This is a genomic window from Streptomyces rimosus subsp. rimosus, from assembly GCF_000720725.1.
In the GTDB taxonomy this organism is placed as follows: domain Bacteria; phylum Actinomycetota; class Actinomycetes; order Streptomycetales; family Streptomycetaceae; genus Streptomyces; species Streptomyces rimosus_A.
Map to the genome: position 1 here is coordinate 1 of NZ_JOCQ01000007.1, position 114,828 is coordinate 114,828.

Annotated in this window: 102 protein-coding genes and 1 pseudogene (1 of these 103 only partly in view); 67 read left to right on the forward strand and 36 right to left on the reverse strand. The window is 72.1% G+C overall.

Annotation, left to right across the window (positions count from 1 at the left end):
- Positions 1-974 (forward strand): annotated as a pseudogene (locus IH45_RS01000000143185) (AIR synthase related protein); the annotation flags it as partial.
- A gap of 68 nt (positions 975-1,042) precedes the next feature.
- Here IH45_RS01000000143185 and purN read toward each other — a convergent pair.
- From purN to IH45_RS1000000148580, 3 genes are all read right to left on the reverse strand, one after another.
- The gene (gene purN / locus IH45_RS0105200) at positions 1,043-1,672 is read right to left on the reverse strand and encodes a phosphoribosylglycinamide formyltransferase (RefSeq protein ID WP_030662051.1); all 630 of its coding nucleotides are present in this window, start codon (positions 1,670-1,672) and stop codon (positions 1,043-1,045) included.
- On the reverse strand, positions 1,669-2,421 hold the full coding sequence (locus IH45_RS0105205) for a MarR family transcriptional regulator (RefSeq protein ID WP_050514557.1): 753 nt from the start codon (positions 2,419-2,421) through the stop codon (positions 1,669-1,671). Before IH45_RS0105205 ends, purN begins: the two co-directional genes overlap by 4 nt.
- Positions 2,422-2,733: 312 nt before the next feature.
- Positions 2,734-2,883 (reverse strand): hypothetical protein, encoded by a 150-nt coding sequence (locus IH45_RS1000000148580; protein ID WP_158812936.1) that lies wholly within the window; start codon positions 2,881-2,883, stop codon positions 2,734-2,736.
- A 262-nt stretch (positions 2,884-3,145) separates the two neighbouring features.
- Between IH45_RS1000000148580 and IH45_RS0105215 the strand changes: the two genes are divergently transcribed.
- Both IH45_RS0105215 and IH45_RS0105220 read left to right on the forward strand, forming a co-directional pair.
- Positions 3,146-4,099 carry a LuxR C-terminal-related transcriptional regulator gene (locus IH45_RS0105215; protein ID WP_063762945.1) on the forward strand — a complete coding sequence of 318 codons (954 nt, stop codon included), beginning with the start codon at positions 3,146-3,148 and terminating at the stop codon, positions 4,097-4,099.
- Positions 4,100-4,195: 96 nt separating this feature from the next.
- Complete coding sequence (locus IH45_RS0105220) at positions 4,196-5,164, forward strand: alpha/beta fold hydrolase (protein ID WP_030662061.1); 969 nt, start codon at positions 4,196-4,198, stop codon at positions 5,162-5,164.
- Here IH45_RS0105220 and IH45_RS0105225 read toward each other — a convergent pair.
- On the reverse strand, positions 5,152-5,874 hold the full coding sequence (locus tag IH45_RS0105225) for a PIG-L deacetylase family protein (protein WP_030662064.1): 723 nt from the start codon (positions 5,872-5,874) through the stop codon (positions 5,152-5,154). The two genes, IH45_RS0105220 and IH45_RS0105225, sit on opposite strands and share 13 nt — an antisense overlap.
- A 288-nt stretch (positions 5,875-6,162) precedes the next feature.
- Here IH45_RS0105225 and IH45_RS0105230 point away from each other — a divergent pair, with 288 nt between their 5' ends.
- The 6 genes from IH45_RS0105230 (at position 6,163) to IH45_RS0105255 (ending at position 13,786) form a co-directional block, all read left to right on the forward strand.
- Complete coding sequence (locus IH45_RS0105230; protein ID WP_030662068.1) at positions 6,163-6,915, forward strand: GntR family transcriptional regulator; 753 nt, start codon at positions 6,163-6,165, stop codon at positions 6,913-6,915.
- Positions 6,916-7,304: 389 nt separating this feature from the next.
- Complete coding sequence (locus IH45_RS0105235) at positions 7,305-8,999, forward strand: APC family permease (RefSeq protein WP_030662071.1); 1,695 nt, start codon at positions 7,305-7,307, stop codon at positions 8,997-8,999.
- Positions 9,000-9,308: 309 nt separating this feature from the next.
- Complete coding sequence (locus IH45_RS0105240) at positions 9,309-9,488, forward strand: SPOR domain-containing protein (protein ID WP_030662074.1); 180 nt, start codon at positions 9,309-9,311, stop codon at positions 9,486-9,488.
- A gap of 39 nt (positions 9,489-9,527) precedes the next feature.
- A complete protein-coding gene (locus IH45_RS0105245) occupies positions 9,528-9,944 on the forward strand; it encodes a (deoxy)nucleoside triphosphate pyrophosphohydrolase (RefSeq protein ID WP_199810623.1) in 417 nt (138 codons plus the stop codon).
- Positions 9,945-10,349: 405 nt separating this feature from the next.
- A complete protein-coding gene (locus IH45_RS0105250; RefSeq protein WP_030662080.1) occupies positions 10,350-10,808 on the forward strand; it encodes an ATP-binding protein in 459 nt (152 codons plus the stop codon).
- A 269-nt stretch (positions 10,809-11,077) separates the two neighbouring features.
- Complete coding sequence (locus IH45_RS0105255; RefSeq protein WP_050514569.1) at positions 11,078-13,786, forward strand: SpoIIE family protein phosphatase; 2,709 nt, start codon at positions 11,078-11,080, stop codon at positions 13,784-13,786.
- A gap of 24 nt (positions 13,787-13,810) precedes the next feature.
- Here IH45_RS0105255 and IH45_RS0105260 read toward each other — a convergent pair whose 3' ends face one another.
- From IH45_RS0105260 to IH45_RS0105275, 4 genes are all read right to left on the reverse strand, one after another.
- Entirely contained in the window at positions 13,811-14,599 is a 789-nt protein-coding gene (locus IH45_RS0105260; RefSeq protein WP_030662085.1) for a succinate dehydrogenase/fumarate reductase iron-sulfur subunit, read from the reverse strand.
- A complete protein-coding gene (locus tag IH45_RS0105265) occupies positions 14,596-16,599 on the reverse strand; it encodes a fumarate reductase/succinate dehydrogenase flavoprotein subunit (RefSeq protein ID WP_030662088.1) in 2,004 nt (667 codons plus the stop codon). The genes IH45_RS0105260 and IH45_RS0105265 overlap by 4 nt, the downstream gene beginning before the upstream one ends.
- A 15-nt stretch (positions 16,600-16,614) precedes the next feature.
- On the reverse strand, positions 16,615-17,475 hold the full coding sequence (locus IH45_RS0105270) for a hypothetical protein (protein ID WP_030662091.1): 861 nt from the start codon (positions 17,473-17,475) through the stop codon (positions 16,615-16,617).
- Between the two features lie 68 nt (positions 17,476-17,543).
- Positions 17,544-17,861, reverse strand: coding sequence for a hypothetical protein (locus IH45_RS0105275; RefSeq protein WP_030662094.1), 318 nt, complete (start codon positions 17,859-17,861; stop codon positions 17,544-17,546).
- A 504-nt stretch (positions 17,862-18,365) separates the two neighbouring features.
- On the opposite strand from IH45_RS0105275, the gene IH45_RS0105280 reads away from it, so the two are divergent.
- From IH45_RS0105280 to IH45_RS0105310, 7 genes are all read left to right on the forward strand, one after another.
- Positions 18,366-20,753 carry an ABC transporter family substrate-binding protein gene (locus IH45_RS0105280; protein WP_030662097.1) on the forward strand — a complete coding sequence of 796 codons (2,388 nt, stop codon included), beginning with the start codon at positions 18,366-18,368 and terminating at the stop codon, positions 20,751-20,753.
- 383 nt (positions 20,754-21,136) lie between these two features.
- Entirely contained in the window at positions 21,137-23,041 is a 1,905-nt protein-coding gene (typA, locus tag IH45_RS0105285; protein ID WP_030662100.1) for a translational GTPase TypA, read from the forward strand.
- A gap of 474 nt (positions 23,042-23,515) precedes the next feature.
- A complete protein-coding gene (locus IH45_RS0105290; protein ID WP_030662103.1) occupies positions 23,516-25,144 on the forward strand; it encodes a peptide ABC transporter substrate-binding protein in 1,629 nt (542 codons plus the stop codon).
- A 122-nt stretch (positions 25,145-25,266) separates the two neighbouring features.
- A complete protein-coding gene (locus tag IH45_RS0105295; RefSeq protein ID WP_030662106.1) occupies positions 25,267-26,190 on the forward strand; it encodes an ABC transporter permease in 924 nt (307 codons plus the stop codon).
- On the forward strand, positions 26,183-27,109 hold the full coding sequence (locus tag IH45_RS0105300) for an ABC transporter permease (protein WP_030662109.1): 927 nt from the start codon (positions 26,183-26,185) through the stop codon (positions 27,107-27,109). Before IH45_RS0105295 ends, IH45_RS0105300 begins: the two co-directional genes overlap by 8 nt.
- 11 nt (positions 27,110-27,120) lie before the next feature.
- Complete coding sequence (locus IH45_RS0105305) at positions 27,121-28,158, forward strand: ABC transporter ATP-binding protein (protein ID WP_030662112.1); 1,038 nt, start codon at positions 27,121-27,123, stop codon at positions 28,156-28,158.
- A complete protein-coding gene (locus IH45_RS0105310) occupies positions 28,151-29,152 on the forward strand; it encodes an ABC transporter ATP-binding protein (RefSeq protein WP_030662116.1) in 1,002 nt (333 codons plus the stop codon). The genes IH45_RS0105305 and IH45_RS0105310 overlap by 8 nt, the downstream gene beginning before the upstream one ends.
- Before the next feature lie 119 nt (positions 29,153-29,271).
- On the opposite strand, the gene IH45_RS0105315 is transcribed toward IH45_RS0105310, so the two are convergent.
- Complete coding sequence (locus tag IH45_RS0105315; protein ID WP_030662119.1) at positions 29,272-29,691, reverse strand: ATP-binding protein; 420 nt, start codon at positions 29,689-29,691, stop codon at positions 29,272-29,274.
- Positions 29,692-29,825: 134 nt separating this feature from the next.
- On the opposite strand from IH45_RS0105315, the gene IH45_RS0105320 reads away from it, so the two are divergent.
- The 8 genes from IH45_RS0105320 to IH45_RS0105355 all read left to right on the forward strand — a co-directional run bounded on the left by IH45_RS0105320 (position 29,826) and on the right by IH45_RS0105355 (position 37,441).
- Complete coding sequence (locus IH45_RS0105320; protein WP_030662122.1) at positions 29,826-30,689, forward strand: helix-turn-helix domain-containing protein; 864 nt, start codon at positions 29,826-29,828, stop codon at positions 30,687-30,689.
- A 10-nt stretch (positions 30,690-30,699) separates the two neighbouring features.
- The gene (locus IH45_RS0105325; RefSeq protein WP_030662124.1) at positions 30,700-30,900 is read left to right on the forward strand and encodes a DUF397 domain-containing protein; all 201 of its coding nucleotides are present in this window, start codon (positions 30,700-30,702) and stop codon (positions 30,898-30,900) included.
- Positions 30,901-31,017: 117 nt separating this feature from the next.
- Positions 31,018-31,632 carry a hypothetical protein gene (locus tag IH45_RS0105330; protein WP_234440427.1) on the forward strand — a complete coding sequence of 205 codons (615 nt, stop codon included), beginning with the start codon at positions 31,018-31,020 and terminating at the stop codon, positions 31,630-31,632.
- A gap of 220 nt (positions 31,633-31,852) precedes the next feature.
- The gene (locus tag IH45_RS0105335) at positions 31,853-33,475 is read left to right on the forward strand and encodes a peptide ABC transporter substrate-binding protein (protein WP_050514558.1); all 1,623 of its coding nucleotides are present in this window, start codon (positions 31,853-31,855) and stop codon (positions 33,473-33,475) included.
- A gap of 16 nt (positions 33,476-33,491) precedes the next feature.
- Positions 33,492-34,415 (forward strand): ABC transporter permease, encoded by a 924-nt coding sequence (locus IH45_RS0105340; RefSeq protein WP_030662130.1) that lies wholly within the window; start codon positions 33,492-33,494, stop codon positions 34,413-34,415.
- A complete protein-coding gene (locus IH45_RS0105345; protein ID WP_030662132.1) occupies positions 34,408-35,412 on the forward strand; it encodes an ABC transporter permease in 1,005 nt (334 codons plus the stop codon). The genes IH45_RS0105340 and IH45_RS0105345 overlap by 8 nt, the downstream gene beginning before the upstream one ends.
- Positions 35,413-35,423: 11 nt before the next feature.
- Entirely contained in the window at positions 35,424-36,461 is a 1,038-nt protein-coding gene (locus IH45_RS0105350; RefSeq protein WP_050514559.1) for an ABC transporter ATP-binding protein, read from the forward strand.
- Positions 36,458-37,441: an ABC transporter ATP-binding protein gene (locus IH45_RS0105355; RefSeq protein ID WP_030662137.1), complete on the forward strand. Its 984-nt coding sequence runs from the start codon at positions 36,458-36,460 to the stop codon at positions 37,439-37,441. Before IH45_RS0105350 ends, IH45_RS0105355 begins: the two co-directional genes overlap by 4 nt.
- 20 nt (positions 37,442-37,461) lie before the next feature.
- On the opposite strand, the gene IH45_RS0105360 is transcribed toward IH45_RS0105355, so the two are convergent.
- The 6 genes from IH45_RS0105360 to IH45_RS0105385 all read right to left on the reverse strand — a co-directional run bounded on the left by IH45_RS0105360 (position 37,462) and on the right by IH45_RS0105385 (position 46,570).
- Positions 37,462-38,610, reverse strand: coding sequence for an ABC transporter ATP-binding protein (locus IH45_RS0105360; protein WP_030662140.1), 1,149 nt, complete (start codon positions 38,608-38,610; stop codon positions 37,462-37,464).
- 10 nt (positions 38,611-38,620) lie between these two features.
- A complete protein-coding gene (locus IH45_RS0105365) occupies positions 38,621-39,691 on the reverse strand; it encodes an ABC transporter ATP-binding protein (RefSeq protein ID WP_030662143.1) in 1,071 nt (356 codons plus the stop codon).
- A gap of 10 nt (positions 39,692-39,701) precedes the next feature.
- The gene (locus IH45_RS0105370; protein WP_030662146.1) at positions 39,702-40,679 is read right to left on the reverse strand and encodes an ABC transporter permease; all 978 of its coding nucleotides are present in this window, start codon (positions 40,677-40,679) and stop codon (positions 39,702-39,704) included.
- 120 nt (positions 40,680-40,799) lie between these two features.
- Positions 40,800-42,602, reverse strand: a complete 1,803-nt coding sequence (locus tag IH45_RS0105375) for an ABC transporter substrate-binding protein (protein WP_030662149.1) — start codon at positions 42,600-42,602, stop codon at positions 40,800-40,802.
- 89 nt (positions 42,603-42,691) lie between these two features.
- The gene (locus IH45_RS0105380) at positions 42,692-43,723 is read right to left on the reverse strand and encodes an ABC transporter permease (RefSeq protein WP_030662152.1); all 1,032 of its coding nucleotides are present in this window, start codon (positions 43,721-43,723) and stop codon (positions 42,692-42,694) included.
- Positions 43,724-44,407: 684 nt separating this feature from the next.
- On the reverse strand, positions 44,408-46,570 hold the full coding sequence (locus tag IH45_RS0105385) for a S9 family peptidase (protein ID WP_030662155.1): 2,163 nt from the start codon (positions 46,568-46,570) through the stop codon (positions 44,408-44,410).
- Positions 46,571-46,802: 232 nt separating this feature from the next.
- On the opposite strand from IH45_RS0105385, the gene IH45_RS0105390 reads away from it, so the two are divergent.
- The 11 genes from IH45_RS0105390 (at position 46,803) to IH45_RS0105440 (ending at position 58,050) form a co-directional block, all read left to right on the forward strand.
- Positions 46,803-46,997 carry a hypothetical protein gene (locus IH45_RS0105390; RefSeq protein ID WP_003982289.1) on the forward strand — a complete coding sequence of 65 codons (195 nt, stop codon included), beginning with the start codon at positions 46,803-46,805 and terminating at the stop codon, positions 46,995-46,997.
- A gap of 148 nt (positions 46,998-47,145) precedes the next feature.
- Positions 47,146-48,084, forward strand: coding sequence for an N-acetyl-1-D-myo-inositol-2-amino-2-deoxy-alpha-D-glucopyranoside deacetylase (mshB, locus tag IH45_RS0105395; RefSeq protein WP_030662158.1), 939 nt, complete (start codon positions 47,146-47,148; stop codon positions 48,082-48,084).
- Positions 48,081-48,593 (forward strand): DUF6113 family protein, encoded by a 513-nt coding sequence (locus tag IH45_RS0105400; protein WP_032916855.1) that lies wholly within the window; start codon positions 48,081-48,083, stop codon positions 48,591-48,593. Before mshB ends, IH45_RS0105400 begins: the two co-directional genes overlap by 4 nt.
- 164 nt (positions 48,594-48,757) lie before the next feature.
- Complete coding sequence (locus IH45_RS0105405) at positions 48,758-50,917, forward strand: hypothetical protein (protein WP_030662164.1); 2,160 nt, start codon at positions 48,758-48,760, stop codon at positions 50,915-50,917.
- A 208-nt stretch (positions 50,918-51,125) separates the two neighbouring features.
- Positions 51,126-52,340 (forward strand): serine hydrolase domain-containing protein, encoded by a 1,215-nt coding sequence (locus tag IH45_RS0105410; protein WP_030662168.1) that lies wholly within the window; start codon positions 51,126-51,128, stop codon positions 52,338-52,340.
- A 201-nt stretch (positions 52,341-52,541) separates the two neighbouring features.
- Complete coding sequence (locus IH45_RS0105415) at positions 52,542-53,501, forward strand: ABC transporter ATP-binding protein (RefSeq protein ID WP_030662170.1); 960 nt, start codon at positions 52,542-52,544, stop codon at positions 53,499-53,501.
- A complete protein-coding gene (locus IH45_RS0105420) occupies positions 53,498-54,235 on the forward strand; it encodes an ABC transporter permease (protein WP_030662173.1) in 738 nt (245 codons plus the stop codon). The genes IH45_RS0105415 and IH45_RS0105420 overlap by 4 nt, the downstream gene beginning before the upstream one ends.
- Positions 54,232-55,470, forward strand: coding sequence for a sensor histidine kinase (locus IH45_RS0105425; protein ID WP_030662176.1), 1,239 nt, complete (start codon positions 54,232-54,234; stop codon positions 55,468-55,470). The genes IH45_RS0105420 and IH45_RS0105425 overlap by 4 nt, the downstream gene beginning before the upstream one ends.
- 90 nt (positions 55,471-55,560) lie before the next feature.
- Complete coding sequence (locus tag IH45_RS0105430) at positions 55,561-56,064, forward strand: hypothetical protein (RefSeq protein ID WP_030662179.1); 504 nt, start codon at positions 55,561-55,563, stop codon at positions 56,062-56,064.
- A 75-nt stretch (positions 56,065-56,139) separates the two neighbouring features.
- Positions 56,140-56,778, forward strand: coding sequence for a response regulator transcription factor (locus IH45_RS0105435; RefSeq protein ID WP_030662182.1), 639 nt, complete (start codon positions 56,140-56,142; stop codon positions 56,776-56,778).
- A gap of 111 nt (positions 56,779-56,889) precedes the next feature.
- Complete coding sequence (locus IH45_RS0105440) at positions 56,890-58,050, forward strand: PP2C family protein-serine/threonine phosphatase (RefSeq protein ID WP_234440428.1); 1,161 nt, start codon at positions 56,890-56,892, stop codon at positions 58,048-58,050.
- On the opposite strand, the gene IH45_RS0105445 is transcribed toward IH45_RS0105440, so the two are convergent.
- Together IH45_RS0105445 and IH45_RS0105450 are read right to left on the reverse strand one after the other, a co-directional pair.
- Complete coding sequence (locus IH45_RS0105445) at positions 58,017-58,892, reverse strand: transglutaminase-like and tetratricopeptide repeat-containing protein (RefSeq protein ID WP_030662187.1); 876 nt, start codon at positions 58,890-58,892, stop codon at positions 58,017-58,019. The genes IH45_RS0105440 and IH45_RS0105445 overlap by 34 nt on opposite strands.
- Positions 58,889-59,899, reverse strand: a complete 1,011-nt coding sequence (locus tag IH45_RS0105450; RefSeq protein WP_030662191.1) for a GNAT family N-acetyltransferase — start codon at positions 59,897-59,899, stop codon at positions 58,889-58,891. The genes IH45_RS0105445 and IH45_RS0105450 overlap by 4 nt, the downstream gene beginning before the upstream one ends.
- A 139-nt stretch (positions 59,900-60,038) precedes the next feature.
- Here IH45_RS0105450 and fdxA point away from each other — a divergent pair, with 139 nt between their 5' ends.
- A complete protein-coding gene (fdxA, locus tag IH45_RS0105455; RefSeq protein WP_003985062.1) occupies positions 60,039-60,359 on the forward strand; it encodes a ferredoxin in 321 nt (106 codons plus the stop codon).
- Positions 60,360-60,497: 138 nt separating this feature from the next.
- On the forward strand, positions 60,498-61,595 hold the full coding sequence (dapC, locus tag IH45_RS0105460) for a succinyldiaminopimelate transaminase (RefSeq protein WP_030662194.1): 1,098 nt from the start codon (positions 60,498-60,500) through the stop codon (positions 61,593-61,595).
- 146 nt (positions 61,596-61,741) lie between these two features.
- Here the strand turns inward: dapC and IH45_RS0105465 are convergent, their stop codons facing one another.
- Positions 61,742-62,308: a hypothetical protein gene (locus IH45_RS0105465; protein WP_030662196.1), complete on the reverse strand. Its 567-nt coding sequence runs from the start codon at positions 62,306-62,308 to the stop codon at positions 61,742-61,744.
- Positions 62,309-62,792: 484 nt separating this feature from the next.
- The gene (locus IH45_RS0105470) at positions 62,793-63,839 is read right to left on the reverse strand and encodes a hypothetical protein (RefSeq protein WP_030662199.1); all 1,047 of its coding nucleotides are present in this window, start codon (positions 63,837-63,839) and stop codon (positions 62,793-62,795) included.
- A 41-nt stretch (positions 63,840-63,880) separates the two neighbouring features.
- Between IH45_RS0105470 and dapE the strand changes: the two genes are divergently transcribed.
- Together dapE and IH45_RS0105480 are read left to right on the forward strand one after the other, a co-directional pair.
- Positions 63,881-64,972 (forward strand): succinyl-diaminopimelate desuccinylase, encoded by a 1,092-nt coding sequence (dapE, locus tag IH45_RS0105475; RefSeq protein ID WP_030662202.1) that lies wholly within the window; start codon positions 63,881-63,883, stop codon positions 64,970-64,972.
- Between the two features lie 157 nt (positions 64,973-65,129).
- On the forward strand, positions 65,130-65,882 hold the full coding sequence (locus tag IH45_RS0105480) for an LOG family protein (RefSeq protein ID WP_030370672.1): 753 nt from the start codon (positions 65,130-65,132) through the stop codon (positions 65,880-65,882).
- Positions 65,883-65,910: 28 nt separating this feature from the next.
- Here IH45_RS0105480 and folP read toward each other — a convergent pair whose 3' ends face one another.
- Positions 65,911-66,810, reverse strand: coding sequence for a dihydropteroate synthase (gene folP, locus IH45_RS0105485; RefSeq protein ID WP_030662205.1), 900 nt, complete (start codon positions 66,808-66,810; stop codon positions 65,911-65,913).
- Between the two features lie 84 nt (positions 66,811-66,894).
- Here folP and IH45_RS0105490 point away from each other — a divergent pair, with 84 nt between their 5' ends.
- Complete coding sequence (locus tag IH45_RS0105490; RefSeq protein WP_030662208.1) at positions 66,895-67,314, forward strand: hypothetical protein; 420 nt, start codon at positions 66,895-66,897, stop codon at positions 67,312-67,314.
- Positions 67,314-67,922, forward strand: a complete 609-nt coding sequence (locus tag IH45_RS0105495; protein ID WP_030662211.1) for a DNA-3-methyladenine glycosylase I — start codon at positions 67,314-67,316, stop codon at positions 67,920-67,922. Before IH45_RS0105490 ends, IH45_RS0105495 begins: the two co-directional genes overlap by 1 nt.
- Positions 67,923-67,990: 68 nt before the next feature.
- Here the strand turns inward: IH45_RS0105495 and chcB are convergent, their stop codons facing one another.
- Positions 67,991-68,791, reverse strand: coding sequence for a 2-cyclohexenylcarbonyl CoA isomerase (gene chcB / locus IH45_RS0105500; RefSeq protein ID WP_030662214.1), 801 nt, complete (start codon positions 68,789-68,791; stop codon positions 67,991-67,993).
- Between the two features lie 314 nt (positions 68,792-69,105).
- Here chcB and IH45_RS1000000146240 point away from each other — a divergent pair, with 314 nt between their 5' ends.
- Positions 69,106-69,273, forward strand: a complete 168-nt coding sequence (locus tag IH45_RS1000000146240) for a DUF3117 domain-containing protein (RefSeq protein WP_003985072.1) — start codon at positions 69,106-69,108, stop codon at positions 69,271-69,273.
- A 167-nt stretch (positions 69,274-69,440) separates the two neighbouring features.
- Here IH45_RS1000000146240 and IH45_RS0105510 read toward each other — a convergent pair whose 3' ends face one another.
- The gene (locus tag IH45_RS0105510) at positions 69,441-70,124 is read right to left on the reverse strand and encodes an O-methyltransferase (RefSeq protein ID WP_030662218.1); all 684 of its coding nucleotides are present in this window, start codon (positions 70,122-70,124) and stop codon (positions 69,441-69,443) included.
- A 276-nt stretch (positions 70,125-70,400) separates the two neighbouring features.
- On the opposite strand from IH45_RS0105510, the gene sigE reads away from it, so the two are divergent.
- From sigE to IH45_RS0105535, 5 genes are all read left to right on the forward strand, one after another.
- The gene (gene sigE, locus IH45_RS0105515) at positions 70,401-71,090 is read left to right on the forward strand and encodes an RNA polymerase sigma factor SigE (RefSeq protein ID WP_030662221.1); all 690 of its coding nucleotides are present in this window, start codon (positions 70,401-70,403) and stop codon (positions 71,088-71,090) included.
- Positions 71,087-72,082 (forward strand): anti-sigma factor family protein, encoded by a 996-nt coding sequence (locus IH45_RS0105520; RefSeq protein ID WP_030662224.1) that lies wholly within the window; start codon positions 71,087-71,089, stop codon positions 72,080-72,082. The genes sigE and IH45_RS0105520 overlap by 4 nt, the downstream gene beginning before the upstream one ends.
- A gap of 557 nt (positions 72,083-72,639) precedes the next feature.
- Positions 72,640-74,298, forward strand: a complete 1,659-nt coding sequence (locus IH45_RS0105525) for a S1C family serine protease (protein ID WP_463607443.1) — start codon at positions 72,640-72,642, stop codon at positions 74,296-74,298.
- 171 nt (positions 74,299-74,469) lie between these two features.
- Complete coding sequence (locus IH45_RS0105530) at positions 74,470-74,958, forward strand: sec-independent translocase (protein ID WP_030662229.1); 489 nt, start codon at positions 74,470-74,472, stop codon at positions 74,956-74,958.
- 127 nt (positions 74,959-75,085) lie between these two features.
- A complete protein-coding gene (locus IH45_RS0105535; protein ID WP_032916859.1) occupies positions 75,086-75,802 on the forward strand; it encodes a hypothetical protein in 717 nt (238 codons plus the stop codon).
- Between the two features lie 115 nt (positions 75,803-75,917).
- Here the strand turns inward: IH45_RS0105535 and IH45_RS0105540 are convergent, their stop codons facing one another.
- From IH45_RS0105540 to IH45_RS0105550, 3 genes are all read right to left on the reverse strand, one after another.
- On the reverse strand, positions 75,918-77,078 hold the full coding sequence (locus IH45_RS0105540; RefSeq protein ID WP_030662232.1) for an Mrp/NBP35 family ATP-binding protein: 1,161 nt from the start codon (positions 77,076-77,078) through the stop codon (positions 75,918-75,920).
- A 118-nt stretch (positions 77,079-77,196) separates the two neighbouring features.
- Positions 77,197-77,787 (reverse strand): DUF1003 domain-containing protein, encoded by a 591-nt coding sequence (locus tag IH45_RS0105545; protein ID WP_030662234.1) that lies wholly within the window; start codon positions 77,785-77,787, stop codon positions 77,197-77,199.
- Positions 77,777-79,075: a magnesium transporter MgtE N-terminal domain-containing protein gene (locus IH45_RS0105550; protein WP_030662236.1), complete on the reverse strand. Its 1,299-nt coding sequence runs from the start codon at positions 79,073-79,075 to the stop codon at positions 77,777-77,779. Before IH45_RS0105550 ends, IH45_RS0105545 begins: the two co-directional genes overlap by 11 nt.
- 379 nt (positions 79,076-79,454) lie before the next feature.
- On the opposite strand from IH45_RS0105550, the gene IH45_RS0105555 reads away from it, so the two are divergent.
- Entirely contained in the window at positions 79,455-80,147 is a 693-nt protein-coding gene (locus IH45_RS0105555) for a hypothetical protein (RefSeq protein ID WP_032916869.1), read from the forward strand.
- An 88-nt stretch (positions 80,148-80,235) separates the two neighbouring features.
- Here IH45_RS0105555 and IH45_RS0105560 read toward each other — a convergent pair whose 3' ends face one another.
- Both IH45_RS0105560 and IH45_RS0105565 read right to left on the reverse strand, forming a co-directional pair.
- Entirely contained in the window at positions 80,236-80,811 is a 576-nt protein-coding gene (locus tag IH45_RS0105560) for a hypothetical protein (protein ID WP_030662240.1), read from the reverse strand.
- A 47-nt stretch (positions 80,812-80,858) separates the two neighbouring features.
- Positions 80,859-81,995: a magnesium and cobalt transport protein CorA gene (locus IH45_RS0105565; RefSeq protein WP_030662243.1), complete on the reverse strand. Its 1,137-nt coding sequence runs from the start codon at positions 81,993-81,995 to the stop codon at positions 80,859-80,861.
- Between the two features lie 520 nt (positions 81,996-82,515).
- Between IH45_RS0105565 and IH45_RS0105570 the strand changes: the two genes are divergently transcribed.
- Complete coding sequence (locus IH45_RS0105570) at positions 82,516-83,112, forward strand: suppressor of fused domain protein (protein WP_030662246.1); 597 nt, start codon at positions 82,516-82,518, stop codon at positions 83,110-83,112.
- Positions 83,113-83,240: 128 nt separating this feature from the next.
- Here IH45_RS0105570 and IH45_RS0105575 read toward each other — a convergent pair whose 3' ends face one another.
- Positions 83,241-84,503: an MFS transporter gene (locus IH45_RS0105575; protein ID WP_030662249.1), complete on the reverse strand. Its 1,263-nt coding sequence runs from the start codon at positions 84,501-84,503 to the stop codon at positions 83,241-83,243.
- A gap of 178 nt (positions 84,504-84,681) precedes the next feature.
- Between IH45_RS0105575 and IH45_RS0105580 the strand changes: the two genes are divergently transcribed.
- From IH45_RS0105580 to IH45_RS0105590, 3 genes are all read left to right on the forward strand, one after another.
- Positions 84,682-85,320, forward strand: coding sequence for a DUF6758 family protein (locus tag IH45_RS0105580; protein ID WP_030662252.1), 639 nt, complete (start codon positions 84,682-84,684; stop codon positions 85,318-85,320).
- A gap of 154 nt (positions 85,321-85,474) precedes the next feature.
- Positions 85,475-86,329: a PHP domain-containing protein gene (locus tag IH45_RS0105585; RefSeq protein WP_030662255.1), complete on the forward strand. Its 855-nt coding sequence runs from the start codon at positions 85,475-85,477 to the stop codon at positions 86,327-86,329.
- Positions 86,330-86,544: 215 nt separating this feature from the next.
- On the forward strand, positions 86,545-87,150 hold the full coding sequence (locus tag IH45_RS0105590) for a MarC family protein (RefSeq protein WP_030662258.1): 606 nt from the start codon (positions 86,545-86,547) through the stop codon (positions 87,148-87,150).
- Positions 87,151-87,274: 124 nt separating this feature from the next.
- On the opposite strand, the gene IH45_RS1000000149215 is transcribed toward IH45_RS0105590, so the two are convergent.
- Positions 87,275-87,427, reverse strand: a complete 153-nt coding sequence (locus IH45_RS1000000149215; protein WP_003985759.1) for a hypothetical protein — start codon at positions 87,425-87,427, stop codon at positions 87,275-87,277.
- A gap of 212 nt (positions 87,428-87,639) precedes the next feature.
- Between IH45_RS1000000149215 and IH45_RS0105600 the strand changes: the two genes are divergently transcribed.
- Positions 87,640-88,581, forward strand: coding sequence for an NYN domain-containing protein (locus IH45_RS0105600; RefSeq protein ID WP_030662261.1), 942 nt, complete (start codon positions 87,640-87,642; stop codon positions 88,579-88,581).
- Positions 88,582-88,650: 69 nt separating this feature from the next.
- On the opposite strand, the gene IH45_RS0105605 is transcribed toward IH45_RS0105600, so the two are convergent.
- The gene (locus IH45_RS0105605) at positions 88,651-89,529 is read right to left on the reverse strand and encodes an alpha/beta fold hydrolase (protein ID WP_030662264.1); all 879 of its coding nucleotides are present in this window, start codon (positions 89,527-89,529) and stop codon (positions 88,651-88,653) included.
- A gap of 104 nt (positions 89,530-89,633) precedes the next feature.
- Complete coding sequence (locus tag IH45_RS0105610; RefSeq protein ID WP_030662267.1) at positions 89,634-92,276, reverse strand: DEAD/DEAH box helicase; 2,643 nt, start codon at positions 92,274-92,276, stop codon at positions 89,634-89,636.
- A 471-nt stretch (positions 92,277-92,747) separates the two neighbouring features.
- Here IH45_RS0105610 and IH45_RS0105615 point away from each other — a divergent pair, with 471 nt between their 5' ends.
- Entirely contained in the window at positions 92,748-93,494 is a 747-nt protein-coding gene (locus IH45_RS0105615) for a ferritin-like fold-containing protein (protein WP_199810624.1), read from the forward strand.
- Positions 93,495-93,669: 175 nt separating this feature from the next.
- Here IH45_RS0105615 and IH45_RS0105620 read toward each other — a convergent pair whose 3' ends face one another.
- From IH45_RS0105620 to IH45_RS0105635, 4 genes are all read right to left on the reverse strand, one after another.
- Positions 93,670-93,954, reverse strand: a complete 285-nt coding sequence (locus IH45_RS0105620) for a hypothetical protein (protein ID WP_030662273.1) — start codon at positions 93,952-93,954, stop codon at positions 93,670-93,672.
- 202 nt (positions 93,955-94,156) lie between these two features.
- Complete coding sequence (locus IH45_RS0105625; protein WP_030662276.1) at positions 94,157-94,384, reverse strand: DUF3107 domain-containing protein; 228 nt, start codon at positions 94,382-94,384, stop codon at positions 94,157-94,159.
- Between the two features lie 223 nt (positions 94,385-94,607).
- Positions 94,608-95,249, reverse strand: a complete 642-nt coding sequence (locus IH45_RS0105630; protein WP_003987008.1) for a TetR/AcrR family transcriptional regulator — start codon at positions 95,247-95,249, stop codon at positions 94,608-94,610.
- Positions 95,250-95,391: 142 nt separating this feature from the next.
- Positions 95,392-95,610, reverse strand: coding sequence for a hypothetical protein (locus IH45_RS0105635; RefSeq protein WP_030662279.1), 219 nt, complete (start codon positions 95,608-95,610; stop codon positions 95,392-95,394).
- A 174-nt stretch (positions 95,611-95,784) separates the two neighbouring features.
- Between IH45_RS0105635 and IH45_RS0105640 the strand changes: the two genes are divergently transcribed.
- From IH45_RS0105640 to moeZ, 12 genes are all read left to right on the forward strand, one after another.
- Positions 95,785-96,837, forward strand: a complete 1,053-nt coding sequence (locus IH45_RS0105640) for an alpha/beta fold hydrolase (RefSeq protein ID WP_050514561.1) — start codon at positions 95,785-95,787, stop codon at positions 96,835-96,837.
- A 500-nt stretch (positions 96,838-97,337) separates the two neighbouring features.
- Positions 97,338-98,615 (forward strand): DUF3152 domain-containing protein, encoded by a 1,278-nt coding sequence (locus IH45_RS0105645; protein ID WP_050514572.1) that lies wholly within the window; start codon positions 97,338-97,340, stop codon positions 98,613-98,615.
- Positions 98,616-98,693: 78 nt separating this feature from the next.
- Positions 98,694-98,789 (forward strand): Ms4533A family Cys-rich leader peptide, encoded by a 96-nt coding sequence (locus tag IH45_RS1000000150755; RefSeq protein WP_324607921.1) that lies wholly within the window; start codon positions 98,694-98,696, stop codon positions 98,787-98,789.
- 210 nt (positions 98,790-98,999) lie between these two features.
- Positions 99,000-100,757: an ABC transporter substrate-binding protein gene (locus tag IH45_RS0105655; RefSeq protein ID WP_199810625.1), complete on the forward strand. Its 1,758-nt coding sequence runs from the start codon at positions 99,000-99,002 to the stop codon at positions 100,755-100,757.
- 32 nt (positions 100,758-100,789) lie between these two features.
- A complete protein-coding gene (locus IH45_RS0105660) occupies positions 100,790-101,764 on the forward strand; it encodes an ABC transporter permease (RefSeq protein WP_234440429.1) in 975 nt (324 codons plus the stop codon).
- Positions 101,761-102,750, forward strand: a complete 990-nt coding sequence (locus tag IH45_RS0105665) for an ABC transporter permease (RefSeq protein WP_030662291.1) — start codon at positions 101,761-101,763, stop codon at positions 102,748-102,750. Before IH45_RS0105660 ends, IH45_RS0105665 begins: the two co-directional genes overlap by 4 nt.
- Positions 102,747-104,426, forward strand: coding sequence for a dipeptide ABC transporter ATP-binding protein (locus IH45_RS0105670; protein WP_030662294.1), 1,680 nt, complete (start codon positions 102,747-102,749; stop codon positions 104,424-104,426). The genes IH45_RS0105665 and IH45_RS0105670 overlap by 4 nt, the downstream gene beginning before the upstream one ends.
- Positions 104,427-104,617: 191 nt before the next feature.
- On the forward strand, positions 104,618-106,561 hold the full coding sequence (locus tag IH45_RS0105675) for a glycosyltransferase (protein ID WP_063762947.1): 1,944 nt from the start codon (positions 104,618-104,620) through the stop codon (positions 106,559-106,561).
- The gene (locus IH45_RS0105680) at positions 106,558-107,739 is read left to right on the forward strand and encodes a hypothetical protein (protein ID WP_078897274.1); all 1,182 of its coding nucleotides are present in this window, start codon (positions 106,558-106,560) and stop codon (positions 107,737-107,739) included. The genes IH45_RS0105675 and IH45_RS0105680 overlap by 4 nt, the downstream gene beginning before the upstream one ends.
- A 327-nt stretch (positions 107,740-108,066) precedes the next feature.
- A complete protein-coding gene (locus tag IH45_RS0105685; RefSeq protein WP_030662301.1) occupies positions 108,067-109,044 on the forward strand; it encodes an NAD-dependent epimerase/dehydratase family protein in 978 nt (325 codons plus the stop codon).
- Entirely contained in the window at positions 109,032-109,838 is an 807-nt protein-coding gene (locus IH45_RS0105690) for a spherulation-specific family 4 protein (protein ID WP_030662303.1), read from the forward strand. The genes IH45_RS0105685 and IH45_RS0105690 overlap by 13 nt, the downstream gene beginning before the upstream one ends.
- Positions 109,839-109,932: 94 nt before the next feature.
- Entirely contained in the window at positions 109,933-111,111 is a 1,179-nt protein-coding gene (moeZ, locus tag IH45_RS0105695) for an adenylyltransferase/sulfurtransferase MoeZ (RefSeq protein WP_030662305.1), read from the forward strand.
- A gap of 117 nt (positions 111,112-111,228) precedes the next feature.
- Here the strand turns inward: moeZ and IH45_RS0105700 are convergent, their stop codons facing one another.
- The gene (locus IH45_RS0105700) at positions 111,229-114,318 is read right to left on the reverse strand and encodes a flippase-like domain-containing protein (protein ID WP_030662309.1); all 3,090 of its coding nucleotides are present in this window, start codon (positions 114,316-114,318) and stop codon (positions 111,229-111,231) included.
- 173 nt (positions 114,319-114,491) lie between these two features.
- Between IH45_RS0105700 and IH45_RS0105705 the strand changes: the two genes are divergently transcribed.
- Positions 114,492-114,828, forward strand: partial view of an MGMT family protein gene (locus IH45_RS0105705; RefSeq protein ID WP_324607922.1) — the 5' portion only. Its footprint extends 182 nt past the window's final position; the window shows 337 of its 519 coding nt (coding positions 1-337); the start codon lies at positions 114,492-114,494; its stop codon lies off the right edge, out of view.

A 114,828-nucleotide genomic window follows, 5' to 3' on the forward strand; every position in this document is an offset into this window, starting at 1 on the left:
CGTCGATGTGGATCCGAAGACGGTCGCGCACGAGGGCCCGGTCTACGAGCGCCCCTACGCCCGCCCCGCGTGGCAGGACGCGCTGCAGGCCGACGACGCGACCAAGCTGGCGCGCCCGGCGAACGGGGCGGCGCTGCGTGCGCAGGTGCTGGCGCTGGTGGGCTCGCCGAATCAGGCGTCCAAGGCGTGGATCACCAGCCAGTACGACCACTTCGTGCAGGGCAACACGGTGCTGGCGCAGCCGCAGGACGCCGGCATGATCCGCATCGACGCGGACTCCGGCCTGGGGGTGGCCATCGCCACCGACGGCAACGGCCGCTACGCCAAGCTGGACCCGTATGCGGGGGCGCAGCTGGCGCTGGCCGAGGCCTACCGCAACGTCGCGGCCACCGGCGCCCGGCCGCTGGCGGTCTCGGACTGCCTGAACTTCGGCTCGCCGGAGGATCCGGCGGTGATGTGGCAGTTCGCCGAGGCGGTGCGCGGCCTGGCCGACGGATGCCTGGAGCTGGGCACGCCGGTCACCGGCGGCAACGTCTCGCTGTACAACCAGACCGGCGAGGCCGCCATCCACCCCACCGACAGTGGACCTGGCGCGGGAGAAGCTGCTGGCCGAGATCCTGATCTCGGCGTCCCGCGACGGCATGATCGACGCCGCGCACGACCTGTCCGACGGCGGGCTGGTGCAGGCGCTGGTCGAGTCGTGCCTCAAGGGCGGCCGCGGCGCCCGCATCGTCGTCCCGGACGATCTGGACCCCTTCGTCCTGCTCTTCTCCGAGTCCGCGGGCCGCGCCATCGTGGCGGTGCCGCGCAGTGAGGAGCTGCGCTTCACCGACATGTGCGGGGCACGGGGCCTGCCGGCCACCCGCATCGGCGTCATCGACGGCGACACCCTCGACGTCCAAGGCCACTTCACCATCCCACTGGACGAGATCCGTGCCGCCCACGAAGCGACCGTCCCCGGTCTCTTCGCCTGATGCGACGGCGGCCGTGGCCCCTGCCTCCCGGCGGGGGACCACGGCCGGCGCGTGTCCGGACGCCGGGCTCAGCGCAGCAGGACCTTGCGCCCGTCCATGTGATGGCCGTTGCGGGCCAGGCGGCCCACCACGTCGACGAGCAGGGCACGCTCGACTTCCTTGATGCGCTCGTGGAGGGACGCCTCGTCGTCCGTGTCGCGCACCTCCACCGCCTCCTGGGCGATGATGGGCCCGGTGTCCACGCCGTCGTCGACGAAGTGGACCGTACAGCCGGTGACCTTCACGCCGTACGCGAGCGCGTCCGCCACCCCGTGGGCCCCGGGGAAGCTGGGCAGCAGCGCCGGGTGGGTGTTGACGATGCGCCCGCCGAACCTCGCCAGGAACTCCTTGCCCACGACCTTCATGAACCCGGCCGAGACGACCAGGTCCGGCGCGTACGCGCCGGTGGCCTCGGTGAGGGCCGCGTCCCACTCCCGGCGGGTGGCGAAGTCCCTTACCCGGCAGACGAAAGTGGGCAGGCCGGCCCGCTCGGCCCGGTCCAGCCCGGTGATGCCCGTCCGGTCCGCCCCCACCGCCACGACCCGCGCCCCGAACGCGTCCGGTTCACCGGCGATGGCGTCCAGCAGGGCCTGGAGATTCGTGCCCGCCCCGGAGACGAGGACGACCAGACGTTTCGCCGTTGCGCTGTCCCCGGTCATGACAGGGCGTCCACCAGTGCGTCGCCTCTGAGCGTCCGCAGCACCCGGACCTCCCGGCCCTGCCGTTCGCGGTAGAGGAGTCCGGCCTGTTCGAGCTGTCGGCAGTGGTACGTCACCGTGCCGGCGGTGCAGTGCAGCAGGTCGGCCAACTTGCCCATCGATACGGACTGGTTGCCCTTGCGCAGGATGACGGCGCGTAATTCGCCCAGCGTCAGCGCGAGCGCGTCCGCCGATCCCTCCGCCCGGTCCTCGCCGCCGCCCAGGAGCGGTGCGAGCCCGGTCACCGGGTAGCCGATGTACGCGTGTCCGTCGTCGCCGAGGCGGAGAACGCAGGCCCGGGTACCGGAAACCAGCGGCATCAGCGTCAGCTTCCGTACCGCGACGCCATGGGCGAGCGGTGTGTGGTCCGGCAGCCGCAGATGGCCGTCGACGAAGGCGGTCCGTGGGCTGAGACCGGCGAGGAGAGCGCCCATCGTCCCCGTGACCGAGGCCGTGCCCACGCGCTCGATCTCCCGTTCCAGCAGCGGCTTGGCCCGGTGCCATACGGGGGCGACCGCGTCCCAGACCGCACGGACCAGTCCGGAGTACGAGATCAGGAAAGCGGCGGGATGGTCGACGACCTTTCGCCAGGCGGCCGGCGCTTCCCCGCCGAACGTTCGCTCCAGGTCGGCCAGCAGGGAATCCGGCGTGGTGTCGGCGATTCTCTCGATCTCTTCCCGCATGGCGTTCGGACCGGCTTCGCCGCCCATCGAGAGAACGCTTGGAATATGCAGGTAACCTGCGGACGTGATGGGCCCCATCACGTTCCAAAGATGCTCTGGACAGGACTTCCGCAGCATTGTGCGGCGGTTCGCGGGAACTCCCTGCGGGATCCCGAGTGTGTCCCCCATCAATGACAGAACAGAAACTCCGGGAACGAACCGTAGGAGTACTGGAATGTCAACCTTCTCGCCTACCTGAAGCGTGGCGGCATCGCCCACTTCAACCCCCCGTTCACGATCGAATACGAGCCACGGCCTTGCGCGCACTCCGGGGCCCCACCCCAGGAGCGCGCGCCCGCGTCACCCCCAGGCGGGGTCCTCGTCAGTGGGCGCGGGCCCGGCGCAGAGCGTCGCGGGTGTTCCCGCCGACGCCGCCGGTCGCCCGATGCGGGCCACGAACGCGGCGGCGATCTCCGCGACGCCGAACGTGGCCGGCGAAATACTGTGCATCGAATCCCCCTACCGTGCGGATGCTGGAGAGCCCGCACGCGTCAGGCCGAGGGAAAAGACGGGCACGGCCGCTCCCCCCACAGCAGCGATCCTCGTTATTCATCCTGGCCGAAGCAGCCGTGAAACGATGGATTGAGCCAGCTGCGTGATGTTACCTTGCACTTCTGTGAAGCGACACGAGACCTGCTCGACGGCACCCTCATGCAGCGCAGTTGATGTTGCGGAGCCCTGCCTCTCAGCCAAGGATCTCTACCGCCGGGCGGTGATTGAAGGAAACATTCCTCTTGAGTCCGTACCCGAGTGCCTGAAGCGGCTTCAGCTGCTCGTCGAGTCGCAGAGCCCCGACGGCCGGGCCTTTCCGGTACCGCCGGTCATCGCGGCCGAGGCCGCCCTCCGCCCCCTGGAGGAGACGATGGCGCGCCTCAGGAGGGAAGCGGCACAGATCCGGGCCGCCGTGGGCGCCTACGACTCCGTCTACTCCGAGGTACGCAGCAGGGAGGAGCAGCCGCTCACCGTCATTCGGGGCACCCGGGCCATCAGCCACGCGCTGGAAGCCGCCGTCAGCGGCTGCGCCGGGGAACTCATCACCGCCCAGCCCGGCGGCGGCCGGCCCGCCGAGCTGCTGCGCGAGGCCCTGGGGCGCAGCCTGCCCCTGCTGGCCCGCGGGGTGCGGCAGCGGACGCTGTACCAGCACTCGGTGCGCACCCACCGGCCCACCCTCGCCTACATCAGGAGGATCACCGCGGAGGGCGCGGAGGTCCGCACGCTGGCGGAGATGTTCGACCGGCTGATCATCTGCGACCAGGCCGTCGCCTTCATCCCGACCTGCGAGGAGACGGCGGACACCGCGATGGAGATACGCCACCCCGCCCTCATCCGCTACCTGACGGTGATGTTCGAACGCCACTGGGCCCGCGCCGTTCCCGTCGACCCGTCGGCGGGGACGCAGCGCGAGGCCCCCGTGCTGGACGATCTCCAGCGCGTCATCCTCCGGGCCATGGTCGAGGGCGAGACCGACGAACGCATCGCCCGCCGGATCGGCCTGAGCCGCCGCACGGTCGTGGCTCATATCCGCAAGGTTTCCGAGCACTTCAACAGCAGCAGCCGGGCCCAGCTCGGTTTCCTGCTGGCGAGTTCGGGGCTGCTCGACGGTGACGGGGACGATGAGCGGTCCGGGCCCGGAGCGGTTGGCGAGACGGTTTCGGGCGAGGGTTAGCCGTATGCCGTAAGTCCATTATGGGCCGCGCGAAAGCGGGAAATCCACGTCCTGGCGGATGATCTTGCGCGGTTTTCGGCGGCCTAGCGTGAAGGCATGGCTACTGCTCATGAGGTTGAGGACAGATGGGTTGCCGCGTCCGACGGTGTCGAGATCGCTGTCCGGGATCACGGCGGAAACGGACCGGCCCTGTTGCTTCTGCACGGGGCCGGGCGGACGTTGGCGGATTGGGAGCTCGTGGCGCCGGTGCTGGCCGAAAGGCATCGGGTGGTGGCGATGGACCTGCGCGGGCACGGCAAGTCCGGTGGCGGGGACGGGGATTGGACGTTCGCGGGGGCGGTCGCGGATGCGGCGGCCGTGTTGGAGGAGTGCGGGATGCCGGACGCTGTGGTGGCCGGGCATTCGTTGGGTGGGATGGTCGCGACTCGCTGTTCGGAGGAACTGGGCCGTGTGCCGGGCGCGGTGAATCTGGATGGGCACGGGATGGGGCGGCCCGGGCAGTACGTGGGGATGGACCGGGATTACGTGGTGCGACGCCTGGCGGAAGCCCGGGAATTCGCTGACGCGGCGATGGGACGGCCGTTGCCGGAGGGCGGGCTGGAGGGCGTGCTGGCCTACAACGCCGCCATGGCAGAGGAGTTGGGAATTCCCGTCGGGCTGTTGGAGGCGGGGGTGCGGCGGGGAATGGCGGAGAACGCGAACGGGGAGGTGTATCTGCGGCCCGAGCGGGTGGCGGGGCTCGGTATGCAGAAGGCCATGGCGGAGATCGATCTGTTCGAGCTCTACCGGCGGGTGCGGAAGCCGTTGCTGATTACCCGGGCGCTGCGGCCGAATCCCCCGACGCCCGGTATGCCGTGGGTGGATGCATTGATGGCGGCGTATGTGCGGGGGCTGCACGCGGACCTGGACGAGCTGGCGCGTACACAGCCGTGGGTCGAGGTGGCGGGCGTGGACGCGACGCACGCGATGCTGCTGGAGCGGCCGCGGGAGGTCGCTGATCTGGTGGTCGAATTCGTCCGGCGGGTGGAAGCGGGGGAGTGGGGAGCCCGGCCTCAGCGCGGGTAGAGCTGGAAAAGGGTCGCGGGAGCGCCGCGGTACTGCTCGCCCGCCGAGCGCAGCATGGGCTCCAGAAAGCCGCGGGCGTAGGCCTCCGGGTCCTGGCCGGCGCCTTCCAGGCCGGTGATGTACGCGCGGTGCTCGGCCAGGGAGGCTACGGCCCGCTCGATCCCGGGGCCGACCTCCTTCGCGTGCGTGGGGTACGGGGACCCGGCCACCGCCACCCACCGGACGCCGTCCCAGGGGTCGAGCCCCTGCTCGGCGATCAGCTCGGGGAAGATCCAGCGGTTGCCCGCGTCGCCCGCCGCGTCCAGGGCGGCGCGGCCGACCACCCGGTGGTCGGGCGTGTTCCAGGCGACCCCGCCCCAGGTGTCGTGGTGGTTGAGCGTGATCAGCAGCTCCGGGCGGTGCCGGCGGACGGCCGCCGACAGGTCGCGCCGCAGCGGCAGCCCGGCCTCGATGACGCCGTCCTGGTGCTCGTCCAGGAACTCCACCGTCCGTACGCCGACCACCGCGGCGCTCGCCCGCTGCTCCGCCTCGCGGATCGCGGCGCACTCCTGGGGTCCGAGCCCGTCGATCCCCGCCTCACCACGCGTGACCAGGACGTACGTGACCTCGCGGCCGGCCGCTGTCCACTCGGCGACGGCGGCGGCCGCGCCGTATTCGAGGTCGTCGGGGTGGGCGACGACGGCGAGGGCGCGCTGCCAGTCCTCCGGCATGGGGGAGAGGGAAGGGGCGGTGGCTGTCCCGGGCACGGTGGGCTCCTCCCGTATCGGGTCGGGCGCCGGTGGCGTCGGTCGCGTACGGCGTGTCGTACCGACTTTCGCACGAAACGTACGGCCACGCCGTACCGCCGGGAACCCGTGTCTCCAGGCGGCCAACTTCCATGATCGGCACATTGGTTGAGCTGGGCTTCATCACTTCGAGTGAATTACTGGCCCAGGCTTGCGGTCAACAACGCGCGGTTGCCACGCTGTTGCTGACTGTCAAGCTGTTGGGAGGGGCATGTGCCTTTCGGTGAGCAGCCCGCGTACCTCCGCGTCGCCGGCGACCTGCGCCAGAAGATCGTCGAAGGTGTGCTGCCCCCGCACACCCGCCTCCCCTCCCAGGCCCGCATCCGCGAGGAGTACGGCGTCTCCGACACCGTCGCCCTGGAGGCCCGCAAGGTCCTGATGGCCGAGGGCCTGGTCGAAGGCCGCTCCGGCTCCGGGACGTATGTGCGCGAGCAGCCCGTCCCGCGCCGCATCGCCCGCGCCGGCTACCGCACCGGCATCGGCGCCACACCCTTCCGCCAGGAGCAGGCCGACGAGCGGGTGAAAGGCACCTGGGAGTCCAGCAGCGAGCGGGAGGAGGCCGGCCCGGCGGTCGCGTCCCGGCTGCGCATCCAGGTGGGCGACCGGGTGATGCGCACGCGCTATCTCTTCCGCGCGGAGGGCGAGCCGGCCATGCTCTCCACCTCCTGGGAGCCGCTGGACCTGACGGGGCGCACCCCGGTGATGCTGCCCGAGGAGGGGCCGCTGGCCGGGCGCGGCGTGGTCGAGCGGATGGCGGCCATCGACGTGATCGTGGACAACGTCGTCGAGGAGGTCGGCGCGCGTCCCGGCCTGGCGGAGGAGGCCATGGCGCTCGGCGGGGTGCCGGGCCACGCGGTGCTGGTCATCTCGCGTACGTATTTCGCGGGCGGCCGCCCGGTCGAGACCGCCGACGTCGTCACGCTCGCCGACCGCCATCGGGTGGCGTATCACCTGCCGGTGCATTAGGCCGCTCGCCGGCGCATCAGGGGCGGTCGCGACCGTGCAGCACCCACCGGCCCGCCGAGGGGCACCCGGGGGAACGCTGACGGACGCCCCTTCCCCCGCATTCAGCGCCTCTTTCCCACCCCATCAATGGCCGAAACCCATCCCCTCATAGCAATTTCGGCGGCGCGGGGCTCAAGATCGCACGTTGTGTACTGACGCGTAACCCTCGGGTAGTCACCCCCTAAAAACGTGTATGTCCTGATTTGCCCAGCCAATTGTTGTGTTGGAAACCTCACACACCTTCAGCCAGACCCGAGTTTTGACCCCGCTTGGGAATCCGATCTTCCAATTCGCTCTTACGATGGCGAAGTTTGTGCACGGCACGGGGGAAGATCAGGAGACCAAGCACGTTGAGCACGACGCAGACCCAGAGCGCGGAGCAGGGCTCCCACTCGAATTACCGACGGTCCCTCGGGACCATTGCCCTGACCGCCACGGGTCTTGGGTCGATCATCGGTTCCGGCTGGCTCTTCGGGGCCGAGCGGGCCGCTTCCATCGCCGGCCCCGCCGCCATCCTCGCCTGGGTCATCGGCGCGGCCGTCGCGCTCACGATCGCCCTCACCTACACCGAGCTGGGCTCGATGTTCCCGAAGGCGGGCGGCATGGTCCGCTACGGCCAGTACTCGCACGGCTCGCTGGCCGGTTACCTCGCGGCCTGGGCCAACTGGATCGCGATCGTCTCCGTCATACCCGGGGAGGCGACCGCCTCCGTCCAGTACATGAGCTCGTGGGACTTCGGGTGGGCCAAGGCGCTCTACGACGGCAAGGAGCTGACCGGCACCGGTGTCGCCCTGGCCAGCGTCCTGCTGGTCTTCTACTTCTTCCTGAACTGGTTCGCGATCTCCCTCTTCGCGAAGACCAACACCGCGATCACGGTCTTCAAGGTCGTGGTGCCGGTGCTGACCGCCGGCGCGCTGATGCTGGCGCACTTCGACACCTCCAACATCAAGGACCACGGCGGCTTCACGCCCAACGGCTGGAGCGCGGTCTTCTCGGCCGTCGCCCTCTCCGGCATCGTCTGGGCCTACAACGGCTTCCAGTCGCCGCTGAACATGGCCGGCGAGGCGCGTAACCCGGGCAAGTCGCTGCCCAAGGCCGTCATCTACTCGATCCTGATCGCGCTGGTCATCTACGTCGCGCTCCAGGTCGCCTTCCTGATGGCCGTCCCCGGCGGCAAGCTGGAGTCCGCCGGCGGCTGGGCCCACCTCGGCTACAACTCGCCGCTCGCCGACCTCGCCATCGCCTGGGGCCTGAACTGGCTGGCGCTGCTGCTGTACGCGGACGCCTTCGTCTCCCCGTCCGGCACCGGCATGATCTACGCCGCGACCACCTCGCGGATGATCCAGGGCGTGCAGGAGAACGGCCATCTGCCGAAGATCTTCGGCCGGGTCGACAAGAAGACCGGTGTGCCGCGTCCGGCGCTGGTCCTCAACCTGTTCATCGCCTTCCTGTTCCTCGCGGTCTTCCGCGGCTGGGGCTCGCTCGCCGAGATCGTCTCGGTGGCCACCGTCATCTCGTACATCACCGGCCCCGTCGCGGTGATGTCGCTGCGCCGGCTCGCGCCCGACCTCAAGCGCCCGGTGAAGCTGCGGATCATGCCGGTCATCGCGCCCGTCGCGATGGTCTTCGGCTCGCTCGTCCTGTACTGGGGCCGCTGGCCGCTCACCGGCAAGGTCATCCTGATCATGGCGGTCGGACTGCCGGTCTGGGCCTGGTACGAGCTGCGCAAGCCGTGGGCCGAGCTGAAGCCGCACCTGAAGGCGGGCGCCTGGATGGTGGCGTACCTGCTGGTCATGGCGTGCGTCTCGTACATGGGCGGCGAGGAGTTCGGCGGCAAGGGCTACCTGCCGGCGGGCTGGGACATCCTCGTGGTCGCGGTGATCGGCCTTCTCTTCTACGTCTGGGGCGTCCGCAGCTCCTGGCGCAACCCGACGCTGATCCAGGCCGAGGCGGAGTCGCTGGCGGCGGCCGAGGCCGAGGCGGCCGGGGAGCCGGGCGCGGACGGTGCGAAGTCCGGCGCCAAGTGCGAGGCGGGGACCGTCTGACAGGACCGCTCGCAGGGCTGCGCGGCGTGACCGCCGGGCGGCCCCGGTGATCCCGAACTTCGCAGTCGACGGCGTCGTCGGTGGCAGGAGCCGCCGGCGGCGCCCGTTCGCGTACCGGCCCAGGAGTGGCCGGGCGCGTTTCACGCGCCCCTCGTGCACGGTCTGATGGCCGGTTCGGTACCTCTTTGTGCAAAGCCGTATCCGGTGCGTAAAGGTCGGGCGTAGGCTCGGGCATATGCGGTATGCGGTTTCGGCATCAGATCAGGAGGGGCGCGCGACGGCGCGCCGGACGGCGGACGGAGGGGCGCGATGACCGACAGTGGCGCGGTACTGCCCTGGCTCGTCATTCGTCAGGACGAGGGCGGCAACCGCTATCGCGTCGGCCGCTACGCCACCCGGGCGGAAGCGGAGCAGGTGGCCGACCGGCTCGACACCCGCAGCCATGGACGGCTCTACGTCGTGGAGCGGGTGGGCCACGTCGCCACCTGACGTACGGGGACGGCATGGGGGGCACGTAGGCTGCCGCGCATGACGGACGTGCGTGTGGTGGTGGGCGCGGCGGTGCTCGACGGAGGCAGGCTGCTGGCCGCGCGGCGCAGCGCTCCGGCCGCGCTGGCCGGCCGCTGGGAGCTGCCCGGCGGCAAGGTGGAGCCCGGTGAGACGCCCGAGGAGGCGCTGACGCGCGAACTGCGCGAGGAGCTGGGCATCGAGGCGGAGCCGGTGGAGCGGATTCCGGGGGAGTGGGCGCTGCGCCCCGGGCTCGTCCTGTGGGTGTGGACGGTCCGGCTGGTGTCCGGCGAGCCGAAGGCCCTCCAGGACCACGACGCGCTGCGCTGGCTGGCGCCGGAGCAGGAACACGAGGTCGACTGGCTCGACCAGGACCGCCCGGCGGTCGCCGAGGCGATGCGACGCTTGAACGGGAACGCGTACGCGTCAGGCGCCTGAGCGGAAACGTGTACGTGCCTGGGGCCTGAGCGGAAACGTGTACGCGCCCGGGCCTGGGCGGGAACGCGTACGCGCCCGGGGCCTGAGAGCGCGCCGCCCGCGCCCGTACCCCGCCCCGGTCACCCCCTCACCTCCCGCTTCCCCCATACGGGCCGATCATCGGACCGACACGGGTCCCTCGTACGGGGCTGCCGTCCGGAGCGTGGCGCGGCCTGCCGCCCTGGGACAGCCCGCCGGAGGGCTCCCGCGCCGTACGAGGCGTGTGCGGCGAGCCCCCGGCCACCTCAGTACGCCGTTTGTGCCACAGTGCGCCATTGAGGGCGATATTGCGACCCTGATACCGGGTATGTGCTGTTTACCCCCTCACCACGGACAATCCGGAGGGTGTGCGCACCGGGCTGGGAAGTGATCGGCGTGAGCGACAGCGCAGCGGCAGGGGTCCCCGATTCCGCGTCCTGCCCGCCCCGGCGCGGTGTGATCTCCGGATCACCCATCGCCGAATGGAGCTTCCCGGCCGAACCGGGCTCCGTGCGCACCGCCCGTGCCGTGGTCCGCGAGACGCTCCGGGAGTGGGGGCTGGACTCCGCCGCCGACCTGGCCGTTCTGCTCGTCAGCGAGCTGGTGACCAACTCCCTGCGCTACGCCAGCGGGCCCATCGGGGTGCGTATGGTCCTCAAGAGCGGGGGCGAGCTGCTCGTCGAGGTGTCCGATCCGGTGCCCGACCCGCCCCGGGAGCGCGCCGCCGCCCCCGAGGACGAGGGCGGCCGGGGGCTGCAACTGGTGGCGTGCACCTCGCGGCGCTGGGGCACCCGGCACGGCAGGACGGGTAAAACAGTGTGGTTCGAGCTGTCTGTGGCGGGTTAGGAGTCTGGTGGCGGCCTGATCGTTGCCGTTTCATTGACATTCTGTGGACGGCCTGCGATCGAGACTGTGCTGTGATCGTGAAGACCGTGTTCCGGATAGCCGCGGTGCTGGATACTCGGCTCGTCCGGTCCGGGCACGATGAGCTGGAGGGGACGGGGCTCGTGAGCGAGAAGTCATCTGGCGGGGCAGGACCCGCGCAGCCGGCCGGGCCGGGCGGTACGGACGGCCCGGCACGGCCGGCGGGGCCCGAGGGCCCGGAAGGCCCGCCGATATGGCAGAGCAGCCCGCCCGGCTCGATCTACGACTACATCCGTGTCGCGTCCTTCTCGCTCGGCCCCGACGGCCGCATCGACCGGTGGAGCGAGCGCGCCGCCGAAATGCTCGGCATCCCCGCCCGGCACGCCGTCGGCAAGGACCCGGTCTCCGCGTTCGTCCCCCATGAGCTGCACGAACAGGCCCGCCGTACGGTCTCGCAGATCCTCGACGGCCGGGAGTGGACCGGCCTGGTCCCGTACCGCACGCGCGAGACGGACGAGGACACCGGGGAGCGGGGGAGTCAGCGGCTCGCCGAGATCTACGTGATGCCGTCCGAGACCGCGGACGGCGAGCGCGCCGCGGTCTGTCTGGTGGTCGATGTCCGGGCGCTGCGCGGCATCGAGACCGATATAGCCGCCTCTCAGGCCGTTTTCGGCCAATCTCCCATGGGCTTCGTGCTCTTCGACACGGACCTGCGGATCCGGCGCGTCAACGAGCGCTTCGCGACCGTCTTCGGCGGCCCCCCGGCCAAGTACCGCGGCGGCGGACCGCACGACTTCCTGCCGCGTTCCGAGGCGGACCGGCTCCAGGCGGCGCTGCGGCGGGTGCTGGAGACCGGCGAGCCCGTCGCGGAGATGCCGCTGGTCGGTACGGTTCCGCCGCCCGCGCCCGCCCCGTCCGACTCCACCCTTTCCACCCCCTCCATCCCGGCTCCCACCACACCCGAGCCTCCGGCCCCCTCGCCCACGGTCCCGCCCCCCGCCGAGGCCGACCGCCGCCGCTGGTCCGTCTCCCTGTACCGGCTGCACGGCGCCAGCGGCCGCCCCATCGGCGTCGCCGCGCTCGCCGCCGACGTGACCGGCCGGCGGCGGGCCGAGCGGGAGGCCGCCAGCGCCCGCCGCAACCTGGCGCTGCTCAACGAGGCCGGTGCCCGCATCGGCAATTCCCTGGACCTGGAGACCACCGCCCGCACCCTGCTCGACGTGGCCGTGCCGCAGTTCTGCGACCTGGCCTCCGTGGACCTCTACCAAGGTCTGCTGGCCGGTGACGAGGCGCCGCCGGGCATGGCCGACGGCAGCGCCGAACTGCGCCGGGTCGCCTTCGCCAGCGCCGTCTCGGACGCGCCGCTGGCCACCACGCCCTGCTGCGTCCCCGAGGGCGCGGACGGCCCGGTCGAGGTCGGCGCCGTCCACCGCTACCCGTTCAACTCCCCGTGCGCGGGCGCGCTCCGCACCGCCCAGGCGCAGATCATCCCGGGCCGGGAGGGCGAGGAACGGTCCGAGCTGGGCGCGGTGGTGCACTCGACGCTCGCCGTGCCGATGGTCGCCCGGGACACGGTCGTCGGACTGGTGCAGTTCTCCCGTACCAAGGGCAGCGAACCGTTCGGTGAACGGGACACCGCCCTCGCCGTCGAATTGGCCGCGCGCGCAGCGGTCTGCATCGACAACGCCCGGCTGTACCGCCGGGAGCACGAGCGCGCGCTGATCCTCCAGCGCAGCCTGCTTCCCCCGGGCGACCCCGAGGCGGCCGGCCTGGACATCGCCTGCCGCTACCTGCCGGGGACCACCGCCACCGAGGTCGGCGGTGACTGGTTCGACGTCATCGAGCTGCCCGGCCACCGCACCGCGCTCGTCGTCGGCGACGTGATGGGCCGCGGACTGCGGGCCGCCGTCGCGATGGGCGAGCTGCGGACGGCCGTACGCACCCTGGCGCTGCTCGACATGGAACCGGCCGAGGTCCTCTCCGCGCTCGACGAGATCGCGCGCGGGCTCGGGGCCACCGGCGGCGGCGCCCGTACGACCGCGCGCGCCCCCCGCAGCCGTACCGCGGCCTCCACCGGCACGTCCGCGGACTGTTCCGCCGACACGCCCCGGCCGGGCCCCGGCACCGCCGACCTGTCCGAGGTCTACCTCGCCACCTGCGTCTACGCCGTGTACGACCCGGTCACCCGGCGCTGTACGTTCGCCAACGCCGGGCACCTGCCGCCCATCCTGGTCGAGGAGGGCGAGGACGCGCTGCTGCTGGACGTGCCGCCCGGCATGCCGCTCGGCGTCGGCGGCGAGCCGTTCGAGGAGACCGAGGTCGAACTGCCCGACGGCGCGCTGCTCGCCCTGTACACGGACGGCCTGGTCGAATCCCGCGAGCACCCGCTGGACGAGGGCCTGAGCGCCTTCCGTACGGCCCTGTCGGAGACCGGGCGCCCGCTGGAGGACGTCTGCGACCACGTACTGAACGCGCTGGACACCCGGCACGGCGAGGACGACATCGCCCTGCTCATGGCGCGGGTGCACGGCCTGCCCAAGGACTCCGTCGGCGACTGGAACCTCGCCCCCGAGGCCCGCTCGGTGTCCCGCGCCCGTGAGCTGGCCCGTGACCAGCTCACGGACTGGGGCCTGGAAGCCCTGGTGGACACCACGGAACTCCTCGTCAGCGAGCTGGTCACCAACGCCCTGCGGCACGGCCACGGCGAGATCCGGCTGCGCCTGCTGCTGGACCGCACGCTCGTGTGCGAGGTCTGGGACGCGGACCTGGCCCAGCCCCGCCGCCGCCGGGCCCGGGACACCGACGAGGGCGGGCGGGGCCTGCAACTCGTCGGCCTCCTCAGCGCCGGGTGGGGCAGCCGCCGTACGCCCCGAGGCAAGACCGTCTGGTTCGAGCTGGCGCTGCCCGACGGCGAGACCGCGATCCCCGATCCGGCGGACGCCCTGCTGAGCCTGTTCTGAGCCCGGGGACCGGCCCGAAGGGCGTCAGTCCGTACGGTTGCGCCGACGGATCTTGCTGCCCAGCCAGACCAGCGGGTCGTACTTGCGGTCGACCGACCGTTCCTTCAGGGGGATCAGGGCGTTGTCGGTGATCCGGATGTGCTCCGGGCAGACCTCGGTGCAGCACTTGGTGATGTTGCAGTGGCCCAGGCCGTGGTTCTCCTGGGCGGTGCGCTTGCGGTCCAGGCCGGTGTCCGGTGCGGCGTCCAGCGGGTGCATGTCCAGTTCCGCGATACGCATCAGGAAGCGGGGCCCGGCGAAGGCGGTCTTGTTCTCCTCGTGGTCGCGCACGACATGGCAGGTGTCCTGGCACAGGAAGCACTCGATGCACTTGCGGAACTCCTGCGAGCGGCCGACGTCCTCCTGCTGCATGCGGTACTCGCCCGGCGCCAGGCCGGGCGGCGGGACGAAGCTGGGGATCTCGCGGGCCTTGGCGTAGTTGAAGGAAACATCCGTGACCAGGTCGCGGACGACCGGGAAGGTACGCATCGGGGTGACGGTGACCGTCTCGTCGCGCTCGAAGACGGACATCCGGGTCATGCACATCAGCCGCGGCCGCCCGTTGATCTCCGCGCTGCACGAGCCGCACTTGCCCGCCTTGCAGTTCCAGCGCACGGCCAGGTCGGGCACCTGGGTGGCCTGGAGCCGGTGGATGATGTCGAGGACCACCTCGCCGTCGTTGACCTCGACGCGGAAGTCCTCCAGGCCGCCGCCGTCCGCGTCGCCCCGCCAGACCCTGAAGTGCGCCTTGTAGGCGTCGGACTGCGCGCTCACCGGCTCGTCTCCTCGTCGTCCGTCGTTCCGGCGGCCGGCGCTCCCGGCCCGGAAGGCGCGGCCTCCGCCGCCAGTTCCTCTTCCGCCAGGTACTTCGCCAGTTCGTCCCGCTCGAACAGCTCCAGCAGGTCGGGCCGGATCGGCGGGGTCTCGCGGCGGGTGAGGCGGATCTGCCCGGTGGCCGGGTCCTGCGGCGGGGAGTCCGGGCCGCCGTCGGCCAGTTCGCAGACCAGGTTGATCCGGCGCCAGCGCCGGTCCATCTCCGGGTAGTCGTCCCGGGTGTGCCCGCCGCGGGATTCCCTGCGCTCCAGCGCCGCCCGCGCCACGCACTCGCTGACCAGCAGCATGTTGCGCAGATCGATGGCCAGGTGCCAGCCGGGGTTGTACTGCCGGTGGCCCTCGACCCCGGCCCGTCGGGCCCGTACCCGCAGGTCGGCGAGGCGTTCCAGGGCCTCTTCCATCTCGCCCTGCCTGCGGATGATGCCGACCAGGTCGTTCATCGACTGCTGGAGTTCCTGATGGAGGGTGTACGGGTTCTCGGCGGGGCGCCCGGCGTGCTGCGCGTCGGGCCCCTCGGCGCTGAACGGGCGCAGCGCCTCGGCCTCGGCCGCGTCGAGCTGGAGCGGGTCGGCGGTGGGGCGTACGGTGCGGGAGCGGGCGTACTCGGCCGCGTACAGGCCCGCCCGGCGGCCGAAGACCAGCAGGTCGGAGAGGGAGTTGCCGCCGAGCCGGTTGGAGCCGTGCATCCCGCCGGCCACCTCGCCGGCGGCGAACAGGCCCGGCACGCCGGTGGCCGCCGCGGTGTCCGGATCGACCTCCACGCCGCCCATCACGTAGTGGCAGGTCGGCCCGACCTCCATCGCCTCGGCGGTGATGTCCACGTCCGCCAGCTCCTTGAACTGGTGGTGCATGGACGGCAGCCGCCGCCGGATCACCTCGGCCGGCATCCGCGTGGACACATCGAGGAAGACACCGCCGTGCGGGGAGCCGCGGCCCGCCTTGACCTCGGCGTTGATGGCCCGCGCGACCTCGTCGCGGGGGAGCAGCTCGGGCGGACGGCGGTTGTGGTCCGGGTCCTCGTACCAGCGGTCGCCCTCGGCCTCGGACTGCGCGTACTTCTCCTTGAACACGTCCGGGATGTAGTCGAACATGAAGCGCTTGCCGTCGCTGTTGCGCAGCACCCCGCCGTCGCCGCGTACCGACTCGGTGACGAGGATGCCCTTGACGGACGGCGGCCAGACCATGCCCGTCGGGTGGAACTGGACGAACTCCATGTTGATCAGCGGCGCCCCGGCGAGCAGTGCGAGCGCGTGCCCGTCACCGGTGTACTCCCAGGAGTTGGAGGTCACCTTGAAGGACTTGCCGATGCCGCCGGTGGCCAGCACCACCGACGGCGCCTGGAGGACGAAGAAGCGGCCGGACTCACGCTCGTAGCAGAACGCGCCGGCCACCCGGTTCTCGTCCTTGAGGACACGGGTGACGGTGCACTCCTGGAACACCTTCAATCGCGCGTCGTAGGCGCCGAGTTCGCGTTCGTCCTCCTGCTGGAGGGAGACGATCTTCTGCTGGAGGGTACGGATCAGCTCCAGGCCCGTACGGTCGCCGACGTGCGCCAGGCGCGGGTACTCGTGGCCGCCGAAGTTGCGCTGTGAGATCCGCCCGTCCGGGGTGCGGTCGAACAGCGCACCCCAGGTCTCCAGCTCCCACACCCGCTGCGGCGCCTCGCGGGCGTGCAGCTCCGCCATCCGCCAGTGGTTGAGGAACTTGCCGCCGCGCATGGTGTCGCGGAAGTGCACCTGCCAGTTGTCGCCCTCGTTGACGTTGCCCATGCTGGCCGCGATGCCGCCCTCGGCCATCACCGTATGTGCCTTGCCGAACAGCGACTTGCAGATCACGGCCGTCCGCATGCCCTGCTCCCGGGCCTCGATGGCGGCGCGCAGCCCGGCTCCGCCCGCGCCCACCACGACGACGTCCCACTCCTGCCGGTCCAGCTGCGTCATCACCAGGCACCCTTCCTAGAAGAACCGCGGGTCGTCGAAGACCCCGGTGGCGAGCAGGAAGACGTAGAAGTCGGCGGCGGCCACGCTGATCAGCGAGGCCCAGGCGAGCGCCGCGTGCCGTGCGTTGAGCTTGCCGACCCAGCCCCACAGGCGGTAGCGCACCGGGTGTTTGGAGAAGTGCCGCAGCCGGCCGCCGATGATGTGCCGGCAGGAGTGGCAGGAGATCGTGTACGCCCAGATCAGGGCGATGTTGACGACGAAGACCACGGTGCCCAGGCCCATGTGGCCCCACTCGTAGTCGGCGTCGCGGAAGGTGAGCGCCGTGTCGTAGGTGAGGATGCCCGCCACGACCACCGCGAAGTAGAAGAAGTAGCGGTGGATGTTCTGGAGGATCAGGGGGAAGCGGGTCTCGCCGGTGTACTTCTTGTGCGGTTCGGCGACCGCGCAGGCAGGCGGCGAGGACCAGAAGCCGCGGTAGTACGCCTTGCGGTAGTAGTAGCAGGTCAGCCGGAAGCCCAGCGGGAAGATCAGGATGAGCAGCGCGGGGGACAGGCCCCACCAGCCGCCGAAGATCTCCCAGTTGGGGCCGCCGCGCATCGGGTGGCAGTTCTCCGCCAGGCACGGCGAGTAGAACGGCGAGACGTAGGGGGCGGCGTAGTAGTCCGCGTTCGCGAACGCCCGCCACGTCGAGTAGACGACGAAGGCGAACAGGCCCGCCGCGGTCGTGGCGGGGTACAGCCACCAGCGGTCGGTGCGCAGGTGGCGGGCGGGTATCGCGGCGCGCGAAGGGGCGTGCACTCCGGTGCTGTACGGGCCGGACGCGCCGTTCGCGCCGCGTGCGTCGGTATGCGGTTGGGGTTCGGTGCCAGTGGCCAACGTCGGTCTCCGTGGACGGCTGTCTGGGGTGGGACGGGTGGCGCTCAGCGGCGGTACGGGGGCGTGCCCTACGGCGTCCGGCGGCCGAGGGAGCCGAGCCCCTCGTCCTCCGCGCCGGCCCACAGGGCGGTGTCGTACGGTGCGTCCGGGATGGTCACCATCTCGGGGCCCGGTACGGGGACGGGCCCGCCGCACGCGGGCCGCTCGCGGGGCGGTCCGGCGGCGCCCTCCCGCAGCAGTTGCAGGCTTTCGCGCAAATGATCCGTGTCGCTGCGCACCCGGCGTATGTCCAGGCCGCCGCCGACCCGTTGCTCCAGTCGTCCGACCGACCGTTCCAGGTCGTCCAAGTTGCGCTGAACAGCCGTCAGGTCGTCCTGAAGTGACATGACTTGCCTCACCTCCGCGGGTGTGGTCGGCACCGTTCCGCGCGGCCCCGGAGCCCGGTCCGGGTGCAGCGGCGTGCGCCTGCGAGTGTCGCGCGTCACAGTCGCGATTGGGAAGGGATCTGCCGCGATTGCGGAACCGGACCGGCGTGTTTCGGCGGGTGTGCGCCGTCGGTCCGTACGGCGGGACGTGCGTTTGTACGGCGGCGCGTACGCCCGCGGGCGCCGGCCCCTACGCTCTCTCCCCGCGTGGCCCGTCCGGCCGGGGCCGGACGGTCTCGCGCACGAGGTCCCGCGCGCGCCGGGACCGCCGCCGCAGCGGCGGCGGTTGGGCCGGGCGGGTGGCCTTCCCGGCCGTGGCCGACGTGTCGCCCGCACGCACGGGGGCCGGTCGCCTTCAGTGGTGGAGCCATAGATGTGATGAGCCGCAAAGTCGGCCGAACGTGATCCGTGGTCCCGCGGCCCGCCGCGGTGGCCCGGCGCGGGCGAGCCCCGGAGGTATTCGTGATGATCCACCCCGTCAGGCCCGGCGGTGCGGCCTGCCGCAGGCGCCGCTGCGCCGCGCTCCTCGTCGCGGGGGTGCTGCTGCCGCTGCCGGTGCTGACCGGCTGCGGCGGGGGCGACGACGCCGAGGAGGCCGCCCCCGGCGGCCAGGACATCGCGGCCGCCGCCCGCGGCCAGGTGCGCCAGGGCGGCACGCTGCGCTGGGCGGTGGACGCCGTGCCCGGCACCCTGAACGCCTTCCAGGCGCGCGCGGACGCCGCCACGCGGCGCGTCACCGACGCCGTACTGCCCCGGCTGTTCACCCTGGACCAGCGCGGCCGGCCGCAGCGCAACGCGGATTACCTGGCCGCCGCCGACGTCACCGACCGCGAACCCCGCCAGACCGTCGTCTACAAGATCAACCCGAAGGCCCGGTGGAGCGGCGGACGCGCCGTCGGCCCGGAGGACTTCGCCGCCCAGTGGAACGCGCTGCGCGGCAAGGACAACGCGTACTGGAGCGCGCGCAACGCCGGGTACGACCGGATCGAGAAGGTCGAGCAGGGCGGCAGCGCGCGCGAGGTCAAGGTGACCTTCGCCAAGCCGTACGCCGACTGGAAGTCGCTGTTCACGCCGCTGTACCCGAAGAGCGTGATGGGCGACGCGCGTGCCTTCAACGACGGCGCGCGCGAACAGCTGAAGGAGACGGCCGGACCGTTCGCGGTGCGGGAGCGTGACGAACAGGCGGGCACCCTCACCCTCGCCCGCGACCCGAAGTGGTGGGGCGCGCCCGCCAAGCTGGACACGGTGGTGCTGACGGCGGTGCCGCGCGACAAGCGGGCCGCGGCGCTGGCCGCCGGGACGGTCGACCTGGCCGAGGTGGACCCGGACGACGCCCGCAGGATCACCGCGGCGGGCCGGCCCGCGCCGTCCGGTTCGGCGGGCACCGCGTCCCGCAAGGCCGAGTCGCCGGGCGGGGGATCGCCGGGCGCCGGTTCGGCGGGTGCGGGTTCGCCGGGCGCCGGGGCGCCCGACCGGGCCTCGCAAGCCGGGCGCGCCGAGGGCGCGGAGAACGACGCCGAGCGCTCCCCGGCCACGGGCGGCGACGACGTACCACCGCGCCGCGCGGCCACCGCCGAGCAGGAGGCGCTGCGCGCCTACACCGTCCGCAAGGCCCTCGAACCCGCCTACACGCAGCTCGCCCTCAACGGCAGCACCAACCCGCTCAACGACGAGCGGGTGCGCCGCGCGGTGGCCCGTGCCATCGACCGGCAGAAGCTGGCCGACAGCGTGCTCAAGCCGCTCGGCCTGCCGAACCGCCCGCTCGGCAGCCACCTGCTGATGGCGGGCCAGCCCGGCTACGCGGACCACAGCGGCGCCCTCGGCGGACCGGACACCGGCGCCGCGCGGGCGATGCTGGCGGACGCGGGCTGGCGGGCGCCGGGCGGCACGGCCCGGCCGCGGAAGCCGGACGAGAAGGTGGACGCCGGACACGACGACGACAAGGGCGGCGACGTGGTCCGGGCGGGCACCGTACCGACGACGCCGCTGGCCTCGGCCGGGGTGCGGGCCGCCGACCTCCAGCGGTCCACGCTGCTGCGGCAGAGCGCCGTCTTCTACAAGACCGCTGCCGCCGACCGGCGCACCACCGCCGAGGGCGACACGGCCGCCGCCGCGTACGCGGACTACCGGCGCTACGAGATGCTGGCGGCCAACGCGCTGAGCGTCGCCGAGATGATCGAGGTGGCTCCCGCGCCCGGCGGCGTACGGACTCCGTACGGGAACGCCGGAGCGGGCCGGGCGGCCGACGGCAAGCCGGCCGGCGCGGACGCCCTGGCGCTCACCGGCCCGGCCGACCCCGCCGCGGGCGGCCCGGCCGCCGTGAAGAAGGACGGCAAGCCGCTCGCCCTGCGCTTCGTGCTGCCGGACGGGCCCGGCTCCGAGCGGCTGCGCACGGTGGCCGACCGGATCTCCGGGATGCTCGCCCGGATCGGGGTGCAGACCGTCGTCCAGAAGGTGCCGGACAAGAGCTATTTCGAGGACCACATCGCCGCCGGCGACTTCGACCTGGCGCTCTACACCTGGCCCGGCTCCGCCTACCCGGCCACCGACGGCCGCCCGATCTACGCCAAGCCGCAGCCCGCGGCCGACGGCAGCCTGACCGTCGAGCAGAACTACACCCGGGTCGGCACCGACCACATCGACCAGCTCTTCGACCAGGCGGCGGCCGAGCTGGACGAGGACGCCTCCCGCGAGCTGGTCGAACGCGCCGACGCCCGGATCTGGGCGGCGGCCGGCTCGGTACCGCTCTACCAGCGCCCCGAGGTGGTCGCGGCGAAGAAGAACCTGGTCAACGCGGGTGCCTTCGGGTTCTCGACGCCGCGCTACCAGGACATCGGCTACCGGAAGGGCTGACGGCGGACTGCGACTGACACCGCGGGACGGCCGCCCCGGACGATCACCCGGGGTGGCCGTCCCGCAGCCGTACGGTCAGGTCGCGGGCGCCCGTCCCCGCGCCGTGACGGTCGGGTCGCGTGCCCCCGTCCCACCGCCGCGAGGACGGGTGACGTGCACCCGTCACCCGTCCGGCCGGGCGGGGAACGACAGGTGCCCAACCGGTGCACGATTCCCGTTCGGATTAGCATCGCCGCAGGTCAGAGCCGGTCCGCGCAACCTGGGGCGGCCGATGCCGCCCCGGCCACGTACCATGGGGTGAGGCCGTGGCGTCTTCATGCCCGGCAGGCACACGTACCGGACCGTACGTGCAGCCATCCACGATCCGGGAGAAGCGCCGCAGTATGCCCACGCGCCACGACATTCGTAACGTCGCCATCGTCGCCCACGTCGACCACGGCAAGACGACCCTCGTCGACGCCATGCTCAAGCAGGCCGGCTCGTTCGCCGCGCACGCCGCGGAGAACCTCGACGAGCGCATGATGGACTCGAACGACCTGGAGCGTGAGAAAGGCATCACGATCCTCGCCAAGAACACGGCGGTGAAGTATCACCCCAAGGACGGCGGGGACCCGATCACGATCAACATCATCGACACCCCCGGCCACGCCGACTTCGGCGGCGAGGTCGAGCGCGGTCTGTCGATGGTGGACGCGGTCGTGCTGCTCGTGGACGCCTCCGAGGGCCCGCTGCCGCAGACCCGCTTCGTGCTGCGCAAGGCGCTGGCCGCGAAGATGCCGGTCATCCTGTGCATCAACAAGACCGACCGCCCGGACTCCCGGATCGCCGAGGTCGTCGACGAGACCTACGACCTGTTCCTGGACCTGGACGCGGACGAGGACCAGATCGAGTTCCCGATCGTCTACGCCTGCGCCCGCGACGGCGTCGCCTCGCTGACCAAGCCCGAGGACGGCACCGTCCCGCAGGACAGCGACAACCTGGAGCCGTTCTTCTCCACGCTGCTGGAGACCGTCCCGGCCCCCGAGTACGACGAGTCGGCCCCCCTCCAGGCGCACGTCACCAACCTGGACGCGGACAACTTCCTCGGCCGTATCGCGCTGCTCCGCGTCGAGCAGGGCGAGCTGCGCAAGGGCCAGACCGTCGCGTGGATGAAGCGCGACGGCTCCGTCCAGAACGTGCGCATCACCGAGCTGATGATGACCGAGGCGCTGACCCGCAAGCCGGCCGAGGTGGCGGGCCCGGGCGACATCTGCGCCGTCGCCGGTATCCCCGACATCATGATCGGCGAGACGCTGGCCGACCCGGAGAACCCGGTCGCGCTGCCGCTGATCACGGTCGACGAGCCCGCGATCTCGATGACCATCGGCACCAACACCTCCCCGCTGGTCGGCCGCGGCGGCACCGGCAAGGGCGCGGACGCCAAGGCCGCGGTCAAGGACCGCAAGGTCACCGCCCGCCAGGTCAAGGACCGCCTGGAGCGCGAGCTGATCGGCAACGTGTCGCTGCGCGTGCTGGAGACCGAGCGCCCGGACGCCTGGGAGGTGCAGGGCCGCGGTGAGCTGGCGCTGGCCATCCTGGTCGAGCAGATGCGCCGTGAGGGCTTCGAGATGACCATCGGCAAGCCGCAGGTGGTCACCAAGGAGGTCGACGGCAAGACCTACGAGCCGGTCGAGCGCATGACGATCGACGTGCCCGAGGAGCACATGGGCGCGGTCACCCAGCTCATGGGCGTGCGCAAGGGCCGGATGGACAACATGTCCAACCACGGCTCGGGCTGGGTCCGCATGGAGTTCGTCGTGCCCTCCCGCGGTCTGATCGGCTTCCGTACGGAGTTCCTGACCAACACCCGCGGCACCGGCATCGCGCACTCCATCCACGAGGGCCACGAGCCCTGGTTCGGCACCCTGACCACCCGCAACAACGGTTCGCTGGTCGCCGACCGGGCCGGCGCGGTCACCGCCTTCGCGATGACCAACCTCCAGGAGCGCGGCGTGCTGTTCACCGACCCGGGCACCGAGGTGTACGAGGGCATGATCGTTGGTGAGAACTCGCGCTCCGACGACATGGACGTGAACATCACCAAGGAGAAGAAGCTCACGAACATGCGGTCCTCCACGGCCGATGTCACGGAGTCGATCGTGCCGCCGCGCAAGCTCTCCCTGGAGCAGTCGCTGGAGTTCTGCCGCGACGACGAGTGCGTCGAGGTCACCCCGGAGGCGGTCCGCATCCGCAAGGTCGTCCTGGACGCCCGCGAGCGGGCCCGGACGGCGTCGCGCGCCAAGCGCTGATCCGTCACGCCGGGTAACTCCCGGCGTACGACCGGCGATTACGCTCCGAGAGCGCCCCATCGGATTCACCGTCCGATGGGGCGCTTTCCGTTTCCCGTCCTGGTGCAGCTGTTATCGCAATGGAACGCAATGAGTCAACAAGATTTCGGTTGCGATCCGGCCATGGTGAGTCCGAATTGCGGACGAAGATCGTGATGTGGTGCGCCGACAGTCCGTTTCGTTACCGTCTGGATGGTTTGGTTTGTCCGGATTCCGAACTTCCGGAAAACGGATGTGACCAAACCGAGACCCCTTACACGTGGTTTATGGGGCGAAGGTGACTGAGACTGGGGTGCATTGAGCTCGGGTCAATGGGTCACGCGCTGTGGGGAGCGCCGACTCACGAGCAGCAGGGGCTGGTCGCTGGCTGTCAGGGGTGTCAGCTGCGGGCAGCTCCTTTCCATGAAGTGAATGGACTCATGAGGAGGCAGTCCCATGCGCGGTGCCAAGAGCGCCACCTGGATCGCAGGGGCGATAGCCATCGCCCTGTCGGCGACGGCGTGCGGTGGAAGCAGCGGTGGTTCGGGTGCTCAGGCCGGTTTCGTCCGGGCCAACTGGGGTGACCCGCAGAACCCGCTGGAGCCCGCGAACACCAATGAGGTGCTCGGCGGCAAGGTGCTGGACCAGATCTTCATGAATCTGAAGGAGTACGACCCCAAGACCGGCGAGGCGAAGAACGCCGCCGCCGAGTCCATCGAGACCACGGACGCCCAGAACTTCACCATCAAGATCAAGAAGGGTCTGAAGTTCTCCAACGGCGAGGCGCTCACCGCCAAGTCGTTCGTGGACGCCTGGAACTACGCGGCGCTGGCCACCAACAAGCAGAAGAACTCCTACTTCTTCTCCGACATCGAGGGCTACGACAAGACCTCGCCGGAGGACGGCAAGCCGACCGCCCAGACGCTGTCGGGCCTGAAGGTCGTGGACGACACCACCTTCACCGTCAAGCTCAGCAAGAAGTTCGGCACCTGGCCGGTCCGCCTGGGCTACAAGGCGTTCGCGCCGCTGCCCAAGCTGTTCTTCGACAAGCACGAGGAATACCTCAAGAAGCCGGTCGGCAACGGCCCGTACGCCGTCGAGTCGTACGAGCGGGGCAAGCTGATGAAGCTGGTTCCGAACGAGCACTACGCCGGTCAGCACAAGCCGAAGAACAAGGGCGTCCTGCTCCAGGTCTTCACCGACTCCAACGCCGCGTACGCCGCCCTCCAGGCCGGCAACCTCGATGTCGACGATGACATCCCGGCGGAGCAGATCAAGAACGCCAAGAACGACCTCAAGGGCAACTACTTCACCCAGCCCGCGGGTATCTACCAGGCCGTCACCTTCCCGTTCTACAAGCCCGAGTGGAACAAGCCGGGGATGGAGAAGGTCCGCAAGGGCATCTCCATGGCGATCGACCGCAAGAGCATCACGGAGAAGATCTACAACGGCACCCGTACGCCGATGGTCGACCTCACCGCCCCGGTGCTCGGCGAGGCCAACGGCTACGACAAGAACATGTGCGGCGATGTCTGCACCTACAACCCGACCGAGGCCAAGAAGCTCATCCAAGAGGGCGGCGGCATCCCGGGCGGCAAGCTGACCATCAGCTACAACGCCGACAAGGACTCCCACAAGCAGTGGGCGGACGCGGCCTGCAACAGCATCAACCAGGTCCTCGGCGACGACAAGGCGTGCGTGGGCAACCCGGTCGGTACCTTCGGTGACTTCCGCAACCAGATCACCAAGGGCGAGATGAACGGGCCGTTCCGCGCCGGCTGGCAGATGGACTACCCGCACATCGAGAACTTCCTCACCCCGCTGTACGCCACCGGGGCCAGCTCCAACGACGGCAAGTGGAGCAACAAGGAATTCGACAAGCTGATGGACGATGCCGCCGCCGAGACGGACATCAAGAAGGCCACCGAGATCTACAAGCAGGCCGAGAAGCTCGTCATCCAGGACGCGGTGAACATTCCGCTCTTCTACCAGAACGGCACCGTCGGCTGGTCGGAGAAGGTCTCCGACGTCGCGCTCAACCCCTTCAGCGTCCCTGTCTTCAGCGACATTCAGGTCAAGAGCTGATCCGACGCAGCCGCCCCTGAGCGGGGCGCGAAGAACATAACCGCTTACGGCGGCAGGGGGCAGTCGGTATCCGTCCACAACGGGTCCGGCTGCTCCCGCGTCGGCGCTTTCCTGGAGGACACATGGGGCGCTACGTCATACGACGACTGCTCCAGATGGTGCCCGTCTTCATCGGCACCACTTTCCTGATCTTCGTCATGGTCTACGCGATCGGTGACCCCATCGCCGCCATGTTCGGAGACCGGACACCGGACCCGGCCACCGCCGCGGCGATCCGGGAGTCCCTGCACCTCAACGACCCGTTGTGGAGCCAGTACCTGCAATACATGGCCGGCATTTTCCAGGGCGACTTCGGTACGTCCTTCAACGGCACCCCGGTCGTGGAACTGATGGGCAATGCCTTCCCGAACACCATCCAGCTGACGCTGGTGGCATTCGCCATCGAGCTGGTGGTCGGCCTGACGCTCGGCGTCATCGCGGGCCTGCGCCGCGGCCGGCTCGTGGACACCGGCGTGCTGATCTTCACGCTGCTGGTGATCTCGATCCCGACGTTCGTCACCGGCTACGTGCTGCAGTACTTCATCGGCGTGAAGCTCGGCTGGGCCGCCCCGGCGGTCTCCATCGACGTCACCCTCGACCAGCTGCTGCTGCCCGGCATCGTGCTGGCGGGTGTCTCGCTGGCCTATGTCTCCCGGCTCACCCGTACCTCGATCGCGGAGAACCTGCGCTCGGACTACATCCGCACCGCGACGGCCAAGGGCCTGCCGCGCCGCCGGGTGGTCACCGTCCACCTGATGCGCAACTCCCTGATCCCCGTCGTCACCTTCCTCGGCACCGACATCGGCGGCCTGATGGCCGGCGCCGTCGTCACCGAGCGGATCTTCAACATCCAGGGCGTCGGCTACCAGCTCTACCAGGGCATCCTGCGGCAGAACTCGCCGACCGTGGTGGGCTTCGTGACCATCCTCGTGGTCGTCTTCCTCGCCGCCAACCTGCTCGTCGACCTGCTTTACGCGGTCCTGGACCCGAGGATCCGTTATGCCTGACACCGAGACCTCCGTGCACACCCAGGCCCCCGTGGACGCGGCCGACGTCGTCAGCGTGGAGCTGAAGACGGACAAGCCCCGCAGCCTGTGGGGCGACGCCTGGCGCGACCTGCGGCGCAACCCGATCTTCTACATCTCCGCGGTGCTGATCCTCTTCCTGGTCGTCATCTCGCTCTGGCCGAGCCTGCTGACCAGCACCAGCCCGTACGCCTGCGACATCACCAAGTCCAAGCAGGGCCCGGCCGCCGGCCACCCCTTCGGGTTCAACACCCAGGGCTGCGACGTCTACGCCCGCACCGTCTACGGCGCCCGGGCCTCGGTCGTCGTCGGTGTGTGCACCACCCTCCTCGCCGCCGTGTTCGGCTGCCTGATGGGTGGTCTGGCCGGCTTCTTCGGCGGCTGGTGGGACTCGATCCTCTCCCGGGTCGGCGACATCTTCTTCGGCATCCCGATCCTGCTCGGCGGCATCGTCTTCCTGTCCGTCATCAAGGGCGGCTCGATCTTCACCGTCGTGCTGCTGATGGCGATCCTGGGCTGGCCGCAGATCGCCCGTATCGCCCGCGGTTCGGTGATCACCGCCAAGCAGCAGGACTACGTGCAGGCGGCGCGCGCCCTGGGCGCGAGCACCTCGCGGATGCTGCTGCGGCACATCACGCCGAACGCCCTGGCGCCCGTCATCGTCGTGGCGACCATCGCGCTCGGTACGTACGTCTCCCTGGAGGCGACGCTGTCGTTCCTGGGCGTCGGCCTGAAGCCGCCGACGGTCTCCTGGGGCATCGACATCTCCACTGCCGCCACGGACGTGCGCAACGCGCCGCACATGCTGCTCTACCCGGCGGGCGCCCTGAGCATCACCGTTCTGGCGTTCATCATGCTCGGCGACGCGGTGCGCGACGCCCTCGACCCCAAGCTGCGCTGAGGGAGGCGTACGTGACCACCATCTCCAAGCCCGCGGACGTTCCCGCGCAGCGGGACCAGGGCAAAAGCTCGGGCACGCTGCTCGAAGTCCGCGACCTGCACGTGGAATTCCACACCCGGGACGGCGTCGTCAAGGCCGTCAACGGCGTCAACTACAGCGTCAGCGCAGGTGAGACGCTGGCCGTGCTCGGCGAGTCCGGGTCCGGCAAGTCCGTCACCGCGCAGGCCATCATGGGCATCCTCGACATGCCGCCGGCCAAGATCCCGCAGGGGGAGATCCTCTTCCGCGGGCAGGACATGCTGAAGATGTCCGGCGAGCAGCGCCGCAAGATCCGTGGCGCGAAGATCGCCATGATCTTCCAGGACGCGCTGTCCTCCCTGAACCCGGTGCTCAGCGTGGGCTACCAGCTCGGCGAGATGTTCCGGGTCCACCAGGGTTTGAGCAAGAAGGCGGCCAAGGCCAAGTCCGTCGAACTGATGGACCGGGTGAAGATCCCGGCCGCCTCGAAGCGGGTGGACGACTACCCGCACCAGTTCTCCGGCGGGATGCGCCAGCGCATCATGATCGCGATGGCGCTGGCCCTGGAACCGGACCTGATCATCGCGGACGAGCCCACCACGGCCCTCGACGTGACCGTCCAGGCGCAGGTCATGGACCTGCTCGCGGACCTCCAGCGCGAGTTCAACATGGGCCTGATCCTGATCACCCACGACCTGGGCGTGGTCGCGGACGTGGCCGACAAGATCGCGGTGATGTACGCGGGCCGGATCGTCGAGCACGCTCCCGTGCACGAGCTGTACAAGAACCCGGCACACCCGTACACCCGCGGCCTGCTCGACTCCATCCCGCGCCTGGACCAGAAGGGCCAGGAGCTGTACGCGATCAAGGGCCTGCCGCCCAACCTGCTCAACACCCCGCCGGGGTGCGCGTTCAACCCGCGCTGCCCGAAGGCGCAGGACGTCTGCCGTACGGAGGTGCCGCCGCTGCACACCGTCGCCGACGGCCGCGGCAGCGCGTGCCACTTCTGGGAGGAAACGATCAATGGCTGAGCCGAAGAAGGACGCGCGGCGCGAGCCCATCCTCGAAGTCCGCAACCTGGTCAAGCACTTCCCGCTCACCCAGGGCATCCTGTTCAAGAAGCAGGTCGGCGCGGTCAAGGCCGTGGACGGCATCTCCTTCGAGCTGTACCAGGGCGAGACGCTCGGCATCGTCGGCGAGTCCGGCTGTGGCAAGTCCACGGTCGCCAAGCTGCTGATGAATCTGGAGCGGGCGACCTCCGGCGAGGTCTTCTACAAGGGCCAGGACATCACCAAGCTGTCCGGGCGCGCGCTGAAGGCCGTACGGCGCAACATCCAGATGGTGTTCCAGGACCCGTACACCTCGCTCAACCCGCGGATGACGGTCGGCGACATCATCGGCAAGGTGCAGGAGCTGCTGGACGTCGTCGGCCTCAACCCCGAGTACGTCAACCGCTACCCGCACCAGTTCTCCGGCGGCCAGCGCCAGCGCATCGGCATCGCCCGCGGCCTCGCGCTCAACCCGGAGATCATCATCTGCGACGAGCCGGTCTCGGCGCTGGACGTGTCGGTCCAGGCGCAGGTCATCAACCTGATGGAGAAGCTCCAGGACGAGTTCAACCTCTCCTACCTCTTCATCGCGCACGACCTGTCCATCGTCCGGCACATCTCCGACCGGGTCGGGGTCATGTACCTCGGCAAGATGGCGGAGATCGGCACGGACGAGCAGATCTACGACCACCCGACGCACCCCTACACCCAGGCGCTGCTGTCGGCCGTCCCGGTCCCGGACCCCGACGCGCGCGAGGGCCGCGAGCGCATCATCCTGACCGGCGACGTCCCGTCCCCGGCCAACCCGCCGTCCGGCTGCCGCTTCCGCACCCGCTGCTGGAAGGCCCAGGACAAGTGCGCCGAGGAGCTCCCGCTCCTGGCGATTCCGGAACGCTTCGCCGGCTCGGACTCGCTGGCCGCCCACGAGTCCGCCTGCCACTTCGCGGAGGAGAAGGACGTGGTGGGGGCGGCGTAGGGCCGTCTTCCTCCTGCATACACGGGCGCCCGGACCGGATCGGTCCGGGCGCCCGCGTACGTTTTCCCGACTACCGCTCCGGGCCTTGTACCCCGCCCCTCGGGGCACCCCGGCCTACCTCAACCCCATTCCTCGAACGCCGTTCCGGACTTCCGCTGCTCCAGCGTGAACCACACCGCTTTCCCGTTCGGATAGTCCCGGACCCCCCAGCTGTCGGCGCAGGCGTCCACGATCCCCAGCCCCCGCCCGTACTCCGCGTCCACCGCCGCCTTCTGCTGCTCCGGCACGCCCGGGCCGGTGTCCCACACGGCGATCGTCAGATCGAACGGCGAACGGTCCACGCTCACGTACGCGTCGGTCCTGCCGTACTGGTACGAGTTGGTCACCAGCTCCGACACCATCAGCTCCGCCGTCTCGACCAGGCAGTTCAGCCCGGCCCCGGCCAGGATCTGCCGCAGCGCGGCTCTGACGACACCGACCGCCCGGGGGTCGTGCGGAATGAACAAGCCGTAGGACCAGGTCTCGCTGGGCGTGCTCATGAGGCAGCCTCCAGGTGAGTGCAGTCTGTGACTGGCGCCATACGTAAGGTAAGGGCGTGTGGCGTATACGTGCAACCGACTCACAAGAATGCCGAGTTGAGCCATACTGCCGATGGGAGAACTGGGAGGGACGCATGGGCCTGAGGGCGAATCCCACGTACCGGCAACGGCGTTTCGGGGCCGAGGTCCGCAGGCTGCGAGAACGGGCCGGACTGACGGTCAGCGAGGCCGCGGGCGTCATGGGGATGCGGCAATCGCACGTCAGCAACGTCGAAGCCGGGCGTACGTCGTTGGCTCCGGCGAGGCTGCGCGAATTGGCCCAGACCGCGAGTGGTACACGTTCTACCTACCTTGAAGCCTTGATCGACCTCGGACGGCAGTCCGGAAAAGGGTGGTGGAGCCTGTACCGGAACAGCGTCCGGGCACCACTGCTCGACTTCGCCGAGCTGGAGGCGGGGGCCGAGTCCATCACCTGCTACGAGCCGATGTTCGTACCCGGTCTCTTGCAGACGCGGGCATACGCCACGGCTGTACACCGCAGCGGGTACGTGGAAGTGCCGCGCAGTGCGGAGGCATCCGCGGTGGAGTTCCGGGTGGAGAGGCAGCGGGTGCTGTCGGGGGAGGGGGCGCCGGGGCTGCACGCGGTCGTCCACGAGGCCGCGCTGCGTGTCACCTTCGGGGGCCGCGAGCTGATGCGGGACCAGTTGCTTCACTTGCTCGACGTGTGTCACCTGCCGAACGTGACGCTCCAAGTGCTGCCGTTCGACGGCCCGGTGCCTTTCGGGGCACCCTTCACCGTGATGATGCCGCCCGTGCGGGAATTGTCGACGGTGGTCGTCCCACACGTCGAGAACTCCCTGTACCTGGGCGAAGTTGAGGCTGTCCAGCGATATTCGCACACGTTCGCTAAGCTGGCGGAGGCGGCGCTTCCACCTGAGGCGCAGCGTTCGAAGGACACGGTCAGGCTCATCGAGCGACTCTTGTACCCCCTGCTCTAGGAAGGTGTACATGTCCCGGTTCGAGTGGCAGAAATCCAGCTTCAGCGAAGGGCACACCGAGGCGTGTGTCGAGGTCGCGGCGGGGCCCGACGGTGCTCGGCGGCTGCGGGAGAGTGCGGAGCCGTTGGCGGTGATGACGGTGGCTGTTGAGGCGGTGGGCGGGCTCCTGCGGGTGGTGAAGGCGGGGAGGTTCGACCCGGCCTCGGGGTGATCCACGGGCGGAGCCCGGGCGGGTGGCGCAGACTGGGGGCGTAGGGACGATTCGCCTGGTGGGGTGAGGTCAATGCGCCGTCGCTGCGTTGTGCTGAGTGCCGCGTTGGTCGGGGCCGTGCTGGCTGGGTGTGGTTCCTCCGGTGGAGGCGGGGCGGGTGGTTCGGGGACGACGGTCACGAGCACCCGTACGGTCACCGAGGCGCCGACGCCCTCCGGTACGGAAACGGGCGCGGCCGGCACCGCGCCGGATGGGGCGGCCACGGCCCGGGACGCCGCCTCCGTCGTCGCGGATTACTACGCGGCCGTCAATGCCCGCGACTTCCGCCGCGCCTGGGAGCTCGGCGGCAAGCACCTCGGGGGTTCCTACGACGCCTTCGTGGCGGGCTTCGCGGACACCGCGCACGACACGGTCCGCGTCACCGGCGTGCGGGGCGACATCGTCTCGGTCACGCTGGACGCCGAGCAGCGGGACGGGTCCGTGCGGTCCTTCGCCGGTACGTACACCGTCCGGGACGGGGTGATCGTCGGCGCGGACATCCGGGTGGTGGCGGGGCCGACGCCGAGTGGCGGGGGCGGCGGCTCGCCGTCGCCGGGGCCGTCGTCCGGGCCGTCGTCGGGCGGGGACATCGACTGCTCCGATCTCCACGGGCCGACCCTCGTCGGGCCCTCCGACCCGCACCACCTCGACCGCGATGGCGACGGACTCGGCTGCGAGCCCCACGGCGGATGACGCCCGGTGACGCGTGGTGCCCGGCCGCGCGGGGTGGCCGGGCATGAAGCGAGCCCGGTGACGCGTGCCCCCTCCGCGGAGGTACGAAGATCGCTCGTACGGGGGGTTCTCGACCGCGCCGGGCCCGGCTGACGGGGCGTGATGGGTCCGGGATGCCAGGTTGGGGCCGGTAGGCCGGGCGATGCGGGCGTCCGGGCCGCAGCTCTGAGGAGGCAGCTCGTTGCGCGGAGCCTTGCGCGTCGGTTCGGCGTTCTTCGCGGCCACCGCGGTTGCCCTGGCGGCCGCCGGGTGCGGCGGGGGCGGGCAGGACCCCAGCGTCGTACGGGCGTCCTGGGGCGACCCGCAGAATCCGGTGGAGCCGGCCAACACCACCGACGTACAGGGTGGCAAGGTGCTCGACCTGGCCTTCCGGGGGCTGAAGCGGTACAACCCGCGGACCGCTGTCGCCGAGAACATGGTGGCCGAGTCGGTCGAATCGCCGGACGCGCGGAATTTCACGGTGAAGATCAAGCCGGGGTGGTCCTTCAGCAACGGCGAGAAGGTGACGGCCCGGTCTTTCGTCGATGCCTGGAATTACGGTGCGCTGGTCAGTAACCGGCAGCTCGGGGCGCCCTTCTTCAGTTATGTGGAGGGGTATGAGGATGTGCATCCGGAAGGGGCGGGGGCGAAGCCGGCCGCGCGGACGATGCGCGGACTGAAGGTCGAGGACGAGCTGACGTTCACGGTGCGGTTGAACCAGAAATTCGGGCTGTGGCCGGAGATGCTCGGCTACAACGCTTTTCTGCCGCTGCCCCGGCAGTTCTTCACCGATCACGACGCCTGGCTGGCTAAGCCGGTCGGCAACGGGCCGTACGCCGTCCAGTCGTATGCCAAGGGCGGGATCATGCGGTTGCGGAGGTGGAAGGGCTACCCCGGGCCGGACAAGGCGGAGAATGGTGGGGTCGATCTCCAGGTCTACACGGACAACGACACCGCCTATACCGATCTGATGGCGGGGAATCTCGACCTCGTCGACGATGTGCCGGCTTCGCAGCTCAAGCACGTACAAAAAGATTTGCGCGGTCGGTACATCAACCAGCCCGCCGGGATTATTCAGACGCTGTCGTTCCCGATGTATGACAAGGACTGGGCGAAGCCGGGGGTGGAGAAGGTCCGGCGCGGCATCTCCATGGCCATCAACCGGCCGGCGATCACCCGGCAGATCTTCCGGGGCACCCGTACGCCGGCCACCGACTGGACCGCCATGGCCCTCGGCGAGCACGGCGGCTACCAGGCGGGACTGTGCGGTACGGCGTGTACGTACGACCCCGCGGCGGCCCGGAAGCTGGTCGAGGAGGGGGGCGGGATTCCCGGCGGGTCGATGAAGGTGACGTACAACGCGGACACCGGCTCGCACAAACTGTGGGTCGACGCCCTGTGCAACAGCGTCAACAGGGCGCTGGGGCGGCATGTGTGCGACGGGAGCCCGATGGGCACCTTCGCCGATTACCGGTCCAAGGTCAGTGCGAAGAAGATGAGCGGCCCGTTCCGCGCCGGCTGGCAGATGGACTATCCGCTGATCCAGACCTTCCTGCAGAGCCAGTATTTCACCGGCGCCTCGTCCAACGACTCCGGCTGGAGCAACAAGGAATTCGACGGGCTGGTGAGCCGCGCCAACGCGGAGAGCGACGTGCGCCGGGTCAACGACACCTATCACCGGGCCGAGCGGATCCTGGCGCGGGAAATGCCCGCGATTCCGCTGTGGTACCAGAACGGCAGCGGCGGCTACGCGGACCGGGTCGAGCACGTTGCCCTGAACCCCTTCAGCGTTCCGGTGTACGACCAGATCACGATCAAGGACTGAGGGCGGGCGGACGGCCATGGGGCGTTATGTGATCCGGCGGCTGCTGCAGATGGTGCCGGTCTTCATCGGTGCCACCTTCCTGATTTTCGTGATGGTGTACGCGCTCGGCGACCCGGTCGCCGCGCTCTCCGGCGACCGCGCCCCCGACCCCGCGACCGCCGCGCAGATCCGCCGCGAACTCCATTTGGACGAGCCGCTGTGGCAGCAGTACCTGCAATACATGGGACAGATCTTCACCGGCAATTTCGGCACGACGTTCGACGGCTTGCAGGTACTGGACAAGATGGGCACCGCTTTTCCCGTCACCCTGCGGCTGACCGCCGTCGCCATCGTCGCCGAGATCGTCGTCGGGGTGACGCTGGGCGTGCTCAGCGGGCTGCGGCGCGGGCGGCTGCTGGACACCGGGGTGCTGGTGCTCACCCTGGTCGTGGTGTCCGTGCCGACGTTCGTCAGCGGATATGTCCTCCAGTACCTGCTGGGCGTGAAGTGGGGGTGGGTCACCCCGGCCGTCCCGATCGGCGCGCCCCTGGACGCGCTGCTGCTGCCCGGCTGCGTACTCGCGCTGGTGTCGCTGGCGTACGTCACCCGGCTCACCCGTACGTCGATCGCGGAGAACGCCCGCGCCGACTACGTCCGCACGGCCGTCGCCAAGGGCCTGCCCCGGCGGCGGATCGTCGTACGGCACCTGCTGCGCAACTCGCTCATCCCGGTGGTCACCTTCATCGGCGCCGACATCGGCAGCCTGATGGGCGGCGCGGTGGTCACCGAGCGGATCTTCAATGTGCACGGCGTCGGCTACGAGCTGTACCAGGGCATCGTCCGCCAGAACTCCCCGACCGTCGTCGGCTTCGTGACCGTCCTGGTCATCGTCTTCCTGCTGGCGAACCTGATCGTCGACCTCCTGTACGCCGTGCTCGACCCGAGGATCCGCTATGCCTGAACACGAGCGCCCCGAGCCGTTCCGGACGGCGGGCAGCGGGACGCCGCTGCCCGCCGTCGAGGCGGAGACCATGGGCGGGCTCGCCGGACCGCCCGAAGTGCCCGGCGCGCCGGGAGCGCCGCAGGGTAGCGGTGTGCAGCCCGCGGCCGGCCGGGCCCGCAGCCTGTGGTCGGACGCCTGGCACGACCTGCGCCGCAACCCGGTCTTCCTGGTCTCCGGACTGCTGATCGTCTTCTTCGTGCTGATCGCCGTCTGGCCGTCCCTGCTGACCAGCACCGACCCGCTCGACTGCGACATCACCCTGTCCCAGGAGGGCTCGCGCGCCGGGCACCCCTTCGGCTTCGACACCCAGGGCTGCGACGTCTTCGCGCGGACGGTGTACGGGGCCCGCGCCTCGGTGGCGGTCGGCGTCTGCGCGACGGCCGGGGCCGCGCTGCTCGGCGGGGTGCTGGGCGGCCTCGCGGGATTCTTCGGCGGCTGGTGGGACGCGCTGCTCTCCCGGATCGCCGACATGTTCTTCGCCATTCCGATGCTGCTGGGCGGTCTGGTGTTCCTGTCCGTGGTGCCGTCCGGCTCCGTGTGGCCGGTCGTCGGGTTCATCGTGCTGCTGGGCTGGCCGCAGCTCGCGCGGATCGCGCGCGGTTCCGTACTGACCGTCAAACAGGCCGACTTCGTGCAGGCCGCGCGGGCGCTGGGGGCCGGGAACACCCGGCTGCTGCTGCGGCACCTGGCACCCAACGCGGTCGCCCCGGTGATCGTCGTTGCGACCATCGCGCTCGGTACGTACATCGCGCTGGAGGCGACCCTGTCCTACCTGGGCGTCGGCCTGAAGCCGCCGACCGTCTCCTGGGGCATCGACATCTCCGAGGCGTCCAAACAGATCCGCAACGCGCCGCACATGCTGCTGTGGCCCGCGGGCGCGCTCAGCCTGACCGTGCTGGCGTTCATCATGCTCGGCGACGCGGTGCGCGACGCCCTCGACCCCAAGCTGCGCTGAGGAGACGGTGGATGACGGTTGAGGGCACGGCAGAGGCCGCCGCCCCCGCGGGCAGCGGGGACCTGCTGGACGTGCGCGGCTTGCAGGTCGAATTCCGTACGCGGGACGGAATCGCGCACGCGGTCAACGGCGTCAGCTACACGGTCGCCGCGGGCGAGACGTTGGCCGTGCTGGGCGAGTCGGGGTCGGGCAAGTCGGTGACCGCGCAGGCGGTGATGGGCATCCTCGACACCCCGCCCGGCCGCGTCACCGGCGGCGAGATCCTCTTCCACGGCCGGGACCTGCTGCGGACGGGCGCCGAGGAGCGGCGCCGGATCCGCGGCAGCAAGCTGGCGATGATCTTCCAGGACGCGCTGTCGGCGCTCAACCCGGTGCTCAGCGTGGGCGCGCAGCTCGGGGAGATGTTCGAGGTGCACCGCGGCGCCTCGCGCAAGGCGGCCCGCGCCCGGGCCGCCGAGCTGATGGACCGGGTGCGCATCCCGGCCGCCCGCAGCCGGGTGGGCGACTACCCGCACCAGTTCAGCGGCGGGATGCGCCAGCGCATCATGATCGCGATGGCGCTGGCCCTGGAACCGGAGCTGATCATCGCGGACGAGCCCACCACGGCCCTGGACGTGACGGTCCAGGCGCAGGTCATGGATCTGCTGGCGGAACTCCAGCGGGAGTACGCCATGGGTCTCGTGCTGATCACCCACGACCTCGGCGTGGTCGCGGACGTGGCCGCCCGGATCGCCGTCATGTACGCGGGCCGGATCGTGGAGACCGCCCCCGTCCACGACCTCTACCGGGCGCCGGCCCACCCGTACACCCGCGGCCTGCTCGACTCCATCCCGCGCCTGGACCGCAAGGGCCGGGAGCTGTACGCGATCAAGGGCCTGCCGCCCAGCCTGACCGCGATCCCGCCGGGCTGCCCCTTCCACCCGCGCTGCCCCAAGGCGCAGGACATCTGCCGTACGGACCGGCCGCCGCTCTACGACGTGGCCCCGGGCCGGGCCAGCGCGTGCCACTTCTGGGAGGAGACCGTCAGTGAGCAGGGAGAGCGCCCATGAGCGCTGAGGCGGCGGCGGGCGCGGGGGAGCCCGTCCTCGACGTACGGGAGCTGGCCAAGCTCTACCCGCTGACCCGCGGCATCGTGGTCCGCAGGCAGATCGGCTCGGTCAGGGCGGTGGACACCGTCTCCTTCACGCTGCGCAAGGGCGAGACGCTGGGCATCGTCGGCGAATCCGGGTGCGGCAAGTCGACGGTCGCCAAGATGCTGGTCGGGCTGGAGAAGCCGACCGGCGGCCGCATCCTGTATCGAGGGGACGACATCACCAGGCTGTCGGGGCGCGCGCTGAAGGCCGTACGGCGCAACATCCAGATGGTGTTCCAGGACCCGTACACCTCGCTCAACCCGCGGATGACGGTCGGCGACATCATCGGCGACGTGGTCGGGCTCAACCCGGAGTACGTCAACCGCTATCCGCACCAGTTCTCCGGCGGCCAGCGCCAGCGCATCGGCATCGCGCGCGGCCTGGCACTGCGCCCGGAGATCATCGTGGCGGACGAGCCGGTCTCCGCACTGGACGTGTCCGTCCAGGCGCAGGTCGTCAACCTGCTGGAACGGCTCCAGGACGAGTTCGACCTGTCGTACGTCTTCATCGCGCACGACCTGTCCGTCGTGCGGCACATCTCCGACCGGGTCGCCGTGATGTACCTCGGCCGCTTCGCCGAGACCGGTACGGAGGACGAGATCTACGGCCATCCGACGCACCCGTACACCCAGGCCCTGCTGTCCGCCGTACCCGTACCGGACCCCGGGGCACGCACCCGTCGCGAACGCATCCTGCTGACCGGGGACGTGCCCTCACCCGCCGACCCGCCGTCCGGCTGCCGCTTCCGCACCCGCTGCTGGAAGGCGCGGGAGCGCTGCGCGCTGGAAGTGCCGGCGCTGGCCGTACCGGAAGGGTTCGAGCAGGTGACGGGGCCCGCGCGGCACGCCTCGGCGTGCCACTTCGCGGAGGAGCGGCAGGTCGTGCCGGAGGACTGACGGGCGGCCGGTGCCCGCCCTCAGGGCGCCTCCGGCTCCTGCCCCGGCGCCACGTCCTCGATCGCCGCCAGCGCCGGGTCCAGCACGATGTCCTCGTCCCGCGCCGCCGTCGTGGGCTCCTCCGGGAAGTGGCACGCCGTCAGGTGGTCCGCCACATTGCCCGTGATCCGCATCAGCGGCGGTTCCTCGGTGGCGCACTTGTCGCGCGCCTTCCAGCAGCGGGTACGGAACCGGCAGCCGGACGGCGGGTCGATCGGCGACGGCACGTCCCCGGCCAGCCGGATGCGCTCGCGGTCGTCCGGCTCCTCCTGCGCGTCCAGCAGCCGGGCCTCCGGGACGGCGGAGAGCAGCGCGTGGGTGTACGGATGGCGTGGCCGGTGGTAGATCGAGTCCCGGTCGCCGACCTCGACGATCTTGCCCAGGTACATCACCGCGACCCGCTGGCTGAAGTGCCGCACGATCGCCAGGTCGTGCGCGATGAACAGGAACGCGATGTTCAGCTCGCGCTGCAACTCCTGGAGCAGGTTGACCACTTGGGCCTGGATGGAGACGTCCAGCGCGGAGACCGGCTCGTCCGCGACGATCAGCTTCGGCTCCAGCGCGAGCGCGCGGGCCACGCCGATGCGCTGGCGCTGGCCGCCGGAGAACTCGTGCGGGAAGCGGTTGTAGTGCTCCGGATTGAGGCCGACGGTCTCCAGCAGCTCGCGGACCCGCTGCTCCCGGCCGCCCGGCGGATCGATGCCGTTGATCTCCATCGGCCCGCCGATGATGGTGCCGACCGTCTGCCGGGGGTTCAGCGACGAGTACGGGTCCTGGAAGATCATCTGGATCTCGGAGCGGACCGGGGCCAGCTCCTTGCGCCCGGCGTGGGTGATGTCCCGGCCCCGGTACGTGATCGACCCCGCGGTCGGCTCCAGCAGCCGGGTCAGCAGCCGCCCGGTGGTGGACTTCCCGCAGCCCGACTCGCCGACCAGGCCGAACGTCTCGCCGGTGCGCACGGTCAGGTCGATGCCGTCGACCGCCTGCACCGCGCCGATCCGGCGCTTGAACGGGAACCCGGCCATGATCGGGAAGTGTTTGGTCAGGCCCTCGGCGCTCAGCAGCACCTCGCCGGGCTCGGCGGCGGCCGGACGGGGAGCGGGCACGATGACGTCTTCGGGTGCGCTCATGGTCGTCCCCCTAGCCCAGCCTGGGCTTGATCTTCTCGGTGAACAGGGTGTGCTTCTGGTCGGGGCTCAGATGGCAGGCCGCGGCGCGCCCGGGGGCCAGCAGGGGGCGCTCGTCCTGGCAGCGGGAGCCGCCGACCTCGGCCGGGAACGCGCAGCGCGGATGGAAGGGGCAGCCCGAGGGCGGCGCGAGCAGGCTCGGCGGCGTGCCGGGGATCGGGGTCAGCGGCTCCTCGACGCTCGACGACAGCCGCGGCATCGAGCCCAGCAGCCCCCAGGTGTACGGGTGCCGCGGCTCGGTGAGGATCTCCTTGACGGTGCCGCGCTCCACGGCCCGCCCGGCGTACATCACCAGCAGCTCGTCGGCGGTGTTGGCGACCACGCCCAGGTCGTGGGTGATCAGGATGATGGCGGAGCCGAACTCCTGCTGGAGGTCCTTGAGCAGGTCCAGGATCTGCGCCTGTACGGTCACGTCCAGCGCCGTGGTCGGCTCGTCGGCGATCAGGAGGGACGGGTTGCACACCAGCGCCATGGCGATCATGGCGCGCTGCCGCATCCCGCCGGAGAACTGGTGCGGGTAGTCGTCCACCCGCAGCGTCGGCTGCGGGATGCCCACCTTGCCCAGCATCTCGATCGCCCGCTGCCGGCCCTCGCGCTTGCTCGCGCCGGTGTGCTTGACGTACGGCTCGGCGATCTGCCGCCCCACCGTGTAGTACGGCGACAGCGAGGTCAGCGGGTCCTGGAAGATCATCGCCATCTTGTTGCCGCGCAGCTTCTCCAGGTCCTTCTCGCGGGCCCCGGTCAGCTCGTCGCCGTCCAGCAGGATCTCCCCGGCGATCTTCGTGTAGTTGGGGTTGTGCAGGCCCAGGATCGCCAGGTTGGTCACCGACTTGCCGGAGCCGGACTCGCCGACGATGCCGAGGGTGCGGCCGCGCTCCAGGTCGAAGGAGAGGTCGTCGACCGCCTGGACCACGCCGTCCTCGGTGCCGAACCGTACGTACAAATCCCGTACGGACAGGAAGGGCGGGTCGGACGCCGGCGCGGCCGGGCCCGGTGCGGCCGCGGGCTGGGTGGGTGTGGACACGGGGTCTCTCCTAGGACAGCCGCACGCGCGGGTCGATGAACGCGTAGCAGGCGTCCACCACGATGTTGAACAGGATGATGAAGGTCGCGGCGAACAGCATCACGCCCATGGTCATCGGCAGATCGGTGTTCTGCACCGACTTCACGGCGAGGGTGCCCAGGCCCGGCAGCGCGAAGGTGTATTCGGTGATCATCGCGCCGCCGAAAAGGGAGCCCAGGTCGATGCCGAAAATGGTGACGATGGGAATGAGCGAGCCGCGCCAGGCGTAGCGGAAGAAGACCCTGCGGGACGCCATTCCCTTGGCCCGCGCGGTCCGTACATGGTCCTCCTGGAGCTGTTCGATCATCGAGGAGCGCGCCATACGGGTGTACTGCGCGGTGAAGATGATGGACAGCACACACCACGGAATGATCAGCCCCAGGAACCACCCCACGGGGTCGTCGAAGAACGGTACGTATTTCGGCTGTCCGAACCAGCCGAGGTTGTAGACCAGCACGGCCAGCACGATCGGCCCGACGAAATAGATCTGCATCGAGGAGAGCACCAGCGAGGCCGAGCTGAAGATCTTGTCGATCAGCTTGCCCTGTTTCCAGGCCGCGATCATTCCGGTGCCGACGCCCACCGTCAGGAAGACCGCGGCGGCGCCGATGGTCAGCGAGACGGTGGTCGGGAAACGGTCCACGATCGTGTCCCAGACGGGGTCGCCGTTGGCGAAGGAATAGCCGAAGCACGGGGCCGGGCAGGGGCCCTGGGCGAAATCCCGTCCGGTGACGATGCCGGACATGAATTCCCAGTACTGGACCGGTACCGGCTTGTCGAGCCCGAGATTCTTGTGGATCACTGCGATGGCGTCGGGCGTGCAGTTCTTTCCGCAGGCCAGCAGCGCGGGATCCCGGGGGGCGGCGAAGAAGAGGAAGAACGTGAACGCGCTGATGATCAGCAGGATCACGATCGCGCCGAGGGACCGGCGGAAGAGGAAACGCAGCATGGCAGTCGCAGCTCTCGTAAGCGGCCGGAGGGGGCAGGGTGCGCCGGGCCGGTGTGCCCGTCCGGGACGACGGGCACACCGGGCGCGGGCGGCGCGCGGGCGCCTTGGGCGCCGGCTCCGCTACTTCTTCACGTACAGCTTGGTCGGGTCGACGGAGCTGATGATGTCGTTGTTGACGACTCCGCCGACCTTGGAGCCGTGCAGCTGGACCTGCTTGTAGTAGAAGGTCGGCAGCTGCGGCAGGTCCTCCTTGAGGATCTTCTCGCCGAGCGCGAACCAGTCGTGCGCGGCCTTCGTCTGGTCGGTCAGCTGGGAGATCCGGTCGATCTCCTTGTTGACCGCGGGGTTGTTGTAGTGCGAGTAGTTCGGCGCGTTGTCCTGGATCTGCCGGCCGTCGTAGACCGGCGGGATCACGGTCAGCGAGCTGGGCCAGTCGGCGCCCCACGCGGAGGGGTAGATGTCGAACTGGTTGTCGACCTTGCCGATGATGTCGTAGTAGGTGTCCGAGGGCAGGTCCTTGTTCTGCACGTTGAAGCCGGCCTTGCGCAGGTTGTCGGCGACCGCGACCGAATACTTCTGCGGCTCCGGCGCGTTGGTGTACGCGAAGGTCAGCTTCATGCCGACCTTGCCGGCCTCCTTGAGCAGCTGCTTGGCCTTCTCCACGTCGCCCATCGGCTTCTTGAGCTTGCCGTACGGGTCGATGTCCTTGTGACCGGTCAGCGTCGGGCTGATGTAGCTGCCCGCCAGCTCGCCGCCGCCCGGCACGCCGTACGCGTCCAGGACGGCCTGGATGGGCAGCGCGTAGGCGATCGCCTCGCGGACCTTCTTGTCCTTCAGGCGCTTCATGTTGAAGTTCATGACGCCGACGTAGGGCTGGTAGCCGGAGGTGGAGCGCTTCTTGACGTCCGGGTTGTTGGCCACCTGCTGGAGGTTGGCGGCGTCGACCTGGTTGTTGAAGCTGATGGCGGCCTGGTTGTCGGTGCTGTCGGACATCAGCCGCTGCGTCGAGTCGGGGTAGGAGACACCGAACTGGATGTCGAACCGGTCGACGTACTGGTGGCGGGTGATGTCCGTGTTCGGGTCCCAGTTGGGGTTGCGGACCAGCTGCATGCCCTTGCCGGACTTGAACGACCCCGGCTGGATCTTGTACGGGCCCGAGGCGATCGGCGCCTTGTCGTACCGCTCCTTGGTGTCGCCCTTCTCCGGCACGATGCCGTAGCCCGCCATGGCCAGCGCGTACGGCAGGTCGCCGACCGGCTTCTTGAAGTGGAAGCGGATGGTGTTCTCGTCCGGTGTCTCCAGCACGCTGTCGGGCAGGTGCTTGCCCTTGTACGGGCCGTCCGGCAGCAGCTTGCGGTATTCGTTGCCCTCCGCGTCGGCCAGCCAGCGCTGCACATACGTCGGCCCGTTGGAGATGAAGCTCGCGAACTGCCGCTCGAAGGTGTGCCGGATGTCCTTGGAGGTGATCGGCTGCCCGTTCTCGAACTTCACGCCCTTCTTCAGGGTGTACGTCCAGGTCCGGCCGCCGTCGGAGGACTTGCCGCTGTCCGTCGCCAGGTCGCCGACCACCGTGTACTTGCCCTGGTTGTCCAGGTGGTACGAGGTCAGCCGGCGGAACAGCAGCGTGGACATGGTGCCCTCGTCGCTGACGTAGATCTGGGCCGGGTCCAGGTGGTCGTAGGTGTCGCGCTGGTAGACCTTGAGCGTGCCGCCGGACGTGGCGCCCGGCACCGCCTCGGCCGGTCCGGTGGACGCCTTGGCGTCCCCGAAGGTGATCTGGGCACGCTGGCTCTCCGCCTTCTTGCGTCCCTCGTCGTCCCCCGCTCCCTTGCCGGCCCCGCTGCTGCAGGCGGTCAGGACCAGTGCCCCCGCGGACAGCGCCACGACCGTGGCGCGCGCTCTGTGCGTACGGACTGTCTTCATGGTGGTGGATGCACCTGCCTGTCGTAGTTCCGTAGCCGCTGCCTGACGTGTGCGGTGCTGGGGTGGCAGCACCCCCCGTGGAACACGTTTCACCGGGCGCGCTTCGGGTCGAAGGCGTCCCGGACGGAATCCCCGAGGAGGTTGAACGCCACGATGAAGATCACCATCGCGACGCCGGGGAAGAACAAGTACGTGATGTCGTTGCGGTAGTAGTCCGTGGCGTTGGCGAACATCCGGCCCCAGTCGGGCGTGGGCTCGACCAGGCCGACGCCCAGGAAGGACAGGCCGGCGATGGCGGTGACGAAGTTGGGGAGCATGTACGTGGTCTGCACCAGGATCGGCGTCATCACGTTCGGCAGCAGCTCGCGCCGGATGATGCGGGCCGGGGAGGCCCCGCTGACCTTGGCCGCGTCGATGAACTCCCGTTCGCGCAGGGACAGGACGGTGCCGCGCAGCAGCCGGGCCAGGCTCATCCAGCCCAGGAACCACAGCACCAGGATCAGAATGAGACAGCGCATCCAGGTCGCCATCGCGTCCTCGGGGGCCACGAAGATCGCGCCGACCACGGGGACGAACGCGACGAAGAACAGCTGGTTGGGAAAGGCCATCAACAGGTCGATGATCCGCCCGATGAAGTAGTCGACCCGGCCGCCGAAGTATCCGGCCGCCACCCCCATGACGATGGCGGTGAGCACCGATACGAGGGTGATGGCGACCGAGAGGTAGAGCGTCGTGCGGATGCCGTAGATCAATTGCATGAACACATCGCGGCCGAGACCCGGCTCGATACCGAACCAGAATTCGCCGGAGATTCCGCCGTTCGGCTGTGCGGGATATCCGTTGACCAGCAGACCCGGGGTGATCTGCCCGTAGCGGGTGTACGGATCTTTCCCGTACAGCTTGGAGATCACCGGGGCCAGCAGGCCGATCAAGAAGAACGCCAGTACGACGAAGCCGCTGATCACTCCGGCCCGGTCCCGCCGGAATCTGATCCACATCAATTGGCCGGGGGAACGGCCGACCAGTTCCCCGTTCTTGCTGCCCTTGATTTTCCCGGTGCCCTCGGGGCCGAGTCCGGAGGGATCGGTTTGCGTCACCGCGGTCTGGGACGGACTGGTCATCGCGAAGTTCCCCCGCACGGAGTTCACTTGGAACGGGAAGCCGAGCTGATAGGCACCGCTGGTTGAGCGGACTTTCGCAAGTGATTTATGTCGCAGTCAAGAGGACGGTGGGGGCCTGGCCGGGTGGTGTCCGCTTCTTGAGCGAAGGGTGTGCAGATCGACGCCACGGCGTGCTTGACAGGCGCACGCGGTGTACGGCATGGGTGACATATCGTGCCCAACGGCTTTAACACGGAGGCAACTTGACTGACGTCACGCCGATATACGGACGCGCCACGCTCGTGAGCGTACGGCCGTGCGGGTGCCGTGAACCGGCCGGGGCGTCCTGGTGACCGCCCCGGCCGGGAGCGCGGCGGGCCCGCCGCCCGCCGTCTGCTGCCGCACTGTTGTCCCGGTGCGGCGAGTGGAGTAGACCTGTCCGTACGGGGGCAGGGGGCGGGCCACGTCATGGGGCGGAGAAGGACTCGCGCGCGCGGCGCCGGGGGATTCGCCGTACTGCTGTGCGCGTTGTCGGCCCTGCTGTGTGCCGGATGGGTCGCCCGGGATCTGTGGGTCGCCGAACGCGGCCGTTAGGAATGCCGGCCGCCGCGCTGCTGCTGACGCACGGCGCCGCGAAGCCGGCGGCCGAGCAGCGCGCGAGACCGCTCGGCCGCTTCTCCGTCTTCGACTACGAGCCCGCAGGGCTCACCGCACGCCCAGCGACCGCTTCAAGAAGTCGACTTGCAGCAACAGGAGGTTCTCGGCCACCTGTTCCTGCGGTGTCATGTGGGTGACGCCGGAGAGCGGCAGTACCTCGTGCGGCCGCCCCGCGGCCAGCAAGGCCGAGGAGAGGCGCAGGGAGTGCGCCACGACCACGTTGTCGTCGGCGAGGCCGTGCACGATCATCATCGGCCGGTGCTGCTCCGCCGGGTCCACCAGGCCGTCGTCGCCGACCAGCGAGTTGGCGGTGTAGCGCGCCGGGTCCTCGTCCGGGTGGCCCAGGTAGCGCTCCGTGTAGTGGGTGTCGTACAGCCGCTGATCGGTGACCGGCGCGCCCACCACGGCGGCGTGGAAGACATCGGGGCGGCGCAGCACCGCCAGCCCCGCCAGGTAGCCGCCGAACGACCAGCCCCGGATCGCCACCCGGTCCAGGTCCAGCGGGAAGCGGCCGGCCAGCCCGTGCAGCGCGTCGATCTGGTCCTGGAGGACCACCGCGGCGAGGTCCCGGTGGACGGCCTTCTCCCAGTCGGGGGAGCGGCCCGGGGTGCCGCGCCCGTCCGCGACGACCACCGCGAAACCCTGGTCGGCGAACCACTGCGACGTCAGGTGGGCGTTGTGCGCGGCCACCACCCGCTGCGCGTGCGGACCGCCGTAGGGGTCCATGAGTACCGGCAGCGGCCCGTCGCCCTCCGCGTAACCGGTCGGCAGCACCACCGCGCACGGGATGCGCCGCTCGCCCGAGAGGACGAGCTGCGGGCTGGTGGCGAGCACCGGGACCTCGGCGTACGAGCCGACCGCGGCCAGCCAGGTCTCGCCGCCGTCCGCCTCCAGGCGTACCACCTCCGTCTGCGCCCCCGGCCGCTCCAGGCAGACGTGGGAGAGCACCGTCACGGAGCCGCCGCGCACCGCGGAGGACACCGACGGGTACGGGCGCTGCCCGACCCGCTCCCAGCCGCCCTGGTCGCCGCTGCCCCGGTACCAGGCCCGGTAGACGCCGATGTCGTGCAGGTCCTCCGCGCTCGCCGTGAACAGCACGTCGTCGTCGCCGATGTCCAGGACGGCGCGGACGTGCAGCGGCGCGGCGGTCAGCGCCCGGTCGCCGACGAACAGGCGGCGCGCGCCGCCCTCGTCCGCGATGCGTACCAGGCGCCCGTCCGGCGTCCAGGCCGGCGATCCGGCGGCCAGCTCGACCCACCGCGGGTCCTCGTCGGCGTGCAGCGTGCTGGTGGCGCCGGTCTTGGTGTCGACGGTCAGATAGCGCTGCGCGCGCTGGTCGCGGGACTGGACGAGCAGGAGGGGCGGACCGGCCGCGGACCAGTGCACCCGCGCCAGGTACGGGTAGCGCTCCTGATCCCACGTCACGTCCGTACGCGAGCCGTCCAGGCCCAGCAGGGCGAGGCCGACCGACGCGTTGGGGGTGCCGGCCGCCGGGTAGGCGACCTGCGCCGGTTCCCGGTCCGGGTGCGCGGGGTCGGCGATCCACCAGCGCCGTACGGGGGTGTCGTCCACCCGCGCGGCCAGCAGGCGGTCGCTGTCCGGCGACCACCAGAAGCCGCGGTGCCGGTCCATCTCCTCGGCCGCGATGAACTCCGCCAGGCCCCAGGTGACGCCCGGTCCGTCCGGCTCGGCCAGCGAGCGGTCGCCCGCGCCGTCCTCCTCGTGCTCCGATCCGTCGGCCGGTACGACCCGCAGCCGGCCCTGCGACACGTACGCGATGTGCCGCCCGTCGGGCGACGGCCTGGGGTCCACCACCGGGCCCGGCACGGGGAGTTCACGTGCCGTGCCCGCGCGCAGTTCGGCGGTGAACAGGCGGCCCGAGAGGGTGAAGGCGGCGAGTTCCACCGCGGCGTCGACGGCGTACCCCACCACGCCGGACGAACCCTCGCGCGTACGTTCGCGGCGCGCCCGCTCCTCGGCGGACAGTTCCTCGTCCGCGCCGGCAAGCAGGGTGCGGGGGTCGGCGGCGGCGTACTCCCGCCCCTCGTCAAGATCCAGCACCCACAGCAGATTCGCTCGATCGGTGCCCGTACGGGAACGGAGGAAGGCGACGCGCGAGCCGTCCGGCGCGACCGCGAAGCCGCGTGGCGCGCCCAGCGAGAAGCGCTGGGTGCGGGCGTGTTGCCGGGGAAAGGAGAGCTGTCCGGTCATACGGACGAGCCTACGGGGCCGCGCGCGGGCGCGGCGGCACTCGCGATGATCGCGTGCGCCCCCGTTCTGCTCCCGTGCACCGACATATGCGCGAGCATGGAAAGTTATGATCCCTTCCGCGGAGTGGGTATGGGAGTGGAGCGCGACTTCCCCGTGCCCGCGGGGCCGTCGGCCGTCGGCCCCGCGCCGCCCCAACGCTTTCCGGACCGTGCGTACTTGGAGGTGAGCCGCCGTGGCACTGACGATTTCGGCGGTGGTGCTGCTGGCGATCATCGTCTTCCTGCTCGTCAAGAAGTCCGGGCTGAAGACGGGGCATGCGCTGGTGTGCATGCTGCTCGGGTTCTATCTGGCCAGCTCGTCCATCGGCCCGACCATCAAGCAGATGACGACGAACATCGCGGGCATGCTCAACGGCATCAAGTTCTAGCCACTGTCCGCGCGCGTTCCGACCGCCCCTTCGTGCCGCCCGCCGGGACCCCCGGTGCCGATGGTGAGCGGGTTCTCCAGTCGGGGGACGGGCCGGGCGGGCCGGATCGGATGCTGAGTCCCGGCCACCCGGCTCGTACGCTGTTCCCATGACCGACCTTCCCGCCCGCCGGCTGCTGCTCGTGCACGCGCACCCGGACGACGAGTCCATCAACAATGGCGCCACGATGGCCAAGTACGCGGACGAGGGCGCCCTGGTCACGCTCGTGACCTGCACCCGGGGCGAAGAGGGCGAGGTCATCCCGCCGGAGCTGGCCCACCTGGCGCCGGACCGCGACGACACGCTGGGCCCCTACCGGGCCGAGGAGCTGACCGCCGCCATGACGGCGCTCGGGGTCACCGACCACCGCTTCCTGGGCGGCGCGGCCCGCTACCGCGACTCCGGGATGATGGGCGCGCCGCAGAACGGGCGGCCGGGCGCCTTCTGGGGGGCCGACCTGGACGAGGCCGCCGGCCACCTGGTCTCCGTGGCCCGCGAGGTACGGCCGCAGGTGCTGGTCACCTACGACGACAACGGCGGATACGGCCACCCCGACCACATCAAGGCGCACCGCGTCGCCATGCGCGCCGCCGATCTCGCCGCCGACCCGGCCTTCCGCCCGGAGCTGGGCGCCCCGCACCGGATCGCCAAGATCTACTGGAACCGCAACCCGCGCTCGGCGGTCGAGGCGGGCTTCGCGCGGCTGCGCGCGGCGGGCCTGTCCTTCCCCGGCATCGCCGCGGTGGACGATGTGCCGGGGGTCGTGGACGACGCCGTGGTGACCGCCTCGATCACCGGCGGCGAGCGGTACGGGGCCGCCAAGGCGGCGGCGATGCGGGCGCACGCCACGCAGATCGCCGTCGAGGGCCCCTTCTTCGCGCTCTCCAACGACCTGGGGCAGCCACTGTTCGCCACCGAGCACTACCAGCTGGTACGAGGTGCGTCCGGCGCCGCGGAAGGGGAACGCGAGGACGATCTCTTCGCGGGCGTACCGGACGACGAGGGGGACGAGGAGCGCAACGCGGACGAGAAGGAGAAGGCGGTATGAGCGGCGCGAAGAAGCGGACCAGGGCCACGACGGGCGGCAAGGTGCCGAAGACGGGCACGGCGGCCGCTGCCGGGGGTGGCCGGAAAGCAGCGGACGGCGGCACGGCGGGCAGAGCGCCCGGCACCGGGCTCGCCGCGCCGCTGAGCCCCGGCCGGGTGGCCGCGTACGTCCTGCTGCTCGTCCTCGGCGCGGTGGTGGCCGTCGCGGGCGGACTCGTCCAGGCCGCGTGGTTCCCCGGCGGGCTGCTGCTGGCGCTGGCGGGGGCCGGCGGCCTCTTCTACGGGGGCGCGCGGGCGCTCGGCCGGACGGGTGGCGTGCTGGCGCCCGGTGCGGGCTGGCTGGTGACGGTGATCCTGCTCAGCGACTCCCGTCCCGAGGGGGACTTCCTCTTCGGTGCCGGCCCGGGCACGTATGTCTTCCTCGTCGGCGGCATCGCGCTGGCTGTGATCTGTGCCACCGGTTCGCAGATGCGGGCCAACGGTGCGCAAGCGGCCCGACTTGGCGGGTAAGCGCCGGTCGGGTAGATCATTTTCGGAACCGCACGGCGGTCCGGGGGTGGGGCGTTGGACCGCTCCCCGGGTACCCGCCCACGGCGGACAGTATGGTGGTGCGCGCCGCCGAGCCGCCCAAGCACCTTACTGACGAGCGGCGGAGCCAACCGGGAGAACCTGCTTTGAGTCGTGAATCTGACAGTTCGTCCTCCGGTGCCCAGGGGCGCGGCGGTGCCGCGTACCCGTCGGGGACACCGCCGTACGGCACGCCTCACGAGGCGGACGACGGAGCGGCGGCCGACGCCGTGGCGAAGCCGGAGGAGCCGAAGACCGAGACCACGCTGACCACGCGGATCAAGATCAACATTCCGGGGTCCCGCCCCATTCCGCCGGTCGTCGTGCGCAAGCCCGTCGGCGAGGAGTCCGGCGCGAACGGATCGTCGGGATCCGGTTCGTCCGGTTCGCCGGGGACGTCCGGCGCTTCCGGTACGGGCGCTTCCGACGGCGGGCCCGCGGGCGCCGAGCGTACGGGAAGCACCCGCAGGCCCGAGGCGGCCGGTTCCGGCGGCGCCAAGAGCGCCCCGGCCGAGAAGACCAGTGACTGGTTCTCGCCCCGTAAGCCCTCGGCGGCCTCCGCCGGTTCCCCGTCCGCGCCGCCCGCCTCTCCGGCGGCCTCGCCGGACCGGCCGGGCGCGACCCCGCCGCAGGACCCGGCCACCGGTACGCAGCAGCGCCCGGACCTGCCGTTCTTCTCCGACGCGCCCGCGCACGGCGGCGACTCGCCGTTCGACGCGGCCCCGCCGTCGCCGTTCGACGCGCCCGCCAACCCGTTCGACGGGGCCGCGGGGCAGGGCGGGGCGAGCCCGTTCGACGCCCCCGGCGGCTCCGGCCGTACGGACGGCCGCGGCGTCCCCACCGGGCCCGCGGGGCCCACCGGGCCTACCGGACCCGTCGGCCCCAGCGGCCCGACGACCGGCCCGGCCGCCGGCGATGTGTCCTTCGACCGGCCGTCCGGCTTCCAGGGCCCCGGTGCGCCCGGCGGTCCCGCCGCGGCCGACGACACGGCCATCCTCACTCCGCAGCCCCCGGCCCCGCCCGCCGGACCCGGCAGCGGCCTCGGCGTCACCGGCGGCATCGCGGGCGGTGTACCGGGTGGCGGCACGGACGGCGGGGGATTCCCCGGCGGCGCGCCCGCAGCTCCCGGCCGTTCCGGAGGCCACGGCGGCGACCAGATCTCCAGCGACACCCTGGTCAGCGGCATCCCGGCGGTGCCCGCCGACGCCGCCCCGGCGTCCGGCCCGGCCTTCCCGCCCGGACCGGGCGCGGGCCAGGACGCCCCGGCCCCGCCGCGCCCGAAGATCCCCGAACCGATAAACCCGAAGAAGAAGAAGGGCCGCAACAAGATCGTCCTGTTGGGCGTCGCGGTCGTCGTGCTCGCGGGCGTCGCGTACGGTGCCGGGCTGCTGCTCGACCACGCCGACGTACCCAACGGGACCACCGCGCTGGGCGTGGACATCGGCGGCGCCACAAAGGAAGAGGCCGTCAAGAAGCTCGACGCGGCGGTTCAGAAGGCCCGTACCGAGCCGCTGAAGCTGACCGTGGACGGCAAGGAGCAGACGATCGTGCCCGCCAGGTCCGGGCTGAACATCGACACCCAGGCCACGGTCCGCGACGCATCGGGGCGCGACTACAACCCGGTGTCCGTCATCAGCTCGCTGTTCGGCGGCAAGCGCACCGCCGAGCCCGCGATGATCACCGACGACGAGAAGCTGGACAACGCGCTCAAGGCGATCGCCGGTCCGGCGGGCGCCGCCCAGGACGGCGGGATCACCTTCGAGAACGGCAAGGCCGTCCCGCACTACGGCCGGCCCTACAAGGCGGTCGACGTCAAGGCGTCCAAGAGCAAGATCGAGAAGGCGTATCTGGACCGCGCCACCACCGGCAGGAACACCCCGGTGGTGCTGGCCGCCGTCGAGCAGCGGCCGAAGGCGGACAAGGCGGCGGTCGACCGGGCGATGAAGGAGATGGCCGAGCCGGCGGTCTCCGGCTGGGTCTACCTGTCGGCGGGCGGCGTCGAGGTGCCGTTCAGCCAGCGCTCCATCGGCGAGCTGCTGTCCTTCTCCGTCGCCGAGGACGGCTCGCTCCAGCCGGTCATCGACCTGGCCAAGCTGGAGGACAAGTACGGCCATGCCTTCGACAACGTGTCGATCGACGGTGGTGCCGGCAAGGTCAAGATGACCCCGAAGCACGCCGCCGCGGCCCTGCAGCAGGCGCTGCGGAAGCCCGCGCCGCCCGCGCCGCAGAAGCGCGTCGCCAGGGTGGAGGGTGCGATCACGGGCTGATGCACGCCCGCCGCCGCTCCGGAGGCGTTACGTCGAGCCGGCCCCGTACCGTCGTACGGGGCCGGCTCGACGTCGTACGGCATACAGCGGGCGATCGGCCGGGCCGGATGCCTTGCGCAGGCCCGGTCCGATGCCTTCCGAAGGTGGGTCCGCCACCCTTACTTTCGTCGCTACTGCGGGGTGGCCTGCGAGCCATAGCGTCCCGGGCATGCCTTCCGAGAACAGCCGCTTGAGCGGTACCGTCCGCACCACCGCCCTCACCCTGGCGCTCACCGCCGTCCTGGCCACCGGGCCCGCCGCGGCAGCCGCGGCCCCCGGGAACCGGACGGACGGCCACCGTCCGGAGACCCGTCGTTCGGACAGCCACCGGGCCACGCAGGACGCGCTGCGCGCCGTGGTCGAACAGGGCGGGCTGCCCGGGGTGGCCGCCGAGGCCAGGGACGGGCGCGGCCGGTGGTTCGGCTCGGCCGGTCACGCGGACACCGGGACGCACCGGGAACGCACCCGCGCCGAGCACTTCCGCGCCGCCAGCATCACGAAGACCTTCATCGCCACCGTCCTCCTCCAACTGGAAGAGGAGAAAGCCCTGAGCCTGGACGACACCGTGGAGAAGTGGTTGCCGGGGGTGGTGCGCGGCAACGGCAACGACGGCCGCGCCATCAGCCTGCGCCAATTGCTGAACCACACCAGCGGCCTCTTCAACTACACCAGCGATCCCGAGTTCGCACACCGCACCTCCGGCCGCGGATTCCCCGGCCACCGCTACACCACCTACCGTCCCGCGGACCTGGTCGCCCTCGCCATGAAGCAGCCGCCGCGCACCACATCGGGCCAGGCCTCGTACAGCAACACCAACTACGTCCTGGCCGGGATGGTCATCGAAAAGGTGACGGGCCACTCGTACGCCCACGAGGTGCAGCGGCGCATCCTGACGCCCTTGAAGCTGCGCGAAACCTCCTTCCCGGGCCTGCGCCCCCGGATGCCGCTGCCGCACCCCACCGCCTACTCACGGCTGCACCAGAAGCAGCCGGACGCGCCCGTCGTGGACGCCACCGCGCAGAACATGTCGTGGCTGGGCGCCGCGGGCGAGATCATCTCCACCACCGGTGACCTGAACACGTTCTTCCGGGCCCTGACCCGCGGTCAGCTCCTGGGCCCGGAGGCGACCCGGAAGATGTTCGCCACCGTGCCCGCGGAGACCGGCGGCTGGCGCTACGGGCTCGGCATCGAGTCCGTCACCCTCTCGTGCGGCGTTACGGTGGTGGGCAAGACGGGCCGCGCGAACGGCTCGGTGTCCGGGGTCGTCGGGACGGCGGACGGCGATCACCAGCTGACGTTCAACATCAACGGCGACTGGCTGGGCGACGCCGCCTCGTACGTGGGGGTGGTGGAGGCCGAGTTCTGCGGGGCGCGCAACGGCTAGGTGTGTTGTCCCGGCACGTTGGTGACAGGTGACACGCTCGCGACGGGCGCTTCTGCCGGACCCCACGGCGCCGCACGGGGCAGGCATCGTCGGGGGTACCCCGCACGCCCCCTAGGGGACTCCACCCATGACATCTGTCATCCCGGAGTCACGACACCCGACACTGCCGGACGGCGCCGCTCCACCGGCAAGCTGGTGCACATGACGAGCACAGCCACCACCTCACCACCTGCCACCGGGCGCCGCACGGGGGCGGCGCCCGTTGTCAGTTTCCGGAAAGTCAGCAAGAACTACGGCTCCGTGAAGGCGGTGGCCGACCTCGACCTGGAGCTGTACCCGGGCGAGACCGTCGCCCTGCTCGGCCCCAACGGCGCCGGCAAGTCCTCCACCCTCGACCTGCTCCTGGGCCTGCGCAACGCCGACACCGGCTCCGTGTCGCTGTTCGGCACGACGCCGCAGCGCGCCATCGAGCAGGGCAAGGTCGGCGCGATGCTGCAGAGCGGCGGCCTGATGGGCGGCGTCAAGGTCCGCGAGCTGGTCCGGCTCGCCGCCGACCTGCACCCGCACGCCTACCCGGTCGACCGGATCCTGGACACCGCCGGGATCACCGAGATCGCCGACCGGATGGTCGACAAGCTCTCCGGCGGCCAGGAGCAGCGGGTGCGGTTCGCGCTCGCCACGGCCGGTGCCAACGACCTGATCGTGCTGGACGAGCCGACCACCGGTATGGACGTCTCCTCCCGGCAGACCTTCTGGGGCACCATGCGGGCCCAGGCCCAGCAGGGCCGTACGGTGCTGTTCGCCACCCACTACCTCGAAGAGGCGGACGAGATCGCGGACCGCGTGATCGTGCTGCACCGGGGCCGGGTGCTGGCCGACGGCACCTCCGCCGAGATCAAGGCGCGGGCCGGTGCCCGCCGCGTCACCTTCGACCTGGACGGCCCGGCCGACCGCGAGGCGCTGCGCGGCCTGCCGAGCCTGACCTCCCTGGAGGTCTCCGGCCGTACCGTACGCATCCAGTCCCAGGACGCGGACGCCACGGTGCACGCCGTCTACGGCCTCGGCCTGTACCCGCGCAACCTGGAAGTGGCCGGACTCGGCCTGGAGCAGGCGTTCATCGCCATCACCGACGCAGCGACCGCCGAGGAGGCGGCACGATGACCACCCTGATCAAGCTGGAGATCGTCCGCGCCCTGCGGAACAAGAAGTTCATGTTCTTCTCGGTGATCTACCCGCCGGTGCTCTACCTGATCATCGCGGGCGGCGCCGACAACTCACCGATACCCGGCATGAAGCTGAACATGGCCCTGTACTACATGGTCGCCATGTCCGCGTTCGGCGCGATGACCGCCGTGCTCATCGGCAACAGCGAGGCGATAGCCAAGGAGCGGGAGAAGGGCTGGGTACGGCAGCTGCGGCTGACCGCGCTGCCCGGACGTGGCTATGTCGCCGCCAAGATGGCCTCCGCCGCGACGGTCAGCCTGCCGTCCATCGTGCTCGTCATGCTCGTCGGCGCCATGGTCAAGGGCGTACGCCTGGAGGCCTGGCAGTGGATCGCCATCCCCGTCGGCACCTGGCTCGGCAGCTTCGTCTTCGCCGCCCTCGGCGTGGCCATCGGCTACCTGGCCAGCGGCGACGCGGTCCGTCCGATTGCGATGATGGTGTACTTCGTGCTGGCATTCCTCGGCGGGCTGTGGATGCCGCTGACGATCCTGCCGCAGTGGGTGCAGAACATCGCCGAGTGGCTGCCCACCCACGCGTACGCCGCGCTCGGCACCGCCGTCGAGGCCGGCGGCGCCCCGCACGTCAAGGACGTGGCCATCCTCGTCGGCTACCTGATCGTCTTCGCCGGGGGCGCGGCCTGGCTCTATCGGAAGGACACGCGTACGGCATGACCGAGCCGGAGACCGGAACCAACCCGGCGATGTTCGGGGTGGCGCCCCGCACGCGCAAGCAGATGCTGACCAAGTGCATCTGGATCGTCATCTGGTTCCTGTACCTGACGGGTCCGATCGGGGACCTGGCCGAGGGCGGCCTGTCCCCGGCGGACGAGGCGCTGGGCTGGGCCGGTCTCCTGACGTTCATCGGCGTCTACTTCGCGCTGCTGTTCCGGCACATGACGCACCGGCCGCTGCCGGACGGCCTGGTCCGGGCGGCGGTGCTCTTCATCGTGGCGCTCGCCGTCCTGCTGTCCTGGGAGATCGGCCCGAACTGGCTGGTGCTCTTCACGTTCGCGTGCGTCTCCGTGGGCGTCACCCAGCCCTTCCGCGTCTCGCGGTGGGCCATCCCCGCGCTGACCGGCACCCTCGTACTGATCGGCCTGCGCTATCCGCACGTGCAGGTTTACCTCTTCGCGTACGCCCTGCCCTGCCTGCTCAGCGGGTTCGCGATGGTCGGCGTGCAGCACATGGTCCGTACGATGCAGGAGCTGCGCGCCGCCCGCCAGGAGGTCGCCCGGCTCGCCGCCAACGAGGAGCGGCTGCGCCTCGCCCGCGACCTGCACGACCTCCTCGGCCACTCGCTCTCCCTGATCACGCTCAAGAGCGAGCTGGCCGGACGGATGCTCCCCGGCACCCCGGATGCCGCGGCCCAGCAGGTCGCCGACATCGAACGGGTCAGCCGCCAGGCCCTGGTGGACGTCCGCGAGGCCGTCACCGGCTACCGGCGCCCCCGCCTGGCCGTCGAACTGGCCGGGGCCCGCGCCGCGCTGCGCACCGCCGCGATCACGGCGGACATCGATCCGGCCCTGGAGCAGGAACACCGGGGCCTGTCGGCGGACGGGGAGGGCGCGCTGGCCTGGGCGCTGCGCGAGGCCGTCACCAACGTCGTACGGCACAGCGGCGCCGACCGCTGCGAGCTGCTGCTCACCGAGGAGTGGGAGGCCGACGAACGGCGCTATCTGCGCCTGTCCGTCGTCGACGACGGCACCGGCCCGCCGCGCGGCGGAGGCCACGACGGCAACGGCCTCAGCGGCCTGCGCGAACGCCTCGCCCTGGCCGACGGCCGCCTGGAAACGGGCGCCGCACGAAGCGGCCGCGGCTTCGCCCTGCACGCGTACGTCCCGCTCGGCGCCCCACCGCTGACGGACACCGCCGGCCATGTCACGGATCACAGCGCGTCCGGGACATAGCTCGCCGTTCAAGATCCGGCACCGGACGCAGCTATGAGGGGCGTGCGACGATGCGTCGGCCGGCAGAGCCACGAGCGGAGACGAAGGACGATGGAGTACATCAATGCGGAGGCGCAGACCGGCACCGTGCCCGGCGTCCTGTCCGCTGCCCCTTACCTGGAGCGTCTGGCCTCGCTCGCTGACGATCTGCCGGCCGGGGCCCGGGCCTTCGCCACCGCCCCGGACCACTACGACTTCTCCGGCAAGCGGTGTGTGAAGGACCTGGAACTCCAGCACATCCGGGGCATCGGAGCCGATGACCAACAGCTGGAGATCCGGTTCCGGCACAACTGCTGGAAGCACGACGAGGACCTGATCATCCGCTACACAGGTGTCTCCGGCTTCCATGCCGAAAGCGCCGAGGAGGACAGTGCCGAGGGGGACAGCGTCGAGGAGGGCAGCTGGGAAGACCTCGGGACCGTGATCCTGGACGAGGTCCTGCCCCACCGGAACGGCTGCAGCCACGAGATCGCGTTCCGGAACGGCTCACTCGCCGTCGTCTGCCATGACCTCGACGCGACCTGGACCGTGGCTGACTGCCCCGGCAATCCGTGAACCAGGCAAGTCGTCCCCACCGCCCCCTGCCCGACCGCGCCCCGACCAGGGCCTCCAGCTGGCTAGGGTTGCCCCATGACTGACCTCCGCCACGACCGGCCCCCGCAGAAAGTGCGCCTCCTTCTTGCCGAGGACCAGTCCATGGTTCGCGAGGCGCTGGCCGCGCTCCTGGGGCTGGAGCCGGATCTGGAGGTCGTGGCGCAGGCCGCTCGGGGCGACGAGGTCGTCGCCGCGGCGCGGGCGCAGGCTGTGGACGTGGCGCTGCTCGACATCGAGATGCCGGGGATCAGCGGGCTGGACGCGGCCGCCCTGCTGCGCGCCGAGTTCCCGGAGCTGAAGGTCGTCATCCTGACCACGTTCGGGCGGCCCGGCTATCTGCGCCGCGCGATGGAGTGCGGCGCCGACGCGTTCCTGGTCAAGGACGCCCCGGCGGCGCAACTGGCGGACGCCGTGCGGCGGGTGCTGCGCGGCGAGCGGGTCATCGACCCGGCGCTCGCGGCGGCGGCCCTGGCCGACGGGGCGAATCCGCTCACCGACCGCGAGCGCGATGTGCTGCGCGCGGCGGCCGACGGCTCCACCAACGCCGAGATCGCCGCCGCCCTGACCCTCTCCCAGGGCACCGTGCGCAACTACCTGTCCACCGCCATCCAGAAGACGGGCGCCCGCAACCGCGCCGAGGCCGTCCGCACGGCGGGCGACAAGGGCTGGTTGTAGCCCCGCGGCCCGCAGGGGGCCCGGCCGCTGTAAGGAGTCTCACCCGCGCCACGGCTCCCACCAGGACTTTCGGCCCTGGGCCGACCGGTCGGGCGGGCGCACGCTGGACAGGTGACGACCATCCAGCGATCCCCGGCGCGTGACCGCGGTGTGGCGATGCTGCTGGTCATCGTGACCCTGGCCATCACGCTGGCGGACGCGGTGTCCGGCCCGCAGCTGCACTTCGCCCTGTTCATGGGCATCGCGCCGCTGATCGCCGCGCTGCGCTGCGCCTACCGGTGGACCGCCGCGGTGGCCGCCGTCTACGTCCTGTGCCAGGCGTACATCCACGCCCGCCTCGTACCGGACTGGTCCGTGGCCAGCAAGGTCGTCGGGATCTTCGGGGTGGCGCTGGTCGCCGTCTTCGCGCTGGTGCTGTGCCGTACGCGGCTGGAGCGGGAGGCGCTGTACGCCCGTACGAGCATGGTCGCCGACGCGGTGCAGCGGGAGATGCTGCGCGAGCTGCCGCTGACCGCCGGGCCGCTGGAGGCCTACGGGTTCTACGTCTCCGCCCAGGAGGGCGCGCGCGTCGGCGGGGACATCTACGAGGCCGTCTCGACGCCGCACGGGCTGCGGCTGGTGATCGGCGACGTGCAGGGCAAGGGCATGCCCGCGATCGGCGCCGGACACGAGGTGCTGGCCTCGTTCCGGGAGGCGGCTTACTACAAGGACACCCTCGAAGCCGTCGCCGAGCGCATGGAACAGGCACTGTCCCGCTACAACGCCCGCTCCGCCGAGCGCGGCGGCCAGGAGCGGTTCGTCACCGCCCTGCTGCTGGAGGTGCGCGGGGAGGACGGCACGAAGGTGCTCTCCTGCGGGCACATTCCGTACTACCTCGTAAGGGACGGCCAGGTCGGCGAGCGTACCGACGGCGAAGGCGGCCTGCCCCTGGGCCTGGGGTGGCTCACCGATGAGGCACGCCGGAGCGTGGCCGTCGAGCCGCTGGCGGACGACTGGATCGTGCTGTGCACCGACGGCGTCACCGAGGCGCGCGGCGCGGATGGCGCGTTCTACCCGCTGGCCGACCGCCTGGCCCGCTGGACGCACCTGGAGCCGGACGAGCTGGCGCACACGCTCCGCGCCGACCTGGAGCGGTTCACCGGCGGGCAGCTGAAGGACGACGCGACCGTACTGATCGTGCGCCGCGGCCCGCACGCCGCACCGCGTACGGACGCGGAGGCCGCCCGGGCCACGCCGGATCAGTTGAGCATGGCGCGCGCTGCCGCGGCCTGACGGCGCATCGCCGCCGCGGCGGGCGGATCGACCGCCTCGACCACCTCCGCGTACTCCTCCAGCTCGGCGGCGCCGCCCAGGAAATCGCCGCGCTGGACGAGCAGCTGCGCGTGGTCGTGGCGCAGCCGCGCCGGGTGGCTGGGCAGCAGCAGGGACAGTTCGACCGCCCACAGCTGTACGGCGCTGTGCTCCGGCCGGGCCGCCGCCCACGCCCGGATGTTGTTCAGGATGCGCAGCACGATCTCCAGCGGCTCGGCCGGCGTGAGCATCTGCTCGGTCAGCGGCGCCCCGGTCGCGCCCGCGACCAGCACCCCCGCGTCCTCGTCGGTCAGCAGCCGCCCGCCGTCGAACGGATCGACGAGGACGTGCGCACCGTACGGATCGCCGAAGCCGACGACGAAGTGGCCCGGCAGCGCCACCCCGTACACCGGCGCCCCGGCCCGCCGCGCGACCTCCATCCACACCACCGACAGCAGGATCGGCAGACCCCGCCGGCGCCGCAGCACCTCGTGCAGCAGCGACGACTCCAGGCGCCGGTAGTCGGCGGGCGTGCCGCGGAAGCCGAGGCGCGCGCCGAGCAGTTCGGCGACGTTGCGGGCCCACGGACGCGGGCCGCCGGCCGGGGCGAACGGCAGCCGCCCGGCCAGCGCGTCCAGCTCGATCTGGGCCGCGTCCGCGCCTGCCTCGTCCAGCGCGGGATCGGCCTCCGCCGCGATCAGCAGGCACAGCAGGGCCAGGTCCGGCCGCTCGTCGCGCGCGGCCTCGGCGAACTGCCGCCGCCGCTCGGCGGAGGCGCCGTTCCCGTCCGGCTCCGGGAGCCCGCGGGGCTCGTACCCGTTCAGCTCGGGCCTCCCTGAGTGGCGCGCCAGTGGTGGTAGTGGTGGTGGGTGACGAAACCCAGCCCGTCGTAGAGCGCGCGGGCGTCGTGATTGTCCGTTTCCACCTGGAGGTACGCGGCCGAGGCCCCCTCGTCCAGGGCCTTGCGGGCCAGCGCCGCCATCACGGCCGAGGCCAGCCCGCGCCGCCGGTGCTCCGGCGCCACCTCGACGGCCGCGAACCCGGCCCAGCGCCCGTCCACCACGCACCGCCCGATCGCGATCACCTCGCCCGTCTCGTCCGGCACGCTCGCGAACCACACGGACGGGCCGCCGTGCAGCACCTTGAGCACCTCGGGCCCCGGCTCGGCGGACCGCTGGTAGCAGCGCAGCCACCCCGCGCCGATCTCCCGGGCGAGCGCCACCCGGGAGACGTCCGCGTCCAGGTCGCCGAGGGGGGCCAGCGCCGCGGTCCGGATCTCCGCCGACACCTCGCGCGTCCAGCCGCGGCCGTCCAGTTCGGCCGCCAGGTGCTCCTGGGTGCCCGGGGCCCCCGTACCGACCTGGATGTAGGCGGGCAGCGAGCGCTCCGCGTACCAGGCGCGGACCCGCTCCAGCGCGGTGTCCAGCGGCAGCCCCGGATCGCCCAGGGCCGCCACCGAGTTGGCCCGCCGGGTGAAGCCGCCGCTGGCCCGCAGCTGCCACTCGCCCAGCCACGCGCTCTCCACCGGCGGCCAGCCGCGGGCGGCCACCCGCTCCAGCTCGGGCGCGCTCGTCGCGGGGGAGCGGCGGCGGGCCGGAGCCGCCGGTACCGTCTTGCCCGCGACCAGCGTGGCCTCGGCAATGCGGACGGTCTCTCCGTTCCGGCGTGTGATGCTCAGCACACCGCCGTCCCAGGATGTGAGCACACCCACCGTGTCGGTGAACTTCGCGGACCCCTCGCCGGTGCCGACGAGGCGCCGGACAGATACCCTTTTGCCCACGTCAGCACGGGTGATGTGGACCTCCAGCCGTCCGCCGGTAGTGAATTCCACGGCTCTACCCGCCCCTCTTGTTCGTCTCGTGCCCGGGAACGGAGATACTAGGTGCGGGCATCGACGACGCCGCGCTCCCGCGCGCCCCGCGGCGGAACTGCCAATCGGTCCGCCAGCCCTACCGAGGAGGAACGACAGCGTGACCTACGTCATCGCGCAGCCTTGTGTCGACGTCAAGGACAAGGCATGCATCGAGGAGTGCCCCGTCGACTGCATCTACGAGGGCTCCCGGTCCTTGTACATCCACCCGGACGAATGCGTCGACTGCGGCGCCTGCGAGCCGGTCTGCCCGGTCGAGGCGATCTTCTACGAGGACGACACCCCGGAGGAGTGGAAGGACTACTACAAGGCGAATGTGGAGTTCTTCGACGAGCTCGGTTCGCCCGGTGGCGCCAGCAAGCTGGGCCTGATCGAGCGCGACCACCCCTTCATCGCAGCGCTGCCGCCGCAGAACGGCTGAGCGGCCGCATGGCGCCGCCCCGGTCCCGTACGGCCGGCCGCCCCCTCGCGTAGGACACGCGACGGGGTGCCGATGCCGCACGGGGCCGAGGCGTTTCCGGCCCTGTGGGTCCTGAGGAACGTGAGGAAAGAGAGCAACGTGGGCACCGTCTCATCCCGTCTTCCGGTCTTCCCCTGGGACCGGCTGGAGCCGTACAAGACCACGGCGGCCGCGCATGCCGACGGCATCGTGGACCTGTCCGTGGGCACTCCGGTCGACCCGGTGCCGGCGCTGGTCCAAAAAGCTCTCACGGACGCCGCCGACAGCCCCGGCTACCCGACGGTCTGGGGCACCGCCGCGCTGCGCGACGCGCTCACCGGCTGGGCGGAGCGGCGCCTGGGCGCCACCGGCCTGGCCCACACGAACGTGCTGCCGGTCGTCGGCTCCAAGGAACTGGTCGCCTGGCTGCCGACCCAGCTCGGCCTGGGCGCCGGCGACCGCGTCGCCCACCCGCGCCTGGCCTACCCCACGTACGAGGTCGGCGCGCGCCTGGCCGGCGCCCAGCCCGTCGTCTACGACGACCCCTGGGACCTGGACCCGGCCGGCCTCAAGCTGCTGTGGCTCAACTCGCCGTCCAACCCCACCGGCCGCGTGCTCGGCGTCGAGGAACTGCGCCGCACCGTCGCCTGGGCGCGCGAGCACGGCGTCCTGCTCTTCAGCGACGAGTGCTACATCGAGCTGGGCTGGGAGGCCGACCCGGTCTCCGTCCTGCACCCGGACGTCTGCGGCGGCTCGTACGACGGCATCGTCTCCGTCCACTCGCTGTCCAAGCGCTCCAACCTGGCCGGCTACCGCGCCGCGTTCCTCGCGGGCGACGCCGAGGTCCTCGGCGAGCTGCTCCAGATCCGCAAGCACGGCGGCATGATGATCCCCGCGCCGGTGCAGGCCGCCACGGTCGCGGCGCTCGGCGACACCGAGCACGTCGGCGAGCAGCGCGAGCGCTACGCCCGCCGCCGCACGGCCCTGCGCGAGGCCCTGGAGGCCGCCGGTTTCCGCATCGAGCACAGCGAGGCGTCGCTCTACCTGTGGGCGACGCGCGACGAGTCGTGCTGGGACACCGTCGCCGACCTCGCCAAGCGCGGCGTCCTGGTCGCGCCCGGCGACTTCTACGGGACGGCGGGGGAGCGGTTCGTACGCGTCGCCTTCACCGCCACCGACGAGCGGGTGGACGCGGCCGTACGGCGCCTGGCGCAGTAACCGCGCACCCGACGAAAGCCCCGCGCCTACCGCGCATACGAGTCTCGCGCGTACGAGTCCCGTGCATACGAGTCCCGCGCATACGAAAGCCCGGGGCGGACGCCTTCCGTACGGCGTCCGCCCCGGGCTTCGTGCGCTGCGGCTCGTCAGCTGATCGGCAGCCCGTTCGACGGCAGCAGGTCCGAGGCCAGGCCGCTGTCGCTGATCCCCTGGGCCAGGCCGTCGGCGGACACCGAGTCGGTCAGACCGTCGGTGGACAGGCCGTCGCCGGGCAGCGTCTCGGTCAGGCCGTCGGTCGGCAGGCCGTCCTCGGTGGCCGTGTGCAGGGTGTCGGTGAGGATGTCCCCCGCGCTGTCCGCGGTGTCGCCGGCGGCGTTGCTCGCGGCCTCCTTCGCGGCCGGGGCGGTCTCCTTGAGCGTCTTGCCGGTGGTCTTGCCGGCCGACTTGCTCAGCGACGGAACGGCCTTGCGGACGACCTTGCTGCCCGCCTCGGCGGCGTTCCCGCCGGTCTCACCGGCGAGGTCGCCGGCACCCTGCACCGCGCCGTCCGCGGCGTCGGCGAGGCTCGCGGTGTCCACCGCGGTCAGACCACCCAGGTCGGTGGTCTTCGGCAGCTCCACGGCGCTCGCGGAGCCTGCCGCGCCGACCACGGGGGCTGCGCCGGCGGCGACCAGCAGCGCGGCTCGGGCGATCCGGCGAAGGGGGAGGGACATGGTGCTCCTTGTCGGAGAGGGACTGGTTCTTCTGACAGACGTGCCGTGTCCGCCGGGCGGGGCGCGGAGGCTGCCGGGCGCACGACGTGACTACCGCGCCAGCCCCGGGAAGGTTGCGGCGCCGCCGGTAAAGAATCGGTGGGGTGTCACATAATCTGCTCCGGAGGAAACCGGGCAAAGTGCGCCGTACGCAGTACGGTGCAGAAACGTCACGCCGCTGTGTTCAGGCGGCATGCATGCCGATCGGGTGACCCCGGCGGCGGCGATGGCGTCCCACTGCGCCGGATTGACGGTGTTAACGCGAACGAGCGACCCGCCGGACGGCTGCTCGGTGACGCCGGGGCTGACGGCGGGACGGCCGTCCGGGTTACCGGCGCGGCGGCCCGCAGGCGCTCCGGCAGCGGCCGGACAGCCAGGTCACGGCCGCGTTCCGGGCCCCGGCGGCAGGCGTACGACCGTGTCCAGGACCCGGCGCCGCCGCGCCTCAGCGCCCGGTGACGATCCGTACGTCCGTACCCGGAGCACGCGCCGCCGCGCCGGTCGCCTGCTGCCAGCCCTTCCCGGAATCGGCCGCGGACCACATCTTCCCGGCGTAGGAAATCTGCTCGATGCCCAATTCGCCGGAGTGGGCCATTGCCCAGGTGGCCAGCTCCCAGCCGCGGCGCTCGCTGCCGGCGCCGTCCGCGTCCGACGCCGACCCGCCGGCCTGCCCCGCGCCCGGCGTGCGGCGCGTCACCGCGTCCTCGTCCCCGTCGCCGCCGGAGGAGTCCGGCAGCGCGGGCACCGTCAGCACCCGGCCGCCGTCCTTGCCCTTGTCGCCCTTGTCACCCTGATCGCCCTTGCCGCCGCCCGGCGCGGCCCCGTCCGTGTGCGGCAGCACGTCCGGGCCGAACTCGCGCACCAGCTTCTTGCGCACCTGGTCCGTGCCGCCCGGGTGCTTGCCGTCCGCCGGGCGGTTGACCGAGCAGGTCATCGCGGCCCCGTCGCGCCCGGTGAGCGCGCCGGTCAGCAGCGCGGCGTTCGGCTCGTGCTTGGCGTACGCCTGCGGATAGCCGCTGCGCTGCACCTTCTGCGCGGCCACCGTCAGCGGCAGCCGGGAATAGCCCGGCACCTTGGCCAGGTGGGTGTAGAACTCCCCGGCCGAGTAGACCGGGTCCATGATCTGCTGGACCGTGCCCCAGTCCTGCGAGGGGCGCTGCTGGAAGAGGCCGACCGAATCCCGGTCGCCGAAGCCGATGTTGCGCAGCCCGGACTCCTGCATCGCGGTCGCCAGCGCGATCGTCACGGCCCGCTCCGGCAGCTTCCGCGAGGAGCCGACGGCCGCGATGGTGGCGGCGTTCGCGGCCTGCTCCGGCGAGATCTCGTACGGGGCGCCGCCGTCCGCGGTCCGTACCGAGCAGCGGGGTGCCCCCGGGCCGCCGGTGACGTACTGGACAACGAGGTACACGGCCAGCCCGACGAGCACGGCGAAGGCCGCGCCGATACGCAGGAGGCGCTTGCTGCGGGCGGGAGCGGTGGGCTGGGCGGACACGGAGCCAACGGTACTGGAGGGCCGCCGGTAGGGTCGGACCCATGCAGCCCGCTACGCAGACCCCCGCACTGGACCTCTCCCGCGACGCGGCCGAGCTGACCGCGCAGCTCGTCGACATCCCGTCGGTCAGCCAGGACGAGAAGGTTCTCGCGGACGCCGTCGAGAACGCCCTGCGCGCGCTCCCCCACCTGACGGTGGAGCGGGACGGCAACTGCGTGGTCGCGCGCACGCACCAGGGCCACGCCGAGCGGGTCGTACTGGCGGGCCACCTGGACACCGTGCCGATCGCGGACAACGTGCCCTCGCGGCTCGACGAGGACGGCGTCCTGTGGGGCTGCGGCACCACCGACATGAAGTCCGGCGTCGCCGTCCAGCTGCGCATCGCCGCCACCGTCCCCGCCCCCAACCGCGACCTGACCTTCGTCTTCTACGACGCCGAGGAGATCGCCGCCGAGTTCAACGGGCTCGGGCGGCTCGCCGAGGAGCACCCGGACTGGCTCGCGGGCGACTTCGCCGTCCTGCTGGAGCCCTCGGACACCCAGGTCGAGGGCGGCTGCCAGGGCACCCTGCGGGTGCTGCTGCGCACCGCCGGCGAGCGGGCCCACTCGGCGCGCAGCTGGATGGGCAGCAACGCCATCCACGCGGCGGCGCCGATCCTCGCCCGCCTGGCCGCCTACGAGCCGCGGCGCGCCGTGATCGACGGGCTCGAATACCGTGAGGGCCTGAACGCGGTACGGATCGAGGGCGGCGTGGCCGGCAACGTCATCCCCGACGCCTGCACGGTCGCCGTCAATTTCCGCTACGCGCCCGACCGCTCCGAACAGGAGGCGCTCGACCACGTCCGCGAGGTCTTCGCGGACTGCGGCGTCGCCGAGACGGTCGTCGACGACCACTCGCCGGGCGCGCTGCCGGGCCTGTCGCACCCCGCTGCCGTCGCGTTCATGGAGGCGGTCGGCGGTACCGCGAAGCCCAAGTTCGGCTGGACGGACGTCTCGCGCTTCAGCGCGCTGGGCGTGCCCGCCGTCAATTACGGCCCCGGGGACGCGCTGCTGGCGCACAAGAAGGACGAAAGGGTCGCCACCGACCGCATCCGGCACTGCGAGGAGCGCCTGCGGGCCTGGCTCACCGCGTGACGCGGGCCCGGCTCACCGCGTGAGGGGGGCCTGGCTCACCGTGTGACCCACCCGGCACACCTGCCGCGGTTGTTCCGCGGCATCCGGAATTGCCCTGCCCGTCACCTGCGCCGATCTACCCTTGCCGGACACCGACCGGCAGCGGAGGGAGCACGATATGGCCATCCCCGAGGAAGAGCGGGCGTGGGAGGAACAGCGGCTGGGACCGGTGGTGCGCCGGCGCGATCAGGTGCAGCGGGGGACGACGGACCAGCGGCTGCTGGACACCGCCGAGGGCGACACGGAGTGGGTGCACACCGATCCCTGGCGGGTCATGCGCATCCAGTCGGAGTTCGTGGAGGGCTTCGGCGCGCTGGCCGAACTCCCGAGTGCCATCAGCGTCTTCGGCTCGGCCCGTACGCCCGTCGGCTCGCCCGAGTACGAGACGGGCGTGGCCCTCGGCCGGGCGCTGGTGGAGGCCGGCTTCGCGGTGATCACCGGCGGCGGGCCCGGCGTGATGGAGGCCGCGAACCGGGGCGCCCGGGAGGCCAAGGGCGTCTCCGTCGGCCTGGGCATCGAGCTGCCCTTCGAACAGGGCATGAACCCGCACGTCGACATCGGCGTCAACTTCCGCTACTTCTTCGTCCGCAAGACGATGTTCGTGAAGTACGCGCAGGGGTTCGTGGTGCTGCCCGGCGGCATGGGCACCCTCGACGAGCTGTTCGAGGCGCTGACCCTCGTCCAGACGCGGAAGGTGACCCGCTTCCCGATCGTGCTCTTCGGTACGGAGTACTGGAACGGCCTCGTCGACTGGCTGCGCGACACGGTCGTCGCCCAGGGCAAGGCCTCCGAGCACGATCTGCTGCTGTTCCACGTCACCGACGACGTGGACGAGGCGGTGGCGCTGGTGTCCAAGGAGACGGGGAAGTAGCCGTACGGGCGGAGCTCCCGCCCGTCCGCTAAGCGAGCCCCCGGCGGGCGACCGCCGGGGGCCGGTGGCCCGCGATCGAGGCCACCATCTCCAGCACCTGCCGGGTCTCGGCGACCTCATGGACGCGGTAGACCTGCGCGCCCAGCCACGCCGACACCGCGGTCGTCGCCAGCGTCCCGAGCAGCCGCTCCTTGACCGGCTTGTCCAGCGTCTCGCCGACGAAGTCCTTGTTCGACAGCGAGACCAGCACCGGGAACGGGGTGTTCCCCGCCCGGTCGAAGCCGAGGTCCCCGGGAACGGCGGCCGTCATCTCGCCGAGCCGGCGCGTCGCCTCCAGGCTGTGCCGGGTGTTCTTCCCGAAGTCGTGCCCCGGGTCGATCATGATCGCGTCCCGGCGTACGCCCAGCTCCACCGCGCGCTCGGCCAGGCCCAGCGTCACCCGCAGGATGTCCGCCATCACGTCCTCGTACGCCACCCGGTGCGGGCGGGTCCGCGGCTCGACACCACCCGCATGGGTGCACACGAGACCGGCGCCGTAGCGGGCCGCGACCTCGGCCAGCTTCGGGTCCACCCCGCCCCACGCGTCGTTCAGCACATCGGCGCCGGCCTCGCAGACCGCCTCGGCCACATCGTGCCGCCAGGTGTCCACACTGATCACCACGTCCGGGTGCCGCCGGCGCACCTCGGCCACGAAGCCGACCGTGCGCCGGGCCTCCTCCGCGGCGCTGACCTCCTCGCCCGGGCCCGCCTTGACCCCGCCGATGTCGATGATCGCGGCACCCTCTGCCACCGCCTGCTCCACCCGGGCGAGCGCGGGCTCGTCGCTGAAGGTGGCCCCCTGGTCGTAGAAGGAGTCCGGGGTCCTGTTCACGATCGCCATGATCACCGGCTCGTGTGCCGTGAATTCCCGATGGCCCAGCCGCAGCATCGCTTCTCCCTCTTCGTGGTCCGGCAGCGACCCTAACCGTCACACCCGCATGGCACGATCAGGGGCAACACATAGCTCGGGGAGATGGTCGTGTTCTGGTTCCTGCTGATCGCGATGGTCGTGGTGGTCGCCGCGGTCACGCTCGCCGTGGTCGGCGGGGGTGAGGCGGGCGGCCTCGGCGAGGCCGCGCCGGACCGGCTGTACGACCCGCTGCCCGCCGACCGGCCCGCCTCCCGCGCCGACGTGGACGCGCTGCGGCTGCCGGTGTGCGTACGCGGCTACCGCATGAACGACGTCGACGACGTCCTGGACCGGCTCGGCGCCGAGCTGGCCGAACGGGACGCGCGGATCGCCGAGCTGGAGTCCGCCCTCGCGGGGGCGCACGCCGCGGCGATGGGCGCGCCCGGCCTGATCGAGGACGGGCCCGCCGACCGGGCCGAGGAAGGGCCGGAGCAGGGGCACGCCCCGGCGTCCGGCGGCGAGGACGAGGGGAAGACCGTCTGATGACTTCGGTGAGCACGGCGCCGGACGGGGTGCCGCGCTGCCCCTGGGGCATGGAGTCGGAGAAAATGGCCGACTATCGCACGTACCACGACACCGAGTGGGGCCTGCCGGTCCACGGCGACGACGCGCTGTTCGAGCGGATGAGCCTGGAGGCGTTCCAGTCCGGGCTGTCCTGGATCACGATCCTGCGCCGCCGCGAGGGCTTCCGGGCCGCGTTCGCGGACTTCCGGATCGAGGCGGTCGCGCGGTTCACCGACGCGGACGCCGAGCGGCTGCTCACCGACGCCCGGATCATCCGCAACCGCGCCAAGATCGCCGCAGTGATCAACAACGCCCGGGTGGCGGCCGGGCTGGAGCCGGGCGAGCTGGACCGGCTGATCTGGTCGTACGCCCCCGAGCGCGGCGCCCGGCCCGCGCCGCGCACCCTCGCCGATCTCGCGCCGGTCACCCCGGAGTCCACGGCGCTGGCCAAGGATCTGAAGAAGCGCGGCTTCCGCTTCGTCGGCCCGACCACGGCGTACGCGACGATGCAGGCGTGCGGCCTGGTCAACGACCACCTCGCGGACTGCCATGTGCGGGACGCGGTGGAGGCGGCGGCGGAGGGCTGAGGAGCCCGGCCGGCTCCCCGGCCGGGCCGCCGGGCCCGGGCGCTCTCCCGGTCAGCGCCCCGGAAAGGTCAGCGCCCCAGGAAGCGCGGCTTCTCCTTCTTCACGAAGGCCTCCACCGCGATGTGGTGATCTTCCGAGGCGCCCGCCCGGGTCTGGAGCTCCTCCTCCTTGGCGAGCGTCTCGGTGAGCGTGTGAGCGGCCCCGTACGCCAGGGATTCCTTGATCGCGGCGTACGCGGCGGTCGGCCCCGCGGCCAGCGTGCGCGCCACCGCCGCCGCCTCGGCCGCCAAGTCCGCCGCCGGTACGACCTTGTTGGCGATGCCCAGGTCGTACGCCTCCTGTGCGGTGATGCTGCGCGGGAAGAGCAGCAGGTCGGCGGCGCGGCCGTGGCCGACGAGGCGGGGCAGCGTCCAGGAGATCCCGGAGTCGGCGGTGAGCGCGACGCCCGCGAAGGAGGTGTTGAAGGAGGCGGTGTCGGCGACCACCCGGAAGTCGGCGGCCAGCGCGAAGCCGGCGCCCGCGCCCGCCGCGACCCCGTTCACCCCCGCCACCACCGGCTTCGGCATCCCGGCGAGCGCCGTGACGATGGGGTTGTAGTGCTCGCGCACCGTGCTCATGGTCTGCCCGGAGCCGGTCGCGCGGTCCTCGGCCAGCAGCCCGATGTGCTCCTTGAGGTCCTGGCCCACGCAGAAGGCCCGGCCGGTGGCGGTCAGCAGGACGGCCCGTACGGCCGGGTCGGCGGCGGCCTCCCGCAGCGTGTCCCGCAGGGCGGCCTTGGCCTCCGTGTTCATCGCGTTCATCGCGTCGGGACGGTTGAGGGTGATCGTCCCGACGCCGTCGGTCACGTCGTAGAGCACGGTGTCGGCCATGGTGAGGGGTCCCTCCGTCGCGGCTCGGGCTGCTCGGCTGTGGCAGCCGTCGCTCAGGATGCCGGAGATCATCGGCGCCCGTCATGTGACGTACGTCAAACAACCGGCGAGGACCGGACGCCGGTGGATGGCGAAGTATCGCAGCCCACTCCCCGAATTGGGTGGTTTTGCGAGAGCGCGTTGCCGAAGGGATGCTCCCCGATGTTGGTCATCGGGTCGTGCGATGCGGGATAATGGCCTGGAAGCAATGTGTTCGATGCCGGTGACACCTGGGTTGTCGGCTGCGTGAGCTGGTTTCAGGAAGGGGAACGAGCATGGCGGCCATGAAGCCGCGGACGGGCGACGGCCCGCTCGAGGTGACCAAGGAGGGGCGGGGCATCGTCATGCGCGTTCCGCTCGAAGGCGGCGGTCGACTCGTCGTCGAGCTGACTCCCGACGAAGCCAAGGCCCTGGGCGAGGCCCTGGAGAAGGTCACCGTCTGACAGGGCAGCCGCCCTGATGCTGCGGTTTCCCGGGGCTGACCCCTGGACCCCCAGCCGAATACCCGGGCCCCGGCCGGTGCTCGCGCGCGTGCGCGACGCCTGCCGGGGCCGCGTTCGTTTCCGGGGCGGCCGGGCGGCGGCCGTTCCCGCGTACGCCACGGCCGCGCTCAGCCCCGCTTGACGGCGCACAGCAGGCCGTCGCCCACCGGCAGCAGGGACGAGACCAGCGCGTCGCTCTCGCGCAGCGTGCGCAGCAGCTCCCGCAGGCGCAGCACCTCCGCGGGCTGCGCCGCCGAGTCGACGGTACGGCCGTCGGCGAAGACGCCCTCGAAGCAGACCAGGCCGCCGGGGCGCAGCAGCCGCAACGATTCAGCGAGGTAGTCGAGGCACTCCATGCGGTCGCCGTCACAGAAGACGAGGTCGTAGCCGCCGTCCGCGAGCCGGGGCAGGACGTCCAGGGCGCGGCCGGGGATGAAGCGCGCGCGGTTGCCGGCGAAGCCCGCTTCCCGGAACGCCTGCTTCGCGAACTGCTGCCGTTCCGGTTCCAGGTCGACCGTCGTCAGGACACCGTCGGGGCGCATACCGTGCAAAAGGTAGATACCCGACACTCCCGTGCCGGTGCCGATCTCGGCGACCGCCTTGGCGTCCGCCGTCGCGGCGAGCAGGCGCAGGGCGGTGCCGGTGCCCGTGGAGACCGCCCGGATGCCCACCTCCCGCGCCAGGTCACGGGACCAGTGCAGGGCGGCGTCGGCCTTGTCGTCGATGGTCCCGGCGCCGTACGCCTCGGCGAATGCCAAGCTCGTCTGCCGGTTGCCGGTAATGGCCCTCTCCTGTCCCCGTAGTTGACGCAACCGTGACTGTATCCGCTGCGTGCGGGAACCCGCAGATGGGACCGGGCGTTGAAGCACTGCAGGGGGGATGCGTCGGTGAAGACCCAGCGAGATGTACGGGATGACACGAAGCCAGACCAAAAGCAGGTCAAATCTGCTTATCCGGAGCTAACGGGCGAGGTGGATATGGTAGGGGCTCTACTGGACACCACCAGAGCCACCAGGGGAGGTGCGGCTGCGGCGGGTGACCGATGGGCGCGCAGGCGCTTCAGGCGGTCGGTCGTCGAGCCGAAATCCGTGACAGACACCGCTGACCGTTCCCGCTCCCACGGCCTCAAGGGCAGGGCAGGGGCCGCCGACACCGCTACGACAGCGACCTTCGCCGCCGAAGCGGACGCGCAGGTCTGGTCCCCGCCCAGCTGGGAGGAGATCGTCAGCACCCACAGCGCACGCGTCTACCGCCTCGCCTACCGCCTCACCGGCAACCAGCACGACGCCGAGGACCTGACGCAGGAGGTGTTCGTCCGCGTCTTCCGCTCGCTGTCGACGTACACCCCCGGCACCTTCGAGGGCTGGCTGCACCGCATCACGACCAACCTCTTCCTGGACATGGTCCGCCGCCGCCAGCGCATCCGCTTCGACGCGCTCGGCGACGACGCGGCCGAGCGGCTCCCCAGCCGCGAGCCCTCCCCGCAGCAGCACTTCAACGACACCCACTTCGACGCCGACGTGCAGCAGGCGCTGGACACCCTCGCGCCCGAGTTCCGCGCCGCCGTGGTGCTCTGCGACATCGAGGGCCTGTCGTACGAGGAGATCGCCGCCACGCTCGGCGTCAAGCTGGGCACGGTCCGCAGCCGGATCCACCGCGGCCGCTCCCACCTGCGCAAGGCGCTCAAGCACCGCTCCCCGGCGGCGCGCGCCGAGGAGCGCGAGCGCGAACAGCGGACGCTCACTTCGCTCACTACAGGGGAGGTCGGAATCGCGTGAGCGGTACAGGCGGTCCGTCCCCCGCCGAGCATCATCTCGGCGACCGCCTCGCGGCTCTGGTCGACGGGGAGTTGGGGCATGACGCGCGCGAGCGGGTGCTCGCGCATCTCGCTACGTGTGGAAAGTGCAAGGCGGAGGCCGACGACCAGCGACAGCTGAAGAACGTCTTCGCGGCAACCGCGCCCCCCGGTCCTTCCGAGGGGCTGCTGGCGCGTCTCCAGGGCCTGCCCGGAGGTGATGCCGACGGCTATGGAAGGCGGCTGGGCCGCGGCGGCCCCGGTGGCGGCGCGTTCGGCGGTGACTTCGCCGAGGGCGCCGAGTTCGAGGCGCGCGGCGGTTCGATCCGGTACGCCCCGTCCGGGGGGCACGCCATGGGCGCGGTGCCGCGGCAGCCGCGCTCGCGGGGGTTCCGTATCCACGAGACGGAGCGGCCCGGGCCGCAGCGCCGCCGGTTCGCCGCCGCGGCGGCCGGTGCCGTCTCGCTGGCGGCGATCGCGCTCGGCGGCGCGCTGCCCCTGGAGGCGGCGGTCGACACCCCGGGCGGCCGTACGGACGGTACGGGCAGCCAGATGACGCCGCTCAGCGCCACCCCGGGCCTCTACGGCCGGCCCGGCCCGGTCCACGGCATCCCCCTGTCCGCGACCGGCACCCCCTGGTCCCGCTCGCTCCCGGCCGCGGGCGCCACGGCGGAGCCGGCGCCCAGCTCGCTGGGGCTGACCGGGCCGTCGGCGCCGTCCGCCGCGCGGTCCGCCGCGCCGCTGCCGCTCTCCCTGGTCGGCTGGCCGTCCGACGGCCGCTCCGCGCTGACGGTGCCGACCGGTCAGGGCCTGCCGTACCTCGCACCGGCCGTCGCGTCCCCGCTGTCCGGCGCCCGCGCCGACGCCCGGCCGCTGCCGCCCGCGGACGCCGGCCGTCCCCTGGCCGGGGCCTTCGGACCGTCCGCTCCCGCCTCCCGGGAGACACTGACCGCCCACCGCCCCGTCCAGCGCTGACCGCGTCCTGCACGGGGCCGCTCGGACCTGGTTGAATCGCTGTCCGGGCGGTGCGGCGCGCCGGGCTCTTGCCGGGCCGCGCCGCCGGTGAGGTGGCGATGCCCGCGTGACACGGCGGGCGAATCGGTGGGGAGATCATGGACGAGGGGACGGCCGCCGGGCCGAAGCGGAACTGGTGGAGCCGGCCGGGACAGCGGTCCGCGCATCCGGCGGCGGATTCCGCGGCGGCGCCCGGTGAGGCGGCGGCGGGGGCGGAACGGGATGCCGTGTCGGCGGGCGGTTCGCCGGAATCAGGCCATATGTCGGAATCAAGCGGTACATCCGTAGCGACTGGTGCGTCTGAACCCGCCCCTGACACAGCCTCACCCCCGCCTGCGACCGGCTCGTCCTCCGACGTGCCGCCTCCAGCCGACCGGACCCCCGCGCCGCCGACTGCACCGCCGACCGCGCCTCCGCCCGCCCCGCCGCAGCAGCCGCTGCACCCCCAGGACCCGTACGGCACGCCTCCCTACGGCGACCCCGGGCCCTGGGCGCCCGCGCCGCCGGTGCAGCGCCCGATGGCCACCCCGGCTCACGGCACCGGCGTCCCGCCGCAGGGCACGGGCGCCATGCCGCAGGCCGCCGTACCGCCGCCCGGTCAGCAGCCTGCCTACGGAACCGGCGCGCCCGTACCGCCCCAGCAGCCGTATCCGGCCCAGCCGCAGCCCCCCGCGGCCCCGGCCGGGGCCCAGCCGTACGCCGACTCCGCCCGCACGCCGATGCCCCAGGCCGAGCCGACGGCCCCGCACGCGCCGGTCCCGCACGACCCGGCCGGGTCCCACGACCCCATGGCCACCCCGTCCTCCGGCACGGACACCACCGTGCTCACCAAGGGCGACGGCGCGCGGCTGCCCGCCGTGGCGCACGACGCGTCCGGCGCCCCGCTCCCGCCCGAGACGCACGGTGCGCCCCACCCGGGGCAGCCGCCCGTACCGCAGCCGGTCGGACAGCAGCACGGCGAGGCGACGGGGCACTGGCAGCAGTACGACCCATGGCGCTCACCGCAGCACGGCGCGGCGATGCCGCTGGGCACGCCGCCCCCGCCCCCGGCGGCTCCCCGGCGCAACCGCCGGGGCGCGCTGGCGGCCGGCGCGGTCGCGCTGGCGCTGCTGGCGGGCGGTATCGGCGGCGGCGTCGGCGCGTACATCGAGCGCAACGGCGGTCTGGGCTCCATCGAGTTGCCGCAGGACACCGGCGACCGGGGCGGCCGCAAGGCGGACAGCGTCGCCGGCATCGCCCAGGCGGCCCTGCCCAGCGTGGTCACCCTGCATGTCCGCGGCAATTCCGAGCAGGGCACCGGCACCGGCTTCGTCCTCGACAAGCAGGGCCACATCCTCACCAACAACCACGTCGTCGAGCCGGCCGGCACCGGCGGCGAGATATCGGTCTCCTTCAGCGGCGGCGAGACCGCCAAGGCCAAGGTCATCGGCCGGGACGGCGGCTACGACCTGGCCGTCGTGCAGGTCCAGGGCGTCTCCGGGCTGCGCCCGCTGGCGCTCGGCGACTCCGACTCGGTACGGGTGGGCGATCCCGTCGTGGCGATCGGCGCCCCGTACAACCTCGCCAACACGGTGACCGCGGGCATCATCAGCGCCAAGCAGCGGCCCATCACCGCGGGCGGCAAGAAGGGCGACGGCAGCGACGTCTCGTACGTGGACGCCCTGCAGACCGACGCCCCGATCAACCCGGGCAACTCCGGCGGCCCGCTCGTCGACTCCCGGGCGCGGGTGATCGGCATCAACAGTGCCATCCGCGCGGCCGACAGCTCCGGCGGCGGCCTGGAGGGCGGCGGTCAGGGCGGCAGCATCGGCCTCGGCTTCGCCATACCGATCAACCAGGGCAAGTGGGTGGCCGAGCAGCTGATCAACAAGGGCCGGGTCATGCACCCGGTGATCGGCGTCACGCTGGAGATGGAGTACGCGGGCGACGGCGCCCGGGTCAGCTCCAAGAGCAAGGACGGCGGCACCCCGGTCACCCCCGGCGGCCCGGGCGCCAAGGCGGGCATCAAGCCGCGCGACGTGATCACCAAGGTGGACGGGCAGCCGGTGCACAGCGGCGAGGAGCTGATCATCAAGATCCGCAGCCACCGGCCGGGCGACCGGCTCACGCTGACCCTGCGCCGGGACGGCGCGGAGCAGACGGCGCAGCTCACCCTGGGCGCCTCCAGCCAGGAGTGAGCGCCGGGCCCGGGACCCGGCGTGAGCGTTTGCACGGTGTTGGGGCGGGCGACTCCCGTCGGATGCCCGGGGCCAGGTACCGTGATAGGCGGCCTGGCCCATAGGCCGGACAGGTCCCCCTCGACCCCCTAGGTCCCAGTTGGCCGCGGATCACCCCCAAGGAGCTGCAAGGTGTTCTTCGACATAGGACCCCTAGAGCTGGTCGCGCTCGTGATCCTTGCGGTTCTGATCTTCGGGCCGGACAAGCTGCCCAAGGTGATCTCGGATGTCATGGGGTTCGTGCGCAAGGTGCGGGCGTTCTCGGACAACGCCAAGGAGGACATCCGCAGCGAGCTGGGGCCGGAGTTCAAGGACTTCGAGTTCGAGGACCTCAAGCCGCGCAACTTCGTGCGCAAGCACGTGCTGGAGAACGACCAGTACGGCCTCCAGGAGATCCGCAACGGCTTCGACCTGAAGAAGGAGATGGCCGAGGTCACGGACGCGGTGCACGGCACCGACAGCGCCTCCTCCGCCGACCGGGGGGCCGCGCCCCGGGTGAGCTTCGACAAGGGCGCCCCCGACGCGGGCACCGGCGGCGGATCCGCGGCGCCCGACATGTTCAAGAAGGGCGCGAAGCCGTCGCCGGGCGAGCGCCCGCCGTTCGACCCCGATGCCACCTGACTCGTCTTATGCAAGCCTTATGCCTGCTGGTGCCGACCGGGTTGACTATGCTCCCCGTGTCCGGGGTGAGGTCGCCTGAGGGGGGCGGGCCGCCCACGACATTGGGCAACTAGGAGGCTCCGCGCAGATGGAGACGACGGGTCGGGCAGGAGTGCGGGCGGTCACCGCCGGCGCCGCGCGCAAGGTCGACGGCTACCTGATGGCCGCTTTCCCGTGGTACGGACTCGACGACGCGTTCACCGGTCCCCGCTGGCTGATGCAGGTCGGTGCGGCCGCGGACGGCACGGTCGAGCACGGCGCCACCGGCCACGGCCAGGAGCCCACCATAAAGGTGGAGACCGCGCCGGACGCGGAGCGCTTCGCGGTCGTGGTGACCGTCGCCAGCCGGCCGGTGCGGCGCAGCGCCGACGGCACGGGAGTCCTGGAGGCCACCTCCGTCGCCACGGCGGCCTGGCTCGCCGGGTCGGGCCTGCTCTCCCGTACGTGGCCGACGCAGATGGACCGCTCGCTGCGGCAGGACTGGCTCGACCAGCAGACGATGCTCGCCTGGGAGCTGGCCGACGACCTCGGCGGCGAGGGCTGGAGCGCGCTGACGCTGCCGGTGGACGGCGTGCCGACGCCGTTCCGCTACCGCGAGTCGGAGTACGGCTGGGTGCTGGCCGGCTCGGCCGGTGACGGCCCCGGGGGCGTGCACATCGGGGCGTACGGGCGCGGGATGAGCGCGTACGGGCTGGGCTTCGCCGTGGTCAAGGACCTGAGCGTGTACGAGCACGGCAGGCGCGGCGCGGCCACGGAGGACGCGCGGACGGACGATGTGCCCGCGGAGGGCGTGACCGCGGACTGACGCGGGGCCGGGAGCGCCCCGCACGCGCCGCACGGCGCCACGAAGAAGGGGCGAGCCCGTCGGGCCCGCCCCTCGGCGCATTCCGGCCACCGCTCCCGGCGGCGTCCGGACCGGCTCAGAACTTGTTGCGCGGCGTGATGCCCAGCGACATGCCCGCCAGGCCGCGCTGCCGGCCGCCCAGCTTGTCCGCGATGGCGCGGATCGCCGCGCCGGCGGGGGAGTCCGGATCGGTCAGCACCACCGGCTTGCCCTCGTCGCCGCCCTCGCGCAGCCGTACGTCGATCGGGATGGCGCCCAGCACCGGCACCTGGGTGCCGGTCGTCTTCGTCAGGCCCTCGGCGACCCGCTCGCCGCCGCCGGTGCCGAACACGTCCACCATCTCGTCGCAGTGCGGGCAGGGCAGCCCGGACATGTTCTCCACCACGCCGACGATCTTCTGGTGGGTCTGTACGGCGATGGAGCCGGCCCGCTCGGCGACCTCCGCCGCGGCCTGCTGCGGGGTCGTGACGACCAGGATCTCCGCGTTCGGGACCAGCTGGGCCACCGAGATGGCGATGTCGCCGGTGCCCGGGGGCAGGTCGAGCAGCAGCACGTCCAGGTCGCCCCAGTACACATCCGCCAGGAACTGCTGGAGCGCGCGGTGCAGCATCGGGCCGCGCCAGACCACCGGGGCGTTGCCCGGGGTGAACATGCCGATGGAGATCACCTTCACGCCGTTGGCCGACGGCGGCATGATCATGTTCTCGACCTGGGTGGGCCGGCCGTCCGCGCCCAGCATCCGGGGCACCGAGTGGCCGTAGATGTCGGCGTCCACCACGCCGACCTTCAGGCCGTCGGCCGCCATCGCCGCGGCCAGGTTGACCGTCACCGACGACTTGCCGACGCCGCCCTTGCCGGAGGCGACCGCGTACACCCGGGTCAGCGAGCCCGGCTTGGCGAACGGCACCTCGCGCTCGGCGGTGCCGCCGCGCAGCGAGGAGGCCAGCTCCTTGCGCTGCTCGTCGCTCATCACGTCCAGCTCGACGGTGACCCCGGTGACGCCCGCGACGCGCGTCACGGCGTCCCGTACGTTCGCGGTGATCGTCTCGCGCATCGGGCAGCCCGCGACCGTCAGATAGACCGCCACCGCGACCGTGCCGTCCGCCGCGATCTCCACCGATTTGACCATGCCCAGTTCGGTGATGGGGCGGTGGATCTCGGGGTCGTTCACCGTGGCGAGCGCGGCGCGGACCGCGTCCTCGCTGGGCGCTGCGCCTTGGGGCGTGTCGGTAGCCATGCTCCAAGACTACGGCGCCGGTGGGGGCCTCCGGAAAGGCCGGTCGGCGGTCGTGTTCGTCACTCCCGGCGCCGGCCGCGCGCCGGGACCACCGGCCCCCGCCGTACGGGGCCCGGCCCTACTCCCGCCGCCGGTACTCCCCGTCGCCCTCCGCGTCCACCAGCTGACGCAGCTCCAGCTCCTTGAGCACATCCTGGAGTTCGGAGCGGATCCAGTCCCGGGTGGCCACCTCGCCCAGGCCCAGCCGGAGCGCCGCGATCTCCCGGGTCAGGTACTCGGTGTCGGCGATGGCGCGCTCGTTCTGCTTGCGGTCCTGTTCGCGGGTGACCCGGTCCCGGTCGTCCTGCCGGTTCTGGGCGAGCAGGATCAGCGGGGCCGCGTAGGACGCCTGGAGCGAGAGCATCAGCGTCAGGAAGATGAACGGGTACTGGTCGAAGCGCAGATCGTCGGGCGCGGCGACGTTCCAGATGATCCACACCACGATGATCACCGTCATCCAGACGATGAAGCGGCCGGTCCCCAGGAAGCGGGCGATCTTCTCCGACAGCCGCCCGAACGCCTCCGGGTCGTACTCCGGCAGCAGGCTGCGGCGCGGCGCGCGGGGCTGGTCCAGACGCACCCGGGGGCGCCCGCCGCCCGGCCCCGAGCCGGGCGCCGCGCTCAGCGCCCGCGCGCGCTCCTTGACACCGTCCCGTTCCTCAGCGCCCATCGTCCGGCTCTCCCTCCCGGTCCGCCGCCGCGCCGGGCGGGCCGTGCATCTCCGCCTCGCGCCAGTCCTCGGGCAGCAGATGGTCCAGTACGTCGTCGACGGTCACCGCGCCCAGCAGCGAGCCGCTCTCGTCCACGACCGGCGCCGCGACCATGTTGTAGGTGGCCAGATAGCTGGTCACGTCGTTCAGCGGGGTGTCCGGCGGGAGCGGCGGCAGATCGGTGTCGGCGACGGAGCTGACCAGCGTGAACGGCGGGTCGCGCAGCAGCCGCTGGAAGTGCACCAGGCCCAGGTACTTGCCGGTCGGCGTCTCGTCCGGCGGCCGGCACACGTAGACCTGCGCGGCCAGCGACGGCGAGAGGTCGGGGTCGCGCACCCGGGCCAGCGCGTCCGCGATCGTCGCGTCCGGCCGCAGCACGATCGGCTCGGTCGTCATCAGGCCGCCCGCGGTGCGCTCCTCGTACGCCATCAGGCGCCGCACGTCCGCCGCGTCGTCCGGCCGCATCAGACCGAGCAACCGTTCCTTCTCCTCCTCCGGCAGCTCGGAGAGCAGGTCGGCGGCGTCGTCCGGGTCCATCGCCTCCAGGACGTCGGCGGCCCGCTCCTCCGCGAGCTTGCCCATGATCTCGACCCGGTCGTCCTCCGGCAGCTCCTCCAGGACGTCCGCCAGCCGCGCGTCGTCCAGCGCGGCGGCCACCTCGCCGCGCCGCTTCGGCGTCAGGTGGTGCAGGGCGCTGGCCAGGTCGGCCGGGCGCAGCTGGTCGAAGGTGGCGAGCAGGTTCTCCGCGCCCTGCCCGTGCTCCTCCAGCGAGAACCCGGTCACCGCCGACCACTCCACGGTCACCGCCTCTCCCTTGCGACGGAGCGCCCCGCCCTTCCCCTTCCGCACGAAGACCTTCTCGATCTCCCAGTCGCGGCGGGCCGGCAGCTGGGTGATGCCGATGTCGAGGACGGTGGCCTCCTCGTCCGTCTCGACCAGACGCACCCGGCGGTCCAGCAGCTCACCGAGGACCAGCGTCTCCGAGGCGCGCTGTTCGAAGCGCCGCATGTTGACCACGCCGGTGGTGATGACCTGGCCGGACTCCACGCCCGTCACCCGGGTCATCGGCAGGAAGATCCGGCGGCGGCTGATCACCTCGACGACCAGGCCCAGCAGCCGGGGCGGCCGGCCGCCGACCCGCAGCAGCGCCACCAGGTCGCGCACCCGGCCGACCTGGTCGCCGTTGGGGTCGAAGACGGCGACGCCCGAGAGGTGCGAGACGAACACCCGGGGGGTGACCACCGCCATGCTGAGTGCCTCCGCTTCCGTCGCGCCGCCGGGTCCGGTCCGCCGCGTCGCCACGGCCGCGCCCGTTCCTGCCTCGCGTTACGTGTTGCCGCTCATCCGCAGGTGAAGCCCCCCACGGAGCCTTGATCCGAATTCAGGCTAACGTGCACCGGCCGGTGCCGCCCGGGCGGGAAGGGCCGTACGGTGTCCACCACGTACTCCGCCGTACGGCGTGCCCGGCCCCGGGTACGCTGCCGTACTGCCGCCGAGGTCATCCGTATCAGGAAGCAGAGCCGTCGTGACCACATTCCCCTCGGCAGGCCCCGCCCGGGCCTGCTTCCGCCGTCCGGCCGCTTCGCACCGCAGGCGCGGGGCGGCGCTGACGGCGGCGGTGTGCGCGGTGCTCGCCGGGGCGCTGGCGGGCTGCGCGGCCGAGGACCCGGACGCCGGTACGAACGGAGTCGGCAAGCTGCCCGCCGACCAGATCCAGACCAAGGCGCAGACGGCCGCCCGCGGTGCCGGAACGGTACGGCTCGCCGGCAACCTGGTCAGCCAGGGCCGTACGTACAAGCTCGACATGCGGCTCGGGCAGAACGGCGCCCAGGGCCAGCTGTCCACCAAGGCCGCCACCTTCCAGCTGCTGCGGGTCGCCGACGCGCTGTACCTGAAGGCGGACGCCGGCTTCTGGGAGCGCGAGAAGGGCGCCGCCCCGTCGAAGAACGACGGGACGTCCGCCTCCAAGCTCATCGGCAAGTACGTGAAGGTGCCCGCCTCCGACCCCGTCTACAAGCGCTTCAGCGGCTTCACCGACAAGGACACGCTCCTGGGCAGCCTGCTCGGCCTGCACGGCAAGCTGACCACCGGCGAGCGCGGCACCGTGGACGGCACCCGCTCCATCCGTATCGCCGCGGCCCAGGGCAGCGGCGGCACGCTCGACGTCTCCCTCGAAGGCAAGCCGTACCCGCTGCGGCTGCGCCGCGCGGGCGGCGCCGGGGAGGTGCGGCTCACCGACTGGGGCAAGCCGGTGGACCTGCGGGCGCCGGCGGCGGACCAGGTGATCGACTACGGAAAGTCGATCACGATCGGGGACTAGGTCCGGTCAGGTCCGGTCAGGTGCGATCGGTGCTGACCGGGACCGACCAGGTACCGGCCGGGGCTGGCCAGGATCGGCCGGGGCCCCCTCACCCCTTCCGCTTCCTCCGCAGAAGCTTCGGAAGGGCCGCCGGGATCGGCTCGCGGGTGGTGGCCGGAGTGGGCAGGGGAGCGGCGGCCCGGGAGGAGCCGTCGAAGTCCGTGCGGGCCGCGGCCTCCGTGATCGGGACCAGCTTCAGCACGCGGCATTCGCGCGCCCAGCGCTCCGGCATCGTCTCCGCGTCCGGGGCGTTGAGCCGCTTGCCCTTGAGGTCCTCCACGGCGGCCTGCCAAACCTCGCCGTCCGGCGTCAGCTCGCTGACCCGGGCCTGCCAGCTGACCAGCCGGCCGCCCTTGTCCTTGCTGCGCACGGTGACGGTCGCGGTGCCGCCGTCCACCAGGCCCAGGTCGTGCAGCGGCTGCTCGTCGGCGGGGTCGGCCGTACCGGCGGTCCGGCCCGTACCATCGCCGCCCGCGCCGACCACGCACGCGGCGCCGTCGTGCCAGACGTGCCACAGCGCCCGCGCCGGGCCGGTGGCGCCCCGTACCCAGATGAGGCCGGACTTCTTCGTGGCCTCTTCGATGAGCGCGCGGTCCAGCAGCGCCTGCGACACGGTCTCCGTCATGGGAGCAGCCTAATGGGCGGCGGGTGGGCGGCCCGGACCGTACGGCCCTACAGCCAGCCGTTGCGCTTGAAGCCGCGGTGGATGCCGAAGCAGATGGCGACGGTGACCAGCAGGACGAGCGGGTAGCCGTACTTCCACTTCAGCTCGGGCATGTACTCGAAGTTCATGCCGTAGATCCCGGCGATCATCGTGGGCACCGCGAAGATCGCCGCCCATGAGGTGATCTTGCGCATGTCCTCGTTCTGCGCCACCGTCGCCTGCGCCAGATTGGCCTGGAGGATCGAGTTGAGCAGGTCGTCGAAGGAGAGCACCTGCTCGGTGACCCGGGCCAGGTGGTCGGCCACGTCCCGGAAGTACTTCTGGATGTCGGTGTCGATCAGCCGCATCGGGCGCTCGCTGAGCACCTGCATCGGCCGCAGCAGCGGCGACACGGCCCGCTTGAACTCCAGCACCTCGCGCTTGAGTTGGTAGATCCGCCCGGCGTCGCCGCCCTTCGCCGAGCCCTTGCCGCCGCCCGCGCCCTTGCCGTCGGATCCGGAGCTGAAGACATCGATCTCCACCTCGTCGATGTCGTCCTGCATCGCCCCGGCCACCGCGATGTAGCCGTCCACGACCTGGTCGGCGATGGCGTGCAGCACCGCGGAGGGGCCCTTGCCGAGCAGCTCGGGGTCGTCCTGGAGGCGGTGGCGCAGCGCGCGCAACGAGCCCTGGCCGCCGTGCCGCACGGTCACGATGAAGTCCTGGCCGGTGAAGCACATCACCTCGCCGGTCTCCACCACCTCACTGGTGGCGGTCAGCTCCGCGTGCTCCACGTAGTGGACCGTCTTGAAGACGGTGAACAGGGTGTCGTCGTAGCGCTCCAGCTTGGGCCGCTGGTGGGCGTGGACGGCGTCCTCCACCGCCAGCGGGTGCAGCCCGAACTCCCGTGCGATCTCGGCGAATTCCGCCTCGGTGGGCTCGTGCAGCCCGATCCAGGCGAAGCCGCCGTCGCCGCGCACGCTCGCCATCGCCTGGGACGGCGTGACGTGGTCGCTGACGCGCCGCCCGTCGCGGTAGACGCCGCAGTCCACGATGGCGCTGTTGGCGTGGGCGGACCGACGGAGATCGGTCTCGTACTTGTACGGGGAGTCCTCGCGCCGCCGGGACGGGCGGACGGCGGCACGCAGGTCGCGGATCATCGACATGGGCAGGCTCCTTCACGGGCCGGCCGCCAGCCGCGGGCGCGCGGCGTAACGCTGCCCGGAACGTGGACGTACGAGACGGCACTGGCCATACGTCCGCAAAGCGGGCGGCGCTCCGTGCGCAGGTCTGACGGCAGTTCGCAGAAAACACGGAAACGAGAGTCGAAGGCGCTCTTCCGTCATCTGCTTCCGGCGCGAAGGAACTTCGCGGGTTTCACCGCGGGCGGCGGGGGTACGGAAGCCCCTGGATCAAGAAAGCCGCTGGGCGCGCGGGGAGATGACGGGAGAACTGTCGGTACTGCACGGTCGACTTGGATCCACCGCAGCCCCACCTCCTCCGGCCGGTCCCCGCTGGGGGACGAACGTCATTCCCTGACCAGACGGCAAGGCTATCAGCCGCCGGAACCGATCCGGCGCGCCTTTGCCCGTTCCATACGATCGCCCCGTGAACGTCCCGGCGACGCCGTGCGCCCGTCCGCCGGGCGGCGGCGGCCGGGCCCGTACCCCGGCCTATGCTCGCGGCATGTCTGACGTTCTTGAGCTGGTCGAAGCCCGTTTGCGTACGACCCTGGGCGAGCCGGACGCGCGCGCCGCCGTCACCTTCCTCGGCACCGACCGGATCGAGGTGCTGCGCTTCCTCGGCGGTGGCCCGGACGGCGATCTCGTGCGCTATGTCACCCTCGGAATGTCGGACCGGCCGATGACCGACCCCACGGCGGTGCTGGCCGACCCGGTGCGCGGCCCGCGCGCCGAGCTGGTGCTCTCGGTGCGGGCCGGCCGCGCCGACACCGACAAGGTGCTCCGCGCGCTCGCCGTGCTCGCGGCGTCCCCGCAGGTCGAGGGCGTGATCGTGGCGCCGGGCGCGTCGCTGGACGTGGGGGAGCCGCTGTGGCCGGGCGCGCCGTTCACGTCCGTACTGGTCGCGGAGTCCGGCGGCCTGGTCGAGGACCTGGAGCTGGACGAGCCGCTGGAGCCGGTCCGCTTCCTGCCCCTGCTGCCGATGACGCCCAACGAGGCCGCCTGGAAGCGGGTGCACGGCGCCGAAGCGCTCCAGGAGCGGTGGCTCAAGGGCGGAACGGATCTGCGCGATCCGCTGCGTGCGGGGGTTTCGCTGACGTAGGGCGGGGCCGAAGGGCGGTGCTGTATGGCGGGGCTGTGCGGCGTGGTCGTACGGGGTGGGGCCCCGCGCAGCGGTACGGCGCGCCGCCCGGGGTGGGTGGCGCGCCGTACCGTGGCGCTGAGGGCCCGTCAGTTGGCGAAGGCGGACACGCCGTCCTCCGTGGCGTGCCGCGGCTCCAGCTCGTGCGCCCGTATGGTCAGCGCCCGGCGCCGTACGGCCACGATGCCCGCGCCGGCCAGCGCCGCGACAGCCGCGACCACGAACGGGATGTGGATGTCGGTCCACTCCTCGATCTTCGGCGCGAGGAACGGTGCCGCCGCCGCGGCGAACCAGCGCACGAAGTTGTAGCCCGCGCTCGCCACCGGCCGCGGCGCGTCGGAGACGCCGAGGGCCAGCTCGGTGAAGACGGTGTTGTTCAGGCCGATGAAGGCGCCGGACAGGATCGTGCAGACGACGGCGGTGGTGTGGTTGCCGTAGCCCAGGACGACGAGGTCGGCGGCGAGCAGCACCAGCGAGCCGCCCAGGACCTTCAGCGACCCGAGGCGCTCCTGGAGGCGCGGCGCGACCAGTACGGAGAAGACGGCGAGCAGCACGCCCCAGGCGAAGAAGACGCCGCCGGACTTGTACGGGCTCATGTCCAGCACGAACGGCGTGAAGGCCAGCACCGTGAAGAACGCGTAGTTGTAGAAGAACGCGGAGGCGGCGGTGGAGGCCAGGCCGCCGTGGCCGAGCGCCTTGACGGGGTCCAGTACGGACGTCTTGCGGGCCGGGCGCGGCTGCTCCTTGAGGAACACCGTGATCGCGACGAAACCGATGGCCATCAGGACGGCGGTGCCGAAGAAGGGGTAGCGCCACTTCATGTCGCCGAGGATCGCGCCGAGCAGCGGCCCGCAGGCCATGCCGAGGCCGAGCGCCGACTCGTACAACAGAATCGCCGCGGCGCTGCCTCCGGCCGCCGCTCCCACGATGACAGCAAGCGAGGTGGAAACGAACAGCGCGTTGCCGAGCCCCCAGCCGGCCCGGAAGCCGACCAGCTCGCCCACCGAGGAGGACGTGCCGGACAGCGCCGCGAAGACCACCACCAGCGCCAGCCCGGCGAGCAGCGTCTTGCGGCCGCCGATCCGGCTGGAGACGAAGCCGGTGACCAGCATCGCGACCGCGGTGATCAGGAAGTAGGAGGTGAACAGCAGGGAGACCTGGCTGTTGGAGGCGTGCAGCCCCTTGGCGATGGAGGGGAGGATCGGGTCGACGAGGCCGATGCCCATGAAGGCGACGACCGAGGCGCCCGCCGTGGCCCAGACGGCCATCGGCTGGCGCAGGATGCTCCGGCCGCCCTCGTCGAACGGATCCTCTCCGGCGCCGCCGTGGCCGCCGCTGTCGCTTGCCCGCATGCCGCTGTCCCTTCCTGGTCGTCGGCTTTCGCCCCAGCAGAACGTTGCTATATGCACACAATAAGTTAGTCACCCTAAAGAGTGCAAGCTACAACTACCACTGGCGGGTGCCCGTCCGGGGCTCCGGATGGGTGATCGTCCTTGACGCGGCGCCCGGCCCGGAGGACCGTGGGGCTCTATGAGGGGCGAACCCAGTTGCCCGAAGTGCGGTGGCCGGGTGCGGGCGCCCGGTCTCTTTGCCGACTCCTGGCAGTGCGGCGTGCACGGCACCGTGCACCCGCTGCAACCGGTCGTCCCGCCCAGCGTCGAAGCACTGGCCGTGGTGGTGCGCCGCGCCTGCGTACCGGTCTGGATGCCGTGGCCGCTGCCCGTCGGCTGGCTGTTCACGGGCGTCGCCTGCGCGGGCGACGACCGCAGCGGCGGACGCGCCACCGCCGTGGCCTGCTCGGGCCCGGGCCCGCTCGGCGGCCCCGGCGAACTGCTGCTGATCGCGGAGGAACTGGGCGTCGGCCTCGGCGCGCGCTACGCGGGCATCGACGGCCCCGACCCCGGCCCCCACATGTGCGTGAACAGACCGCCGCACGTAAAGGTGCTGGCAGCCGGCCGCCCGACACCGCTGTGGCACGTCGAGGGAGCCCCCGAAGACCGCGCGGTCTTTGCCGGGGAGGCGCGCGGACTGTGGCTGTGGGCGGTCGTCTGGCCCGCCGAGTCGGGCCTGCTCCTGTACGACGAGCTGGTGCTCACCGACCTGCGCGACGCGGGCGCCGAGGTGGACCTGCTGCCTTGCGGGGCGTTGTCGCCCCGGTTGCTCGCCTGAGGGAGTTCCGGGCCGGGCCCGACCACCAGGGCGGCGGCATTCCGCGCAGCGTGTGACGGAACCCGCGCGGTCGCGTGTTCGAGGGGGTGGCAGGTGGCCGGTATTCTTCTGACGTCCCCCTGGCCCGCCCCGTAGCAGTCTGGAGTTCCGCGTCGTGCGCATCGACCTGCACACCCACTCCACTGCTTCCGACGGTACGGACACCCCCGCCGAGCTGGTACGGGGCGCCGCGGCGGCCGGGCTGGACGTCGTCGCGCTGACCGATCACGACTCCGTGGGCGGGTACGCCGAGGCCAGGGCCGCGCTGCCCGCGGGGCTGACCCTGGTCACCGGTGCCGAGCTGTCCTGCCGTATCGGCGGCGTGAGCATGCACATGCTCGCGTACCTCTTCGACCCCGACGAGCCCGAGCTCGCCCGCGAGCGGGAGCTGGTCCGCGACGACCGGGTGCCGCGCGCCCGGGGCATGGTCGCCAAGCTCCGGGAGCTGGGCGTCCCGGTCACCTGGGAGCAGGTGGCGCGGATCGCCGGGGACGGCGCGGTGGGCCGTCCGCACGTCGCCGCCGCGATGATGGAGCTGGGCGTCGTCGGGACCGTCTCCGACGCCTTCACGCCGCAGTGGCTCGCCAACGACGGCCGGGCCTACGTCGACAAGCACGAACTGGACCCGTTCGAGGCGATACGCCTGGTCAAGGCCGCGGGCGGAGTCACCGTCTTCGCGCACCCGCTGGCGGTCAAGCGCGGGCGGACCGTCCCCGAGAGCGTCATCGCCGAGCTGGCGGCGGCGGGGCTGGACGGCATCGAGGTGGACCACATGGACCACGACGACGCCGCGCGGGCGCGCCTGCGCGGCCTGGCCGCCGACCTCGGCCTGCTGACCACCGGCTCCAGCGACTACCACGGCAGCCGCAAGACCGTCGCGCTCGGCGAGTACACCACCGACCCCGAGATCTACGGCGAGATCGTGCGCCGCGCGACCGGCGCCTTCCCCGTACCCGGCGCGGGCGGCTGACCGTACCGCGTTCCGGCCGCCCGGCCGGTCCGTACCGCGCTCCGCGCCCGGCGGGCGATCACCTCACCGCGCCCTGTCCGAGCCGCGTTGCGTCCGGGGCGCGCCTGCCGGGGCGCGCCGGCGAAGGGCGTCGGCATGCCCCCTTCGCCCTCCCGGCCACCGCCGTCCACCCGCTTTCCCTGCTCTCCCGTACTACCTCCCGCAAGGCCATCACCGTGTTCGACTTCGCTGTCTTCAGCACCCTCTTCGTCACCCTGTTCGTGATCATGGATCCGCCGGGGATCATCCCGATCTTCCTCGCCCTCAGTTCCGGCCGCCCCGCCAAGGTGCAGCGGAAGATGGCCTGGCAGGCCGCCACCGTCGCGTTCTGCGTCATCGCCGTCTTCGGCCTCTTCGGTGAGCAGATCCTCGGGCGCCTGCACATCACCCCACCCGCGCTGATGATCGCGGGCGGGCTGCTGCTCCTGCTGGTCGCGCTCAGCCTGCTGACCGGCAAGTCGGAGCAGCCGACGCAGACCAAGGACGTCAACGTGGCGCTGGTGCCACTGGGCATGCCGCTGCTGGCCGGGCCGGGCGCGATCGTCTCGGTGATCCTGGCGGTGCAGCACGCGGACGGCTTCAGCGCCGAGCTGTCCGTGTGGGCGGCGATCGTCGCCATCCACGTGGTGCTCTACGTCGTGATGCGCTTCTCGCTGGTGATCATCCGGGTGATCAAGGACGGCGGTGTGGTGCTGGTGACCCGGCTCGCCGGCATGATGCTCTCCGCGCTCGCGGTGCAGCAGATCATCAACGGCGTCATGCAGGTGGTGCGCGGCGGCTGACGGCCGGGGCCCGCGCCGGCGCCCGGAACACGCGAAGCGCCCCGCGCGAAGTGATTCGTGCGGGGCGCTCCGTGCGCCGGACATGACGCGTTACGTCACGCGTACATGAGTGACGCGGCGTGAGTCATCGGGCGGCGGTATCGGCTGGGCGGATGTAGATGCGCTGGCCGACTGCGGCGGCCTGCTGCACGATCCGGTTGACGGAGGCGGCGTCCACGACGGTGCTGTCCACGGCGGTGCCGTCGACATCGTCCAGGCGCATGATCTCGAAGCGCATAACGGCTTCTCCCTTCGTCTGATCCTCCTGCGGAGAACTTTGCTGTTGTACGGGGTACTCGCGGGGCGTCGGTGCCCTGCGTTCCCAGTGGGTACAACGACATGCTGCCTGCAATCATTCCCTACGCTAAAGAAAATTTTCGGCCGTCTAAGTACTGACGGGTAGCGAGAGCGGTTGTGCGCGCTGAGTGACCGGCCGGACAATGGGCCCGTATGAACGACGACGTGCGGCCCACCGCCCCCTCAGCCGACCTCATCGCCGTGCTCGCGGGCATCGAGCGGACGAACGAGCTGCTCACCCGGGTGCTCGCGGAGGTCGCCACCACCCCGTCCACCCACGCGGCCTTCGTCGACGCGGGCTATGTGTACGCCGCCGCCGGGCGGCTGGTCGCCGGGACGGAGGACCGGCGGGCCTTCGAGCTGGACGCCGAAGGGCTGATCGAGGCGTTCATCGACAAGGCCCGCACGATCTTCCCGGACAGCCGGCTGCTGCGCGTCTACTGGTACGACGGCGCCCGGCGCCGCATCCACACCGCGGAACAGCAGCGCGTCGCCGAGCTGCCGGACGTCAAGGTCCGGCTCGGCAACCTGAACGCGAACAACCAGCAGAAGGGCGTCGACTCGCTGATCCGCTCCGACCTGGAGTCGCTGGCCCGGCACCGCGCGATCAGCGACGCGGTGCTCATCGGTGGCGACGAGGACCTGGTCTCGGCGGTGGAGGCCGCGCAGGGCTACGGCGCCCGGGTCCACCTGTGGGGCATCGAGGCGGTCGAAGGGCGCAACCAGGCCGAGCCGCTGCTGTGGGAGGTGGACAGCCAGCGCACCTTCGACCTGGAGTTCTGCAAGCCGTACGTGACCCGGCGGGCCGCCGCGCCCGACGGCGCGGACCCGGTGGCCGACGGCAGCGGCGGCGTCCCGCCGACGCGCGACGAGGTGCGCTTCGTCGGCGCGCGGGTCGCCGCCCGCTGGCTGGCCGAACGCGGCGCCCCCTGGGTCACCGAGCTGCTGCCCGGCCACCCGTACCTGCCCGGCACGGTCGACCAGGAGCTGCTGACCGCCGCCGAGGCCCTGCTGCGGCACTCGCTGCGCGGGCACGCGGACCTGCGCCGGGCGCTGCGGGACGGCTTCTGGGAGCACGTGCGGGCGCAGGGGTAAGGGCGCCCGTACCGGTTACGGCGATCGGGCGGCCTGCCGGGCGGCCTGGCGGGCGGTCTACCGGGCGGTCTATCGGTCCGTCGTGGTCCCGCGGTCCGTGTCGCGCCAGAATGCCGCCAGTGCGGCGGCCGTCTCGGCGGGCCGCTGCGCGTTGGGGGAGTGCTCCGCCCCTTCGATCACCGTACGGCGGGCCCCCAGCCGCTCGGCCATCGTGTCCATCTCCGACACCGGCCACACGTAGTCCGCCGTGCCCGACACGACGTGCTTGGGCAGGGTCACGGCGGCCAGCTCCGCCACCCGGTCCGGCTCCGCGATCATCTGCCGTCCGGTGGCGGCCAGCTGCCGCGGCGCGGTGTTCATCCAGCGCCGGTGCAGGAACGCGCCGATCTCGGGCGGGGTCGCGGCGTCCTCGGCCTCCGGCGGGTCGAGGTCGCGCATGGCCAGCCACACCGACTGCATGTCCATCGTCCCGAGGGCGTCGATCAGCATCTGTACGCGGGCCTGCTGGGCCGCGACGATGGCGCCCGGGCCGGAGCTCATGACGGTCAGGGAGCGGAACGGCGCGGGATCGCGCAGGACGGCGGTCCGGGCGACGAGGCCGCCGAAGGAGTGGCCCAGGAGGTGGACCGGTCCGGCGTCCAGGGCGCGGGCCTGGGCGAGTACGTCCTGCGCCAACTCGCCCAGCGCGTAAGCGGATTCGTCGTCCGGGCCGGGCGTCTCGTGCTGTCCCCGCCCGTCCACGGCCACCACCCGGAAACCCGCGGCGGCCAGCGGCTCCAGGAGACCGATGAAGTCCTCCTTGCTGCCGGTGAAGCCCGGCACGAGCAGCGCGGTCCCGGCCGGTGTCCCGTCGGGGCGGGCGTCGTGGACGGCGAACTCGCCGCGCTCGGTGACGAGTCGGCGTGCGCGGGCGCACGCGGGCAAGGTGAGGGTGGGCGGCTTGCTCATGGGGACGAGGCTATCGGGGGGCGCACGCGGTTCGCGGGCGCGGGCGCGCACGCCGACGGCCCGGCCCCGCTGACGCGGGAACCGGGCCGTCGAGGTGTGCGGTATCAGCCCTCGGCCGGGGCCTCAGCGGTGGCCTTCTTGGCCGCCGCCTTACGGGTGCGCCGGGGCTTGGCCGGCGCCTCGTCCGAGGCCGCGTCGGCGGCCGGGGCCGCCTCGGCCTTCGCGGCGGTGGCCTTGCGGGTGCGGCGGGGCTTGGCAGCCGCACCTTCCCCCGCGGGCTCGGCGGCTTCGGCCTTCTCGGTGGCGGCCGTCTTGCGCGTACGGCGGGGCTTGGCAGACGCCTCGTCCGCGACAGCCTCCGTGCCGTCGGCCGTGTCGACCGCGGCCTCGGCCTTCTTGGCTGCCGCCGTCTTGCGCGTACGGCGCGGCTTGGCAGGCGCCTCGTCCGCGACTGCCTCGGCCGTGTCGACCGCGGCTTCGGCCTTCTTGGTGGCGGCGGTCTTGCGGGTGCGGCGGGGCTTGGCAGCAGCCTCGTCCGCGACCGTCTCGGCAGTCTCGGCGGCTTCGGGAGCCGTCTCGGTCTTCTTGGCGGCGGTCTTACGGGTGCGGCGGGGCTTGGCCGGGGCCTCGTCCGCGACCGTCTCCGCGGCAGCCTCCGTGCCCTCGGCCGTGTCGACGGCGGCTTCGGCCTTCTTGGCTGCCGCCGTCTTGCGCGTGCGGCGCGGCTTGGCCGGGGCCTCATCCGCGACCGTCTCCGCGGCAGCCTCCGTGCCCTCGGCCGTGTCGACCGCGGCTTCCGCCTTCTTGGCGGCGGCGGTCTTGCGGGTGCGGCGGGGCTTGACAGCAGCCTCGTCCGCGACCGTCTCGGCAGACTCGGCGGCCTCGGGAGCCGTCTCGGTCTTCTTGGCGGCGGTCTTGCGCGTACGGCGCGGCTTGGCCGGAGCCTCGTCCGCGACCGTCTCCGTAACGGCCTCCGTGACGGCCTGCGGGGCAGCCTCCACGCTCTCCGCCGTCTCCACGGCGGTCTCCGCCGCGGGCTTGGCGCTGCGCGTACGGCGGCGGGGCTTCGCGGGGGTCTCGGCGGTGGCCTGGGCCGGGACCTTCACGGTCTCGGCGGGGCCCTCGGCCGTGTCCACGGCGACGGCTGCCGTCGTACCGGCCGCCTCCGCCTTGACGGCGGCGTTCGCGGCACCTCGCGTACGGCGGCGGCGCGGCTTGGACGGCGCCGCGGTGGCGTCGGCCTGCGCGGCCTCGGACGCGATGCTCTCGGCGGCCGGTGCCGCCTCGTCGCGGGCCGGGGTCACGGCGGCGGCCGAAGCGCCGCCGGAACCGCCGCGCGTACGACGACGGCGGCGCGGCTGGCGCGGCCCGTCCGTGGCGGCGCTGCCGCCCTCGGCCGTACCGGAACCGGCGTCCGTGCCGGAAGCGGTGGGCGTGCCGGACTCGTCCAGCGGCGCACCGCCCCGCGTGCGCCGGCGCTGGCGCGGCGTACGGGTGCGGCGCGGGCGCTCCTCCTCGACGGGGGCGCCCCGGCGCGGACCGCGGCCGCGGCCGCCCGTCTCGCCCAGGTCCTCGACCTCTTCCGCCGCCAGCCCGGCGCGCGTGCGCTCCGCGCGCGGCAGGATGCCCTTGGTGCCCTCGGGGATCTCCAGCAGCTCGTAGAGGTGCGGGGAGGTGGAGTACGTCTCCTCCGGCTCGTCGAACGGGAGGTCCAGCGCCTTGTTGATCAGCTTCCAGCGCGGGATGTCGTCCCAGTCGACCAGCGTGACCGCGGTGCCCTTGGCGCCCGCGCGGCCGGTCCGGCCGATGCGGTGCAGGTAGGTCTTCTCGTCCTCGGGAGACTGGTAGTTGATGACATGCGTCACACCCTCGACGTCGATGCCGCGGGCGGCGACGTCGGTGCAGACCAGCACATCGACCTTGCCGTTGCGGAACGCGCGCAGCGCCTGCTCGCGCGCCCCCTGGCCGAGGTCGCCGTGCACCGCGCCGGAGGCGAAACCGCGGCGGGTCAGCTGCTCGGCGATGTCGGCGGCGGTCCGCTTCGTACGGCAGAAGATCATCGCCAGGCCGCGGCCGTTCGCCTGGAGGATGCGGGAGACCAGCTCCGGCTTGTCCATCGAGTGGGCACGGAAGATGTGCTGCTTGATGTTGGCGACGGTCTTGCCCTCGTCGTCCGGCGCGGCGGCGCGGATGTGCGTGGGCTGCGACATGTAGCGGCGGGCCAGGCCGATGACCGCGCCCGGCATGGTCGCGGAGAACAGCATGGTCTGGCGGCGCACCGGCAGCATGTTGATGATGCGCTCGACGTCCGGCAGGAAGCCCAGGTCGAGCATCTCGTCGGCCTCGTCCAGGACGAGCGCCTTGACGTGCGACAGGTTCAGCTTCTTCTGGCCCGCCAGGTCCAGCAGTCGGCCCGGGGTGCCGACGACCACGTCGACGCCCTTCTTCAGGGCCTCGACCTGCGGCTCGTACGCGCGGCCGCCGTAGATCGACAGCACCCGCACATTACGGACCTTGCCGGCGGTCAGGAGGTCGTTGGTGACCTGCTGGCACAGCTCGCGGGTGGGGACCACCACGAGGGCCTGCGGGGCCTCCGTCAGCTGCTCGGGCGTGGCCCGGCCCGCCTCGACGTCCGCGGGGACGGTGACGCGCTCCAGCAGGGGGAGGCCGAAGCCCAGGGTCTTGCCGGTGCCGGTCTTGGCCTGGCCGATGACGTCGGAGCCCGACAGGGCCACGGGGAGCGTCATCTCCTGGATGGGGAAGGGGGAGGTGATGCCGACGGCTTCCAGGGCCTCGGCGGTCTCGGGGAGAATCCCGAGCTCTCGGAACGTAGACAGAATCTTGCCTCTTCTGTGAGACGCGGCACGAGGCGGCCAAGGGGGTCGTACCGCGCCTCGCACGGTTTCGTACGGGCCGGCCTCGATCGGCCGGGACGGCGCGGGACCACTGCCTTCGCGCAAGCACTCGAACCGCGAGCGGTGTCCCTCCCGCTGTGCGTACGTCGCGTACGCGCCGCGAAAGAGGGCGGTCGGGTTGGAGCCGATCGGGCCACCGACCGGGCATCCGCATGCGTGGAACAACCCACCGATACTCGGCGGGCGCATTACCACCATACCCCGGATGGCCACACGTGTGTCCGGGCAATCGTTCGGTCGGGTGGGACGGGAGTGGCTGACCAGCCACTTCCCAGGGATGCGCGGCGGGCTATTGTGCGCTTCATGGAGACGCCTGACAACGCAGCGCAGACCGCCGACGACGCGCAAGAACACACCGGGATCGCCGCCCAGGACTGGGCCGCGGCCTCCGAGGAACCGCAGTACCGGGCCGCCGTCATCGACCTGCTCGGAGCGCTCGCCTACGGGGAGCTGTCCGCCTTCGAGCGGCTCGCGGAGGACGCGAAGCTGGCGCCGACGATGGACGACAAGGCGGAGCTGGCCAAGATGGCGTCGGCCGAATTCCATCACTTCGAGCGGCTGCGGGACCGGCTCGCGCAGATCGAGGCGGAGCCGAACGAGGCCATGGAGCCGTTCGCCGCGGCGCTGGACGAGTTCCACCGGCAGACCGCGCCGTCCGACTGGCTGGAGGGCCTGGTCAAGGCGTACGTCGGCGACTCGATCGCCAGCGACTTCTACCGGGAGGTGGCGGCCCGGCTCGACTCCGACACCCGCGACCTGGTCCTCGGCGTCCTCGACGACACCGGGCACGCGACGTTCGCGGTCGAGAAGGTACGGGCCGCGATCGAGGCCGAGCCGCGCGTCGGCGGGCGGCTCGCGCTGTGGGCGCGGCGGCTGATGGGCGAGGCGCTGTCCCAGGCGCAGCGGGTCGTCGCCGAGCGGGACTCGCTGTCGACGATGCTGGTCGGCGGGGTCGCCGACGGGTTCGACCTGGCGGAGGTCGGGCGGATGTTCTCGCGGATCACGGAGGCGCACACCAAGCGGATGGCTGCGCTGGGGCTGGCCGCGTAAGGCCGCGGAGTGGCCGGGGGCCGGTCTTGTGGTGGCCGGCCCCTCCCGGTGCGGGGCCGTTGCGCCTGCGGCGGGCGTCCTCAAGCGCCGGACGGGCTGGTTCTTGCCTGGCCCGGGCTTTTCCTGCTCCGCTCGTCCTCAAGGGTCCGGCGGATTGTTCTCGCGTTGCTCGTTCTCAAACCCCGGACAGACTCCGCTTCGCCACCCCACCCACCAGCCCGCGGCTCGGCCGCACCAGCAGCGACAGCATCGCCGCGCTCAGTGCGGCGGCGGCCAGCAGGGTGTGGACGAAGTGGTCCGGGCCCAGGATGGAGTGGGCGAGGAAGGCGCCGAGGAGGGCCGCGGCGGGGCCGGTCGACAGCGTCAGGACGCGGGCGGGGAGGCGGCCGGGCAGCCAGCGGGTGGCGGCGAGTGCGATGACGAGTCCGACGAGCACGGAGCCGAGAGCTTCCCAGACCATGGTGTATCCCTCCCGCGGTAGCGACCGGCCGGCCGACACAAATCGGTCGTAGGCCGTCGTACCCAGCGGGAATGCGCGGCAACCCTCGTCGGCGCAGGCGGTCGGCGGACGTTCCCGTACGACGAGCGGCGGCCCGGAGAAGATCTCTCCGGGCCGCCGCTCGTGACGCGTGCGCGCGGGCCTTCCAGGGGCCCGCGGCCGACTACAGCGTGCCGAAACCGACCTTGCGCGTGGTCGGCTCGCCGATCTCCACATAGGCCAGCCGGTCCGCCGGGACCAGGACCTTGCGGCCGTGCTCGTCCACGAGACTCAGCAGCTCCGACTTGCCGCCCAGTGCGTCCGCCACCGCTCGCTCGACGTCCTCGGCGGTCTGCCCGCTCTCCAGAACGATCTCGCGGGGCGCGTGCTGCACGCCGATCTTGACCTCCACGGCTTTGTCCCTCCGACGGTCTCGGTTCCCCTTGGCCGGGCCATGGGGCAGATGCGCGGTGATCCGCGCCGTACCCAGCACACATTAGCCCGGTACGCGAACGGACAGGACGCCGCGGAGCACGCCCGCAGCGAACACCCGGAGGGCGCGGCGACCGCCGGAGGCGTCCTCGGGTTCCGTCCGGCTCACCGGCCGGCGGCGGTGCTCACCGGGTCCACCGGGCTCACTGGCCGTCGGCGCCGTGCAGCGGGAAGCCCGCGATGCCCTTCCACGCGAGGGAGGTCAGCAGCTGTACGGCGGTCTCGCGCGGAACGGTGCTCTCCGAGGAGAGCCAGTAGCGCGCGACCACCTGGGAGACGCCGCCCAGCCCGACGGCCAGCAGCATCGACTCGTCCTTGGACAGGCCGGTGTCCTCGGCGATGACCTCGCTGATCGCCTCGGCGCACTCCAGCGAGACCTTGTCGACCCGCTCCCGCACGGCGGGCTCGTTGGTCAGGTCGGACTCGAAGACCAGGCGGAAGGCGCCGCCCGGGTCCTCGACGTACGCGAAGTAGGCGTCCATCGTCGCGGCGACGCGCTGCTTGTTGTCGGTCGTCGAGGCCAGCGCGCTGCGCACCGACTGGAGCAGCGCCTCGCAGTGCTGGTCGAGGAGGGCCAGGTAGAGGTCGAGCTTGCCGGGGAAGTGCTGGTAGAGCACGGGCTTGCTGACGCCGGCGCGCTCGGCGATGTCGTCCATCGCGGCCGCGTGGTAGCCCTGCGCCACGAAGACCTCCTGGGCCGCGCCCAGGAGCTGGTTGCGCCGGGCTCGGCGTGGCAGGCGCGTGCCCCGCGGGCGTGCCGCCTCGGTCTGCTCGATGGCGCTCACGCTGCCTCCCAGGTGTTGTTCCGTCCGCGGCGTACGCACACGCCGCGCCCGCCATCGTACTTTTGGGTAACCCGGCCGCGCGCGGTCGCGGGCGAGAAATTCTGCCGCCGAACGCTGTGGGAAGCCGACATATGGCCCCAGGTCATCGGTAATCGTCTTCGTCGAGATCCACGACACGGGCCTGCTCGGCGACGTCCGCCTCGTTCGCGACGGACGGGTCGATGCCGGTCAGCGGGTCGTCCTGCGGGCGGCCGACGTCCGCGTGCTGCTCGGCGGCGTCCGCTTCCGGCGCCTCGACGTCGAATTCGGTGGTGTCCGCCTCGTCCTCGAAGGTGTCCGGGTCGGTCGGGTCGACGGGCATGGTGGCTCCCTTTCTCTCACGTACTGGCGGAGGCCAGGGCGAGTGCCCGCACGCGAGCGCTCATCACACGGGTGCCCTTCACGCCCGAGCCTAAGAGAGCGGGTTCCGAAACGCGACGTGGTGTGTGAGCGCGAACACACGATCGGCGGCGTGATCGTCTCGTAACATCGACCCATGTCTTCGACGGAGTCGACCGGATCGCCGGACACCCGCGCCGTTCTCCCGGTGCCCCCGGCGGGCCGTCCCTCACGCGTCGGCGCGGGGGAGACGGTGCGTTCCGTGAGCCTGCCCGGCCTGACGCTGAGCGTGCGGGGGGTGCCCGGCGGCCGTGCCGGACTGCCGCCCGCGCTGTACGTCCACGGCCTCGGCGGCTCGTCCCAGAACTGGTCCGCGCTGATGCCGCTGCTCGCCGACCGGGTCGACGGCGAGGCGCTGGACCTCCCCGGCTTCGGCGACGCGCCGCCGCCGGACGACGGCGACTACTCGGTCTCCGCGCAGGCGCGGGCGGTCATCCGCTACCTGGACGCGAGCGGCCGCGGCCCCGTCCACCTGGTCGGCAACTCGATGGGCGGCGCGGCGGTCACCCGGGTGGCGGCGGTCCGCCCGGACCTGGTGCGCACCCTGACGCTGATCTCGCCCGCGCTGCCCGAGCTGCGGCCGCAGCTGACCGCGGTGCCGACCGGGCTGCTCGCGGTGCCGGGCGTGACCCGGCTGTTCAGCAGGCTGACGCGGGACTGGACGCCGGAGCGGCGCACCCGCGAGGTGCTGGCCCTGTGTTACGGCGACCCCGCCCTCGTGACCCCGGACGGCTTCACCGCCGCCGCCGAGGAATACGCACGGCGTCTCGAACTCCCGTACTTCTGGGAGGTGATGACGCGCTCCGCGCGGGGCATCGTCAATGCGTACACGCTCGGCGGACAGCACAATCTGTGGCGGCAGGCACAGCGGGTGCTCGCGCCCACGCTTCTCGTCTACGGTGGGCGCGATCGCCTGGTCTCCTTCCGTATGGCACGCCGGGCGGCCGCCGCGTTCCGCGGCTCGCGGCTGCTGACGCTGCCGGAGGCGGGGCACGTGGCGATGATGGAGTGCCCGGAAACGGTGGCGCGGGCCTTCCGCGAGCTGTTGGACGACGAAGCGGCCGCGCACGGCGTGGCCGGGGCGGGCGAGGGCGACGGGGCGGCACGGTCCGCCGCCGGGGCCGTGTCCGCCGACGTGGGTAGGAGCTGACAGGCCGAGTGGGACGTCACAGCCGCCGGGGCCCGGCCGCAACCGCCGGTGACACCTCCGGAATAGCTGAGGTGGACGGCGCGGGCGGACCCGGCGCGGCTGGTGGCGCCGTCCCCGCTCCCGGGCCGGGTACGGGCCGCCGTCGCCGCCGTCATGCGGAGACCGGGACGGAGACCGGGGCGGGGACCGACGGCGGTATCGGCGGTATGTCCGCGGAGTCCGGCGCCGTTCCGGGCGCGTTCTGGGGCGCGACCGCGCCTCGGGACGCGACCGCACCTCGGGACGCGGCCGTGCCCAGGGCCGCATCCGCGCCTCGCGACACGACCGCGCACGGAGCGTTCCAGCCGGTGCCGCAGCAGCGCGCGCCCGAGCACGGGCCCGCGCAGGGCGCACTCCGGTACGGATTCGGGCACCCCGCGCCGGGGCGCGACCCGGCGCGTACGTCGGCACACCATCCGGGCGCGGCGGCGTCACCGCCCACCCCGCAAAGCCCACCGCGCGTGCCGCGTCCGCGTGGCGGCCCGGGCCCGCAGGCGACGCCCACCACTCCGTCCAGCTCGACCACCCCGGCACACGGCTTCACGCCCTTCGGGAACGACGCCGGCGAGCGCCCCGCCGCCCGGCCCGCTCCCGAACCGGGCGTGGCCGGCACGGCACCCAACGGCCCCACCACCACGGGCGCGGGACCGCTCCGGGCGCCGCTCTCCCCCCAGGGCCGCATCCCGACACCGCGCCAGGAGTACGTGGACGCCTTCGACCGCATGCCGCGCGGGCAGCGGTCCGGCGGCCTTGAGGACGTGGACGACGATGTGTTCGCGGCCGGTGCCCCGGCGCGCAGACCGGTGCGTCCCGCCGGGCGGCCGGCGCACTTCGCGCACGCGGCCGACGGGACGCAAGGCGAACCGTACGAGGACACGGATCTCGGCGAACTCGGCGAACCCGACGCCGAGGGGCACCGGTCCGGCCCCGGCAGGAAGGGCGCCAAGGGCCGTACGTTCACCGGGGTCGCCGCGGCGGCCGTGACCACCGTGCTCGCGGTCGTGGTGGCCGGACAGGTCACCGAGCAGCAGCAGGACGACGGCAAGCCGCAGGCGCTGGGCGAGGAGGAGCGCACGGCCGACGGCGCCGGGGCCTCGCGCTCGCACACGCGGCCGACGCAGCAGGCCGCCCCCGTCACGTACGACCAGAAGATGGCGCAGGCCTTCCCGCTGGATCCGAAGCTGACGGCTTCCGGACGGTTCACGCCGGCCGGCGGGGACGCCAAGGCGCCCGGCCACGGCCGGACCTGGCGCTACCGGGTCGACGTCGAGGAGGGCATGGGTCTCGACGGGCAGCTGTTCGCCGACGCGGTGCACAAGACGCTCAACGACGAACGGAGCTGGGCGCACGGCGGGCAGCGCACCTTCCAGCGGGTGGGTTCCGGCCACGCCGACTTCGTCATCACGCTGGCCAGCCCGGGCACCACCGCCAAGTGGTGCGCCAAGTCCGGGCTCGACACGACCGAGGACAACGTGTCGTGCGACTCCGCGGCGACCGAACGCGTCATGATCAACGCGTACCGGTGGGCGCAGGGCGCCAAGACCTACGGGCCGGACAAGATGCACGCCTACCGGCAGATGCTCATCAACCACGAGGTGGGCCACCGGCTCGGGCACAACCACGAGAGCTGCGCGCGGCAGGGCGCCCTGGCGCCGGTGATGATGCAGCAGACCAAGTTCCTGACGACCGACGGCGCGACCTGTCGGCCCAACGCCTGGCCGTTCCCCGACGGGCACTGAATCACTATGTGAGACGAATCGTCTCCCGTGCCGGGACGCTTTTGCCATCGGCCGTCCGTTCGTGATGTCTTCATGCCCATGCCGCACCCTGCCCACGCCCCCGAGCGCGCCGCCTTCGAGCTGGCGCTGATCGGCGTGTCCGCGCAGTCCGTGGCCGACATCCACTGTTGCTGAGGCCCGTCCCCGGCCGCGCGGAAGCGCGCCGCGACGGCCCGCGCACCGCGGGTCCGTATCTATCGCGGCGACGTGTGACCCCGGGCCGGGGCATCCCCCGCGTCCGCACGTCTTACACCCGAACGTGTCCGCAGGGGCGGTCCCGCGCCTCCTCGCGCTCCTGTCGCCGCCTTCCGTGGGTACGTCCCGCCGCGAAAGAAGGCACCCGCCATGGCCGAGCCGTCCCGTAACCGATCTCTTTCCGCAGTCACCGCCGGACGCGTCACCCCCAGACGCGTGGCCGCCGCCGCGGTGACCGTCGCACTGGCCGTCGGGGCCACCGCCTGCGGCCCCGAGGACGCCACCGCGGGCGGCGGCGCGGGCGCCGCGCCGGCCAAGGGCGGCACGCTCACCGTCCTGAACTCCCAGCCGCAGACGAACTTCGACCCGGCGCGCCTGTACACCTCCGGCGGCGGCAAGGTACCGACGCTGGTCTTCCGTACGCTGACCACCCGCAACCGGGAGAACGGCGCGGCCGGCGCCAAGGCCGTGCCGGACCTCGCCACCGACACCGGGCGGCCCAGCGAGAACGCCACGGTGTGGACGTACACGCTCAAGGACGGTCTCAAGTTCGAGGACGGTTCGCCGATCACCAGCGCCGACATCAAATACGGCATCGAGCGCTCCTTCGCCGCCGAACTTTCCGGCGGCGCGCCGTATCTGCGGGACTGGCTGGTGGGCGGGGAAAGCTACCAGGGGCCGTACAAGGACAGGAGCAAGGACGGGCTCAAGTCCATCGAGACGCCGGACGCGAAGACCATCGTCTTCCGCCTGAAGAAGCCCGAAGGCGAATTCCCGCTGCTCGCCACGCAGACGCAGTTCGCACCGGTGCCGAAGGCGAAGGACACGGGCACGAAATACGAGGAGCACCCCGTCTCCTCGGGCCCGTACAAGGTCGTCAAGAACACCGGGGACGGCGAGCACCTCGTCCTGGAACGCAATCCGCACTGGTCCGGGAAGACCGACTCCGAACGGCACGCCTACCCCGACACCATCGATGTGAAATCGGGCCTGGATTCCGCGGTCATCAATCAGCGGCTGGCCACCGGTGCAGGTCCGGACGCCGCCGCGGTGACCACCGACACCAACCTCGGCCCGGCCGAACTCGCCCGGATCGGGGGCGACAAGGAACTCGGCAAGCGGGTCGGCACCGGCCACTTCGGCTACACCAATTACCTCGCCTTCAACCCGAAGGTGAAGCCTTTCGACAACCCCAAGGTGCGCCAGGCCGTCGCCTACGCCGTCAACCGGCAGAGCGTGGTGAACGCCGCGGGCGGCTCCGCGCTCGCCGAACCGGCCACCACCTTCCTGCCGAACGGCACGTCCTTCGGCCACACCCCGTACGACCCGTTCCCGGCCGGCCGCACCGGAAATCCGGCGAAGGCGAGGGAACTGCTCAAGGAGGCCGGTTACGAGAACGGCCTGAGCATCACCCTCACCCACTCCACCGCGAAGAACTTCGAAACCAGCCCGGAAATCGCCACCGCCGTCCAGGAAGCCCTGAAGAAGGCCGGGATAACCGTCAAGCTCCAGGGGCTGGAGGAGAACGACTACAAGGAGAAGGTGCACAGCGTCGACGACGAACCGGGGCTGTTCATCGGCGGCTGGGGAGCGGACTGGCCGTCCGGCGGCCCGTTCCTTGCGCCCATCTTCGACGGTCGGCAGATCGTCCGCGATGCTTCCAACTTCAACCATGCGCAGCTCGACGATCCGGCGGTCAACCACGAGATCGACGAGATCAACCAGCTGACCGACCTGACGGCGGCGGCCGGCCGGTGGGGCGCGCTGGACAAGAAGGTCGGCGAACAGGCCCTGTCCGTACCGCTGTTCCACCCCGTGTACAAGCGCCTGTACGGCAAGGACATCAAGAATGTCGTCATCAGCGACTGGGACGGCGTGCTGGACATCTCGCAGGTCTCGGTCAAGTGACGACAGCACCCGAAGCGACGCCTGGTTCCGGCGTGACGCCCCGTCAACGCGGCGCCGTGTGGCGGCGGCTGCGGCAGCAGTCCGCCGCCGTCGCCTCCGCCGCCATCCTCCTCGCGCTCGTCCTGCTCGCCCTCGCCGCCCCGCTGCTCGCGGCGCTGGCGGGCCAGGACCCGACCACGTACCACGACGACCTGATCGACTCCGCGCGCGGCGGCGTACCGCTCGGCCCGTACGGCGGGATCAGCGGCGACCACTGGCTGGGCGTCGAACCCGGCACCGGCCGGGACATGTTCGCCCGGCTGCTGTACGGGGCCCGGATCTCGCTGCTCATCGCGCTCGGCGCCACGGCCGTACAGGTCGTGATCGGCCTGGCGGTCGGCCTCGCCGCGGGCCTGGGCCACCGGCTCGCGGACCAGGTGCTCTCCCGGTTCACCGAGGTGCTGGCCGCGCTGCCCATGCTCGTCATCGCGATCTCGCTGACCGCGATCGTGCCTGCCGACTTCCCCCGCCCGCTGCTGCTGGTGCTGGTCATCGGGCTGCTGGGCTGGTTCGGCACCTCCCGGATCGTGCGCGCCCGCACCCTCGCCATGAAGAAGCTGGACCATGTGGCGGCGGCCCGGCTGGGCGGCTCGGGGCCCCTGCGCGTGGCGCGCCGCGAGCTGCTGCCCGCGCTCGCCGCGCCGGTGATCACCTACGCGGCGGTCCTGGTGCCCGGCAACATCGTCGTGGAGGCGTCGCTGTCCTTCCTGGGCATCGGCGTCAAACCGCCCACCGCGTCCTGGGGTCAGATGCTGTCCACCGCGACGGTCTGGTTCCGGGCCGATCCGATGTACGTCCTGCTCCCGGCGGGCTGCCTGCTGCTGACCGTCCTGGCGTTCACCGTCCTCGGCGACGCGGTCCGTACGGCGCTCGATCCGCGCGAGCGCTCCCGGCTGCGGGTCGGCACCCACTCGGCCCGTACGGGGCGCTCGGCGGACGCCGCTCGTGAGAAGGAGGCGGCCGTATGACCGGCTACGCCCTGCGCCGGCTGGGCGGCGCGCTCGTCGTCCTCTTCCTGCTGACGGTCGCCGTCTACGCGCTCTTCTACGTGGCGCCCGGCGACCCCGCCAAACTGGCCTGCGGCCCGCGCTGCAACCCGGGACAGATCCAGCAGGTACGGGAACGGCTGGAGCTGGACGCCCCGCTCCTGACGCAGTACCTGCACTTCCTCCAGGGGCTGGTGGCCGGCCGCGACTTCTCGTCCGGCACCGCCGTACTGCACTGCGACGCACCCTGCCTCGGCCTCTCCTACCAGAGCGGCACCCCGGTCACCGAGCTGCTGGGCGACCGGCTGCCGGTCACCGCGTCCCTCGCCCTCGGCGCGATGGTGCTCTGGCTGCTGCTCGGCGTCGGCACCGGACTGCTGTCCGCGCTGCGCCGCGGCGGCACCACGGAACGCGTCCTGACCGGCCTGACCCTCGTCGGCACCGCCACCCCGGTCTTCATCACCGGGCTCCTGCTGCTGATGGTCTTCTGCGCGTACCTGCGATGGCTGCCGTTCCCCTCCTACGTCCCGCTGTCCGAGGACCCCGAGCAGTGGGCCTGGAACCTGCTGCTGCCCTGGACGGCGCTGGCGTTGCTGGAATCCGCCAAGTACGCCCGGCTGACCCGTGCCTCGACGCTGGAGACGCTGGCCGAGGACCACATCCGCACCTTCCGCGCGTACGGCGTGCGGGAACGTTCCGTCGTCACCCGGCACGCGCTGCGCGGCGCGCTGCCGCCCGTCATCGCGCTCACCGCGCTCGACCTCGGCACGATGTTCGGAGGCGCGATGCTCACCGAGACCCTCTTCGGGCTGCCGGGCATCGGGCAGCTCCTGGTCCACTCGGTGCGGGTCATCGACCTGCCCGTGGTCGTCGGCGTGGTGCTGGGCACCGGCGCGGCCGTCGTCGTCGCCGGCGTGGTGGCGGACATCCTCTACGCACTCGCCGACCGAAGGGTGGCACTGACATGACATCCGCAGACGCTTCCCGAGCGGCGGCGGACCTTCTGGTGGAGGTCCGGGACCTGTCGGTCACCTTCCACGCCGGCGGTGACGGCGGTTCCGCCGTGCAGGCCGTGGACGGCCTCTCCTTCACGCTCGCCCCGGGGCGAGCCCTGGGCATCGTCGGCGAGTCCGGCTCCGGCAAGTCCACCGTCGCGGCCGCCCTGCTGGATCTGCACCGGGGGACCGGAGCGCGGGTCGGCGGTACGGTACGGGTCGCCGGTACGGACGTACGGGCGGCCGACGAGCGCGAACTGCGGCGGCTGCGCGGCGGCCGGGCCGCGATGGTCTTCCAGGACCCGCTGTCCTCGCTCGACCCGTACTACGCGATCGGGGACCAGATAGCCGAGGTCCACCGGGTGCACCGGCCGGACGTCTCCCGGCGCGCGGCCCGCGCCCGCGCCGTCGAGGTGCTGGAGCGCGTCGGCATCGCGGACGCCCCCCGGCGCGCCCGCTCGCGGCCGCACGAATTCAGCGGGGGCATGCGCCAGCGCGCGTTGCTCGCCATGGCGCTCGCCTGCGAACCGCGCCTGCTGATCGCCGACGAGCCGACCACCGCGCTGGACGTCACCGTGCAGGCGCAGATCCTCGACCTGCTGCACGACCTGCGGGCCGAGACCGGCATGGGGCTGCTCCTGGTCACCCACGACCTGGGCGTGGTCGCGGGCAGTGTGGACGAGGTGCTGGTGATGCGCGGCGGTCGGGCGGTGGAGCACGGCGCCGTCGGCGAGGTGCTGCGCACGCCGCGCGAGCCGTACACGAAGGAACTGCTCGCGGCGGTGCCCCGGGTGGACGCCGAACCGGCCGTACGCGGCGCGCGCGGCACCCGCGGCGCGGACGGCGTCCTGCTCGAAGCCGTCGGGCTGCGGCGGGAGTTCGGCGGGCGGCGGAACCGTACGACCGCTGTCGACGAGGTCTCGCTGACCGTACGGGAAGGGGAGACCGTCGGCCTCGTCGGCGAGTCGGGCAGCGGCAAGACGACGCTCGGGCGGATGCTCGTACGACTGCTGGACCCGACCGCCGGGACGCTGCGCTACCGGGGCCAGGACATCGGCGCCCTCGGTGACCGCGAACTGCGGCCGATCCGCAGCGAGTTGCAGATGGTCTTCCAGGATCCGGTGTCCTCGCTCAACCCGCGGCGCAGCATCGGTGAATCGGTCGCCGACCCGCTGCGCGCGGCCGGCGGACGGGACGACGCGCGCGTGGTGCGCCGGGCGTGCGAACTGCTGGAGCGGGTCGGCCTGGACCCGGCGTGGTACCACCGCTACCCGCACGAGTTCAGCGGCGGACAGCGGCAGCGCGTCGGCATCGCGCGGGCGCTCGCCCCCGGCCCCCGGCTGCTGGTCTGCGACGAGCCGGTCTCGGCGCTGGACGTCACCACCCAGGCGCAGATCATGGAACTCCTCGGTGAGCTGCGGCGGGACCTGGGCCTGTCGCTGGTCTTCATCGCGCACGACCTGGCGGTGGTGCGGGCGGTCAGCGACCGGGTCGCGGTGATGCGCGGCGGCCGGATCGTGGAGGAGGGCCCCACCGGGGAGGTCTACGGGCGTCCCACGCACCCGTACACGAAGGGCCTGCTGGCGGCGGTGCCCGTACTCGACCCGGAGGTGTCCGCGGACCGCCGGGCGCTGCGGGCCACGGCGTGAGCGGCACATAGCGCGCCAGAACGCCCACCGGGGTGGAAAGTTACGTCTCTTCACCCCTTCCGGTGGCGCGACGGACAACCGTCCGTCGTGTCACCGGGATCTCTGCGTAGCTTCTTCCTGCAGGTAGCGGCGGGCCTCCCAGGGGCGGCCGCCGTCGTCCGACGCCTATCAGGGAGAACGGGGGTGCACTCGTGCGCATCGCTCTGCTCACCGAGAGTGGCGCCCCGGATGCGTCCGGTGAGACGCGTCCGTGGTGCGACCGGCTCGTGCGCGGACTCACCGGCCACGAGTTCGAGGTCTACGCCCTCGTCCGCACCCCCGGGGCCGCCCCGTACCGGGGCCGTGCCGTGCGGGCCGCTCCGCTGTACGGGGAGCTTCCCCTTCCGCTGGTCTGGCGGCCGGAAGGGCGGCGCGCGCGGGCGCGCGGGCGGCTCGCGTGCCGGCGGTTCGCGGCGTGCTTCGCCGACTTGCTGGCGGGGTTCACCACGGCGTGGGCGCCCGGTGTGCGGGCCGGTGGCGAGGAGCTCGGGGGCACCGCCCCCGGCGCGTCGGCAGGGGCCGGTGGCGAGCGGCGCGAGGGTCAGGCGGACCGTTTCGCCGCCGGGCTCTACGGACTCGCCGAGCTGGCCCGCGCGCAGGGCCGCCTGCCCGGGCTCCTCCGCTCCGAAGAGGCCGTACGCCTCCTGGAGGCCGCCTGCCGCGCCCCCGGCGCACCGCGCGCCGCGCACGGCGCGCGCGTGGGCGACCTGCTGGCCGTGACCGCGGAGCTGGAGCGCGCCCTGCGCCCGCTCTCCCTCGACTGGTACGGCGACGCGCCGGGCAGCGCGTACGCGTTCGGGACCGGTGACGTCCCCGCAGGCGGCGGGCTCGCCACGGCCGATCTCTGCCACGCCGCCACCGGCGGTCCCGCCGCCCTCCCCGGACTGCTGGCCAAACGCTTCTTCGGTACCCCTCTCCTGCTCACCGAGTACGGCGTGCGGCTGCGCGAGCACTACCTCGCGCGCGCCGGAGCACGGCTCAGCGCCCCCGTACGGGCCCTGCTGGGGGCCTTCGACGCCGCGCTGGCCGCCGAGACGTACGCCCAGGCCGCACTCGTCACCCCCGGCAACGCCCACACCCGGCGCTGGCAGGAGCGCTGCGGCGCGGACCGGGAGCGCCTGCGCACGGTCCACCCGGGCATGGACGCCGGCGGCTTCACCGCCGTCCCGGACGCCGCGGCCGACCACTCGACGACCCTGGTGTGGACCGGCACCGCCGGGCCCGCCAAGGACCTCGTCTCCCTGCTGCACGCCTTCGCGCGCGTCCACCGGGCCGAGCCCACCGCCACCCTGCGCATCGTCGGCGCGCCCGGCACCGGCCCGGAGGACGCCGCCTACCTGGCGCACTGCCGGGCGCTGGCCGCCCAGCTCTTCCCCGACGAGGCCGCCGACGCGTGCAGCGCGGGCGACAACCCGGTCTCCTTCGAGGAGGTCGGCGGCCCGGACGCGCCCCGCCCGCAGGACGCCTACGCGGCCGGCGCGGTGCTGGTCCTCTCCAGCGTGGCGGAGGGCTTTCCGCGCTCCCTCGTGGAGGCGATGCTCAGCGGCCGGGCCACGGTCTCCACCGACGTCGGCGCGGTGTGCGAGATCATCGGCGGCACGGGCCTGGTCGTACCGCCCCGCAACCCGCGCGCGCTCGCCGACGCGTGCCTGGCGCTGCTCCGTGACCCCGGCAGACGCGCCCGGCTGGGCGCCGCCGCGCGCGCCCGCGCACTCGAACTGTTCACGGTGGACCAGAACATCGCGGCATTTCGTGGCATCTACCTGGAGCTGATGTCCCGTACGCCCTGCCGCCCGGCCGTCGGCACCGCACCGGGCCAGGACGGCGTGCCCCGCCTGTTCGCCCGCCCCGCCGAAGCCCATGTGCCGGGCCGCTGGGCCGCGATGCGCGGTACCGGACAGCCCGCACCGCCGACCGGCCGCCCTCCGAGCTGGGCCGATCAGGACCCGGACGGGGGCAGCACGCAGGCCGCGGGCCGCCCGCCCGGCGAAAGCGAGCGCCCGTCCACCACCGGCCCCGCCCACCAGCGGCCCGCCGAACCGGCCGCCGCCGGTACGGCCGCCGGTGCCGACCGCCAGAGAGGAGCGCGGCCGTGACCACGGACACCCCCGCCCGCCGCGGCCCCGCCGACCCCGTGAAGACGCTGATGCACCGGCACCGGACGCTGTGCGAGCAGGCCGTCGACCCGATGGAGATCGCCGCCGGCCTGGAGGCACACGGCGTCACCGACCGCACGGCCGCCCGCTTCCGCCATCGCGACGTCTTCTCGCTGGCCGAGGAGCTGTTCGCCCGGATCCCGCGCGCCGAGGCGCCGCCGCCCGACACGCCCGCGCCCGAGCCCGTACGGCCCGGGAGGGGCCTCCGGGCGGCGGTGCACCTGCTGCCCGGCGCCCTGTGCGCAGCGACCATGGCCGCCGTCGCCGCAGCCGCCGGCGCGCCCACCCCCGTACCACGCGCCTGGCGTGACGCCCCGTCACCCGCACTCGCTCAGACGGTCATCGCTGCGGTCGGAACATGCCTGGTCATCCTGGCCCTGCGCCTGTGCGTCCGCCACGGTCCGCTGCGCGCCCGGTGCCCGTCCGCGCGCGCCGCCTGGCTGTGGACGTGCTGGCTGGCGGGGTACGCACTGTGCGGTGACTGGCTGTTGCAGCAGCTGCTGGCCGGTGGCACCGATCTCCCGTCCGTACGGCCGCAGTACGCCGGCGGTGCCGCACTCGCCCTGACATGCGCCGTCGTGCCCGCCGCCTGGTGCGCGCACTGGTTCGCGGCCCGCGCGCGGCGCGGGCTGACGGACAGCCGGTGCCTGACTGCCTTCGCCTCGCGCGTACGGCCGCTGCTGCTGACCACCGTGACGATGCAACTCGCCGCGCTGCTGGCCCTGTCGGCCGCCGTGGACGCCGTCGCCGGCGGCGGGGGAGCGGGACCGGTGGCCGCCGCCTCGGCCCTCGGCCTCCTGCTCTTCCTGGCGCGGCTGCTCGCCCGGCACGGCTTCCCCGTCGCCGCCGCCGCGGGCCCGGCCGTCGCCGTCGCGCTGGAGGCCGCCGCCCCGGCCTCCGTACTGGCCGCCCGGCTGCCGGGCCTGGCGCCGGTCGGCAAGCCGGTCACGGCCGCCGTCACCCTCCTCGGCCCTTCCGCCGTAGCAGCCGTGGCCTGTGCCCTGCCCGCCGCCGGTCTGCTGCTGTACGCGCTGCGCGCCCTGACCGGCGCATCGGCGCACGCCCCGGACCCCGTCGCGGCCCCCGCCGTCCCACGGGCGGAGGCGGACCGGCCATGACTCCACGCCCGTCGCCACCCGCGATACGCACGCCACTTCCACCGGCGCGCACGTCACCACCCCCGGCGCGCGTGCCATCACCGCCTGCGCGCACGCCGGTACCCCCGGCGGGCGCGCGGGCGCCGGCAGGACGCCTGCCGCGCTCCCGTGGCGCCGTCCGTACTCGTACGGGCGTCCGCCAACCACACGGCGCGCACCGCCACTTCCCGGCCCCCGATGTGGCGGTGGCCGACCCTGCCGCCTTACCTCCCCCAACTCCCTGCACGAGGAGAACGAGATCATGAACGTCCAGCCCACCGAAGCACACCGGGACCGGGGGGTCGCGCGATGAGGGTGCTGCTCATCGGTGCCAACGGGTACCTCGGGCGCTACGTCGCCGACCGGCTGCTCGCCGACCCCGCCGTCCAGCTGACCGCCCTCGGGCGCGGCGACGACGCGGACGTCCGCTTCGACCTGGCCTCCGGCAGCCCGGGAGCGCTCACCCGCTTCCTGGACGCCGTCCACCCCGGCGTGGTGGTCAACTGCGCGGGCACCACCCGGGGCGGCGCCCGCGACCTGACCCGGCACAACACCGTCGCGGTCGCCACCGTCTGCGAGTCGCTGCGGCGCAGCAGCTGCGGCGCCCGGCTCGTGCACCTGGGCTGCGCCTCCGAGTACGGCCCCTCGCAGCCCGGCTCCTCGACCGCCGAGGACGCCGTCCCGCGCCCCGGCGGCCCGTACGGCGTCAGCAAGCTCGCCGCCACCGAACTGGTCCTCGGCTCCGGCCTGGACGCCGTCGTGCTGCGGGTCTTCTCACCCGTCGGCCCGGGGACCCCGGCGGGCTCGCCGCTGGGCCGCCTCGCGGAGGCGATGCGGCGCGCGATGCAGTCGGGCGACACCGAACTGAAGCTGGGCGGCCTGGGCGTGCAGCGCGACTTCGTGGACGTACGGGACGTGGCGCGGGCCGTGCACGCCGCCTCGCTCTCCGCCGCGCAGGGCGTGGTCAACATCGGTACGGGGCACGCCGTACGGCTGCGCGAGGCCGCGGCCCTGCTCGCCCGCGTCGCCGGGTTCGGCGGCTCGCTCCACGAACTGGACACCCCGCCCGGCTACCCCGGCGGCGGCCCCGCCGCGGCCCGGCTCGCAATTCCGGGGCCGACATCTGAACACGGCACCATCCCCCCTGCGTACCCCTATCCGGACGGGTGCGGGAGCTGGCAGCAGGCGGACGTGCGCACCGCCCGTGATCGTCTGGGGTGGCGGCCCCGGATCGGGCTGGAGGAATCCCTCGCCGACATCTGGATGGAGGCCGCATGCCGTATCTGACGACTCCGGTGGACGGCGGGCGCGCCACGACCGGTGCCGCGCCGCTGGGCGTCGGCGTCCCCGGGTTCGCCCACCCGCTGATGGCACCCACGGAGTGGGCCGAACTGCTGCGGCTCTCCAGGGGCCTGGCCTGCATCGGGGGAGCAGGCCGGGGTTCGGCGCCGCGGGGCGCCGCGACGGCGTTGCACTGGGTGGTGCTCAACGTCGCGCGGGGCCCTGGGGCCCGGCCCGACCCGTACTGTCTGCCCGCCGCCGCCCAGTTGCGGGACGCGGGCGCCCGGCTGCTGGGCCACCTGGACCTGGAGGACGGGGCCCGCCCCTTCGGGGACCTGGTCTCCGACGCGCACCGCTTCCTGGAGTGGTACAAGGTCGACGGCTTCTATTTGGACCGCTGTCCCACAGAGCGGACACTGCTGCCCGGGACGCGGCGCCTGACCACCACCCTGCGGGCCCTCCAGGACGGCGCGCACCTCGTCACCGGCCACGGCAGCCATCCGTACCCCGGTTACGCGGAGGCCGCCGACCAGCTGGTCACCTTCGCCGGGCGCTGGTCCGACTACCGCTGGTCGCAAGTGGCCGAGTGGACCGCCGATTACCCGGCCGGACGCTTCTGCCACCTGGTGCACGGCGTTCCCCGTACGCACCTGGAAGAAGCCCTGCGCATCGCCCGCTGGCAGGGCGCCGGAACGGTCTACTTCACCGACCGGCCCGACCGCGGCGGCGGCGCCTGGGAGTCGCTGCCCGGCTACTGGGACGAATTCGTCTCGCGTATCGGACCTGGTGTCTCGGAATGAAGAAGGGCGTGGCAGTGTTACGGGAAGACCACCCCCGCCCCGGGTCCGCCCGGGGCGGGGGGTCGCCCATCGAGAACCGACCAACGGAGTCCCCGTGTCGCTGCCACCCCTGGTCGAGCCCGCCGAGGAGCTCACCGTCGACGAGGTCCGCAGGTACTCCCGCCACCTGATCATCCCGGATGTCGGGATGGACGGGCAGAAGCGGCTGAAGAACGCCAAGGTGCTGTGCGTCGGCGCCGGCGGCCTGGGCTCGCCCGCGCTGATGTACCTGGCCGCGGCGGGCGTCGGGACCCTCGGCATCGTGGAGTTCGACGAGGTCGACGAGTCCAACCTCCAGCGCCAGATCATCCACAGCCAGGCGGACATCGGCCGCTCCAAGGCCGCCTCCGCCAAGGACACGGTGCTGGGCATCAACCCGTACGTCACGGTCAACCTGCACGAAGAGCGCCTCGACTCCAGCAACGTCATGGAGCTGTTCGCCCAGTACGACCTGATCGTCGACGGCACGGACAACTTCGCCACCCGCTACCTGGTCAACGACGCCTGCGTGCTGCTGAACAAGCCGTACGTCTGGGGCTCGATCTACCGCTTCGACGGCCAGGCGTCGGTCTTCTGGAGCGAGCACGGCCCCTGCTACCGCTGCCTGTACCCGGAGCCCCCGCCGCCCGGCATGGTCCCCTCCTGCGCCGAGGGCGGCGTCCTGGGCGTGCTGTGCGCGTCCATCGGCTCCATCCAGGTCAACGAGGCCATCAAGCTGCTGGCCGGTATCGGCGAGCCGCTGGTCGGCCGCCTGATGATCTACGACGCGCTGGAGATGACGTACCGCCAGGTCAAGGTCCGCAAGGACCCCGAGTGCGCGGTCTGCGGCGAGAACCCCACCGTCACCGAGCTGATCGACTACGAGGCCTTCTGCGGCGTCGTGTCCGAGGAGGCCCAGGAGGCGGCGGCCGGCTCCACGATCACTCCCCTTCAGCTCAAGGAGTGGATCGACACGGACGAGAAGATCGAGATCATCGACGTCCGCGAGCCCAACGAGTACGAGATCGTCTCGATCCCCGGCGCCAAGCTGATCCCGAAGAACGAGTTCCTGATGGGCAGCGCCCTCCAGGACCTCCCGCAGGACAAGAAGATCGTCCTGCACTGCAAGACGGGCGTCCGCTCCGCCGAGGTCCTCGCCGTCCTGAAGTCCGCGGGCTTCGCGGACGCGGTCCACGTGGGTGGCGGCGTCATCGGCTGGGTGAACACGGTCGAGCCGGAGAAGCCGGTGTACTGACCGGCGCTCCGCACGGCGTACGAGGGCCCGCACACCGGCCGGTGTGCGGGCCCTCGCCGTATGCGCCCGGCGTGCGCTTGCCGTACGCGCCGGGCGCGCGCCCTTGTCGTACGCCCGTCAGATCTGTCCCTTGCGCGTCAGCTGCGTGAACGAGATCCAGCCCGGCAGCACCGGCAGCCAGAACGTCATCAGCCGGAAGAGCAGTACCGCGGGGAACGCGATGTCCGCGGTGAGCCCGGCCAGCGTCAGCGTGGTGGTCAGCGCGCCCTCGATGGCGGCCACGCCGCCGGGGGTGGGCGCCGCGGAGCCCACCGCGTTGCCCGCGAGGAACACCACCGCGATGGCCGCGTAGCTCAGCTGCCCGCCCCCGCCGAACGCGCGGATCGAGGCGTCCAGGCACAGCACGTTCGCCGCCGTGAGCAGCAGCGTGCCGCTGATGCCGACCACCAGCTTCTTCGGGCGCTGGAGGACGTCCAGCATGCGCGGTACCACGCCCGCGAACAGCGACCGTACGCGCGTGACGATGAATTTGCGCAGCCCCGGGACCGCGGTGACCACCAGCACCAGCACGGCCGCCGTCAGCAGGCCCGCGATCACCGTACGGGACGGGGAGAGCGATGACGGCGTGCGCTCGGTGCCGGTCAGATAGCCGAAGGTCAGCAGCAGGATGATGTGGCAGCCGAGGCCGAACAGCTGGGACGCGCCCACGCTCGCCACCGCGAGGCCGGGCCGGATGCCCGAGCGCTGGAGGAAGCGGGTGTTGAGTGCCACGCCGCCCACCGCGGCGGGCGCGACCAGTTTGACGAAGTTGCCCGCCACCTGCGCGATCACCGTCCGCAGGAAGGACACCTTCTCGGGTACGAAGCCGAGCAGGCTCATCGCCGCCGCCGGGTAGGTCAGCGCCGAGAAGGCCAGCGCCGCCACCACCCACAGCCACTGGGCCTCGCCGACCACCTGGCCGAACTTGGCGTGGGTGATCTGTGAGACCAGGAAATACGCGGCGAAGACGCCGGCGATCCAGGTGACGAGGGTGCGCGGCCGGATGCGCTCCAGGCGGGCCGGTTCGACCGGCGCGGTCGGCCGGATCAGCAGCACCTGCTGGCGGATCTGCGAGAGCAGGTCCTCCTCACGGGCCTCCTCCAGCGCCTCGTCGACCGCCCGCTTCTCGGCGTTCTTCTCGGCGCGCGCCACCTTGCGGTTGGCCGGCTGCTCCTGTGTGTGCGCGCCGCCCCGCCCGGCCGCCTCGGCAGCCTTGCGCTCCTTGGCGGCGCGCGACGCCTCCAGGACCGCCTCGCGCTCCCGTGCGGAGCGCTCGCGGGCCAGCTGGCGCAGCGTGGACCGGGTCGTACGGCTGAGGGCGATCGGCTGGAGCAGCGGCAGACTGTCGGCGACCGCGTCCGGGTCGAGTACGTCGACGGCGGCGGCCACCGCCCGCTCGGCGCCGGTCCGCAGCGCGAACGTGGTCAGCAGCTGCGCGATGTCCATGCGCAGGACCAGGTCGCCCGCCGCGATCTCGCCGCCGCGCAGATCGGTCAGGATGATGCTGCCGGAACGATCCACCAGGAGGGCGTCACCCACCAGGCGCCGGTGCGCGATACGCCGCGACTGGAGCGCCGCCACCTGCCGCCAGGCGTTGCGCATCAGCTCGTCGGTGATCTCCTCGTCCGGCAGCGCGTCCAGCGGCCGGCCGTCGATGTGCTCGTACACGAGCATCACGGCGTCCGGGCCCAGCTCGGAGGTGGCGATCAGCTTGGGGGCGCTGGCGCCGGCCGCGATGGCCGCGTACGCCAGCAGCGCCTCCTGCTCCAGCGCCTGGCGCAGCGACTGGAGGCTGCGGCGCTGGTTGATGCCGCGCAGCGAGAGCCGGCGCCAGACCCGGTAGAAGAACCCCTGGGCCTGCCGCTCGCGGTCCACGACGGTCACGTCGATGGGCGGGCCGTCCTCCAGGGTGACGATGTAGCGGCGGCCCCGGTCGGCGTGCTCCGGGTGCTCGGGGTTGCCGATGTCCTCCGCGCGCACCGCCCGGACCGGGCGGAAGCCGACCCGGCGCAGGCCCGCGAGCAGGTTCTGGCCGGTGGGGCGGACATTGGGCGAGCCGACCGCGTACAGCGTCCCGAAGGCCACCGTCCAGCCGATGAGGATGGTGGTGACGATGGCGAACGGCGTCGTGTAACGGCCGACGAGCACGGCGAAGGCGTCCAGCAGCAGGACGCACCACATCGCCACCCGCCAGCGGGGGCGCCGCGACATCCCCACCGCTGTCATGTACGCGATTACCGGCGCGAGATAGCTGTGCACCGGCGCGGTCAGCCCGCCGTTGGCCAGTGGCTGGGTCAGCGCGACCCGGATGGACTCCGGGGCCGCCTCGGCCACCCACAGATCGGTGGCGAGCGAGACGCCGTGCGCGAGCACCGCCGCCAGCACGCCGTCCGCGATCCGCAGCCCGTCGCGTTTGATCAGCCGTTCCACGGCGAAGGCCACCGGCACGATCAGTACGGCCACACTCGACGCCAGCCCGGCGAAGTTGATCAGCAGCCGCGGCGCCAGCCCGGCGCCCTCGCCGATGTCGCGCTGGAGCCCCTGGGTCGTGCCGTGCGCGAAGGTGGCCAGCAGCAGCACCAGCGCGATGCCGACGATCCCCAGCAGCAGGCGCATCAGGTCGGAGGGCCGGTGCACCCGCGCGGGGAGCAGCGGCTCGTCACCGGAGACCTGGTCCACGTGGAACTCGCTGCCGATGCGGTCGGAGGGTGGGGCGGTGCGGTCCGCCTTCTCCGATTTCTCCGATTTCTCCGACCTCGGTTTGTCCGGCTTCGGCTTGTCGGGCCTCGGCTTGTCCGGATTCGGCTGGTCCGGTCCGGACTGCTCACGGGTGGATGTACCGGTCGCCCCCGATGGTCCGGGCGGACCGGCCCCCCCGGCCCCGCCGGCCGTGCGTTCCTCTTCTGCCGCGCCCCCAGCCCCGCTGGAAGCGGTCGCCGTGTCGGCCCGGCGGGGCTGATCCGGCCCCTCCGGACTCGCGGACTCGTCGGCTCTTCCGGCCTTCTCGATCGTGCTCGCCTTTTCGGTCTCGGAAGCCTGTGACGGCTTCCCCCGTTGTTTCCCGTCCCCCCGGGCGGGGGCGTCGGTGGACAGCGCCTCAGGGGTGCCGGCCTCCCACGGAGGCACCGCACCCTGCTGTTCGGCCGTCTCTTTTTGATCTCGTATCACCAGTCACCGCCCGGAAGATGGTGGCATGGCCGCGGGGAGGCGGGGGGCATCAGGGTGCATTTCGATGGGCCGGGAAACGGAACATACGCCGTCGTGCCCGCCCGCGCACGCCGTCGGCGGGCAACCGCGCAGGCCACCGGGGACTGTCGGTGGCGTGGTGCAGGATGGGCCGAATGAGTGGGAAAACGGGAGGGCTTGCCGGGTACGGCGAGCCCGGCGGGCGCGGCGGTGACGGGGCCCCCGAGGACGGCGGGGGCCCGCCGGATTCCGGTGGGGTGGAGATCCCCGTGTACGCGGAGCGCGTACTGGGGGTCGCGGAGCTGATCCCGCCCGGCCGCGTGATGACGTACGGCGACGTCGCGGAGTGGCTCGCGGGCGAGGACCCGCCCGAAGGGTGCCGCGAGGACGACCCCGGGTGGCGCGTGGGCGGGCCGCGCCAGGTGGGCCGGGTGATGGCCCTGTACGGAGGCGCCGTGCCCTGGTGGCGCGTCGTGCGCGCCGACGGCCGCC

What these genes read in the sequence shown, in the direction of transcription:
- IH45_RS1000000148580 (WP_158812936.1), bottom strand. Translation starts at nt 2,883, where the DNA reads ATGCACAGTATTTCGCCGGCCACGTTCGGCGTCGCGGAGATCGCCGCC.
- IH45_RS0105580 (WP_030662252.1), top strand. Translation starts at nt 84,682, where the DNA reads ATGAGGGGCGAACCCAGTTGCCCGAAGTGCGGTGGCCGGGTGCGGGCG.
- IH45_RS0105300 (WP_030662109.1), top strand. Translation starts at nt 26,183, where the DNA reads ATGCCTGACACCGAGACCTCCGTGCACACCCAGGCCCCCGTGGACGCG.
- IH45_RS1000000149215 (WP_003985759.1), bottom strand. Translation starts at nt 87,427, where the DNA reads ATGCGCTTCGAGATCATGCGCCTGGACGATGTCGACGGCACCGCCGTG.
- IH45_RS0105295 (WP_030662106.1), top strand. Translation starts at nt 25,267, where the DNA reads ATGGGGCGCTACGTCATACGACGACTGCTCCAGATGGTGCCCGTCTTC.
- chcB (WP_030662214.1), bottom strand. Translation starts at nt 68,791, where the DNA reads ATGGCCGACACCGTGCTCTACGACGTGACCGACGGCGTCGGGACGATC.
- dapE (WP_030662202.1), top strand. Translation starts at nt 63,881, where the DNA reads ATGCAGCCCGCTACGCAGACCCCCGCACTGGACCTCTCCCGCGACGCG.
- IH45_RS0105325 (WP_030662124.1), top strand. Translation starts at nt 30,700, where the DNA reads ATGTCCCGGTTCGAGTGGCAGAAATCCAGCTTCAGCGAAGGGCACACC.
- IH45_RS0105275 (WP_030662094.1), bottom strand. Translation starts at nt 17,861, where the DNA reads ATGTCACTTCAGGACGACCTGACGGCTGTTCAGCGCAACTTGGACGAC.
- IH45_RS0105225 (WP_030662064.1), bottom strand. Translation starts at nt 5,874, where the DNA reads ATGCCGGAGGACTGGCAGCGCGCCCTCGCCGTCGTCGCCCACCCCGAC.
- IH45_RS0105415 (WP_030662170.1), top strand. Translation starts at nt 52,542, where the DNA reads ATGACGAGCACAGCCACCACCTCACCACCTGCCACCGGGCGCCGCACG.
- typA (WP_030662100.1), top strand. Translation starts at nt 21,137, where the DNA reads ATGCCCACGCGCCACGACATTCGTAACGTCGCCATCGTCGCCCACGTC.
- IH45_RS0105535 (WP_032916859.1), top strand. Translation starts at nt 75,086, where the DNA reads ATGGAGACGACGGGTCGGGCAGGAGTGCGGGCGGTCACCGCCGGCGCC.
- IH45_RS0105610 (WP_030662267.1), bottom strand. Translation starts at nt 92,276, where the DNA reads ATGACGCTCCCCGTGGCCCTGTCGGGCTCCGACGTCATCGGCCAGGCC.
- IH45_RS0105420 (WP_030662173.1), top strand. Translation starts at nt 53,498, where the DNA reads ATGACCACCCTGATCAAGCTGGAGATCGTCCGCGCCCTGCGGAACAAG.
- IH45_RS0105490 (WP_030662208.1), top strand. Translation starts at nt 66,895, where the DNA reads ATGGTCGTGTTCTGGTTCCTGCTGATCGCGATGGTCGTGGTGGTCGCC.
- IH45_RS0105375 (WP_030662149.1), bottom strand. Translation starts at nt 42,602, where the DNA reads ATGAAGACAGTCCGTACGCACAGAGCGCGCGCCACGGTCGTGGCGCTG.
- IH45_RS0105640 (WP_050514561.1), top strand. Translation starts at nt 95,785, where the DNA reads ATGTCTTCGACGGAGTCGACCGGATCGCCGGACACCCGCGCCGTTCTC.
- IH45_RS0105315 (WP_030662119.1), bottom strand. Translation starts at nt 29,691, where the DNA reads ATGAGCACGCCCAGCGAGACCTGGTCCTACGGCTTGTTCATTCCGCAC.
- IH45_RS0105280 (WP_030662097.1), top strand. Translation starts at nt 18,366, where the DNA reads ATGATCCACCCCGTCAGGCCCGGCGGTGCGGCCTGCCGCAGGCGCCGC.
- IH45_RS0105525 (WP_463607443.1), top strand. Translation starts at nt 72,640, where the DNA reads ATGGCCACCCCGGCTCACGGCACCGGCGTCCCGCCGCAGGGCACGGGC.
- IH45_RS0105635 (WP_030662279.1), bottom strand. Translation starts at nt 95,610, where the DNA reads ATGCCCGTCGACCCGACCGACCCGGACACCTTCGAGGACGAGGCGGAC.
- IH45_RS0105240 (WP_030662074.1), top strand. Translation starts at nt 9,309, where the DNA reads ATGACCGACAGTGGCGCGGTACTGCCCTGGCTCGTCATTCGTCAGGAC.
- IH45_RS0105480 (WP_030370672.1), top strand. Translation starts at nt 65,130, where the DNA reads ATGGCCATCCCCGAGGAAGAGCGGGCGTGGGAGGAACAGCGGCTGGGA.
- IH45_RS0105385 (WP_030662155.1), bottom strand. Translation starts at nt 46,570, where the DNA reads ATGACCGGACAGCTCTCCTTTCCCCGGCAACACGCCCGCACCCAGCGC.
- IH45_RS0105220 (WP_030662061.1), top strand. Translation starts at nt 4,196, where the DNA reads ATGGCTACTGCTCATGAGGTTGAGGACAGATGGGTTGCCGCGTCCGAC.
- IH45_RS0105565 (WP_030662243.1), bottom strand. Translation starts at nt 81,995, where the DNA reads ATGTCGATGATCCGCGACCTGCGTGCCGCCGTCCGCCCGTCCCGGCGG.
- IH45_RS0105265 (WP_030662088.1), bottom strand. Translation starts at nt 16,599, where the DNA reads ATGACGCAGCTGGACCGGCAGGAGTGGGACGTCGTCGTGGTGGGCGCG.
- IH45_RS0105370 (WP_030662146.1), bottom strand. Translation starts at nt 40,679, where the DNA reads ATGCTGCGTTTCCTCTTCCGCCGGTCCCTCGGCGCGATCGTGATCCTG.
- IH45_RS0105495 (WP_030662211.1), top strand. Translation starts at nt 67,314, where the DNA reads ATGACTTCGGTGAGCACGGCGCCGGACGGGGTGCCGCGCTGCCCCTGG.
- IH45_RS0105690 (WP_030662303.1), top strand. Translation starts at nt 109,032, where the DNA reads ATGCCGTATCTGACGACTCCGGTGGACGGCGGGCGCGCCACGACCGGT.
- IH45_RS0105465 (WP_030662196.1), bottom strand. Translation starts at nt 62,308, where the DNA reads ATGTCCCTCCCCCTTCGCCGGATCGCCCGAGCCGCGCTGCTGGTCGCC.
- purN (WP_030662051.1), bottom strand. Translation starts at nt 1,672, where the DNA reads ATGACCGGGGACAGCGCAACGGCGAAACGTCTGGTCGTCCTCGTCTCC.
- IH45_RS0105290 (WP_030662103.1), top strand. Translation starts at nt 23,516, where the DNA reads ATGCGCGGTGCCAAGAGCGCCACCTGGATCGCAGGGGCGATAGCCATC.
- IH45_RS0105360 (WP_030662140.1), bottom strand. Translation starts at nt 38,610, where the DNA reads ATGAGCGCACCCGAAGACGTCATCGTGCCCGCTCCCCGTCCGGCCGCC.
- IH45_RS0105205 (WP_050514557.1), bottom strand. Translation starts at nt 2,421, where the DNA reads ATGGGCGGCGAAGCCGGTCCGAACGCCATGCGGGAAGAGATCGAGAGA.
- IH45_RS0105570 (WP_030662246.1), top strand. Translation starts at nt 82,516, where the DNA reads ATGTCTGACGTTCTTGAGCTGGTCGAAGCCCGTTTGCGTACGACCCTG.
- folP (WP_030662205.1), bottom strand. Translation starts at nt 66,810, where the DNA reads ATGCTGCGGCTGGGCCATCGGGAATTCACGGCACACGAGCCGGTGATC.
- IH45_RS0105685 (WP_030662301.1), top strand. Translation starts at nt 108,067, where the DNA reads ATGAGGGTGCTGCTCATCGGTGCCAACGGGTACCTCGGGCGCTACGTC.
- IH45_RS0105400 (WP_032916855.1), top strand. Translation starts at nt 48,081, where the DNA reads ATGAGCGGCGCGAAGAAGCGGACCAGGGCCACGACGGGCGGCAAGGTG.
- IH45_RS0105540 (WP_030662232.1), bottom strand. Translation starts at nt 77,078, where the DNA reads ATGGCTACCGACACGCCCCAAGGCGCAGCGCCCAGCGAGGACGCGGTC.
- IH45_RS0105320 (WP_030662122.1), top strand. Translation starts at nt 29,826, where the DNA reads ATGGGCCTGAGGGCGAATCCCACGTACCGGCAACGGCGTTTCGGGGCC.
- IH45_RS0105605 (WP_030662264.1), bottom strand. Translation starts at nt 89,529, where the DNA reads ATGAGCAAGCCGCCCACCCTCACCTTGCCCGCGTGCGCCCGCGCACGC.
- IH45_RS0105410 (WP_030662168.1), top strand. Translation starts at nt 51,126, where the DNA reads ATGCCTTCCGAGAACAGCCGCTTGAGCGGTACCGTCCGCACCACCGCC.
- IH45_RS0105245 (WP_199810623.1), top strand. Translation starts at nt 9,528, where the DNA reads ATGACGGACGTGCGTGTGGTGGTGGGCGCGGCGGTGCTCGACGGAGGC.
- IH45_RS0105350 (WP_050514559.1), top strand. Translation starts at nt 35,424, where the DNA reads ATGACGGTTGAGGGCACGGCAGAGGCCGCCGCCCCCGCGGGCAGCGGG.
- IH45_RS0105575 (WP_030662249.1), bottom strand. Translation starts at nt 84,503, where the DNA reads ATGCGGGCAAGCGACAGCGGCGGCCACGGCGGCGCCGGAGAGGATCCG.
- IH45_RS1000000150755 (WP_324607921.1), top strand. Translation starts at nt 98,694, where the DNA reads ATGCCGCACCCTGCCCACGCCCCCGAGCGCGCCGCCTTCGAGCTGGCG.
- IH45_RS0105545 (WP_030662234.1), bottom strand. Translation starts at nt 77,787, where the DNA reads ATGGGCGCTGAGGAACGGGACGGTGTCAAGGAGCGCGCGCGGGCGCTG.
- IH45_RS0105310 (WP_030662116.1), top strand. Translation starts at nt 28,151, where the DNA reads ATGGCTGAGCCGAAGAAGGACGCGCGGCGCGAGCCCATCCTCGAAGTC.
- IH45_RS0105340 (WP_030662130.1), top strand. Translation starts at nt 33,492, where the DNA reads ATGGGGCGTTATGTGATCCGGCGGCTGCTGCAGATGGTGCCGGTCTTC.
- IH45_RS0105620 (WP_030662273.1), bottom strand. Translation starts at nt 93,954, where the DNA reads ATGGTCTGGGAAGCTCTCGGCTCCGTGCTCGTCGGACTCGTCATCGCA.
- IH45_RS0105615 (WP_199810624.1), top strand. Translation starts at nt 92,748, where the DNA reads ATGGAGACGCCTGACAACGCAGCGCAGACCGCCGACGACGCGCAAGAA.
- IH45_RS0105355 (WP_030662137.1), top strand. Translation starts at nt 36,458, where the DNA reads ATGAGCGCTGAGGCGGCGGCGGGCGCGGGGGAGCCCGTCCTCGACGTA.
- IH45_RS0105550 (WP_030662236.1), bottom strand. Translation starts at nt 79,075, where the DNA reads ATGGCGGTGGTCACCCCCCGGGTGTTCGTCTCGCACCTCTCGGGCGTC.
- IH45_RS0105665 (WP_030662291.1), top strand. Translation starts at nt 101,761, where the DNA reads ATGACCGGCTACGCCCTGCGCCGGCTGGGCGGCGCGCTCGTCGTCCTC.
- IH45_RS0105670 (WP_030662294.1), top strand. Translation starts at nt 102,747, where the DNA reads ATGACATCCGCAGACGCTTCCCGAGCGGCGGCGGACCTTCTGGTGGAG.
- IH45_RS0105425 (WP_030662176.1), top strand. Translation starts at nt 54,232, where the DNA reads ATGACCGAGCCGGAGACCGGAACCAACCCGGCGATGTTCGGGGTGGCG.
- IH45_RS0105345 (WP_030662132.1), top strand. Translation starts at nt 34,408, where the DNA reads ATGCCTGAACACGAGCGCCCCGAGCCGTTCCGGACGGCGGGCAGCGGG.
- IH45_RS0105435 (WP_030662182.1), top strand. Translation starts at nt 56,140, where the DNA reads ATGACTGACCTCCGCCACGACCGGCCCCCGCAGAAAGTGCGCCTCCTT.
- mshB (WP_030662158.1), top strand. Translation starts at nt 47,146, where the DNA reads ATGACCGACCTTCCCGCCCGCCGGCTGCTGCTCGTGCACGCGCACCCG.
- IH45_RS0105380 (WP_030662152.1), bottom strand. Translation starts at nt 43,723, where the DNA reads ATGACCAGTCCGTCCCAGACCGCGGTGACGCAAACCGATCCCTCCGGA.
- IH45_RS0105430 (WP_030662179.1), top strand. Translation starts at nt 55,561, where the DNA reads ATGGAGTACATCAATGCGGAGGCGCAGACCGGCACCGTGCCCGGCGTC.
- IH45_RS1000000146240 (WP_003985072.1), top strand. Translation starts at nt 69,106, where the DNA reads ATGGCGGCCATGAAGCCGCGGACGGGCGACGGCCCGCTCGAGGTGACC.
- IH45_RS0105655 (WP_199810625.1), top strand. Translation starts at nt 99,000, where the DNA reads ATGGCCGAGCCGTCCCGTAACCGATCTCTTTCCGCAGTCACCGCCGGA.
- IH45_RS0105560 (WP_030662240.1), bottom strand. Translation starts at nt 80,811, where the DNA reads ATGACGGAGACCGTGTCGCAGGCGCTGCTGGACCGCGCGCTCATCGAA.
- IH45_RS0105600 (WP_030662261.1), top strand. Translation starts at nt 87,640, where the DNA reads ATGAACGACGACGTGCGGCCCACCGCCCCCTCAGCCGACCTCATCGCC.